This window comes from Aeromonas sp. R5-3, assembly GCF_040908225.1.
Classification (GTDB): Bacteria; Pseudomonadota; Gammaproteobacteria; order Enterobacterales; family Aeromonadaceae; genus Aeromonas; species Aeromonas dhakensis.
In genome coordinates this window covers 115,030-228,412 of sequence record NZ_JBFODH010000018.1, presented here as the reverse complement: position 1 = coordinate 228,412, position 113,383 = coordinate 115,030, and the positions used below count along the sequence as shown (strand labels likewise).

General features: G+C 62.4%; 101 protein-coding genes, 1 tRNA gene and 1 riboswitch (1 of these 103 cut by a window edge). Of the genes, 39 read left to right on the top strand and 63 right to left on the bottom strand.

Features of this window, described 5'->3' with window-relative positions; genetic code table 11:
* From pgsA to AB5Y95_RS09350, 8 genes are all read right to left on the bottom strand, one after another.
* A protein-coding gene (pgsA, locus tag AB5Y95_RS09385; protein ID WP_010633516.1) for a CDP-diacylglycerol--glycerol-3-phosphate 3-phosphatidyltransferase crosses the window boundary here: on the bottom strand, nucleotides 1–194 show its 5' end (the start). Its footprint begins 361 nt before the window's first position; only the first 194 of its 555 coding nucleotides appear in the window; its start codon is at nucleotides 192–194; its stop codon lies beyond the left edge, outside the window.
* A 302-nt stretch (nucleotides 195–496) separates the two neighbouring features.
* Nucleotides 497–2,347 (bottom strand): excinuclease ABC subunit UvrC, encoded by a 1,851-nt coding sequence (uvrC, locus tag AB5Y95_RS09380; protein WP_211052031.1) that lies wholly within the window; start codon nucleotides 2,345–2,347, stop codon nucleotides 497–499.
* 188 nt (nucleotides 2,348–2,535) lie between these two features.
* Nucleotides 2,536–3,180, bottom strand: a complete 645-nt coding sequence (gene uvrY / locus AB5Y95_RS09375; protein WP_005302696.1) for a UvrY/SirA/GacA family response regulator transcription factor — start codon at nucleotides 3,178–3,180, stop codon at nucleotides 2,536–2,538.
* A gap of 212 nt (nucleotides 3,181–3,392) precedes the next feature.
* Nucleotides 3,393–4,145: a 3-deoxy-manno-octulosonate cytidylyltransferase gene (gene kdsB / locus AB5Y95_RS09370; protein WP_010633514.1), complete on the bottom strand. Its 753-nt coding sequence runs from the start codon at nucleotides 4,143–4,145 to the stop codon at nucleotides 3,393–3,395.
* On the bottom strand, nucleotides 4,142–4,330 hold the full coding sequence (locus tag AB5Y95_RS09365; protein ID WP_005302702.1) for a Trm112 family protein: 189 nt from the start codon (nucleotides 4,328–4,330) through the stop codon (nucleotides 4,142–4,144). Before AB5Y95_RS09365 ends, kdsB begins: the two co-directional genes overlap by 4 nt.
* Before the next feature lie 122 nt (nucleotides 4,331–4,452).
* Complete coding sequence (lpxK, locus tag AB5Y95_RS09360; protein WP_274181318.1) at nucleotides 4,453–5,454, bottom strand: tetraacyldisaccharide 4'-kinase; 1,002 nt, start codon at nucleotides 5,452–5,454, stop codon at nucleotides 4,453–4,455.
* Complete coding sequence (msbA, locus tag AB5Y95_RS09355) at nucleotides 5,454–7,223, bottom strand: lipid A ABC transporter ATP-binding protein/permease MsbA (protein WP_005302704.1); 1,770 nt, start codon at nucleotides 7,221–7,223, stop codon at nucleotides 5,454–5,456. Before msbA ends, lpxK begins: the two co-directional genes overlap by 1 nt.
* Before the next feature lie 132 nt (nucleotides 7,224–7,355).
* Entirely contained in the window at nucleotides 7,356–9,647 is a 2,292-nt protein-coding gene (locus AB5Y95_RS09350) for a DNA internalization-related competence protein ComEC/Rec2 (RefSeq protein WP_368160712.1), read from the bottom strand.
* Between AB5Y95_RS09350 and AB5Y95_RS09345 the strand changes: the two genes are divergently transcribed.
* From AB5Y95_RS09345 to AB5Y95_RS09335, 3 genes are all read left to right on the top strand, one after another.
* Nucleotides 9,585–10,103: a DUF2062 domain-containing protein gene (locus AB5Y95_RS09345; RefSeq protein ID WP_011706585.1), complete on the top strand. Its 519-nt coding sequence runs from the start codon at nucleotides 9,585–9,587 to the stop codon at nucleotides 10,101–10,103. The two genes, AB5Y95_RS09350 and AB5Y95_RS09345, sit on opposite strands and share 63 nt — an antisense overlap.
* Nucleotides 10,097–10,591, top strand: a complete 495-nt coding sequence (locus AB5Y95_RS09340; RefSeq protein ID WP_005302707.1) for a DUF2062 domain-containing protein — start codon at nucleotides 10,097–10,099, stop codon at nucleotides 10,589–10,591. The genes AB5Y95_RS09345 and AB5Y95_RS09340 overlap by 7 nt, the downstream gene beginning before the upstream one ends.
* Nucleotides 10,592–10,714: 123 nt before the next feature.
* Nucleotides 10,715–12,223 (top strand): helicase HerA-like domain-containing protein, encoded by a 1,509-nt coding sequence (locus AB5Y95_RS09335; RefSeq protein WP_368160710.1) that lies wholly within the window; start codon nucleotides 10,715–10,717, stop codon nucleotides 12,221–12,223.
* 77 nt (nucleotides 12,224–12,300) lie between these two features.
* Here the strand turns inward: AB5Y95_RS09335 and AB5Y95_RS09330 are convergent, their stop codons facing one another.
* The 3 genes from AB5Y95_RS09330 to omp38 all read right to left on the bottom strand — a co-directional run bounded on the left by AB5Y95_RS09330 (nucleotide 12,301) and on the right by omp38 (nucleotide 15,895).
* Complete coding sequence (locus AB5Y95_RS09330) at nucleotides 12,301–13,491, bottom strand: amino acid aminotransferase (protein WP_368160708.1); 1,191 nt, start codon at nucleotides 13,489–13,491, stop codon at nucleotides 12,301–12,303.
* A gap of 174 nt (nucleotides 13,492–13,665) precedes the next feature.
* A complete protein-coding gene (locus AB5Y95_RS09325) occupies nucleotides 13,666–14,607 on the bottom strand; it encodes a hypothetical protein (protein ID WP_368160706.1) in 942 nt (313 codons plus the stop codon).
* A gap of 238 nt (nucleotides 14,608–14,845) precedes the next feature.
* Nucleotides 14,846–15,895, bottom strand: coding sequence for a porin Omp38 (gene omp38 / locus AB5Y95_RS09320; RefSeq protein WP_126881508.1), 1,050 nt, complete (start codon nucleotides 15,893–15,895; stop codon nucleotides 14,846–14,848).
* A gap of 381 nt (nucleotides 15,896–16,276) precedes the next feature.
* Here omp38 and dinG point away from each other — a divergent pair, with 381 nt between their 5' ends.
* The 3 genes from dinG (at nucleotide 16,277) to AB5Y95_RS09305 (ending at nucleotide 20,165) form a co-directional block, all read left to right on the top strand.
* Nucleotides 16,277–18,349: an ATP-dependent DNA helicase DinG gene (gene dinG, locus AB5Y95_RS09315; protein WP_368160704.1), complete on the top strand. Its 2,073-nt coding sequence runs from the start codon at nucleotides 16,277–16,279 to the stop codon at nucleotides 18,347–18,349.
* A 174-nt stretch (nucleotides 18,350–18,523) separates the two neighbouring features.
* Nucleotides 18,524–19,183, top strand: coding sequence for a DUF2057 family protein (locus AB5Y95_RS09310; RefSeq protein WP_368160702.1), 660 nt, complete (start codon nucleotides 18,524–18,526; stop codon nucleotides 19,181–19,183).
* Between the two features lie 85 nt (nucleotides 19,184–19,268).
* Nucleotides 19,269–20,165: a histone deacetylase gene (locus AB5Y95_RS09305; protein ID WP_368160700.1), complete on the top strand. Its 897-nt coding sequence runs from the start codon at nucleotides 19,269–19,271 to the stop codon at nucleotides 20,163–20,165.
* A 193-nt stretch (nucleotides 20,166–20,358) separates the two neighbouring features.
* Here AB5Y95_RS09305 and AB5Y95_RS09300 read toward each other — a convergent pair whose 3' ends face one another.
* Nucleotides 20,359–21,507 (bottom strand): MFS transporter, encoded by a 1,149-nt coding sequence (locus AB5Y95_RS09300; protein WP_017778538.1) that lies wholly within the window; start codon nucleotides 21,505–21,507, stop codon nucleotides 20,359–20,361.
* Nucleotides 21,508–21,791: 284 nt separating this feature from the next.
* Entirely contained in the window at nucleotides 21,792–22,742 is a 951-nt protein-coding gene (ylqF, locus tag AB5Y95_RS09295; protein ID WP_010633500.1) for a ribosome biogenesis GTPase YlqF, read from the bottom strand.
* 332 nt (nucleotides 22,743–23,074) lie between these two features.
* Here ylqF and AB5Y95_RS09290 point away from each other — a divergent pair, with 332 nt between their 5' ends.
* From AB5Y95_RS09290 to AB5Y95_RS09240, 11 genes are all read left to right on the top strand, one after another.
* Nucleotides 23,075–24,466 (top strand): alkaline phosphatase, encoded by a 1,392-nt coding sequence (locus AB5Y95_RS09290; RefSeq protein ID WP_042888886.1) that lies wholly within the window; start codon nucleotides 23,075–23,077, stop codon nucleotides 24,464–24,466.
* An 11-nt stretch (nucleotides 24,467–24,477) separates the two neighbouring features.
* Nucleotides 24,478–25,872 (top strand): alkaline phosphatase, encoded by a 1,395-nt coding sequence (locus AB5Y95_RS09285; RefSeq protein ID WP_368160698.1) that lies wholly within the window; start codon nucleotides 24,478–24,480, stop codon nucleotides 25,870–25,872.
* Between the two features lie 50 nt (nucleotides 25,873–25,922).
* Nucleotides 25,923–26,606: a hypothetical protein gene (locus AB5Y95_RS09280; protein WP_338713806.1), complete on the top strand. Its 684-nt coding sequence runs from the start codon at nucleotides 25,923–25,925 to the stop codon at nucleotides 26,604–26,606.
* 80 nt (nucleotides 26,607–26,686) lie between these two features.
* Nucleotides 26,687–27,421 (top strand): ABC transporter substrate-binding protein, encoded by a 735-nt coding sequence (locus AB5Y95_RS09275; RefSeq protein WP_042052007.1) that lies wholly within the window; start codon nucleotides 26,687–26,689, stop codon nucleotides 27,419–27,421.
* Nucleotides 27,422–27,652: 231 nt separating this feature from the next.
* Nucleotides 27,653–28,048, top strand: a complete 396-nt coding sequence (gene rnk / locus AB5Y95_RS09270) for a nucleoside diphosphate kinase regulator (RefSeq protein WP_005302721.1) — start codon at nucleotides 27,653–27,655, stop codon at nucleotides 28,046–28,048.
* Nucleotides 28,049–28,236: 188 nt separating this feature from the next.
* Nucleotides 28,237–28,827, top strand: coding sequence for a transcriptional regulator UhpA (gene uhpA, locus AB5Y95_RS09265; protein WP_368160695.1), 591 nt, complete (start codon nucleotides 28,237–28,239; stop codon nucleotides 28,825–28,827).
* Nucleotides 28,824–30,344, top strand: coding sequence for a signal transduction histidine-protein kinase/phosphatase UhpB (gene uhpB / locus AB5Y95_RS09260; protein WP_368160694.1), 1,521 nt, complete (start codon nucleotides 28,824–28,826; stop codon nucleotides 30,342–30,344). The genes uhpA and uhpB overlap by 4 nt, the downstream gene beginning before the upstream one ends.
* Before the next feature lie 27 nt (nucleotides 30,345–30,371).
* Nucleotides 30,372–31,700 (top strand): MFS transporter, encoded by a 1,329-nt coding sequence (locus tag AB5Y95_RS09255; protein WP_201891970.1) that lies wholly within the window; start codon nucleotides 30,372–30,374, stop codon nucleotides 31,698–31,700.
* 481 nt (nucleotides 31,701–32,181) lie between these two features.
* The gene (locus AB5Y95_RS09250; protein ID WP_019838861.1) at nucleotides 32,182–32,970 is read left to right on the top strand and encodes a transporter substrate-binding domain-containing protein; all 789 of its coding nucleotides are present in this window, start codon (nucleotides 32,182–32,184) and stop codon (nucleotides 32,968–32,970) included.
* 90 nt (nucleotides 32,971–33,060) lie between these two features.
* A complete protein-coding gene (locus AB5Y95_RS09245) occupies nucleotides 33,061–34,020 on the top strand; it encodes an amino acid ABC transporter permease (protein ID WP_041203158.1) in 960 nt (319 codons plus the stop codon).
* Complete coding sequence (locus AB5Y95_RS09240) at nucleotides 34,004–34,747, top strand: amino acid ABC transporter ATP-binding protein (protein ID WP_017782344.1); 744 nt, start codon at nucleotides 34,004–34,006, stop codon at nucleotides 34,745–34,747. The genes AB5Y95_RS09245 and AB5Y95_RS09240 overlap by 17 nt, the downstream gene beginning before the upstream one ends.
* A 69-nt stretch (nucleotides 34,748–34,816) precedes the next feature.
* Here the strand turns inward: AB5Y95_RS09240 and AB5Y95_RS09235 are convergent, their stop codons facing one another.
* Both AB5Y95_RS09235 and AB5Y95_RS09230 read right to left on the bottom strand, forming a co-directional pair.
* Complete coding sequence (locus tag AB5Y95_RS09235) at nucleotides 34,817–35,254, bottom strand: DUF2059 domain-containing protein (RefSeq protein ID WP_017765600.1); 438 nt, start codon at nucleotides 35,252–35,254, stop codon at nucleotides 34,817–34,819.
* Between the two features lie 229 nt (nucleotides 35,255–35,483).
* Nucleotides 35,484–36,251 carry a substrate-binding periplasmic protein gene (locus AB5Y95_RS09230; RefSeq protein ID WP_368160784.1) on the bottom strand — a complete coding sequence of 256 codons (768 nt, stop codon included), beginning with the start codon at nucleotides 36,249–36,251 and terminating at the stop codon, nucleotides 35,484–35,486.
* Nucleotides 36,252–36,480: 229 nt separating this feature from the next.
* On the opposite strand from AB5Y95_RS09230, the gene AB5Y95_RS09225 reads away from it, so the two are divergent.
* A complete protein-coding gene (locus AB5Y95_RS09225) occupies nucleotides 36,481–37,320 on the top strand; it encodes a sterol desaturase family protein (protein WP_368160691.1) in 840 nt (279 codons plus the stop codon).
* Between the two features lie 77 nt (nucleotides 37,321–37,397).
* Here AB5Y95_RS09225 and AB5Y95_RS09220 read toward each other — a convergent pair whose 3' ends face one another.
* The 9 genes from AB5Y95_RS09220 to tadA form a co-directional block, all read right to left on the bottom strand.
* Complete coding sequence (locus AB5Y95_RS09220; RefSeq protein WP_368160689.1) at nucleotides 37,398–38,798, bottom strand: basic amino acid/polyamine antiporter; 1,401 nt, start codon at nucleotides 38,796–38,798, stop codon at nucleotides 37,398–37,400.
* Between the two features lie 9 nt (nucleotides 38,799–38,807).
* A complete protein-coding gene (locus tag AB5Y95_RS09215; RefSeq protein ID WP_368160687.1) occupies nucleotides 38,808–39,710 on the bottom strand; it encodes a homocysteine S-methyltransferase family protein in 903 nt (300 codons plus the stop codon).
* 270 nt (nucleotides 39,711–39,980) lie between these two features.
* The gene (locus AB5Y95_RS09210) at nucleotides 39,981–40,523 is read right to left on the bottom strand and encodes a hypothetical protein (RefSeq protein WP_017765605.1); all 543 of its coding nucleotides are present in this window, start codon (nucleotides 40,521–40,523) and stop codon (nucleotides 39,981–39,983) included.
* Between the two features lie 19 nt (nucleotides 40,524–40,542).
* A complete protein-coding gene (locus AB5Y95_RS09205) occupies nucleotides 40,543–41,862 on the bottom strand; it encodes a hemolysin family protein (RefSeq protein WP_010633484.1) in 1,320 nt (439 codons plus the stop codon).
* Between the two features lie 192 nt (nucleotides 41,863–42,054).
* Nucleotides 42,055–42,765 carry a phosphate signaling complex protein PhoU gene (gene phoU, locus AB5Y95_RS09200; RefSeq protein WP_005302735.1) on the bottom strand — a complete coding sequence of 237 codons (711 nt, stop codon included), beginning with the start codon at nucleotides 42,763–42,765 and terminating at the stop codon, nucleotides 42,055–42,057.
* A 110-nt stretch (nucleotides 42,766–42,875) separates the two neighbouring features.
* Nucleotides 42,876–43,694 carry a phosphate ABC transporter ATP-binding protein PstB gene (gene pstB / locus AB5Y95_RS09195; protein ID WP_005302736.1) on the bottom strand — a complete coding sequence of 273 codons (819 nt, stop codon included), beginning with the start codon at nucleotides 43,692–43,694 and terminating at the stop codon, nucleotides 42,876–42,878.
* A gap of 109 nt (nucleotides 43,695–43,803) precedes the next feature.
* Nucleotides 43,804–45,453: a phosphate ABC transporter permease PstA gene (gene pstA, locus AB5Y95_RS09190; protein WP_005302737.1), complete on the bottom strand. Its 1,650-nt coding sequence runs from the start codon at nucleotides 45,451–45,453 to the stop codon at nucleotides 43,804–43,806.
* A gap of 32 nt (nucleotides 45,454–45,485) precedes the next feature.
* Nucleotides 45,486–47,723, bottom strand: coding sequence for an ABC transporter permease subunit (locus AB5Y95_RS09185; protein WP_368160684.1), 2,238 nt, complete (start codon nucleotides 47,721–47,723; stop codon nucleotides 45,486–45,488).
* Nucleotides 47,724–47,929: 206 nt separating this feature from the next.
* Nucleotides 47,930–48,469, bottom strand: coding sequence for a tRNA adenosine(34) deaminase TadA (tadA, locus tag AB5Y95_RS09180; protein WP_081050920.1), 540 nt, complete (start codon nucleotides 48,467–48,469; stop codon nucleotides 47,930–47,932).
* Between the two features lie 269 nt (nucleotides 48,470–48,738).
* Here tadA and AB5Y95_RS09175 point away from each other — a divergent pair.
* From AB5Y95_RS09175 to aceA, 4 genes are all read left to right on the top strand, one after another.
* Nucleotides 48,739–48,815: transfer RNA gene (locus AB5Y95_RS09175), tRNA-Pro, on the top strand.
* Nucleotides 48,816–49,090: 275 nt separating this feature from the next.
* Nucleotides 49,091–49,237 (top strand): hypothetical protein, encoded by a 147-nt coding sequence (locus tag AB5Y95_RS09170; protein WP_368160682.1) that lies wholly within the window; start codon nucleotides 49,091–49,093, stop codon nucleotides 49,235–49,237.
* 716 nt (nucleotides 49,238–49,953) lie between these two features.
* The gene (gene aceB, locus AB5Y95_RS09165; RefSeq protein ID WP_139397924.1) at nucleotides 49,954–51,561 is read left to right on the top strand and encodes a malate synthase A; all 1,608 of its coding nucleotides are present in this window, start codon (nucleotides 49,954–49,956) and stop codon (nucleotides 51,559–51,561) included.
* Nucleotides 51,562–51,634: 73 nt separating this feature from the next.
* Nucleotides 51,635–52,948, top strand: a complete 1,314-nt coding sequence (gene aceA / locus AB5Y95_RS09160; RefSeq protein ID WP_005302742.1) for an isocitrate lyase — start codon at nucleotides 51,635–51,637, stop codon at nucleotides 52,946–52,948.
* A 112-nt stretch (nucleotides 52,949–53,060) separates the two neighbouring features.
* Here aceA and hda read toward each other — a convergent pair whose 3' ends face one another.
* The 3 genes from hda to upp all read right to left on the bottom strand — a co-directional run bounded on the left by hda (nucleotide 53,061) and on the right by upp (nucleotide 55,655).
* Entirely contained in the window at nucleotides 53,061–53,762 is a 702-nt protein-coding gene (gene hda / locus AB5Y95_RS09155; RefSeq protein ID WP_016351307.1) for a DnaA inactivator Hda, read from the bottom strand.
* 102 nt (nucleotides 53,763–53,864) lie between these two features.
* Nucleotides 53,865–54,884, bottom strand: coding sequence for a DUF2066 domain-containing protein (locus AB5Y95_RS09150; RefSeq protein ID WP_368160679.1), 1,020 nt, complete (start codon nucleotides 54,882–54,884; stop codon nucleotides 53,865–53,867).
* Between the two features lie 144 nt (nucleotides 54,885–55,028).
* Nucleotides 55,029–55,655, bottom strand: a complete 627-nt coding sequence (upp, locus tag AB5Y95_RS09145) for a uracil phosphoribosyltransferase (RefSeq protein WP_005302745.1) — start codon at nucleotides 55,653–55,655, stop codon at nucleotides 55,029–55,031.
* A 175-nt stretch (nucleotides 55,656–55,830) separates the two neighbouring features.
* Here upp and purM point away from each other — a divergent pair, with 175 nt between their 5' ends.
* A complete protein-coding gene (gene purM, locus AB5Y95_RS09140; protein WP_017765614.1) occupies nucleotides 55,831–56,868 on the top strand; it encodes a phosphoribosylformylglycinamidine cyclo-ligase in 1,038 nt (345 codons plus the stop codon).
* A complete protein-coding gene (gene purN, locus AB5Y95_RS09135; RefSeq protein ID WP_010633472.1) occupies nucleotides 56,865–57,503 on the top strand; it encodes a phosphoribosylglycinamide formyltransferase in 639 nt (212 codons plus the stop codon). The genes purM and purN overlap by 4 nt, the downstream gene beginning before the upstream one ends.
* A gap of 118 nt (nucleotides 57,504–57,621) precedes the next feature.
* Here purN and AB5Y95_RS09130 read toward each other — a convergent pair whose 3' ends face one another.
* From AB5Y95_RS09130 to AB5Y95_RS09110, 5 genes are all read right to left on the bottom strand, one after another.
* A complete protein-coding gene (locus AB5Y95_RS09130) occupies nucleotides 57,622–58,383 on the bottom strand; it encodes a Nif3-like dinuclear metal center hexameric protein (RefSeq protein WP_017786251.1) in 762 nt (253 codons plus the stop codon).
* A 147-nt stretch (nucleotides 58,384–58,530) separates the two neighbouring features.
* Nucleotides 58,531–59,874, bottom strand: a complete 1,344-nt coding sequence (locus AB5Y95_RS09125; RefSeq protein ID WP_368160677.1) for a sigma-54-dependent transcriptional regulator — start codon at nucleotides 59,872–59,874, stop codon at nucleotides 58,531–58,533.
* 76 nt (nucleotides 59,875–59,950) lie between these two features.
* Entirely contained in the window at nucleotides 59,951–60,985 is a 1,035-nt protein-coding gene (locus AB5Y95_RS09120; protein ID WP_123246948.1) for a sensor histidine kinase, read from the bottom strand.
* 106 nt (nucleotides 60,986–61,091) lie between these two features.
* The gene (locus AB5Y95_RS09115) at nucleotides 61,092–62,513 is read right to left on the bottom strand and encodes a sigma-54 dependent transcriptional regulator (protein WP_005302751.1); all 1,422 of its coding nucleotides are present in this window, start codon (nucleotides 62,511–62,513) and stop codon (nucleotides 61,092–61,094) included.
* Nucleotides 62,514–62,793: 280 nt separating this feature from the next.
* Nucleotides 62,794–63,663 carry a DUF2726 domain-containing protein gene (locus AB5Y95_RS09110; protein ID WP_368160674.1) on the bottom strand — a complete coding sequence of 290 codons (870 nt, stop codon included), beginning with the start codon at nucleotides 63,661–63,663 and terminating at the stop codon, nucleotides 62,794–62,796.
* A gap of 210 nt (nucleotides 63,664–63,873) precedes the next feature.
* On the opposite strand from AB5Y95_RS09110, the gene AB5Y95_RS09105 reads away from it, so the two are divergent.
* The 3 genes from AB5Y95_RS09105 to ppx all read left to right on the top strand — a co-directional run bounded on the left by AB5Y95_RS09105 (nucleotide 63,874) and on the right by ppx (nucleotide 68,011).
* Nucleotides 63,874–64,386: a glycine cleavage system protein R gene (locus tag AB5Y95_RS09105; RefSeq protein ID WP_005302753.1), complete on the top strand. Its 513-nt coding sequence runs from the start codon at nucleotides 63,874–63,876 to the stop codon at nucleotides 64,384–64,386.
* 75 nt (nucleotides 64,387–64,461) lie between these two features.
* Nucleotides 64,462–66,531: a polyphosphate kinase 1 gene (ppk1, locus tag AB5Y95_RS09100; protein ID WP_017765621.1), complete on the top strand. Its 2,070-nt coding sequence runs from the start codon at nucleotides 64,462–64,464 to the stop codon at nucleotides 66,529–66,531.
* A complete protein-coding gene (gene ppx / locus AB5Y95_RS09095) occupies nucleotides 66,521–68,011 on the top strand; it encodes an exopolyphosphatase (RefSeq protein WP_368160672.1) in 1,491 nt (496 codons plus the stop codon). The genes ppk1 and ppx overlap by 11 nt, the downstream gene beginning before the upstream one ends.
* A gap of 65 nt (nucleotides 68,012–68,076) precedes the next feature.
* On the opposite strand, the gene mgtE is transcribed toward ppx, so the two are convergent.
* The 14 genes from mgtE to AB5Y95_RS09025 form a co-directional block, all read right to left on the bottom strand.
* Nucleotides 68,077–69,420, bottom strand: a complete 1,344-nt coding sequence (gene mgtE / locus AB5Y95_RS09090) for a magnesium transporter (protein ID WP_005302756.1) — start codon at nucleotides 69,418–69,420, stop codon at nucleotides 68,077–68,079.
* Nucleotides 69,421–69,540: 120 nt separating this feature from the next.
* Nucleotides 69,541–69,710, bottom strand: a riboswitch (M-box (ykoK) riboswitch).
* 212 nt (nucleotides 69,711–69,922) lie between these two features.
* A complete protein-coding gene (gene flgL, locus AB5Y95_RS09085; protein WP_017782329.1) occupies nucleotides 69,923–71,131 on the bottom strand; it encodes a flagellar hook-associated protein FlgL in 1,209 nt (402 codons plus the stop codon).
* A gap of 4 nt (nucleotides 71,132–71,135) precedes the next feature.
* Nucleotides 71,136–73,136: a flagellar basal body rod C-terminal domain-containing protein gene (locus tag AB5Y95_RS09080; RefSeq protein ID WP_368160670.1), complete on the bottom strand. Its 2,001-nt coding sequence runs from the start codon at nucleotides 73,134–73,136 to the stop codon at nucleotides 71,136–71,138.
* A 3-nt stretch (nucleotides 73,137–73,139) separates the two neighbouring features.
* Complete coding sequence (gene flgJ / locus AB5Y95_RS09075; protein ID WP_017765625.1) at nucleotides 73,140–74,231, bottom strand: flagellar assembly peptidoglycan hydrolase FlgJ; 1,092 nt, start codon at nucleotides 74,229–74,231, stop codon at nucleotides 73,140–73,142.
* A 47-nt stretch (nucleotides 74,232–74,278) separates the two neighbouring features.
* Nucleotides 74,279–75,376 (bottom strand): flagellar basal body P-ring protein FlgI, encoded by a 1,098-nt coding sequence (locus AB5Y95_RS09070; RefSeq protein WP_010633466.1) that lies wholly within the window; start codon nucleotides 75,374–75,376, stop codon nucleotides 74,279–74,281.
* Nucleotides 75,377–75,384: 8 nt separating this feature from the next.
* On the bottom strand, nucleotides 75,385–76,056 hold the full coding sequence (flgH, locus tag AB5Y95_RS09065; protein ID WP_005302761.1) for a flagellar basal body L-ring protein FlgH: 672 nt from the start codon (nucleotides 76,054–76,056) through the stop codon (nucleotides 75,385–75,387).
* Between the two features lie 14 nt (nucleotides 76,057–76,070).
* The gene (gene flgG, locus AB5Y95_RS09060) at nucleotides 76,071–76,859 is read right to left on the bottom strand and encodes a flagellar basal-body rod protein FlgG (RefSeq protein WP_005302762.1); all 789 of its coding nucleotides are present in this window, start codon (nucleotides 76,857–76,859) and stop codon (nucleotides 76,071–76,073) included.
* 14 nt (nucleotides 76,860–76,873) lie between these two features.
* Nucleotides 76,874–77,620: a flagellar basal-body rod protein FlgF gene (gene flgF, locus AB5Y95_RS09055; RefSeq protein WP_005302763.1), complete on the bottom strand. Its 747-nt coding sequence runs from the start codon at nucleotides 77,618–77,620 to the stop codon at nucleotides 76,874–76,876.
* 151 nt (nucleotides 77,621–77,771) lie between these two features.
* A complete protein-coding gene (gene flgE, locus AB5Y95_RS09050; protein ID WP_005302764.1) occupies nucleotides 77,772–79,106 on the bottom strand; it encodes a flagellar hook protein FlgE in 1,335 nt (444 codons plus the stop codon).
* Between the two features lie 10 nt (nucleotides 79,107–79,116).
* On the bottom strand, nucleotides 79,117–79,845 hold the full coding sequence (locus AB5Y95_RS09045; protein WP_005302765.1) for a flagellar hook assembly protein FlgD: 729 nt from the start codon (nucleotides 79,843–79,845) through the stop codon (nucleotides 79,117–79,119).
* 15 nt (nucleotides 79,846–79,860) lie between these two features.
* Entirely contained in the window at nucleotides 79,861–80,280 is a 420-nt protein-coding gene (gene flgC, locus AB5Y95_RS09040; protein WP_005302766.1) for a flagellar basal body rod protein FlgC, read from the bottom strand.
* Nucleotides 80,280–80,678, bottom strand: coding sequence for a flagellar basal body rod protein FlgB (gene flgB / locus AB5Y95_RS09035; protein ID WP_005302767.1), 399 nt, complete (start codon nucleotides 80,676–80,678; stop codon nucleotides 80,280–80,282). Before flgB ends, flgC begins: the two co-directional genes overlap by 1 nt.
* 63 nt (nucleotides 80,679–80,741) lie before the next feature.
* Complete coding sequence (locus tag AB5Y95_RS09030) at nucleotides 80,742–81,566, bottom strand: protein-glutamate O-methyltransferase CheR (RefSeq protein ID WP_005302768.1); 825 nt, start codon at nucleotides 81,564–81,566, stop codon at nucleotides 80,742–80,744.
* Nucleotides 81,567–81,584: 18 nt separating this feature from the next.
* On the bottom strand, nucleotides 81,585–82,496 hold the full coding sequence (locus AB5Y95_RS09025) for a chemotaxis protein CheV (RefSeq protein WP_005302769.1): 912 nt from the start codon (nucleotides 82,494–82,496) through the stop codon (nucleotides 81,585–81,587).
* 222 nt (nucleotides 82,497–82,718) lie between these two features.
* Here AB5Y95_RS09025 and flgA point away from each other — a divergent pair, with 222 nt between their 5' ends.
* The 3 genes from flgA (at nucleotide 82,719) to AB5Y95_RS09010 (ending at nucleotide 84,147) form a co-directional block, all read left to right on the top strand.
* The gene (gene flgA, locus AB5Y95_RS09020) at nucleotides 82,719–83,324 is read left to right on the top strand and encodes a flagellar basal body P-ring formation chaperone FlgA (RefSeq protein ID WP_368160782.1); all 606 of its coding nucleotides are present in this window, start codon (nucleotides 82,719–82,721) and stop codon (nucleotides 83,322–83,324) included.
* Between the two features lie 89 nt (nucleotides 83,325–83,413).
* A complete protein-coding gene (flgM, locus tag AB5Y95_RS09015; protein WP_005302771.1) occupies nucleotides 83,414–83,734 on the top strand; it encodes a flagellar biosynthesis anti-sigma factor FlgM in 321 nt (106 codons plus the stop codon).
* Nucleotides 83,731–84,147, top strand: a complete 417-nt coding sequence (locus AB5Y95_RS09010; RefSeq protein ID WP_162518811.1) for a flagella synthesis protein FlgN — start codon at nucleotides 83,731–83,733, stop codon at nucleotides 84,145–84,147. The genes flgM and AB5Y95_RS09010 overlap by 4 nt, the downstream gene beginning before the upstream one ends.
* 57 nt (nucleotides 84,148–84,204) lie before the next feature.
* On the opposite strand, the gene yfcE is transcribed toward AB5Y95_RS09010, so the two are convergent.
* Both yfcE and AB5Y95_RS09000 read right to left on the bottom strand, forming a co-directional pair.
* Nucleotides 84,205–84,747 (bottom strand): phosphodiesterase, encoded by a 543-nt coding sequence (yfcE, locus tag AB5Y95_RS09005; protein ID WP_368160667.1) that lies wholly within the window; start codon nucleotides 84,745–84,747, stop codon nucleotides 84,205–84,207.
* Between the two features lie 10 nt (nucleotides 84,748–84,757).
* Complete coding sequence (locus AB5Y95_RS09000) at nucleotides 84,758–86,395, bottom strand: peptide ABC transporter substrate-binding protein (protein ID WP_026141519.1); 1,638 nt, start codon at nucleotides 86,393–86,395, stop codon at nucleotides 84,758–84,760.
* A gap of 166 nt (nucleotides 86,396–86,561) precedes the next feature.
* On the opposite strand from AB5Y95_RS09000, the gene AB5Y95_RS08995 reads away from it, so the two are divergent.
* A complete protein-coding gene (locus AB5Y95_RS08995) occupies nucleotides 86,562–87,461 on the top strand; it encodes a DMT family transporter (RefSeq protein ID WP_017782321.1) in 900 nt (299 codons plus the stop codon).
* Nucleotides 87,462–87,471: 10 nt separating this feature from the next.
* Here AB5Y95_RS08995 and rsuA read toward each other — a convergent pair whose 3' ends face one another.
* On the bottom strand, nucleotides 87,472–88,164 hold the full coding sequence (gene rsuA, locus AB5Y95_RS08990; RefSeq protein WP_017765630.1) for a 16S rRNA pseudouridine(516) synthase RsuA: 693 nt from the start codon (nucleotides 88,162–88,164) through the stop codon (nucleotides 87,472–87,474).
* A gap of 173 nt (nucleotides 88,165–88,337) precedes the next feature.
* Here rsuA and AB5Y95_RS08985 point away from each other — a divergent pair, with 173 nt between their 5' ends.
* Nucleotides 88,338–89,534 (top strand): HD-GYP domain-containing protein, encoded by a 1,197-nt coding sequence (locus AB5Y95_RS08985; protein WP_005302778.1) that lies wholly within the window; start codon nucleotides 88,338–88,340, stop codon nucleotides 89,532–89,534.
* On the opposite strand, the gene AB5Y95_RS08980 is transcribed toward AB5Y95_RS08985, so the two are convergent.
* Both AB5Y95_RS08980 and fsa read right to left on the bottom strand, forming a co-directional pair.
* On the bottom strand, nucleotides 89,531–89,719 hold the full coding sequence (locus AB5Y95_RS08980; RefSeq protein WP_010633458.1) for a hypothetical protein: 189 nt from the start codon (nucleotides 89,717–89,719) through the stop codon (nucleotides 89,531–89,533). The genes AB5Y95_RS08985 and AB5Y95_RS08980 overlap by 4 nt on opposite strands.
* Nucleotides 89,720–89,821: 102 nt before the next feature.
* Nucleotides 89,822–90,472: a fructose-6-phosphate aldolase gene (fsa, locus tag AB5Y95_RS08975; RefSeq protein WP_017765632.1), complete on the bottom strand. Its 651-nt coding sequence runs from the start codon at nucleotides 90,470–90,472 to the stop codon at nucleotides 89,822–89,824.
* 128 nt (nucleotides 90,473–90,600) lie between these two features.
* Here fsa and AB5Y95_RS08970 point away from each other — a divergent pair, with 128 nt between their 5' ends.
* The 5 genes from AB5Y95_RS08970 (at nucleotide 90,601) to AB5Y95_RS08950 (ending at nucleotide 97,816) form a co-directional block, all read left to right on the top strand.
* A complete protein-coding gene (locus tag AB5Y95_RS08970; RefSeq protein WP_208200591.1) occupies nucleotides 90,601–91,497 on the top strand; it encodes a glycyl-radical enzyme activating protein in 897 nt (298 codons plus the stop codon).
* A gap of 52 nt (nucleotides 91,498–91,549) precedes the next feature.
* The gene (locus AB5Y95_RS08965) at nucleotides 91,550–93,982 is read left to right on the top strand and encodes a formate C-acetyltransferase/glycerol dehydratase family glycyl radical enzyme (protein ID WP_368160663.1); all 2,433 of its coding nucleotides are present in this window, start codon (nucleotides 91,550–91,552) and stop codon (nucleotides 93,980–93,982) included.
* 93 nt (nucleotides 93,983–94,075) lie between these two features.
* Nucleotides 94,076–94,822: a DNA-binding transcriptional regulator YciT gene (locus tag AB5Y95_RS08960; RefSeq protein ID WP_010633454.1), complete on the top strand. Its 747-nt coding sequence runs from the start codon at nucleotides 94,076–94,078 to the stop codon at nucleotides 94,820–94,822.
* Nucleotides 94,823–94,950: 128 nt separating this feature from the next.
* Nucleotides 94,951–95,844: an EamA family transporter gene (locus tag AB5Y95_RS08955; protein WP_208200589.1), complete on the top strand. Its 894-nt coding sequence runs from the start codon at nucleotides 94,951–94,953 to the stop codon at nucleotides 95,842–95,844.
* 121 nt (nucleotides 95,845–95,965) lie between these two features.
* Nucleotides 95,966–97,816, top strand: coding sequence for an extracellular solute-binding protein (locus AB5Y95_RS08950; protein ID WP_368160661.1), 1,851 nt, complete (start codon nucleotides 95,966–95,968; stop codon nucleotides 97,814–97,816).
* A gap of 108 nt (nucleotides 97,817–97,924) precedes the next feature.
* Here AB5Y95_RS08950 and AB5Y95_RS08945 read toward each other — a convergent pair whose 3' ends face one another.
* Nucleotides 97,925–98,317 (bottom strand): DUF2750 domain-containing protein, encoded by a 393-nt coding sequence (locus AB5Y95_RS08945; protein ID WP_005302792.1) that lies wholly within the window; start codon nucleotides 98,315–98,317, stop codon nucleotides 97,925–97,927.
* 94 nt (nucleotides 98,318–98,411) lie between these two features.
* Nucleotides 98,412–98,969, bottom strand: coding sequence for a hypothetical protein (locus AB5Y95_RS08940; protein ID WP_206220391.1), 558 nt, complete (start codon nucleotides 98,967–98,969; stop codon nucleotides 98,412–98,414).
* A gap of 248 nt (nucleotides 98,970–99,217) precedes the next feature.
* Between AB5Y95_RS08940 and AB5Y95_RS08935 the strand changes: the two genes are divergently transcribed.
* Nucleotides 99,218–99,466, top strand: a complete 249-nt coding sequence (locus tag AB5Y95_RS08935) for a TIGR02647 family protein (protein WP_005302794.1) — start codon at nucleotides 99,218–99,220, stop codon at nucleotides 99,464–99,466.
* On the opposite strand, the gene AB5Y95_RS08930 is transcribed toward AB5Y95_RS08935, so the two are convergent.
* From AB5Y95_RS08930 to AB5Y95_RS08900, 7 genes are all read right to left on the bottom strand, one after another.
* Nucleotides 99,453–99,758, bottom strand: a complete 306-nt coding sequence (locus AB5Y95_RS08930; protein WP_368160659.1) for a hypothetical protein — start codon at nucleotides 99,756–99,758, stop codon at nucleotides 99,453–99,455. The genes AB5Y95_RS08935 and AB5Y95_RS08930 overlap by 14 nt on opposite strands.
* A 120-nt stretch (nucleotides 99,759–99,878) precedes the next feature.
* Nucleotides 99,879–100,088 (bottom strand): cold-shock protein, encoded by a 210-nt coding sequence (locus AB5Y95_RS08925; RefSeq protein WP_005302803.1) that lies wholly within the window; start codon nucleotides 100,086–100,088, stop codon nucleotides 99,879–99,881.
* 204 nt (nucleotides 100,089–100,292) lie between these two features.
* Nucleotides 100,293–101,393, bottom strand: a complete 1,101-nt coding sequence (locus AB5Y95_RS08920) for a dihydrolipoamide acetyltransferase family protein (protein ID WP_024942458.1) — start codon at nucleotides 101,391–101,393, stop codon at nucleotides 100,293–100,295.
* Nucleotides 101,390–102,376 (bottom strand): alpha-ketoacid dehydrogenase subunit beta, encoded by a 987-nt coding sequence (locus AB5Y95_RS08915; RefSeq protein ID WP_005302805.1) that lies wholly within the window; start codon nucleotides 102,374–102,376, stop codon nucleotides 101,390–101,392. The genes AB5Y95_RS08920 and AB5Y95_RS08915 overlap by 4 nt, the downstream gene beginning before the upstream one ends.
* A complete protein-coding gene (pdhA, locus tag AB5Y95_RS08910; RefSeq protein WP_017782312.1) occupies nucleotides 102,373–103,464 on the bottom strand; it encodes a pyruvate dehydrogenase (acetyl-transferring) E1 component subunit alpha in 1,092 nt (363 codons plus the stop codon). Before pdhA ends, AB5Y95_RS08915 begins: the two co-directional genes overlap by 4 nt.
* Nucleotides 103,465–103,744: 280 nt before the next feature.
* Nucleotides 103,745–104,770 (bottom strand): succinylglutamate desuccinylase, encoded by a 1,026-nt coding sequence (astE, locus tag AB5Y95_RS08905; RefSeq protein ID WP_368160657.1) that lies wholly within the window; start codon nucleotides 104,768–104,770, stop codon nucleotides 103,745–103,747.
* 283 nt (nucleotides 104,771–105,053) lie between these two features.
* Entirely contained in the window at nucleotides 105,054–105,263 is a 210-nt protein-coding gene (locus AB5Y95_RS08900) for a DUF1127 domain-containing protein (RefSeq protein ID WP_005302810.1), read from the bottom strand.
* 504 nt (nucleotides 105,264–105,767) lie between these two features.
* Between AB5Y95_RS08900 and AB5Y95_RS08895 the strand changes: the two genes are divergently transcribed.
* Nucleotides 105,768–106,661, top strand: coding sequence for a DNA replication terminus site-binding protein (locus tag AB5Y95_RS08895; RefSeq protein ID WP_017765641.1), 894 nt, complete (start codon nucleotides 105,768–105,770; stop codon nucleotides 106,659–106,661).
* 114 nt (nucleotides 106,662–106,775) lie between these two features.
* On the opposite strand, the gene AB5Y95_RS08890 is transcribed toward AB5Y95_RS08895, so the two are convergent.
* The 3 genes from AB5Y95_RS08890 to AB5Y95_RS08880 all read right to left on the bottom strand — a co-directional run bounded on the left by AB5Y95_RS08890 (nucleotide 106,776) and on the right by AB5Y95_RS08880 (nucleotide 113,340).
* Nucleotides 106,776–110,615 (bottom strand): DEAD/DEAH box helicase, encoded by a 3,840-nt coding sequence (locus AB5Y95_RS08890; protein ID WP_368160655.1) that lies wholly within the window; start codon nucleotides 110,613–110,615, stop codon nucleotides 106,776–106,778.
* 223 nt (nucleotides 110,616–110,838) lie between these two features.
* Nucleotides 110,839–111,492, bottom strand: a complete 654-nt coding sequence (locus AB5Y95_RS08885; protein WP_017765643.1) for a YceH family protein — start codon at nucleotides 111,490–111,492, stop codon at nucleotides 110,839–110,841.
* A 132-nt stretch (nucleotides 111,493–111,624) separates the two neighbouring features.
* Entirely contained in the window at nucleotides 111,625–113,340 is a 1,716-nt protein-coding gene (locus AB5Y95_RS08880; RefSeq protein WP_042008500.1) for a PglL family O-oligosaccharyltransferase, read from the bottom strand.
* Nucleotides 113,341–113,383 lie beyond the last annotated feature (43 nt).

Genomic DNA, 113,383 nt, shown 5'->3' with positions numbered 1-113,383 from the left:
AGGAAGGCACCGAAGGCGGTAGATTGATTCAGCTTGCGGGCCAGGTAGCCGTCAAACCAGTCGGTCGCCGCCGCCAGGATAAAGACGATGGCCGCCGCCAGATAGGACCACTGGTAGGGAAGGTAGAACAGGATGACGAAGACGGGGATGAGCAAGATCCGAAAAAACGTCAGCAGATTAGGAATATTTGTCATTATTTTCAGCCACTTCTTGTATGCCGCTACATGGTAGCCCCAAGCCGATCACGGATGCAACCGGACAGGCGCCCGCCTTGGTCTATTAATCCATCAACAACCTCAGGATGCGGGCCATTATGGCATTTGCGGCCCCCCGGCGTCACGGCTCTTGTGTGTCTGGATCTCGCAGGGGATGAACCCGGGGTGAATGGTGTGACTCACCTCGCCCCTTGCCGATACCCGGGGCGACAGCCCCTGCTCGCCGTCAGGGCAAACAGGGGCAACACGGAGGCGCATTCCCCCTTCTCGGCTACCAATGGCTAAAGCGAGTGCAGGGCATCGTGGATGGCTTGGGCCAGCTCCTGGCTGATGCCGGGCACCTTGGCAAGCTCCTCCACCCCGGCTTTTTTCACCTCCTGCAGGCCACCCAGATACTTGAGCAGCGCCTGCCGCCGTTTCGGCCCCACCCCCGGGATATCCTCCAGGGTACTGGTGGTGCGGGCCTTCGCCCGTCTGGCGCGGTGGCCCGTGATGGCAAAACGGTGGGATTCATCGCGAATGTGCTGGATGAGGTGCAGGGCGGGCATGTCCGCCGGTAAATGCAGCTCTTCGTGACTCTCCCCCAGGATCAGGGTCTCCAGCCCCGCCTTGCGGGTCACCCCCTTGGCAATGCCCACCAGCAGCGGATATTTGCCCCCCAGAAACTCCAGCTGGCGGGCCAGGATCTCCTCGGCGCGGCGCAACTGGCCGAGGCCGCCATCGATAAACAGCACGTCAGGCACCTTGTCCGGCTCCTGCTGCTTGCCAAAACGGCGCTCCAGCGCCTGCTCCATGGCGGCGTAGTCATCGCCGCCGGTGATGCCGTCGATGTTGAAGCGACGATATTCCGATGAGAGCGGCCCCTCCCGGTTGAACACCACGCAGGAGGCCACGGTGCGCTCCCCCATGGTGTGGGATATATCGAAGCACTCCATGCGGGCGATGGGGCGCTCGAGCTCCAGCAGCTCCTCCAGCTGATCGTAGCGGGCGGTGATGGTGCTCTTGTGGGCAAGGCGCGAGCGCAGCGCGGTCTGGGCGTTGATGGAGGCGAGCTTGATGAAGCGGGCCCGCTCGGCGCGGGTACGGCTCACCACCCGCACCTTGTAGCCCGCGGTCTGGCTCAGGGTCTCGGCGATGACGCTCTCGTCTTCGAGCGCCACGTCTAGCAGCACCTCGCTCGGGATCTGCCGCCCCCCCTGCCCCGACAGATAGAACTGCAGCAGGAAGGATTGCACCACCTCGTCGAGCTGGGTATCGGCCGGCACTTTCGGGAAGTAGCTGCGCGAGCCCAGCACCTTGCCCTGGCGGATGAAAAGCACGTGGATGCAGGCGGTCCCCTGCTCGAAGGCCACCCCCACCACGTCGAGCTCGTCCAGCACGTTGCCGCTCACCGACTGCTGCTCGGTGACCCGGCGCAGCGCCTGGATCTGATCCCGGTAGCGGGCAGCCTCCTCGAAGCGCAGATCGCCGCTGGCGGACTCCATCTTGCCCACCAGCTCGCCTATCACCTGCTGGTTCTTGCCCGCGAGGAACAGCTTGGCCAGCTCCACCTGCTGGGCATACTCGGCCTCGCTCACCAGCCCCGCCACGCAGGGGCCGGCACAGCGCTTGAGCTGGTAGAGCAGACAGGGGCGGGTGCGGTTGGCATAGACTGCATCCTCGCACTGGCGTACCGGGAAGATCTTCTGCATCAGGTGCAGACTCTCGCGCACCGCGCCGCCGGAGGGGTACGGGCCGAAGTACTCCCCCTTCACCTTGCGGGCACCGCGATGGACGCCGATACGCGGATGCTGATGGGCGGTGATGATGATCCAGGGGTAGGACTTGTCATCCCGCAGCAGCACGTTGTAGCGGGGCTGGTACTGCTTGATCAGGTTGTGCTCGAGGATCAGCGCCTCGGTCTCGGTGTGGGTGACCGTCACCTGCACATCGGCGATCTGGCGCACCAGAGTGCGGGTCTTGATGCTGTCGACGTTGGCCCGAAAGTAGGAAGCTAGCCGTTTCTTCAGATCCTTGGCCTTGCCCACGTAGATGACGGTGCCGCCGCTGTCGTACATACGATAGACACCGCTCTGATGGGTGACGGCACTGAGAAACGCCTTGCTGTCGAAGAGAGGTTCAGAGGAGGTCATGCTGGCTCCGGCAACGGGGATCGAGGTGTTGGGTCTGGGATATCGCGGCAAGCGGAAGATCGAAAGAGAGGCTCATCGGCAACTCGGCTCAACGGATGAAAGCAGAAGACGGCACAGAGCATACTGCGCCAGACCGGCAAAAAGCAAAAAGGCGGCACAGGCCGCCTTTGATGGCTACACGCCGCCCGTTACAGGGTGTCGGCATCCAGCATGCCATAGCGAATGGCCAGATGGGTCAGCTCCACATCGCCATTGATGTTGAGCTTGCTGAACAGCCGGTAGCGGTAGCTGTTGACCGTCTTCGGGCTCAGGTTGAGCTGCTCGGAAATATCAGTCACCTTCTGCCCCTTGGTGATCATCATCATGATCTGCAGCTCGCGCTCGGAAAGGGACTTGAAGGGGTTCTCGTCGGCCGAGGCAAACTGGCTCAGGGCCATCTGCTGGGCGATCTCCGGGGAGATGTAACGCTGACCGGAGTGGACCAGGCGAATGGCGTGGATCATCTCGTCCGGTGCGGCTCCCTTGGTGAGATAACCGGCGGCACCCGCCTGCATCACCTTGGTCGGGAACGGATTTTCTGAATGAATGGTCAGCACTATGATGCGCACATCGGGTCGGATCCGCAGGATCTTGCGGGTTGCCTCCAGGCCGCCGATGCCCGGCATGTTCATGTCCATCAGGATCACGTCGGGATGGTTCTGACGACAGAAAGTGACTGCGGTTTCCCCGCTCTGCGCCTCGCCCACCACCTTGATCCCGCGGACATCTTCCAGAATGCGTCTTATCCCTGTACGCACCAACTCATGATCATCGACCAGGAATACATTAATCACCCAAACACCCCGTTTTTTATCTCGTTATATGCCAGTTAGGGTTAACACGGCGTCTTGCATCATAACCAAACTCGCCGATTTGGCAAACCATGGCCGGGAAAAGTTTGAAAGTGCTCATAAATGACGTTTGTAATCAAATAATTATGTAAAGATTAAACACAAAAAACGGCGCCCGCAGGCACCGTTCAGAGTCATTTTTGCTGTTGTCGGCATCAGTTCGCCAGCAGCGCACGCACCTTGTCCAGATCGGCCTGGGTATCCACCCCGACCGGCGGCGCCTCGAGGGCCTGGGCCACGTGGATCTTCTCCCCGTACCAGAGCACCCGCAACTGCTCCAGCGCCTCGACCTGCTCGAGCGCGCTCGGCGCCCAGTCCACATAACGCTGGATGAAACCGGCGCGATATGCGTAGATGCCGATGTGACGCTGATAGTGATCACCAATCTGCTCGCGGCTTGCGGCAAAACGATCCCGATCCCACGGAATGGAGGCGCGACTGAAGTAGAGGGCGTAGCCATCCTGGTCGGTCACCACCTTGACGGCGTTCGGGTTGAACGCCTCTTCGGCGTCCTGGATCGGCACCGACAGGGTCGCCATGGGCGCGCTGGCGGCGGCCAGGTTGTCCGCCACCTGACGGATGATGACCGGTGGAATGAGCGGCTCATCCCCCTGCACGTTGACCACTATGGTGTCGGCGGCAAAACCGTAGTGACGGCACACCTCGGCCAGCCGCTCGGTGCCTGACTGGTGATCCTTCGAGGTCATGCACACCTCGAACCCGGTCTGACCGGCCAGCGCCTGCTGCACCCGCTCATCGTCGGTGGCGACGATCACCCGATCGGCGCCCGACTGCAGGGCCTTCTCCACCACGTGCTGCACCATGGGCTTGCCGTGGATGTCGGCCAGCGGCTTGCCCGGCAGCCGGGTGGAGGCGTAGCGGGCCGGAATGACGACGACGAAGCTCATGACGACAGCTCGTCGCTATTGAGCGGACGGGCGCGGTTCTCCAGCAGCACCGGGATCCCCTCCTCCAGCGGATAAGCCAGCTTGTCGAAGCGGCAGACCAGCTCATGCACGGACTTGTTGTAGTGCAGCTTGCCCTTGCAGACCGGGCAGGCAATGATGTCGAGCAACTTGATGTCCAAAGCCAAAACGATACTCCTTCAACGATGTCGCGCCAGCGGCTTAATCACGCCGGCGATGGGTGTCGAACCAACCAGATGTTTCATGCGGGGCATGACAAACCCCTTCTCTCCCGCGCTGGCGAGCGAGATCAACCTTGTGCCTTGGTTGCGCCTTGCCCCTTCCCGCTCGCGCCCAGCTTGTGCAGCAGGGTATCGAGCAGGGAGGCGGGCAACTCGGCGCTGACCGGCAGATACCACCAGTTGTCGAGGGCAAAGGCGCGGCACTTGACCGCATCCTTCTCGGTCATCAGCAGCGGCTTGCCGGCAAAGCGGCCCACCAGCTCGTCCCGATCGAAGGGGTGGTGATCCCCGTAGGCCACCCGCTGATCCAGCTGGTAACCGAGCCCCTCGAGGGTGGCGAAGAAACGGGGCGGATGACCAATCCCCGCCAGCGCGTCTACCGGACCGGCCAGCGGTGTGGCCAACGGGGCCTCGTCGCGTACCCGACGGGGGGAATCGGCCACCAACCTCATGGGATACTCTCCCCGCCCCGGCTCGCCGCCGTTGCAGATGATGGCGTCCACTCGCTTGAGCCGGGTGACCGGTTCGCGCAGCGGCCCCATGGGCAGCAGGCAGGCGTTGCCGAAGCGGCGGGCGCCATCCACCACCACCAGCTCGATGTCGCGGGCCAGCGCATAGTGCTGCAGGCCGTCGTCGGTGATGATGATGTCCACTTCGCCGCTCTGCTCCAGCAAGCGCACCGCCTCGGCCCGCCTGGGTGCCACCACCACAGGGCAGCCACAGCGCCGGGCAATCAGTACCGGTTCATCCCCCGCCTGCGCCGTGGTGCTGGCGGCATCGAGCCGGTACGGGTAATGGGGCGCCTTGCCGCCATAGCCGCGGCTCACCACCCCCGGGCGATAACCGCGGGCCTGCAACTGCTCCACCAGCCAGACCACTACCGGGGTCTTGCCGTTGCCACCCACCGAGATATTGCCCACCACTATGACTGGCAAGGAGGCACGATAGCCCTTGCGCCAGCCGTGGCGATAGGCGTAGCGGCGGGTACCGCTGACAACGGCAAACAGCAGGGCAAAGGGGGCCAGCAACCAGCGCCAGCCACTCTTTGCATACCAGAGCCGCTCCAGCATCAGGCGTTGCCACCTGCGGTGGCATGACCGAACTGGATGGCGCGCAGCTGGGCATAGGTGCCCTGCTGGGCCATCAACGCCGCGTGGTTGCCGCGCTCGACGATATGGCCTTCATCGATCACCAGGATCTCGTCCGCCTTCTCGATGGTGGAGAGGCGGTGAGCGATCACCAGCGAGGTGCGCGCCTTGCACAGCTCGTCGATGGCCGCCTGGATGTGGCGCTCGGACTCGGTATCCAGCGCCGAGGTAGCCTCATCCAGCAGCAGCACGGGGGCATCGCGCAGCAGGGCGCGGGCGATGGCGATACGCTGACGCTGACCGCCGGAGAGCGACGCGCCGTTCTCGCCGACCACGGTGTCATAACCGTTGCTCATCTTGCTGACGAACTCGTCGGCGTGGGCGATGCGGGCCGCCTGCTTGATCTCGTCGAGGCTGTATTGCTCTTCCGCGGCGTAGGCGATGTTGCTCGCCACCGTGTCGTTGAACAGGTGCACGTGCTGGGAGACCAGGGCGTACTGCTTGCGCAGCTCGCTCAGGCGGTAATCACGGATATTGACGCCATCCAGCAGGATCTCCCCCTGCTCGATGTCGTAGAAGCGGGTCAGCAGGCTGGCGATGGTGCTCTTGCCAGAGCCTGAGCGCCCCACCAGGGCCACCGATTTGCCCGCCTCCACCTTGAAGCTGACGTTGTGCAGCGCCGGGGTGTCCTTGGTCGGGTAGGTGAAGGTGACGTTGCGAAACTCGATCTCGCCGCGGGCGCGCTCCAGGGTACGGGTACCGGTATCCTGCTCCGGCTCGGTATCGAGCAGGCCGAACAGGCTGTGGCAGGCGGTGATGGCGCGCTGGAACTGGTTGTTGACGTCGGTCAGGCTTTTCAGCGGCTTGAGCAGCATCATCATGGAGGTGATCATGACGGTGAAGGTACCGGCAGTCAGCTCGCTGCGCACACTGTCGATGGTGGCCACATAGAGGAAGGCCGCCAGCGCGATGGAGGCAACCATCTGCACCACCGGGCTGCCGATGGCATCGGCGGCAACCATCTTCATGGTCTGCTGGCGCATGTTGTTGCTGACCTTGAAGAAGCGCTTCTCCTCCACCTTCTGGCCGCCGAACATCAGCACCTCTTTGTGCCCCTTGAGCATCTGCTCGGTGGAGGTGGTGATGTCACCCACCGCCTGCTGGATGTGGCGGCTGATCTGACGGAAACGGCGGCTGATGAGACCGATGATGATGCCCACCACGGGCCCCACAACCAGGAAGATCACCGACAGCTGCCAGGAGTGCCAGAACATCAGGCCGAGCAGACCGATGACAGTCGCCCCTTCCCGCACCAAGGTGACCAGAGTGGTACTGGCGGCCGAGGAGACCTGACTCGCGTCATAGGTCACCTTGGAGAGCAGGTGACCGGTATTTTGGCGGTCGAAGAAGCTCATCGGCATCGCCACCATGTGGTTGAATACCTGCTGCTGCAGGCGCATCACCACGTGGTTGCCGACCCAGGCCATGCAGTAGTTGGAGAGGAAGTTGGCGACGCCGCGCAGGGCTACGATACCCAGCACGAAGAAGGGCATCCACTTGAGCACGGTCGGATCATTGCCGTTGATCCCCTTGTCGATCAGCGGCTTGATGGAATAGACGAAGGTGGTATCCACGGCGGCGTAGCCCAGCATGCCGATGATGCCGCCGATCAGGCCAAGCTTGCGGTCACGGACATAGCCGAGCAGACGCTTGAAGACAGGCCAGCTGTCTTGTGAGGTTTCTTGTTGCATGAATAGCCGTTAATAAGGGAAATGACGGGCTATTCTAGCCAAAGCGCAGGATTACACCAAGCATCGCCAGCGCATGTCCCTCGCCAAGGCAGGAAATGAAGACCGTTATGCCAGCCAAAGCCGGGTTGACGCTCAGCGCTCAGGCCAGAATGCAGGACGCCACCAGTCGCCATTGCGGCGAAACCAGGGTCCCTGCTTCCGCTCGGCACGGATCCGCAGCCCGTCCGGCGCTGGCTCGACCAGGATCTCCCCGTCCAGCCCGGTGACCCATTGCTGCGCCTCCCTGTAGCGAGCCACCACCTCGGGGCGGGGAAAGCCCCACTGGTTCATGAAGCCGGCGCTGTGTACCACATAGCGGGGGGCCACCGCCGCCACGAAGGGGGCCGTGGAGGAGGTGCGGCTGCCGTGATGGGGGCTTACCAGCAAGGTGCTGGCAAGCCCCTCCCCTTCCAGCGCCAGCAGCCGCTGCTCCGCCTGCCGCTCGATGTCGGCACTGAGCAGGATGCGCCGTTCCCCGTCGCGGATCTGCAGCACACAGCCGTCGTTGTTGTGACCGCCTCCCGGTTGCTGTGGCCAGAGCACCGCCATCTCGAGCCCCTGCCAGCGCCACTGCTGGCCACGCCGGCACAGGGTCGTGAAGCGGCCGAAGTCGAAGGAAGAGAGCTCGTGGCGTACCGGCAGAGCCTGCAGGATGGCACGCCGGTTGCCGGCGTGATCCCGGTCCTTGTGGCTGATGACCAGATAATCCAGCACCCGCACATCGAGCCGGTTGAGCAAGGGCAGGATCACGGCATCCGCCATGTTGTAGCCGCCTGGGTAGCGATCGCCGGTGTCAAACAGGATGCCGCGCTCACCCCCGGTGACCAGCACCGCCAGCCCCTGCCCCACGTCCAATACCCTCAGTTGCCAGTGGGTCGGCGCCGGCCAGGCCGCCAGCAGCAGGGCCACGCCCCCCGGCAACAGCAAGGGACGACCGCCCGGCACATGCCAGGCGCACCAGAGCAGGGTCAGCAGCGCTGTGAGCGGCAGCACCCAGCCCGGCACCGGCCACCAGAGCTGCCACTGGCTGGCCAACCTCTCCAGCGCCCACAATATCCACTGCAGGCCGACATCGGCCAGCCAGAACAGCAGGTGGGCCAGCTCCCCCGAAAGCGGCGCCAGCAACACCCCGACCAGCGCCAGCGGTATGATGCCGATGCAAAAGAGCGGCAATGCCAGCAGATTGAGCAGCAGCGACAACGGCGCTATCCCCTCGAACAGCGCCAGTTGCAACGGCAGCAGCCCCAACAGCAACAAGCCCTGCAAGCGGACGAGCCCGGGCTTGGCCTCCAGCAGGCTCGCCACCAGCAGCAGGGCCACCGCCAAGAAGGAGAGCCAGAATCCCGCCGAATAGAGGGCGAAGGGATCCCAGAGCGTCAGCACCACGAAGGCCCACAACCAGACGCGATGGGCCGGCCACTCCCGCCGTCGCCAGCGCAGCAGGCTCCACACCAGCACCATGATGAGGGCCCGCTCGGTGGCCACCGCAAACCCGGCCAGCCAGCTGTAGAGGGCGGCAAACAGCAGGGCGAGCAGAATCGCCCCCCGCAGTCCGAACAGCCGCCCCAGCCACCAGCCGAGCACCGCCACCAGCGCGATGTGCTGCCCCGAGATGGCGATGATGTGGGTCAGCCCACTGCCGCGAAACAGGCTCCACTGCTCAGTCGTGATACCCGCTTGCTCGCCGAAGGTCAGCGCTGCCAGCAGCGGGCCCTGGCTCAGATCCTGCCAGCTGACGGCGGCCCGGGCCAGCCAGCGCTCGCGCAGCCCCGCCGGCACCGCTTCAATCTGGATCACCCTGCGCAAGTTGCCGGTGGCGGTGATCCCCTTGCCGAGCAGCAGGCGCCGCCCGTCCATCCCCGCCTCGTTGGCCAGGCCGTGGGCCGGCTTGAGGGATACCTCCAGGGTCAGGCGACTGCCTGCCGTCATGGTGGGCAGCGCCTGGTAGGCATTGATGCGCACCAGGGGTGCCGGGGTGAGCGCCTGCTCATCGAGCCTGTTCACCCGCAGCACCAGCCGGACAAATTTATCGCCCTCGGGTTCTGCACTTTGCAGTTGTGCGGTTATGATGTGGCTCGTTTTTTTGCCAAGCTGATCCAGCCAGGCAAGCCGGTAGTGCAAATTCCCCTGCATCCAGAGGATGCCGAGCAGCAGAAACAGCAGCCGCCAGCAGCGGCAACCGGCGAGGGGGAACGCGAGCAGCAGCATCAGGCCACCCCATTCCCATGAAGGCAACCATGGCCAAAGCAGTGAGGAGCTTGCCCCGAGGGCAAACGACAGCAGGCGCAGATCCATGGTGCAAGTATTTAGCAAGGTTTCAATATGCCCAAACGACTCATACAACGCTGGCTGCCTGATCCGGCGACACTCAAGGAACACAAGCACTTGCGGCTGTTTGGCAAGTTGCTGCTGGACGCCAACCTGTGGCACCTCAATCGCCGCTCGGCGGCCGGTGCCTTCGCGGTGGGGCTGTTCATGGCCTGGGTGCCGCTCCCCTGCCAGATGTTGCTGGCGGCCGGCGGCGCCATCGCCTGCCGGGTCAACCTGCCGCTCTCGGTAGCCCTTGTCTGGCTCTCCAACCCCTTCACCATGCCGCCGCTGTTCTACGGCGCCTACCTGACCGGCTGTCAGCTGCTGGGGCAATCCTCCCAGCACATCGAGATCGAGTTCACCTGGGCCTGGCTGGTGTCGGTGTTCGAGACCGTGGCCCCGCCGCTGCTGCTGGGTTCGCTGGTGCTCGCCCTGCTCAGCTCCCTCATCGGCTACGCCCTCATTCGTACCTGCTGGCGCATCAGCACCGTGCGTCAGTGGCAGAAACGCAAGGTGGCCCGCGCATGCTGAATCGCTGGTTTGCCCGCTTCAAGATTGACCCCGATACCCTGCGCCAGCAGAAGTGGTTCGCCCTGTTTGGCGAGCGCCTGCTCGCCCCCGCCCTCTGGCAAGGGGGGCCGCGCGCCCTGAGCGGGGCGGTGGCTGCCGGCATCTTCGCCTGCTGGTTTCCCATCCCCATGCATTCACTCATCGCGGTCGGGCTGGCGCTGGCGTTCAGCCTCAACCTGCCGCTGGCGCTGCTGGCGGTCTGGTTCAACAACCCGCTGACCCTGCCCTTCATGTACCTCTACGCCTATCGCACCGGTTGTCTGGTGCTGCACAAGACGCCGGAGCCATTTCACCTCACCTGGACCCTGCACTGGCTGGAGCACGAAGCGGCCACCCTGGTGCCCCCCTTCCTGCTCGGCAGCCTGCTGCTGGCGGTACTGACCGCCGCCACCGGCGGCCTCCTCACCCTGCTGTTGCTGCGCCTCGGCAAGCTGGTCCGCCCCCGCTGATCTCACCCGCCTCGTCAGCCTCTGGCGCGCTGACGAGGCACTGCCTTGCCATCCCCGGCACCTGCCACCACACTCCTTGTAACCCGTTGTTTTTAGTCCCCCATTTGCCACAAGGAGCCCACCATGGCCGAACCGCTCACGCTGGCCCATGCCAGTGGTCATCCCCTCGCCCTGCTGCCAGCCATGGCCAATCGCCACGGCCTCATCACCGGCGCCACCGGCACCGGCAAGACAGTCACCCTGCAGGTGCTGGCGGAGGGGTTCTCCCGCCTCGGCGTGCCGGTCTTTCTGGCGGATGTAAAGGGGGACCTGAGCGGCCTTGGCGCCGCCGGGGCAGGTTCTGCCAAGCTGGATGCCAGACTGGCCCAGCTCGGCATCCCGGCCCCCGCCTTTGCCGCCAGCCCCACCCTGTTCTGGGATCTGTTTGCCGAACAGGGCCACCCGGTGCGGGCCACCATCTCCGACATGGGGCCCCTGCTGCTCGCCCGCCTGCTCGGCCTAAATGACACCCAGAGCGGGGTGCTGGAGCTGGTGTTCAAGGTGGCGGACGACGAGGGGCTGCTGCTGCTCGATCTCAAGGACCTGCGCGCCATGGTGCAGTTTGCCGGTAACAACGCCAAATCGCTCACCACCCGTTACGGCAACGTCTCTACCGCCTCCATCGGCGCCATCCTGCGCAACCTGCTCACCCTGGAGAGCGCGGGCGGCGATCACTTCTTTGGCGAGCCCATGCTGGACATCCAGGATCTGCTGCAGACCGATGAGGCCGGCCACGGCCATATCAATGTGCTGGCCGCCAGCAAGCTGACCCAATCCAACCGCCTCTATGCCTGCTTCCTGCTCTGGCTGCTCTCCGAGCTGTTCGAGCAGTTGCCGGAGGTGGGGGATCCGGACAAACCTGTGCTGGTGTTCTTCTTCGACGAGGCGCACCTGCTGTTCAACGACGCTCCCAAGGCGCTGCTGGAGAAGATCGAACTGGTGGTGCGCCTCATCCGCTCAAAGGGGGTCGGCGTCTACTTCGTGACCCAGAGCCCGGCCGATATCCCCGACAGCGTGCTGGGGCAGCTTGGCAACCGGGTGCAGCACGCCCTGCGCGCCTTTACTCCGAGTGACCAGAAGGCGGTGCGGATCGCCGCCAACACCCTGCGCGCCAACCCCGCCTTCGATGCCGCTGGCGTCATCACCGAACTCGGTGTCGGCGAGGCACTGGTCTCTCTGCTCGACGAGAAGGGGCGCCCCAGCATGGTGGAGCGCGCCTTCATCGCCCCGCCGGCCAGCCGCATCGGCTCCTTGAGCGACGCCGAGCGGCAGGCGCTCATTCAGGGATCCCTGCTGCACGGCCGCTACGAGACGCCGGAGGATCGCGAGTCGGCCTTCGAGCGGCTCAACGGGGGCAAGCTGACAACCACAAGCGAACAAGCCAGTAAACCGTCATCCAACGGGGAAGGCGGCCTGCTCGATGCCCTCAATGGCATCCTGTTTGGCCACACCGGCCCCCGTGGCGGCCAGCACGACGGCGTGGTGCAAACCGCCGCCAAGAGCGTGGCCCGCACCATCGGCAGCGAGGTGGGTCGCCAGCTGGTGCGCGGAGTGCTCGGCTCCCTGCTAGGGGGCGGCAAGCGCCGCCGCTAAGGCCTGAGCCGGAAAATGAAAAAGCCCGCCGGGTCTACCCGGCGGGCTTTTTACTGAACAGATGCCGATGGTGGTGCTTACAGCACCTTGGCGATGGCGTCGCACAGAGGATCTATGTTGGCACGGGTGATACCGGCCACGCTGATCCGGCCGGAGCCGACGATGTAGATGGCGAACTCGCTCTTGAGGCGCTCCACCTGATCCTTGGAAAGACCGGAGAAGGAGAACATGCCGTTCTGCTCGCGGATAAAGCTGAAGTCCTGGTTCACGCCGCGGGCTGCCAGTTTTTCCACCAGCAGCTCGCGCATCTCGCGAATGCGCACCCGCATGGCGGCCACCTCTTCCACCCACTCGGCATAGAGGGCCGGATCGCTCACCACGGCGGTGACGACGGCAGCGCCGTGTGACGGCGGGTTGGAATAGTTGGCACGAATGACGGTCTTGACCTGGGTGAAAGCCACGTCGGCGATCGCCTTGGTCGCGCTGACCAGGGTGAAGGCGCCGACCCGCTCGTTGTAGAGACCGAAGTTCTTGGAGAAGGAGCTCGCCACCAGCAGCTCGTCGTGGCACTCGGCGAAGATGCGCAGGCCTTCGGCGTCTTCCTCGATACCGCGGGCGAAGCCCTGATAGGCGAAGTCAAACAGCGGCAGCCAGCCGGCGGCGGCACTCTGCCTGGCCAGTGCACGCCACTGATCAGCGGTCGGGTCGATACCGGTCGGGTTGTGACAGCAACCGTGCAGCAGCACCAGATCACCAGCCTGCGCCTCGGCCAGAGACGCCTGCATGGCGGCAAAGTCGAGCCCCTTGGTCGCCGCGTCATAGTACTTGTACCACTTGACGGTCAGACCCGCCGCCTGGAACACGCTGACGTGGTTGGCCCAGGTGGGATCGGAGATCCAGATGGTCTTGGCGAGGTTGTTGCGTACCACGAACTCGGCGGCGATGCGCAGGGCACCGGTACCACCCGGCACCTGAGCAGTCTTGGCCCGGCCGCTGGCGACCAGCGCGGAATCCTGTCCGAACAGCAGTTGCTGCACGATGCGACCGTATTCGATATTGCCTTCGATGCCGAGATAGTTCTTGGTCTTCTCGTCGGTCAAGAGCTTCTGTTCGGCTTTCTTGACGCAGTGAAGAATGGGGGTGGCGCCGGTCTCATCCTTGTAGATCCCGACCCCCAGGTTGATCTTGTGGCTGCGAGAGTCGGCGCGGAAGGCTTCGGTCAGGCCCAGGATCGGATCCGCTGGGGCGGCAACAACCTTTTCAAACATGGTATTCCCTGTATTCCGTTGAGTTCGTTGGCTGGCAAAGCGTGTTGGCACACCGTCCGTGACACGCAAAACACGTGGCAAACAAAAGCGCCCACTGGCGAGCGCTTCGTCAACTCTTTATATCACCGTGCAAGGTGGGGGAAAACCGCTTTTTCGGCCGGATCTGCGGCAATCTCAACCGATGGCATGCCACTGTGGCGCCAACGCGCACACCTCGGCAGACAAGCCACCATTGGACTCAACCAAACCGCTACAAACTGCTAACAATGACTTGGGGATCCGGCTCGGCTCCCAGGGGCGGGAGTCAGTCAGTGGCAGGGCATAGGCCGTCATGATGGGAGCCAGCACGGTGGGCAGCCACCAGCTGGCTGGACGACCCAAACGCTGGGCCAGAGTCAGCACCCGATCCACCCCGCTCGGGTCGAGGGAGGTGAGATGACTCCACTGCACCTGAGGCGGCAGCGCGGCGATCACTTGCTGCAGCGCCTGCTGCGCCGAGGCGGGAGCCCAGATCAGCAAGCTCCCTGCCGGCAGCACCAGCTCGGCAAAGGCACCGACGCTGTCGGTGGTGATCACCCACAGCAGCTCCCCCTCCCCCCACAGGATCTTGCCGAGACTGGCCAGGGTACGCTCCGGCAACGCCACCTCGCCGAGCGCCTGCAGCCAGGGGGACGCATCGAGCAGGGTGCCGCCGCTGAAAAAGAGGCTGAACGGCTCGGGGGCACGCAGGCGCACCTGTTGATCCGAACAGAGCCGGATCCCCTTGTCTTCGAAGTCGATCTGCTCGTTGGGGGTAAAGCTCACCTCGCTCTTGCGATAGAGCGCGGCCAGCACCCGCTCGTTGACCTGCTCCGCCAGCTGCCAGCCCTGCCCATGGAGCCACTCCTCCGGGGTTGGCGGCGCCGTGGCCATCTCGGCCAGCGTCAGTTCACGGGTCAGGTAACGGCGACCGGCGGGGGTGAGCTCATAGTGGTGATTGCCCAGCGCCAGCAGCAGCTGGTTGTCCTTGAGCAGGCCCAGCAGGGGCTGCCACTGGCGGGCGCGGACCACCGAGGTGGGGTTGTCCAGCAGCTGGCGGGCCAGCTCCCGCCACTGCGGGTGACTAAAGTCAATCAAGCGTCATCCTTCCCTGTCTGCCGAACATCCTGCAACGAGCTGAATAATCTAGCGATTCGCTGGCCGGGAGCCAAGTACAGAAAAGAGACAACGTGAACTGACGCAAGTCAAAGAGGGCAAGGAGAGGTTGAGCAGCAGAGGAGAAGAGGAGAAGAGAGGCAATCCGGTGGAAAGCAGATAAAACAAAACGGCCAAGCAAGCTTGGCCGTTCATCAACTAAATCAGCGCAGAGGCTAGATTAGAAGTTGTATTGCAGGGCAACAGTCCACTCGTCGTCCATCTTGTCGATACCCTGGATCTTGTACTCGGTGTAGGCTTTCAGCTTGGAAGTGAAAGCGTACTGTACACCCAGCAGGGTTTCGTCAACCATGTCTTCGTAGGAAGAACCTGCGGTGTTGTCTTTACCTTCCTTGAAGTTGTAACCGGCCAGGAAGGTCCAAGCATCAACGTTATAGGAAGCCGCCAGCTCGTAGCCACGACCTTCACCCTTATAACCTGTGGTGTCGTTCTTCAGATCACCGTCAGTGTAGACACCAGCGAAGTAGAAGCCGTTGATGGCGTAGTGTGCACCCAGCGCCCACTCGGACTTCTTACCAGTGTTGGTATTAGTGGTACTTTCCAAATCGGAGTATGCATAACCGGCGTTCAGGCCCAGACCGAAGTCGAAGTCGTAACCGGCAGCAGCGGCGTAACCGTAGTTACGCTTGATGCCAGGGAATTCGGTAGTGAAGGAGTTACCACCGACATCAGACACTTTGACGGCTTCATTGTCATTGGTCTGATAGGACAGTTTGCCCTTGAAGCCACCGAAGGTGTTGGAGTAGATGATCTGGCCTTCTTGACGGCCGTCATAGAAGTTACCGTAGCTACCCCATTCGTTGAAGATATCGGTCGGTTCCAATACGTCGTAAAACGCAGTGTCGGTCTGACCGAAAATGATCTTGCCGTACTGGGTGCCATCAAAACCAGCATAGATGTGACGAGATTTGAATTTGGTGTCGTCAGAGTTTTCGGCAGCTACTTGCCACTCAGTCTTGGCGATTGCGGACCAAGTGTTGTTCAGCGCAACCTTGCCGGACCAGCCCAGACGGGAGGTACCGATCAGTTCTGCATCACCATGGGTATCAGCCTGAGTGAGAGGATTGGGGTTATTACTGTCACCGTAGTAGTTAGCCTGTACACGGCCGTAAACGTCAAAAGTGGTACCGTCTTTGTCATAGATCACTGCAGCGTTAGCGGCGGATGCAAACAGAGCCGGGATAGCAATAGCCAGAATTGTCTTTTTCATAGTTTCCAATGCCTACTGTAATTAAACACTAAGTCGTTGTTATTCCCTGTGTTAGCGATGTACTTTGCATCACTATGGCGCCGAGACTAGCACCGGGTTTTCCAATCCGCAATGAAAAAACTTGGAACTTTTTATGAAAAGCATAGTCACAGCGGAAAAATTGTGACCTGAATCCCACATTGTTTGCACGCCATGGGAAAACGTTTACAGCGATAACCGCTGGCAAAATTCGTCCGAATTGGTGATTTATCACACAATAACGACGACTCGCCTGATAAATAAAAGAGGAGGTCGGATCTGTGCGTTGCCACACACCTCGACCCAGGTTGCCGGTTGCAGGTATCCTGTCTTCCTTCACCCTGTGCAACGGTCATTTTCTTCATGCTGTCTACCCGTCTCAAAACCACCATTCGCAATACCTATCGGCAAATAGCCGATGGTTTACCCGGTTTTGTGCCGCGCAAGGAGCAGAATTTTCTGGTGGCCGAAATAGCCAAGACGCTGACCGGGGAGTATGACAAGCAGCGTCGCATCCTGGTGGCCGAAGCCGGCACCGGTATCGGCAAGTCCCTCTCCTATGCCCAGGGGGCCATCCCGGTGGCTCGCCTTACTCAAAAGAAGCTGGTGATCTCCACCGCCACAGTGGCGCTGCAGGAGCAGCTGATCCACAAAGACCTTCCCTTCTATCATCGCCACAGCGAGCTGCCGTTTCGTTTCATGCTGGTCAAAGGGCGCCAGCGCTACTGCTGCGAACACCTGTTGGAGCAGGCCGCGAGTGGCGGCGAGATGGCCAACTTCGAGTTTGACTTCGGAGCCCTCAGCAAACACAAGCCGTCAGACGCCGACAAGGATTGCTATCAGGCGCTGTGGCAGGCCTACACGGAAGGCAAGTGGGACGGTGATCGAGACAACTGGCCCAAGCCCATTACCGATCTCTGCTGGGATCGCATCGCCTCCGACCGCCATACCTGCAACAAGGCGCTGACTCATCATCAGCACTGCCCCTTCCACCGCGCCCGCAACGACATGGACGCGGCTGACGTGCTGGTGGTCAACCACGCCCTGCTGCTCTCCGACCTCACCATGGGGGGCGGCATTATCCTACCGCCACCGGACGAGTGTCTCTATGTGCTGGACGAGGCCCATCACCTGCCCACCATAGCCCGGGATCACGGCGCCGCCTCGGCCAGCGTCAAGGGTTCACGCCGCTGGCTGGAGAAGCTGGCGCAGGGGGCGGGCAAGCTGGCCAGAACCCTCAACAAGGAGAGCCTGCTCGATCCCCAGCTCAAGCTGCAGGACGCGCTGGCCTCCCTGCAACCGGATCTGAAGGCGCTGGAGCAGTGGCTCGCCGCCAACGACCGCTTGTTCAATGAAGAAAAACACCATCGCTTCGCCGATGGTGTCTTGCCCGACCCCTTGCCCATGCTGGCGGAGAACCTCAAGGAGGCGAGCAAGAAGGCGCAGCGGGCGCTGGACAGAATGCAGGGCGCCATCGGCGAGGCACTGAAGGATGGCGAGATCCGTCGCAAGGATGCCGAACCCCTGCTGGCGGAGAGCGGCTTCTATCTGCAGCGGCTGGAGGGTTTCTGCTCCCTGTGGGAGATGCTGGGGCGGCACGTGGCAGAAGGCAAGACGCCGCTAGCCCGCTGGATGGTCAAGAGCGATGACGGCGACATCTGGCTGCACGCCTCCCCCATCGAGGTGGGCTACCTGCTGGAGGAGTGGCTCTGGTCCAGGTGTCTTGGCGCCGTCCTGGTATCGGCGACCCTGACAGCCCTCTCCTCCTTCAGCTATTTCCGCCACCAGGTGGGGCTCAAAGAGCACGACGGTACCCGCTATCTGCGCCTGCGCTCCCCCTTCGATTACCAGAAGGCCGAACTCTATCTGCCCAGGATGGAGCACGAGCCCAACGCCCCCGCCTTTACCCAGGAGCTCGTCAGCACCCTGCCTCGCCTGCTGGCCGGCAAGGAGGCGAGCCTGGTGCTCTTCTCCTCCTACCGGCAGATGAACGAGGTGACTGTGGGGCTGCGGGCCAAGGGACTCTCTCTGCTGGTGCAAGGGGAAGCCTCCCGCAATGCCCTGCTCACCCTGCACAAACAAAAATGCGATGGCGGCCAGGCCAGCATACTGTTTGGCACCGGCAGCTTCTCGGAAGGGCTGGATCTGCCCGGTCACTACCTCACCAACCTGGTGATCACCAAGTTGCCGTTCGCAGTCCCCAACTCGCCGGTGGAAGAGGCCACCGCCGAGTGGGTCGAGAAACGAGGCGGTAATCCCTTCTTGCAACTGACGGTGCCGGAGGCGTCGCGCAAGCTCATCCAGGCCTGTGGTCGCCTCATTCGCAAAGAGGCCGATCGGGGCCGGGTCACCATCCTCGATCGCCGCCTGCTGACCAAACGCTACGGCAAGGGGCTGCTCGATGCCCTGCCACCATTTCGGCGCCGGATTGAGTAACGCCGGGGTTGACCAAGGTAGCCAACACCACTGGCCCGATGAGTTTGCATCGGGAAAGCGCGAGCCCAGACGCGGCAGAGGCGCCATAAACGCCTATTGCCGCCCTTGGGCAAACCTGCAAAAATGAGCCCCTGTTTTTCAGTGGGCACTCGCCTGACTGTTCAAGGAGATGAAATGAAACTGACTGTTCTGGTGCCAGCCCTGGCTGGTCTGTTGTGGGCAGGTAGTGCCCTGGCCGATTCCCAACTGGAAGTGAACAACCCCTATGTGGTGCAGTTGATCGATGGTCAATCCATCAATCCCAAACTGCTCGACAAGACCAACACCTTCCCCATCAAGGCCGGCAAACACCAGCTGGTCGTCGCCTTCGAAGGCAACTACTCCAGCCGCAGCGACATCAAGCTGGTCACCGCCGAGCCGCTGGTGATCAACTTCACCGCCGCCGACAACCAGAAGCTGGTACTGGACTACAAGAAGCCACGCAACGAATCCGAAGCCAAACAGTTTGTCAAGGAGCAGAAAGTCGCGCTCAAAGACAAGAGCAGCGGCCAGGTAGTCACCACCGAGCAGTTTGTGCTACCGAAGGTGGAAGGCTTCCAGCTGACCCGTGACTATCAGCAGGAGCTGCTCAACATGGGCAAGGCGTTCAACCAGCCCAAGACTGTCGCCGTCTCCACCGCTGCCGTCATGGCCGCCAACAGCGCCCCGGTTCAGGTCGCCCCGAGCAAGGCCCAGAGCAATCCGGAAGCCCTGACCCAACTGCAAAACTGGTACAACAAGGCCGATGCGGAGACCCGCAAAGCCTTCCAGATCTGGGTGATCCAGCAGCAGTGATTGCATCTGTTCGTCCCGAATTATCGGGCATGACAAGGGGAGCCTGGCTCCCCTTTTTCATATCTGCTCACAAGGCCCCGGCGTCATGTCACTGCGCATCTTCCATCATCCCCTCTACTCCGCCCTGACCCTGCCAGCGCGCCATCGCTTTCCGCTGGCCAAATACCAGGCGCTGTTCGAACAGCTGGGAAACCTGGGTTATCCGCTGGCAGAGGCCGCGCCCGCCAGTCGCGCCCAGATAGAGAGAGTGCACGATGCGGACTATGTGGACGCGGCCCTCACCGGCACCCTGGATGCGGGCGCCATTCGCCAGCTGGGGTTTCCCTGGTCCCCCGTGCTGATTGAACGCACCCTACGCTCGGTGGGGGCCACCCTTGCCGCCAGCCGACACGCCCTCGCGCAAGGTTGCGGCCTGCAGATCTCCGGTGGCTATCATCACGCCCACCGGGACGTTGGCAGCGGCTTTTGCCTGTTCAACGATCTGGTGATCGCCGCCCAGACCTGTCTGGACGAAGGGCGCTGCGAACAGGTACTGATCGTCGATCTCGATGTCCATCAGGGGGATGGCAGCGCCGCCCTGTGCCAGGGTCGGCGCGACATCATCACCCTCTCCCTGCACGGGGAGCACAACTTTCCCCGCCACAAGCCCGCCTCCCACATGGATTTTCCCCTGCCAAGCGGCATGAAGGACGATGCCTACCTCACCACGCTGGCAGAAGCGCTCAATCTGGCGCTGCGGCTCTACGCCCCCGATCTCATCCTCTATCAGGCCGGGGTGGACGTGCATCATGCCGACGAACTCGGCTATCTCTCCTTGAGTGATGAGGGGGTGCGCCAGCGCGATGCCATGGTCTTTGACTGCGCACAACGGCACGGGCTGCCCATTGCCGCCGTACCGGGCGGCGGCTACCGGCGTGACTGGCAACAGCTGATCCCACTGCATATGTCCTTGTTTGAAGAGGCACACAGGCGCTACGGCTAGCCGTTGAGTTCTGCCTGGCCACCGTTGCAGACAACAACAAGGCGGCCCCTAGGCGCTACGGCTAGCCGTTGAGTTCTGCCTGGCCACCGTTGCAGACAACAACAAGGCGGCCCCTGGGCCGCCTCTGCTTTATATGCGTGCCATCCAGCCCCCTATAGGTAAGCGAGGATGGAGCCCTGCTGCCGACCACAGTTCAGGCGTGGGCCACCGGTGTCGAGTGCTTCCCCATGGGGCGCAGCAACATCAGCAGGTAGAGCAAGGCCACACCGGCGATCATGATGAACAGCAGATTGTCCGAAAGGTGCTGCATCAGGAGCGCGGTATAGGCCGGGCCGAGCAGGCTGCCAATGGTGTAGCTCAGCAGCAGCGCCTGGTTCATGGCCACCAGCTGATGGTGCTCGACCTTCTCGCAGGCCCACGCCATGGCCACCGGATAGAGGGTAAACCCGGCGGCGCCCAGGATGAACAGCGCCGGCCCCATCGCCACGCCGCCGAGCATGGCTCCGCACCCCAGGATCACCACCAGCACCTGCACCCGCAGCACCGGCAGGCGACCGAACCTGTCCGCCAGCCGACCCACCGGCCACTGCCCCAGGATGCCGGCACTCACCATCACCGCCATCCAGTAACCAATGCCGGCATCGCTCACCCCCTGATGATTCAGGTAGAGCGGCATCAGGCCGTAGAGGGAGCCCAGCACGATGCCGGAGATGATGCAGCCATCAACCCCGAGCCGTGCCTGACGCAGCCGCAACATGGACCAGACCCGGGTTGAGCCCTGCGCTTCGCTGCGCTCACTGACGATGCGGGTGAACAACAGCGGCAGGATAGCCGCCAGGATCAGCCCACTCGCCCAGGGCAGTACCTCCATCAGGCCGGTCGGCAACTTGCTGACCAAGAGCTGGCCGAGCACAGTGCCCAGGTAGTAGACCATCATGTAGGCGGCCAGCAGACGGCCCCGATTGTGCGCGTTGCCGCTGCACATCAGCGCGCTCTCCACCACCACCCAGATCATGGCGCAGCCGATACCGGCGATAAATCGCCAGCCGAGCCAGCTCCAGAAATCAAGGGTAATGCCGAGCCCGACACAACCGGCGGCAAAGAGGGCGGAGGCCAGGTAATAGCTGCGGTTGAAGCCGCAACGCCTGATCAGGGTGCCCGCCAGCAGGGTGCCCAGCAGGTTGCCGCTGAAATAGGAGGAGCCGACCATGCCCACCTGCCAGGTCGGCAGCTGTTCATGGGCAAGCCAGAGCGGTACCAGGGTATTGAGCACCGCGATGGAGAGGGTCAGCAGCAACAGGCCACAGAGCAATAACAGCACTGGCCGGGTGTATATGGTCATGGGTAAAACCGTGAGGAGAGTCAAAAATGCGAGCGCATCATGCCACCGCCAATGCCATTGTCAATCGGCACTGAAAGCAGGATCGCAAGGTTTTATCGAATGCTGCTGGTGCGGTGCAGCACGGCACCGTTCGGCGCCTAGCTTATCCCCTTGATTCACCGACTCTTTGGCCATGATGACGGGCAGATGCCGGTTGCCTGTCGGCTTCTTCTCAATCCTGGGGGCCATAACGAGAAGAGGCGACCCCGGGCCGCCTCTTCTTTATATACCTGGCACAAGGCCGGTCAGCGCTGACGCTTCTTGGCGTACTTGCGGCGGGCCCGCGCCTGGCGCTCCTCTTCCCGCTCCGCCTTCTCCTTGGCCTTCTGTTCGGCCTCGGCATCGGCCTCCACGATCTCGCTGCTCACCATCTGCGGGGTCTCCAGCGAGATGCGGCCCAGCAGGCCAGAGCGGAATTCGTTGACCAGGATCTCGGACGCCTTGTGCAGATCCGACAGCCCCCCCTTGCGCATGAAGCCGCGCTGACGGGCAATCAGATCCAGCAGCTCGATCTCGGTCTCGGGCAGCGCGTCAATCTGATAGCGCGCCTGGATCCGCTCCGGATAGGCCTTGAGGAAGTAGTCCGCGGCGAACATGGCGATGTCCGCGTAGTCATAGACGGTGTCCTTGATGGCGGCCGTGATGGCCAGCCGATAACCGCAGGAGGGCGGGTTGAGTTTGGGCCACAAGAAGCCCGGGGTGTCGGTCAGGATGACGTTGTTGTCGAGCTTGATCCGCTGCTGGGACTTGGTCACCCCCGCCTCGTTGCCGGTGCGGGCGATGATGCGCCCCGCCAGGGTATTGATCAGGGTGGATTTGCCCACGTTGGGAATGCCCATGATCATGGCGCGTACGCCGCGCAGCTCCAGATTGCGCTCCGGCAGCATCTCGTGGCAGAGGGTCAGCAACTGCTTGATCTTCTCCGGCTCCTGCTGGGTCAGGGGCAGCGCCTTGATCCCCTTTTCCTGTTCCATGTGGGCCACCCACAGCGCGGTGATCTCGGGGTCGGCGAGATCCGCCTTGTTGAGCACCTTGATCACCGGAGTATCGCCGCGCAGCTCGGGCACCAGCGGGTTTTCGCTGGAGAAGGGGATGCGGGCGTCGAGCATCTCTATGATGACATCGACCTGGGGCATGACCTCGGCAATCTCTTTGCGGGCCTTGTGCATGTGGCCGGGGAACCAGTTGATGGACATATCCGTTACTCTCATCTAGGGACTGCGGGCGCGGGCTTGCGGTGGCGCGAGCGGCGGGCGATGGCGGACGCAGGGCGTCGCAAGGGGGCGCATTTTACCTGCACCCGCCCCGATTTGACAGGCCATTCTAGCCGCCAGCCGGCAAACCGGCCAGATTTTCGCCCGCCCCCTCCCCTCGTCAGCCAGTGTGGCCAGTCTCTGCTATTGATAGATAAGCGATTGATACAAGGTAACATTCACGCAACACCTTCATCGGATTGTCATCCAGTTTCACTAAAAGTGTCATCTGCGACCTCTAGGCTGCGCTCAGGTTTTACAAGGAGCGAACCCCAATGAGAAAGATGGCAGGACTTGCATTGATGATCGGCGCCGCCCTGGCCGCCGGCTGCAACTCCAACAACGACAGCAGTGCGCCCGAGCCCGGTGCCAAGAACGTGATCTTCTTCCTCGGCGACGGCATGGGTCTCAACACCCTGACCGCCGCCCGCATCTACGGCGTCGGTGAAGAGGGCAGCCTCACCATCGATACCCTGCCAGAGACGGCCTTCATCAAGACCTTCTCCCACGACGCCCAGGTGACCGACTCGGCCCCCTCCATGTCCGCCTACATGACCGGGGTCAAGAGCAACAACGGTGTCATCAGCATGGACGGCGATGCCACCCAGGAGAACGACTGCAGCAAGAGCGCCGGCAAGCCGGTCACCACCTTGCTGGAGCTGGCCAAGGCCGCCGGTCGCGGCACCGGCGTGGTCACCACCACCCGGGTGACCCACGCCACCCCGGCCGCCACCTATGCCCACCTCTGCAACCGGGATCTGGAAGCGGACATCGCCGCCCAGCTGGTACCCGGCGGCGCCGGTTACAACAGCGCCCTCAAAGAGGGGGTGGACGTGGTACTCGGCGGCGGCAGCAGCTTCTTCTTGCCTAAAGCCGACAAGGGCAAGCGCGAGGATGGCCGCAACCTCATCGACGAGATGAAGGCCAAGGGCTATCAGTTTGCCGCAACCCTGGACGAGCTGAACCAGGCCGATGCGAGCAAGCCGCTGTTGGGGCTGTTTGGCTCAAGCCACATGAAATATGACCTGGACCGACCCGCCAGCGAGCCTTCCCTGACCCAGATGACCCTGGCCGCCATCAAGCAGCTCAAGGACAAGAAACAGGGCTACTTCCTGATGGTGGAAGGGGGGCGCATCGACCATGCCCTGCACGACACCAACGCCAAGCGTGCCCTGCAGGACACCCTCGCCTTCGACAACGCCATCAAGGCGACCATCGACGAGGTGAAGAAAGCCGATCCCGAGCTGAAAAACACCCTGATCGTGGTCACCGCCGACCATGACCACACGCTGGTGCTGAACGGCTACGCCAAGCGGACCGGCAAGACCACCGCCGACAACCCAGGCGTACTCGGGCTGGTGAAGAACTACGAAACCGGCGAACCGAGCAAGGATGCCGACGGCATGCCCTACACCATCATCGGCTTTGGCAACGGCTACAACCGTGTGGATGGTCCGCGCAGCAGCGTGGCACCGCTGGACGACGCCACCGTCTCCGCCAACGACTATCACCAGGAGGTGGTGGTCAAGGTAGGCGAGATAGGCAACGAGACCCACGGCGGCACCGACGTCTTCCTCGGCGCCATCGGCCAGGGAGCGGAGAGCTTCCACGGCTCACTCGACAACACCGCCGTGTTCGGCAAGGTCAAGGCTGCGGCCGGGCTGTAAGGAGCATTCCCATGAAAAGCGCCATGAAACAAAAACTGCATAAAACCCTCATCAGCACGGCTCTGCTGGCCGCCCTCGGCGGCGCGGCCCAGGCACAGGCCAGCGACGCCAAAAACGTCATCCTGTTTATCGGTGACGGCATGGGCCCCACCGTGCTCACCGCCACCCGCCTCTACAAGGTGGGGGAAGAGGGCAATCTGGAGATAATGAAGCTGGCCCGCAGCGCTCGCATCAAGACCTTCTCCAACGACGCCCAGACCACCGACTCGGCCCCCTCCATGGCGGCCTACACCACCGGGGTCAAGATGAACAACGAGGTGATCGCCATGAGCAGCGACACCAAGGCCGTCGCGCCGTCCAAGGACGTCAACGGCAACAAGGGTATCAACAACTGCACCAGCGACAACGGCAAGCCGGTGCCCACCATTCTCGAGCTGGCCAAGGCGGCCGGCAAGTCGGTGGGAGCCGTCACCACCACCGAGCTGACCCATGCCACCCCGGCCGCCACCTACTCCCACATCTGCCACCGGGATGCCGCCTACGCCATCGCCGAGCAGGCGGTACCGGGCGGTGCCGGCTTCAACACCGCGCTGGGGGATGGGGTCGACGTGCTGATGGGAGGCGGCGCCAACCACTGGACGCCCTACAACAGCACCAGCAACAAGGGTGGTCGCGCCGACGGGCGGGATCTCACCGCCGAGCTGACTGCCCAGGGCTACCACTACGTCACCACCAAAGATGAGCTCTCTGGCGTCAACTCGGGCAAGGTGCTTGGGCTGTTCAGCGCCAAGTCCCACCTCGACTACGAGCTGGACCGGGTCGCCAAGGGGGCGGCGAGCACCCAGCCCTCCCTCTCTGAGATGACCGCCAAGGCGATCGATCTGCTCAGCCAGAACAGTCAGGGTTACTTCCTGATGGTGGAAGGGGGTCGCATCGATCACGCCCTGCACGGCACCAATGCCAAGCGTTCGCTCACCGACGCGGTGGCGCTGGACGAGGCGGTCAAGACGGCGCTCGGCAAGGTGGATCTGAAAGATACCCTGATCGTGGTCACCGCCGACCATGACCACACCATGACCATCAACGGCTACTCCGCCAAGGGCAACAAGGTGCTGGATCTGGTGAAAAATGGCGACGGCTCGACCCAGAACGACGTGGATGGCAAACCGTTCACCACCCTGGTGTTCGGCAACGGTCCCAACCGCGCCGACGTGCGCCCCACACTCACCAGCGATCAGGTGATGGCGGACGACTACCTGCAAGAGACCGGGGTCAAGCTAGGCTCCGAGACTCACGGCGGCGGCGATGTGATGCTGTTTGCCGACGGCGCCGGCAGCAGCCGCTTCAAGGGCACCCTCGACAACACCAAGGTGTTCGGCAAGCTCAAGGAGGCGCTCGGTCTGTAAACGGCAGGGCCCGGCCAGGTGCCGGGCCCTGCTCGCTCGAGCGAGACGGCATGATGCGATACTTATTACCCTTGTGGCTGCTTGGTTGCAGCCTCTCTTTTCCCCTCCTTGCCGACGAAGTCCCCGATCTGGCCGCCCGCATCCGCTATCAGGACAGGGTGACCAGCAGCGACGGCATCAGCAAGGAGAGCCAGTGGCAGGAGAAGTGGCTGCGGGTCGGCGACCAGGTGTGGAGCCAGCGGCTCATTCCCCTCCCCCTGGCCCGTGCCTACCACGCCGCCCACGATGCCACCCCGGGCCACAAGCACTTTACCCACCAGATGGCGGCGCGCTGGGTGACCCGCAACCAGCAGGATGAGTTGCAACTGCGCTACGCCGACAACTGGCACAACCAGCTGGTGGAGGTACCGGAGGAGGAGTATGGCCAGGTGGCCTTCAAGCCCGACTGGCCCAGGATCCGCCACCTCATCAACCCGGCCCTGCTGCAGGAGATGACCCCCCTCGACGAGCCGGCCCCCGAGCAGGCCCGCTGGTATGAGAAGCGCGAGGGCAAGCAGCGCACCCGCATCCTCTGGTCGAGCCGCTGGCAGCTGCCGCTGGTGGTGGAGTCGGCGAGTCTCGACGGCTATCGCAGCTACTGGATGGAGGTGACCCTCAAACCCCTGCCCAAAGCCCTGCCCTGGCAGCAGCTGGAGGGCTACCAGACTCTGGATCTGCGAGATTTCTTCGACTGACGGGACGCCCCGAACAGGGTGGGCTGACTTGTGCCGACGGGGTGGTACACTCTGTGTACTCATCCCGGATCAGGTCTGCCATGCGAATTTCCGCTCTCCTGCTGCTGTTTTGCTCCCTGCTCTTTTCCGCCCTGCCGGCCCGGGCCGTGGTGGTCATCGCCGCCGAGATCCCGCCTTATGTGATCCGCTCCAATCAGGGGGCCCCGAGCGGCATGGTCATCGAGGTGCTGGAAGAGGCCGCCCGCCGCCTCAAGGAGCCGCTGACCATCGAGCTGATGCCGCTGGCCCGCGCCCTCAGTCAGGCCCGCTATCGCCGGAATGTCTTGCTGGTGCCGCCGGTGCGCAGCCCCCAGCGCGACCCTCAGTTTCTCTGGATTGTCCCCCTGATGGACGAGGCCTTCGTGCTGGTCAGCCATCGCCAATACCACCCGACCCCCCTCACCATCAATGCCCTGCCCGGCCTCACCGTCGGCGTGATGCGCGGTTCCTTTGGCCAGAGCCTGCTGCGACCCTATCCGCAGGTGAAACAGGCACTGGTGGCCGAGGAGATCCACAACGCCGACAAGCTGGCACTCGGCCGCATCCAGGGCTGGGCGGTGGCCTGGAACAGCGCCCTCTACAACCAGCAACAAGCCGGCCTGCCGCTGGCGGATCTGGTGCGCGGCGAAACCCTGCAACACTCTCCCCTGTACCTGGCTGCCAGCCCCCATTTTCCAACCGCCGAGGCGACCCGCTGGTACCAGACCATCGCCGCTATGCGCGACGACGGCAGCCTGGCGCGCATCATCAAGCAGTACGATTACCAGGCGCCCTGACAAGCTTGTCAGGAGAATTGCCAAAGCAGTTCAGAATGGTTATGGTATCCCCATGAAAGCGCTCATGATTTTGTCAAGTCTGCTCACACCCCGTTGAGCCCCCGCCCTCGCCCCTGACAGCGAGTCGTTGGGGGCATCGCATTCCCGATCTGTTTTTTCGTATCGCACACTCTTTTTTCGGCCAGCTTGTCCGTCATCCTGGCCATCTTACCCATTGATAAGGAATATCTTATGAAACAGCCACATCTCGTGATTTCCAGCCTGGATCTCGATCGCATCGAGCAGCTGCTCGGCAACCATCCCCAGCACCTGGCCCTGCAGGAGGAGCTGGATCGCGCCGAGATCCGCGAACCGGCCGACATGCCGCCGGACGTGGTGACCATGAACAGCACGGTGCGCTTCAAGATGCAGAGCAGCGGCAACGAATTCTGCCTGACCCTGGTCTACCCGCGGGACGTACAGGGAGACGAGTCGAAGATCTCCGTGCTGGCCCCGGTCGGCAGTGCTCTGCTTGGGCTCAAGGTGGGTGACAGCATCGCCTGGCCGGGCCCGGCCGGTCGCACCATCCAGGTGGAGATCCTGGAGGTGGTCTACCAGCCGGAGCGTGCCGGCGAGCTGCACCGCTAGCCCTCCCGGGCACGCGCCGGCCTGCATGGCGGCGCCGGGCGTGCCCCTGCAGCTGATCCCGATCAAGCTTTGCCGCAGAAGTGGCGCCAATCCTGCCCTCCAGCCCCGCTTTCACTTGAGCCGGGACGAGGGGGCAGGTATCTTGTTGGCCGCGCCAGCACCCTGGCCGCAGATTTCAGGCTGACATCATGATTAAGATTGCCCTCATCGACGATCACCAGATCGTCCGCTCCGGTTTTGCCCAACTGCTCAATCTCGAACCCGACCTGCGGGTGGTGGCCGAATTCGGCTCCGCCGCCGAGGCGCTGGCGGGTCTGCCCGGCAGCGGGGTACAGCTGTGCGTGTGCGACATCTCCATGCCGGATCAATCCGGACTGGATCTGCTCAAGCGCCTCCCCTCGGGGCTGGCCGTGGTGATGTTGTCGGTGCACGACAGCCCGGCCCTCATCGAGCAGGCCCTGCAGGCCGGCGCCAAGGGGTTCCTCTCCAAGCGCTGCAGCCCGGACGAGCTGATCGCCGCGGTGCGCACCGCCGCCCACGGCGGCTGTTACCTCACCCCGGACATCGCCCAAAAGCTCACCTGCAACAGCCAGGATCCCCTCACCAATCGGGAGCGGGAGGTGGCGCAGCTGCTGGCGCGAGGCCTCGAGGTGAAGGCCATCGCCGAGCAGCTCGGCCTCTCCCCCAAGACGGTGCACGTGCACCGCGCCAACCTGATGGACAAGCTCAAGGTCAGCAACAACGTGGAGCTGGCCCACCGCATGCTGGACAGCTGGTGATCGCTCGTCTGGCCAGCTATGTCGCCATCTCGCTGGCGGCCTGCTTCATCTTTGCCGCCGGCTGGTTTTGCCTCTGGAGCATTGGCCTGCATCTGGCGGGCTCCCCCATGCTGGCAGCCCTGCTGTTCCCCTTCGGCCTGCGGCTGGGGCTGCTCTTGCAAAGCCCGCTCGCCTACTGGCCGCCGCTGCTGCTGTGCGAATCCCTGCTGCTCTACTGGCTCAACCAGGAGGTGGGACTGCCGCTGTGGCCGCTCATTCAGGCGGGCAGCCTGCTCACCCTGCTGCCGCTGCTCATCGCCCGCCGCCAGCCGGTGCGCAACGACTGGCAGCAGCTGCTGGTGCTGCTGGCCACCGTCACGGTGGCGGCCGGGCTGCAATCCCTGCTCTGGCACCTGGCCGGCGAGGATGGCCTCACCGCCCTGCTGCTCACTCTCACCGGCGGGCTGACCCTCACCTCCACCTGCATGCTGATCTGGCACTACCTCACCCGCGCCACCTGGGTGCCGCTCGGCCCTGCGCTGGTGGATCAACCGGTGGACTGGCGCTTTCGCCACCTGGTCTGGTATCTGCTGCTGTTCGTGCTGAGCCTCTGGCTGCAGCTCGGCCTGCCGGACTCGCTGGTGCGCTTCACCCCGTTTTGCCTGGCCATTCCCATCATCGCCATGGCCTGGCGCTACGGCTGGCAGGGGGCCCTGCTCGCCACCCTGATGAACACGGTGGCGCTGATGGCCGGCCAGGCCTGGCACGATCATCCGCTCGATCTGCTGCTCTCCCTGCTGGCCCAGAGCCTCACCGGCCTGCTGCTCGGCGCCGGCATCCAGCGCCAGCGCGAACTCAACCAGGCGCTGACCCGCCAGCTCGCCCACAACCGCCAGCTCACCGAGCGGCTGCTGGAGACCGAAGAGAGCATCCGCAAGGAGGTGGCGCGCGAGCTGCACGATGACATCGGCCAGACCATCACCGCCATCCGCACCCAGGCCGGCATAGCGCGCCGCCTCGCCCCTGACAACGCCGGGGTGGGCCAGAGCAGCGCCCTTATCGAGACCTTGTCGCTTGGCATCTACGACGCGGTGCGCGGCCTGCTCGGCCGGCTGCGCCCCCGCCAGCTCGACGACATGAGCCTGGAGCAGGCGGTGCGCGCCCTGCTGCGCGAGCTTGAGCTGGAGCGCCGCGGCATCGTCACCCGGCTGGAGTGGCAGCTGGCGGACGCCGGCCTCTCCGATGCCCAGCGGGTCACCCTGTTTCGGGTCTGTCAGGAGGGGCTCAACAACGTGGTCAAACACGCCAACGCCAGCTCGGTCACCATCCGGGCCCAGCGTCAGGGGGAGCGTTTGACCCTTCAGCTGGAAGACGATGGCTGCGGCCTGCCCGAGCACCGCACGCCCCAGGGCTACGGCCTGCTCGGCATTCGCGAGCGGGTGCAGGCGCTAGGGGGCTCGCTGCAACTCTCCTGCGTACACGGCACCCAGCTGACCGTGACCCTGCCCGATCGCAAGCGGGAGGAGAGCCATGAGTAAGTTAGCCCCCAAGCCGGGAGACCTTTCATGCTGAGCTTTATGCGCAGTGCGCCGCCTCAGCCCCTCATCCGCGATCAGGCCGAGATCGACGCCTGTTATCGCCACTGGCGGCTGCACATACTGCTGACCATGTACCTGGGCTACGCGGTCTTCTACTTCACCCGCAAGAGCTTCAACTTCGCCATGCCGGACATGCTGGCCAGCGGCATGCTGGCCAAGGCCGACATCGGCATGCTGTGGACCCTGTTCTACATCACCTACGGCTGCTCCAAGTTCTTCTCCGGCATCATCAGCGACCGCGCCAATCCGCGCTACTTCATGGGCCTCGGCCTGATGGCCACCGGGGTCATCAATATCCTGTTCGGGCTCTCGTCGTCGCTGTGGCTGTTTGCCGCCCTCTGGGTGGCCAACGCCTTCTTCCAGGGCTGGGGCTGGCCCCCCTGCTCCAAGCTGCTCACCAGCTGGTATTCGCGCAGCGAGCGTGGCTTCTGGTGGTCGGCCTGGAACACGGCCCACAACGTGGGCGGCGCGCTCATCCCCCTCATCGTCAGCACCCTCGCCCTGCAGCACGGCTGGCGCTACGGCATGATAGTGCCCGGTCTTATCGCCATCCTTGCCGGGCTGTTTCTCTGCTGGCGGCTGCGGGATACCCCGAGCGCCATGGGGTTGCCCACGGTGGGCGAGTGGCGCAGCGATGCGCTGGAGCTGGCCCAGCAGACTCAGGATGCGGGGCTCTCCCATCGCCAGATCCTGCGCAAGTACGTGCTCGGCAACCCCTACATCTGGCTGCTGGCCTGCTGCTACGTGCTGGTCTACGTGGTGCGCACCGCCATCAACGACTGGGGCAACCTCTACATGACCGAGCAGCGCGGCTTCAATCTGATGAGCGCCAACTCGGCCATCTCCATGTTCGAGGTGGGGGGCTTTATCGGTGCCCTGGTGGCGGGCTGGGGATCGGACAAGCTGTTCAACGGCAACCGCGGGCCCATGAACCTCATCTTCGCGGTGGGGATATTGCTCTCGGTGGGATCGCTGTGGCTGATGCCTTTCTTCAGCTACGTGATGCAGGCGGCCTGTTTCTTCACCATCGGCTTCTTCGTGTTCGGCCCCCAGATGCTGATCGGCATGGCGGCGGCGGAGTGCTCCCACAAGAACTCGGCCGGGGCCGCCACCGGCTTCGTCGGCCTGTTCGCCTACATGGGGGCGGCGCTGTCGGGTTATCCGCTGGCCAAGGTGCTGGAGATCTGGCACTGGCAGGGCTTCTTCGTGGTCATCTCGGTGGCGGCCGGCGTCTCCGCCCTGTTGCTGCTGCCCTTCCTCAAGGCGCAGGCCCCCCGCCCTCGCGAGGCGGCCTGACTCACCCCGGCAGGCCTCTTGCCCTCCCCTTTAGTTTGAGCGCGGGCACGGTCGGTCTGCGCCTGTCACCCACACCTCTCTGCCAACTCCCTTTACCACTCATGTGAAGCTGATTGTGGGCGCACGCCAGCCGGCTGAGCAGCAATTGGCACTGCTGACGGCGGGTCCCCTTGTAACAAAATATGCTGAATACATTTTGGGCTTGAACCTGCCCCATTAGATAGATATGTTGTTTCCGTGTGATTTTATGAGTGTCGCCACGGGAAAAATGCGCCACTAACCTATTGAGTCATCTGGCACAATCGGCATTTGGTACATTTTTCACTCAGCTGGTGGCGAATAGAATCCCATATGGGGCTTTCGCCTCAATCAAGACAATAATCCTGTCTTGCCCTGTTGCCGGATGCAGCAGTCTCTTGTGCCACGGAGTCGCACGGGATCAGGTTCAAGGCTGAACACACTTTTGACAGAGACGTCACTTATGATCAAAAAACTCATTCTCTCTACCCTGCTGCTGTGCGGGCTGGCCAACGCGGCCCCCAGTTCCACCCTGGATGCCGTGCTGGAGCGCGGCGTGCTGCGGGTCGGTTTCGACGCTGGCTATCAACCCTTCGAGATGACCAACAAGCAGGGCCAGTACATCGGCTTTGACGTGGATCTGGCCAAGATGGTCGCCAAGGAGATGGGCGTCAAGGTGGAGTTCGTCAACACCGCCTGGGATGGCATCATCCCCGCGCTCTTGACCGACAAGTTCGACGTCATCATGGGCGGCATGACCGTCACTCCCCAGCGCAACCTGCGCGTCAACTTCGCCGACCCCTATATCGTGGTCGGGCAGACCATAGTCCTGCGCAAGGACAAGGCTGGCGAGATCAAGTCCTTCACCGACCTCAACGACCCCAAGTACAAGATTGCGGTCAAGCTCGGCACCACCGGCGAGCAGGCGGTCAAGCGCCTGATCCCCAAAGCCACCCTGCTGCAGTTTGAAACCCAGGATGACGCCAAGCTGGAAGTGATCAACGGCAAGGTCGACGCCTTCGTCTACGACCTGCCCTACAACGCCATCTTCGCCACCCAGAACAAGGGCGCCGTGGTGCATCTGGACAAGCCGTTCACCTTCGAACCGCTGGCCTGGGCCATCCGCAAGGGGGATCAGGACACCCTCAACTGGTTCAACAACTACCTGCGCCAGATCAAGGGCGACGGCAGCTACGACCGCCTCTACAAGAAGTGGTTCGAATCCACCGCCTGGCTTGATCAGCTCAAGTAACCTCGCAAGGGGCGGCCCGCCGCCCCTTCACGCAGATCCCCACACAATAACTACAACGAGGTTGCGACAGTGCACAACCCAACAAGACAGATGGAAAAACAACCCAATCAACTGCTCTGGCACGGCGTCTTTCTGCTGATCGTGCTGGCTGCCCTGTTCGGCATCTACAAGGCCGTGCAATCGGTGGATTACACCTGGCGCTGGGAGCGGATCCCCCAATACATCGCCTATCAGGCGGAGCAGAAAAATTACGCCGAGTTCGACGGCACCGTGGTCGCCGGCACCACCGAGGCCGACAAGGGCAAGCTGTTCCTGCAAAACGATCTCGATCCCAACCAGCGCCAGCCCATCGCCGTCAGTGGTGGTCAGGTGGCGCAGGGGGATACCGTCTTTCGCGGCGATACCCTCGACACCCAGCTGAGCTGGACCGCCGGCCCCATCGCCTGGGGCGTCTGGATGACCATCAAGCTCTCGCTGGTGGCGGGCATCTTTGCCATCCTGCTCGGCACCCTGGCGGGGCTGGCACGGCTCTCCCCCAATCCGGCCCTGCGCAACCTGGCGATCACCTATGTGGAGCTCATCCGCGGCACCCCACTGCTGGTACAGATCTTCATTGTCTACTTCTTTATCGGCACTGTACTCAATCTGGATCGCTTCACCGCCGGGGTGGCGGCACTGGCGGTCTTCACCGGCGCCTACGTGGCGGAAATCGTCCGGGCCGGCATCAGCTCCATCCACAAGGGGCAGATGGAAGCGGGCAGAAGCCTTGGCATGACCTCGGCCCAGACCATGCGCTACGTCATCCTGCCGCAAGCTTTCAAGCGGGTACTGCCGCCGCTGGCGGGCCAGTTCATCAACCTCATCAAGGACTCTTCGCTGGTGTCTGTCATCTCCATCACGGATCTCACCAAGGCGGGACGGGAGGTGGTGAGCTCCACCTTCAGCCCGTTCGAGGTGTGGTTCACCGTGGCCCTGCTCTATCTGGTGCTGACCGGCACTCTCTCCTTCCTTGTACGCCGTCTGGAGGTGAAATATGCGCGCAGCAACTGATCCGATTATCAAGGCAAGCTCAGTGGAGAAGTTCTACGGCAGCGAGGTGCACGCCCTGAAAAACGTCAGCACCCAGGTGGCCGAAGGGGAAGTGGTGGTGATCGTGGGCCCCAGCGGTTCTGGCAAATCCACCTTCCTGCGCACTCTCAACCAACTGGAGACCATCAACGATGGCAATATCGTGGTGGATGGCATCAGTCTCACCGAGCCTGGCGACGTCAACAAGCTGCGAGAAGAGGTGGGCATGGTGTTCCAGTCTTTCAACCTCTTCCCCCATCTGAGCGTGCTGGACAACATCTGCCTTGCACCGCAAAAGGTGCGCGGGCTGTCGCGCAAGGACGCCGAGGACAGAGCCAAGGCCCTGCTGCTCAAGGTGGGGCTCTCCAACAAGGCCCAGAGCTACCCCTCCCAGCTCTCCGGCGGCCAGCAGCAGCGGGTGGCCATCGCCCGGGCGCTCGCCATGCAGCCGCGCATCATGCTGTTTGACGAGCCCACCAGCGCACTCGACCCCGAGATGGTGGGCGAGGTGCTGGACGTGATGAAGGGGCTGGCCCGCGAGGGGATGACCATGGTGGTGGTTACCCACGAGATGGGCTTTGCCCGGGAAGTGGCGGATCGGGTGCTGTTCATGGAGAGCGGCGAGCTGCTGGTGGACGAAAAGCCGGCGGACTTTTTCGACAATCCCCCCTCCCCGCGCCTGCGCCAGTTCCTGAGCCAGGTGCTCTAAGGGATAACGCACAAAAAGAAAGAGGGAGCCCATGGCTCCCTCTTTACGTTGATACCCTGCCGACTGCGTCTATTTTGTCGCTTTGCGCTTTGCTTCATCCAGCATGGTTTGCAGTGCCGGCATGTTGCGCTCGGCCAGGGATTTACCCACCAGCGAGCTCTCCTGAAAGATGGCGGGCATGGTATCCAGGGATTTCTTCCCGACCGGGCTCTGATAGAAGGCGATCAGCTCCTTGAGCTCGGCTTCGGTGAAATGCTTGCGGTAGATGGCGGCCACCTCGGCACTCATGGCCGGCCAGGAGAGATAACGGGCAAACCAGGCCTCCAGTACATCGCGGTGCTGGGCCAACTCCTGTGCATGTTCACCGGCGCCCCGAATGATCAGCGGGATCATCTGTGCCTGCATCTGGGCCTGCAGCTGCTCCGCCTGCTGCTCGCTGTTGAGCAGACTGACCAGCTCCTGAGCGGGATCGGCCCACACTCCGCCACTCCACAACAGGGCGATCACAGCCCCTCTTTTCACCCACTGCATAACTGCCTCATCAACCATTTGAAAACAACAGGTTACATTGAATTTTCAAACAGACCAGTCGCCAGATGGTGGTGAGGCATGAGGGAGCGCGATTGTCATATGGGCAAAATCAGGTTGACTATAAAAGCAACAGAGGGACTCATAGTCCCTCTGTTGCTTGGCCGACACGACGGGAAGGCTGAATCTGACCGGCTCCATCATCAGTTCAGCGTGGGGACTTTCCCAGATAATGCTCCACTATGGTCCGGATCCCGTCCCGCTTCTTGAGTTCGTAGAGATGCTTGTCGAACTGCTCGACAAAGTCCTCCTTGAAGTCGAACTCCCCCTTGCGGCTGTAGCCGAGAAACCCCTGCTCCCGGCTGAGCACAGGCCCCTGCTTGAGCTGGGACATGTCGGCCACCGCCAGCTGGTTGCCCTTGATCATGCTGAGCAGCTCATAGAGCAGCGAGAGCCGGTCGTTGACGGTGCAGTCCACCCGGCCACGCACGATCTTGAGCAGGTTCTCCCGGTTGCTCTTCACCTCCTCCAACCCGATCTTCTGCTCTTTGATCGCCTGCCAGAAGGGGGCGCCGCCGATGGTAAAACCGGCATTCATGCCAAAGCGCAGGCCGTAGTAGTCGGTCGGGAACTGCGCCTGCGGGGTGTTGACGGCCACCCCGGCGCCACACATCACCACCAGCTCTTCGTCGAGCAAGGGCTGGGAGTAGGGCCACATCCAGGGGCGACCGTCTGGCTGGTAATAGGGCGGGAAGATGGCGAAGGCGCTGCCCTGCTCCACCATGCTCAGACCCCGTCGCCAGGGCATGGCCTTGATCGCCACCTCGTAGCCATCCATGGACGCCGTCACGCTGCGCACTATGTCGGCATAGATCCCCTTGACCTCTTCTCCCTCCTGCCAGGAGTAGGGGGGATAGTTGGCATCGGCCAGGATCTCGACCCGGGTCTTGGCCTGCGCCAGCAGGCAGACCCCCATCAACAAACAACACCACAGCCGCATCATCTGCCACTCCAGAGGTAGAAAGCCTCATCAAGCATAGTCACTGCGCCCGTAGCTCAGGGGGTCGTCATACCAATTGATGGGCCGCCGCTGGCCACATGCCACATCAAGCTCCAGATGAACATACCCACTGCAGCAAAATGTTAATGAAAGTTTGCATTCATCCTTTATGCTGGAGAGCAATTGCTCTGACTGGATACCCGACATGGATGTGCAACTGCTCCTGCTCTACCTCTCGCCAATCTTTGTGGCCTTTATCGGCTGGGAGATGCTCTACCTGCGCAAGCATGGCGCCGCCTTTCCCACCGCCGGCTACCAGTGGAAGGATCTCTTTGCCAACGCCACCCTGGCGCTGATGCATCAGGGGGGCGACGCGCTGGCGGCCATCGCCATCGCCTACCTCTACGACATCCTCTGGGGCTGGCGGTTGATGGACATAGGGCTGAACGTCTGGAGCCTGTTGCTGCTCTTCCTGCTGCAGGATCTCTGCTACTGGCTGTTCCACTTCGCGAGCCACCATGTGCGCTGGCTGTGGGCCTCCCACGTGGTGCACCACAGCTCGGAGCGGCTCAACCTCTCCACCGCCTTTCGCCAGAGCCTGATGTACCCGGTCTCCGGCATGTGGCTGTTCTGGATCCCGATGATCCTCATCGGTTTCCCGCCCGAGGCGGTGGTGGCCACCGTGCTCTTGAGCCTGGGCTTTCAGTTCTTCGTCCACACCCAGGTGGTGGGCAAGCTCGGCTGGCTGGAGTGGATCTTCAACACCCCCTCCCACCACAGGGTGCACCACGCCAGCAACGCCAAATATATCGATCGCAACTTCGCCGGGGTGCTCATCATCTGGGACCGGCTGTTTGGTACCTTCGTGGAAGAAGACTTAGGCGAGCCGTGTCGCTTCGGCATCACCAAGCCCATCCACAGTTTCAATCCGCTCACCCTCACCTTCCACGAGTGGCGCGACATGCTGCAAGAGGCCCGGGGCCTCCCCTGGCGACAGAAGCTCGCGGTGCTGTTTGGCAAGCCGGCTGGCCCCGCCAGCCGCTGAGCACGCACTGCAAGCAATCAGCAGACAAAAAGAGAGCGCCCCCTTGGGCGCTCTCTTGCATTGGGTCACCACCTCACTCAGACGTGGGCAAAAGACCAGACGGCGGGAATGAGGCTCAGCAGCGTCACCCCGGCCAGCAGCCGCTCGCGTCCGCTCAGGGGCTGCTCGGCCCCCAGCTGGCGCCGGCTGTACAGGAACAGCAGCAGACCCGGCCCGTAGAGCAACAAGGAGAGCAGCAGATACTCCACCCCGGCGGCATAGAGCAGCCAGAGGCCGTAACCGCTCGACACCAGCGCCACTACCCGCATCAGACCATTACCTTCCCTACGCAAGGAGAGCTTGAGCAGGAACAGGCCGATCAGCAGGTAGGGCACCAGGATCATGGAGGTGGAGATGAGCAGCAGGTTGGTGTAGCCCTTGCCGAGCAGCCACACCAGCAGCAGGCAGCCCTGCACCGTCAGGCTGGTGAGCCAGAGCGAGGCGATGGGGGTGCCGTTGCGGTTCTGGCGCCGGAAGATGGCCGGGAAGGCGCCATGGCGCGCCGCACTGAACGGCACCTCGGCCGAGAAGAGGGTCCAGCTCACGTAGGAGGCGAGCACCGAGACGATAAGGCCGACGCTGATGAGCAGCTTGCCCCAGGAGCCGGTCATCTGGGCCATCAGTCCCGCCATGGAGGGGTTGGGCAGGGCCGCGAGCTCGGGGCGGCTCAGGATCCCGAGCGCCAACACCGAGATGAGCACATAGAGCAGCAGCGCCAGCACCACCCCGAGCACGGTGGCCGTGCCCACGTCCCGCCTGTTTCTGGCCCGGGCCGACAGCACAGCCGCCCCCTCGATGCCGGTGAAGACCCAGAGGGTGATCAGCATGGTGTTGCGCACCTGCTCGGAGACCGGCGTCGCCAGAGTGCTGCCCTGCTGATCCGCCGCGAAGGTGACCGGGTCGAACCAGTAGCAGGCGAACAGGATAAACAGCAGCAGCGGCAGGCTCTTGGCCAGGGTCGCCACCAGGTTGAACAGGGCCGCCTGCTGCACGCCACGGGCCACCAGCAGGTGCACCGCCCAGAGGATGCAGGACTCGCCGATGAAGGCCGCCAAGGTGTTGCCCTCGCCAAACCAGACCCGCTCCGGGGTGTCGACGAAGCTGCCCAGCGCCGCGAAGGCGATCACCAGATAACCCACCACGCCGATGGTGGCGCACAGCCAATAGCCCCAGGCGGAGAAGAAGCCCACCAGATCGCCGAAACCGGCCCGGGCATAGCTGTAGATGCCGCCATCGAGCTCTGGCCTTAAGCGCGACAGATAGAGAAAACTCATGGCGAGCGCCAGGATGCCGACCCCGGTCACCCCCCAGCCGATCAGCACGGCGCGCGCGCCGGCCACCTCGGCCATGTTCTGGGGCAGGCTGAAAATGCCGGCCCCCACCATGGAGCTGAACACCAGCGCGGTGAGAGACCAGAGGCCTATCTTGCTCTCTTTCATGGGCGCTCCTTAACGCAGCCGGCTGGCCAGCGCCTCAATGTGTTCCGGGCCGATGCCGCAGCAACCGCCGATGAGGCTTGCCCCGGCAGCGCGCCAGCGCTCGGCCCAGCCGAGGTAATCCAGCGGTCCCAGATCGGTGCGGATCTCGTCCAGCCCGTCGTTGGCGGTCGCCTCCTTGGGTTGGGGCGGGAAGGCGTTGGCATAGGCGCCGAGCCGTATGTCGGTGCGCCCCAGCGCCTGTAGGCCGGCCCTGGCCACCTTGAGCGCGGCGTCGATCACCTCGGGCTGGCAGCAGTTGAACAGGATGGCATCCACCCCGGCTGATGACAGTGCGGCGACGGCGTCCGCCACCCGCTCACCGGAACGCAGGGTCGGTTCGCTGCCCGGCGCCTCGTCTTCCAGGGTGAAGGAAACCCAGAACGGCTTGCCATCCTCGGGCAGCAAGGCCTTGAGGGCCAGCGGCTCGGCGATGAGGCTCATGGTCTCCGCCAGCCAGATATCCACCCGGGGGGAGAGCGCCCGGATCAGCGGGGTCGCCAGCTCGCTCACCCGGCCTGCGTCGAACAGGTCGGCGCGGTAGGATCCAAAGAGCGGCGGCAAGGAGCCGGCCACCTGCACGCGGCCCGGCTGCTCATCGGCCACCTCCCGGGCCAGCTGGCCGGCCAGGGTCGCCAGCCGCTCCCCCTCTGCCGAAAAGCGCGCCTCACCGATATGAAACGGCACCAGCGCATAGCTGTTGGTGGTGATGATTTGGGCCCCGCTCGCCACATAGGCCTCGTGCACCTCGCGCACCGTCTCGGGGGCCTCCATCAGAGCCAGTGCCGACCACTCCGGCTGGCGAAACGGCGCGCCCCGCCGTGCCAGCTCGCGCCCCATGCCGCCATCCAGTATCCACAATGCCTGCGTATCCATCTGTCTCGTCTCTTGTTGTGTTGTTGTCTTGTTGTGCGGGTCTGTGCGCTTTATCCGTTGCGCCTGTCCCGGCGGCGCGGCAACCCGTCGCCATCGTCACCCTGAATAAATTAGCCATAAAAACATATAGATGTTTAGATGGCCAAAACAAGATAAAGCAAAGCCCGCCCGACGGCAACTGGCATCACCGCAAAACCACAAAAGGCAGAAGGCAGAAAAACAAGAGGCCACCCTAAGGTGGCCTCTTGTGGCAACAGATGAACTGGTGGCTCAGCGCCCGGCCAGTACCCGCTTGGTCTGTTTGACCCAGTCGGAAACCCGACCCTGCTGGGGATACCCCTGCCAGATCTGCTCCCACTGGGCTGGGCTGAGCGGGCGGCCCAACCGGCGCTGCACCCCGGCATAGAGGTAGTCGTGAGCCGTGGTACGGGCCTGGGCCGAGGTGAGGAACTTGGCCACCGGGTCGGTCAGGCGCACGTCCCGCATGCCCAGCAGCGGGTAGTCGCTGTGCACCGCCGCCAGCATGGTCTCGCGCATGGCCGATTCGATGTAGCCACGGGCAAACAGGGCGGTTACCGACTCGAGCGACCCTTGATCCGGGCCGTGATACTCCTCGTCGAACACAGGGCTCGGCTCCGCCACGGCGCTTTGCACCACCGCATCGGGATCCGGCTGCGGCATGACCACGGCTGCCTTGGGGGCGGACGGCTTGGCGACGGGAGTGGCCTTGCGCGGTGCACTCTGGCTGCAGGCACCGAGTGCCAAGGCGAGCGCCACACAGGCCAGCGCACGGGAATGAGACTGCATCTTCATGATTGCTAACGAGCTCCTTTTACGATTCCTGAGCGGGCTTGTCGGCCGGCGTGGCCTCTACCCGGGTGACCAGCAGCTGGTCAATCTTGTAGCTGTCGATGTCCACCACTTCAAACTTGTAACCGGCATATTTGACCGAGTCGGTTCGCTTGGGGATCTTGCGCAGCATGTACATGATGAAGCCGGCGATGGTTTCATAATTCTGGTTTTCCGGGAACTCCTCGATGTCGAAGGCACGCATCACGTCGGAGATGGGGGTCACCCCGTCCACCAGCCAGGAGTTCTCATCCCGCTGCACTATCTGCTCTTCCACCACGTGGGTGGCCCACTCGCCCATGACGGTACTCATCAGGTCGTTCATGGTGACGATACCCACCACCAGCGCGTACTCGTTCATCACCACCGCAAAGTCGCCGCGATGGTTCTTGAAGTACTCCATCGCCTCATAGAGGTTGAGGGTGTCGGGGATGATGATGACGTTCTGCACCAGGGAGCCGCTGTTGAGATCGATGCTCTGGCCGCTGATGACCCGGATCAGCAGCTCCTTGGAGTCGACGAAACCCTTGATGCTGTCGAGGTTGTGGTCGCACACCAGGAACTTGTTGTGGGGGTGCTCGGCGATCTTGGCCTTGATGCTCTCCTCCCCCTCTTGCAGGGTGAAGTAGATGAGGCTCTCGCGCGCAGTCATGGCGGAGGTGACGCCGAGGGACTGCAGCTCGAACACGTTCTCGATGAGCTGATGCTCCTCGCGCTGGATGACGCCGGCTTCGGCCCCCGCATCCATCACCGCATAGATGTCGTCGGAGGTGATCTCGTCGTTGCGCACCATGGAGATGCGCAGCAGCCGGAACAGGCCGTTGGCCATGCCGTTGAACAACCATACCAGCGGCATCAGCAGGGTGACGCACAGCAGCATGGGGCGCACCACCACCACGGCGATCCGCTCCGGCATGGTCATGGCGAGGCGTTTGGGCATCAGATCGGCGATGAGAATGAACATGCCGGTGACGAACACGAAGGAGGTCGCCGAGCTGATTTCACTCAGCCAGGGCCCCTGATAGAACTCGGAGACAAGCTCCTTGATGGCCGGGTTCAGGGCGGATTCGCCTAGGATACCGCCCAGGATGGCGACGGTATTGAGCCCGATCTGCACCACGGTAAAGAAGTTGCCCGGCTGGGCCTGCAGTGCCAGCACCTTTTCGGCATGGCGGTTGCCCTCATCGGCCATCACCTGCAACTTGATCTTGCGGGAGGCGGCGAGGGAGATCTCGGAGAGAGAGAAGAACACGCTGCCGGCAACCAGCAGCATCAGAAAAAATAAACTATCGGCAAAACTCATGATTAACCTATTGCTACACCCGCCTTAGCACAAGACGGCAAACTGGGTCCGGGAGACCGGACCGTGAGTCGATCCGGGACTCACACAGGGGGCATATTCTAGCAGAAAAGCGCCAGTCGGGTGGCGATATCTTGCACTGACTGAAAAGGCAACAAAAAAGGCGCTCAAAGCGCCTTTTTATTCATTTCAGACTCACCCTTTCCCCAGCAGGGTGCCCAGGTCGTCCGCCTTGGTGTGACGCACGTCCTTGCCTTTCACGTAGTACACGATGTATTCGCAGATGTGCTGGCAGCGATCGCCCACCCGCTCGATGGCCCGCGCCGCCCACAGCACGTTGAGCACCTGCGGTATGGTGCGCGGATCTTCCATCATGTAGGTCATCAGCTCGCGGATGATGGACTCGTACTCCCGGTCCACCTTGTCATCTTCCTTGTAGACCGCCAGCGCAGCATCGAGATCCATGCGGGCGAAGGCGTCCAGCACGTCGTGCAGCATCTTGATGGTGCGGCGGCCCATGTTCTCCAGCGACACCAGCGGCGGCTGCGGCTTGTTGGCGTTGTCGGTCAGCATGCGGGCGATCTTGTCCGCCACATCGCCGATGCGCTCAAGGTCGGTGATGGTCTTGATGATGGCCATCACCAGCCGCAGGTCGGAGGCGGTGGGCTGGCGCTTGGCGATGATGCGGGTGCACTCCTCGTCGATCGCCACTTCCATGGCGTTGACGTTATGGTCGTTGGCCACGATCTTGCGCGCCGCGTCCAGATCCTGATCGTGGATGGCCGCGATGGCGTCGGTCAGCTGCTGCTCCACCAGCCCGCCCATCACCAGCACCTGGTTGCGCACGCTCTCGAGCTCGGCATTGAACTGACCGGAGATGTGTTTGTTGAGGTTCATATTGTCCATACCAATAATCCTTGATGCTCCGAGTATGCCTTAGTCGTTGAACTGACGGGTAATCTGTTTGTTGATGCCCATCTTGCTCATCTCAATAACCCTTGTTGCACCAGCATCCCTTAGCCGTAACGACCAGTGATGTAGTCTTCGGTCTTCTTCTTGGCCGGGGTGGTGAAAATGGTGTTGGTGTCCGAGTACTCGATGAGCTCGCCCATGTACATGAAGGCGGTCTGATCCGAGACCCGCGCCGCCTGCTGCATGTTGTGGGTGACTATCACCACGGTGAACTGGCTCTTGAGCTCGTTGATCAGCTCCTCGATGGTGAGGGTGGAGATGGGGTCGAGCGCCGAGGTGGGTTCATCGAGCAGCAACACTTCCGGCTCGATGGCAATGGCGCGGGCAATCACCAGACGCTGCTGCTGACCACCGGAGAGGCCGAAGGCGTTGTCGTGCAGGCGATCCTTCACCTCGTCCCACAGGGCCGCGCCGCGCAGGGAGCGCTCGGCCGCCTCGTCCAGAGTGCGTCTGTCATTGATGCCCTGCAGGCGCAGGCCATAGACCACGTTCTCGTAGATGGACTTGGGGAAGGGGTTGGGACGCTGGAACACCATGCCCACCTGACGGCGCAGAGCGGAGACATCGACGCTCTTGTCATAGATGTTGTGGCCGTGCAGCTGAATTTCGCCCTCGATGCGGCAGATCTCTACCAGGTCGTTCATCCGGTTGATGCAGCGCAGCAGGGTGGACTTGCCGCAGCCGGAGGGGCCGATAAAGGCGGTGACCTGGCCCTTGGGGATCTTCATGTTGACGTTGAACAGCGCCTGTTTGTTGCCGTAGTACAGGTTGAGATCCTTCACCTCCAGCGCGGTCTGCTCCGGGCTCAGGTTGAGCAGGTCGGTCGCGGTGTGCTGGGTCGCTGCGGTCGTTACGTTGATCATCTGTTACCTCAAAATCTGTCGATGGCGGCGGGCACTCTCAGGGCCCGCGACCGGAACGCTTGGCTGGCAGGGAACCCCGTTCCCTGCCCGTCTCTGTGGTGCTGGTCTATCAATGTTCCAGCGACCGGAATTTTTCACGCAAGTGGTTGCGGATCCCGATGGCCGTCAGGTTGAGGCCGACGATCACCGTCACCAGCAGGAAGGAGGTGGCGTAGACCAGGGGACGCGCCGCCTCGACGTTGGGGCTCTGGAAGCCGACGTCATAGATGTGGAAGCCCAGGTGCATGAACTTGCGCTCCACGTGCAGATACGGGAAGTTGCCGTCCATCGGCAGGGTCGGCGCCAGTTTCACCACCCCCACCAGCATCAGCGGCGCCACCTCACCGGCCGCGCGGGCGATGGCCAGAATGAGGCCGGTCATGATGGCCGGGCTCGCCATGGGCAGCACGATGCGCCACAGGGTCTCGGCCTGGGTGGCACCCAGCGCGAGGGACCCCTGGCGGATGGTGCTCGGGATCCGGGCCAGCCCCTCTTCGGTGGAGACGATCACCACCGGCAGGGTCAGGATGGCCAGGGTCAGCGCCGACCAGATGACGCCAGGGGAGCCGAAGGTCGGGCTCGGCAGCGCTTCCGGATAGAACAGCTGGTCCAGCGAACCACCGAGGGTGTAGACGAAGAAGCCCAGACCGAACACGCCGTACACGATGGAGGGCACGCCCGCCAGGTTGATCACCGCAATGCGGATGATCTTGGTCAGGCTGTTCTTGCCCGCGTACTCGTGCAGGTAGACCGCTGCGATGACCCCCAACGGAGTCACGATGATCGCCATCAGGAACACCATGAAGACGGTGCCGAAGATGGCCGGGAATACCCCGCCCTCAGTGTTGGCCTCGCGCGGATCGTCGGAGACGAACTTACCGATCTGGTGGAACCAGTAACCCACCTTGGCCGGCAGGCTCATGTCGTTGGGCCACACCACGTCCAGTACCTTGGACATGGGCATGGTCACCAGCTCGCCGCGCATGTCCTTGACCGTGATGCTGTCTCTGTCTGCCTGGGCACGCAGGGAGAAGAGCTCCTTCTCCAGCACCTGATAGCGATCGTTGAGAGCCTGACGCTCGCTCGCCAGCTCGGCTTTAAGCTGATCGGTCAGCTTGTCATCCAGCTCGGCCTTGCGCTCTTTCAGGCGCAGCCGCTCCAGTTGATAGTTGATGCTGCCGATGTCCCCTTTTTGCAGATCGTCGGCTTGGCTTGAGAGGCCGTTGGCCCGCGCCAACACCCGCTGCAGGGCAGGATGCAGATCCGAGGTGAGCTCGTGGCCATCCTCTTTCACCGCGACGATATAGCCGTAGAAGTTGCCGTTGGTGGCGCGCTCCACCATGGCCAGCTCCGCCGGCAGGCTCTGGGACTTGATGTCGGTCTCCAGCACCCAGCGGAAGTCCAGGTCGACGAACTCGCGGTTGCCGGTCTTGACCAGATAGCGGGTCAGCAGCTCGCGCTCCTCCCCTGCCAGCGGCAGGCCGGCGGCCCGCAGCCGCTCGACCGGCACCAGCTCGCGGTCGTTGATCTCGCCGATCAGCACACTCTTGTTGCCCTGGGCGTCTTCCAGTTGCCACTCATAGATGGGGTGGGGCCAGAAGTAGACCAGACCACGCCAGCCGATCAGCAGCAGCAGACCCAGTACCGCTACCAGACTCAGGCTGACGGCGCCGCCGGTCATCCAGATCCAGGGGGCCCCCGATTTAAACCACTTACCCATTGTCGATTCCTCGATCCTTACAGAGCAGCCCATCACAGGGAGCTGTATTTTTCACGCAACCGCTGACGGATGAACTCGGCCAGGGTATTGAACAAGAAGGTGAACACGAACAGCACGAAGGCGGCGAGGAACAGTACCCGATAGTGAGAGCTGCCCACTTCCGATTCCGGCATCTCCACCGCGATGTTGGCGGCCAGGGTGCGCAGCCCCTGGAACATGGAGAAGTCCATGATGGGGGTATTGCCGGTGGCCATCAGCACTATCATGGTCTCGCCCACGGCGCGGCCAAGGCCCATCATCACCGCCGAGAAGATGCCCGGGCTGGCGGTGAGGATCACCACCCGGCTCAAGGTCTGCCACGGGGTGGCACCGAGGGCCAGGGAGCCCTGGGTGAGGTGCTTGGGCACCGAGAAGACGGCGTCTTCGGCGATGGAGAAGATGGTGGGAATGACCGCAAAGCCCATGGCGATGCCGACCACCAGGGAGTTGCGCTGGTCAAACTTGATGCCCATGTCGTGGGTCAGCCAGATGCGCGAGTCACCGTGCATGAAGGCGTTCTCGATGAGCGGGCTCACCGCGAAAGCGCCCCAGCCAATCAGCAGCAGCACCGGGATCAGCAGGATGGCGTGCCACCCCTCCGGCAACCAGGCCTTGCCGCGCTCCGGCAGGTAGTTCCACACCAGGGCGGTCAACAGCATCCCCATCGGCAGCAGGATCAGCAGCAGCACCACGCCGGGCAGCGCCCCCTCGATGATGGGAGCGAGCCACAGACCCGCCAGGAAGCCGAGGATAACGGTCGGCAGGGCCGCCATGATCTCCACCGTCGGCTTGACGTATTTGCGCAGCCCCGCCGACATGAAGTAGGCGGTGTAGATGGCGCCGGCGACGCCGAGCGGCACCGCAAACACCATGGCATAGAAGGAGGCCTTGAGGGTGCCGAACACCAGCGGCACCAGGCTCAGCTTGGCTTCGAAGTCGTTGCTGGCGGAGGTGGACTGCCACACGTACTGGGGCTCGGGGTAGCCTTCATACCACACCTGTTGCCAGAGCGCCGACCAGGTCACCTCGGGGTGCTCGTTCTCCACCGCAAACAGCTTGAAGGCATCCCCCTGCTGCATCAGCAGCACGTTGTGACGGGGGGAGATGGCCAGCGCCGACAGGGCGCCGCCCTCTACCTTCTCGCTCAGCAGCTTGGTTTCGCCGGTAGCGTGGAAGAAGCTGATGGTGCCGCTCTTGTCGGCACTGATGAAGCCCTTGCGAAAATGTTCCGGGGTCAGCTGCGCCACGGCGCCATCGCCCTTGAAATCGCGGATCTGGGTGAACTGGCGCTTGCCATCCCGGGCCACTTCGAACCACTGGGAGATGACGCCATTGTCGTTGCCCACCAGCAGGGAGGAGGCGCCGGAGAGCAGCTCGACCCGGGTCACGTTGGCATCGGGGGCGTTGATCTCCAGCACGTTGCGCAGGGAGATGTCGTTCAGGTTGTGAATGTCGTAGACCGAGAGGCGATTGCCCTCTCGCACGAACAGGATGCGCAGGTTGGGGGTCAGCAACATCTGATCCACGTGGCGCGGCAGGGAGGGGATGCTGTAGTTCTGGGCGCTCCACTCGACTTCGCCGGAGAGGAAGTTCTCCTCACCGCTCATCACCATCATGACGCCGCGACCATCGGCGGTCACGGCCGCGGTGGCCATCTTGTCCTTGGTGGCTTCAAATACCATCAGCGACAGCGCCTTGCCCGCAGGGTCCACCACGACCGGCTCTTCGCCGAAGGGGTACTGCAGACTGGGCTCGATGACCCGCACGTCGTTGGGATAGGAGACCTTGAAAGCGGGCTGCACCACCTGGGCCTTGCCGTCGGCAAAACCGTAGGCCATCAGCTTCTGGCCCGGCGACGGCGGCGCAACGGCGGTGATGTCACCCTTTACCTGTGCCTGACCGAGCGACTGGCCCACCTTGACCTTGCCATCATTCTGGACGGCAAAGAAGTTGACCTGGCCCTGGTCGCTGAAGCGATAGCCGATCTCGTTCTGCTCCTCCACCCCGAGCCAGGCGGTTTTGCCCTGAATGGGCAGGGTAAACGATGCGGTCGGCTCCATGGAGGCGCCATTGAAGATGGGTTTCACCACATAGAGCAGATAGAAGAAAATAAGCAACAGGGCGACCAGAACTAGGGCTCCGCCCGTGGTCACCCCGTACTTGGCCAACTTATCCTTGATACGGCGCTTTCTGCTCCCCGCCATAACCAGGTGCAACGATTCCGATGACATGCAAAACCTCAATGTGAGCTAGGCTTGGCGGCATTATATGGCGGTTGCATGACAGTTTTGTTACATGAAGGTCCCGTGAACCGGGCTTATTTGCAGGCAAGAAAGCGGCATCAAAGATGCCATGGAGAAGATGGAAAGCGACTGTTTTATAAAGTTAAAAATGCAGCGCAAGCGCCGCTGGAGCGCGCCGCTTGCGCCGATGCGCCTCAATCGTTGGCGGCCGGGGTTTGTTGCAGTGCCAATCTGGCGGCCTTTTTCTCGGCGCGGCGACGCCTGAAGAAATCCGACAGCTGGGCCGAGCAGGCCTCTGCCAGCACGCCGCCGGTCAGCTCGACCCTGTGATTGTGACGCGGGTCCTGCAGGATCTCGAACACTGAGCCGGCCGCCCCGGTCTTCAAGTCCCGCGCGCCATAGACCACCCGCTTGACCCGGCTGTGGATCAGGGCACCGGCACACATGCAGCAGGGCTCCAGGGTCACATAGAGGGTGGTGTCGAGCAGACGGTAATTTTGCAGCCGTTCGCCAGCAGCCCGGAGCGCCATCACCTCGGCATGGGCGCAGGCGTCGTGTTCGCTGATGGAGCGGTTCCAGCCCTCTGCGACGATCTCCTCCCCCAGCACCAGCACGGCGCCCACCGGGATCTCGCCGATCCCCTCGGCCCTGGCGGCCAGCGCCATGGCATGGCGCATCCAGCGTTCATCCTGCTCGTGCTGGCTCGCCTGTGCTGCAACGTCCGATGGTTTCACGCCCTGCTCCTCTCTGACTGGTTGATGACGACAGATCATGCTGTCGGCGAAAGACGGTATCACGGCCCCGTGCCGCCGCTCTCTGTGGCATAGGTCCCGCCATCCATGCCCACGGCGGGGCGGCGATTATGCCAAATCCCGCTGGCGCCCCCAAGTTCCATCTGTGGTGAGCAATAAAGAAGCAGTCAGCATCTCTATGATAAAAAAGGAGTTGCGTCCAAAGGTGCGGAACATTAGACTTCCTCCCCGTCAGCACAGACTGACCTTGTCGGCGTGTAGCGCAGCCAGGTAGCGCACTGTCATGGGGTGTCAGGGGTCGGAGGTTCAAATCCTCTCACGCCGACCATATTTCCCCGAAAATAGCCCAGTCCAGCGACTGGGCTATTTTTTTGCCCGTCATCCCGATCTTCAACCCGCCGCTCGCCGTTAGCCTCTCGTGTCACACCCTCTCCTTCAAAGAGTCACCAATCAGTTGCGGTACGGATTTTATTCAGAACCGCTTGAAACCTTTCGAGAGTATCGCTAGGATACGCGACTTTTCCGCCGGCATTTCGTACAGGGAGGTGGAAACCCGGGTGATGGAGTCACCAACCGGCTTGCAATCCAGTGAGGCAAGCACCCATGACGCAAGCAGTTGAAGCACAACCCGAACACTCTCCCCTGCCCCAGCCGGCCACCGAAAACGATGCCAACCAGTATGTGGCCGAGCATGGCTCCGTCGTACGGCTCGACATCGTCGATCTGGCGGCGCCGGACGATGACTACTGAACCGTCAGCCCTGGCGTCAACCCTTCCTGTCACGGGAGATCAGGGTCGTGACACTCGGGAGCATCTCCCCTTGATACCTCCTTTGAGGGCCAGGATGGCCCGCTGATATAAATAACAACAATATCCTGCGTAACGAAATAGCTGCAGTCATATCTGCTACCAGCATCCCTCCCCTCACCTGCACACGCCATCCCCCGAGGTGATACAAACCTACGTTATTGCCCATCACTTTCTCACTCTGCTGCCACCGGATCCCATTCGGCCCCACTGAGCAATTTAAGTTTTAAACAACCGTTCTTCACCCAATGCCAGAGGGCACCAAGCGCTTGCTGGGTTGCTTAAACGCATTTCATACGGACGTTTTTTGAAAGCTTGGAGTGAGGTCGGGATTTGTTTTTGCATTTGTAATTTTATTACGTAATAAGTTACATCCCGTCGACTATTATCCCCCTGATATGGGGCCACCGAGAAGGGGTGGAAAACAAGAGCATAACCATCTGCATAGAGTTTTTGCGCTAATCAAACAAATCCTTTTAAAACATAAAGTTAATGGTATGACCAAAACAGGCGTTTTAAAAAAGCTGTTGACGAATAGAGCAATATTTCGCACCTTATGAATCGTGTTATCCCGTTGTTACGGGAAGATTGAAAAAACAGGGATCGACTTTAGTCGTAGTTAATTAGTTCAAAATGTAATTCTCAAAGGAGTGAACACTATGTCGGCACCGGCCCAGACCCACTGTAGCGCCCGTCTGCGCATCCAGGGCGAAATGCATCCCGATTACGCGCAAATTCTGACGCCGGACGCGGTGGCCCTGGTATCCGAACTGGTGGAACGCTTTGCTCCCCAACGGGACGAATTGTTGAAACAACGTGTGGCACGCCAGGCCCGTATCGATGGCGGCGAGCTGCCGGACTTCCTGCCTGAGACTGCCCACATCCGCGCCGGCGACTGGACGGTACGCGGCATTCCTGCCGACCTGCAGGATCGCCGTGTGGAGATCACCGGCCCGGTCGAGCGCAAGATGGTGATCAACGCCCTCAACGCCAACGTCAAGGTGTTCATGGCGGACTTCGAAGATTCGCTGGCCCCCGCCTGGAATAAGGTGATCGAGGGTCAAATCAACCTGCGCGATGCGGTCAATGGCACCATTGCCTACCAGAGCCCGGAGGGGAAATCCTATACCCTCAATGCCGATCCTGCGGTGCTCATCTGCCGGGTGCGCGGTCTGCACCTGCCGGAAAAACACGTCACCTTTGATGGTGCCCCCATTCCCGGCGGCCTGTTCGACTTCGCCCTCTACTTCCTGCACAACTATCAGGCGCTGCTGGCCAAGGGATCCGGCCCCTACTTCTACGTGCCCAAGTTGCAGAGCCACCTGGAAGGGCGCTGGTGGAGCGAGGTGTTCGCCTGGACCGAAGACAAGTTCGGCTTGCCCCGCGGCACCATCAAGGCCACCGTGCTGATCGAAACCCTGCCGGCGGTGTTCGAGATGGACGAGCTGCTCTATCAGATGAAGGATCACATCGTCGCCCTCAACTGCGGCCGCTGGGACTACATCTTCAGCTATATCAAGACGCTGAAGAACCACCCGGATCGCGTCCTGCCGGACCGTCAGGTGGTGACCATGGACAAGCCGTTCCTCTCCGCCTACTCGCGGCTGCTGATCAAGACCTGTCACAAGCGCGGCGCGCTGGCGATGGGCGGCATGGCCGCCTTCATTCCAGCCAAGGATGCCGCCGTCAACGAGCAGGTCTTCGCCAAAGTACATGCCGACAAACAGCGTGAAGCCGACAACGGCCATGATGGTACCTGGGTGGCCCACCCAGGCCTGGCCGACACCGCCATGGCCGTGTTCAACGCCACCATCCCGGCCGGCGCCAAGAACCAGATCGGCGTGCTGCGCGAGCAGGATGCCCCCATCACAGCCGCCGACCTACTCGCCCCCTGCGAGGGCGAGCGCACCGAGGCAGGTATGCGCACCAACATCCGGGTTGCCCTGCAGTATCTGGAGGCCTGGATCAATGGCAACGGCTGCGTGCCCATCTACGGTCTGATGGAAGATGCGGCTACCGCCGAGATCTCCCGCACCTCCATCTGGCAGTGGATCCGCCACGGCAAGTCCCTGTCAAACGGCCAGGTGGTGACCAAGGATCTGTTCCGCCAGATGCTGGCCGAGGAGCAGGAGGTGGTCAAACGCGAGGTGGGCGAAGCCCGCTGGCAGTCGGGTCGTTTCGCCGAGGCGAGCGCCCTGATGGAAGAGATCACCTGCGCCGATACCCTGATCGATTTTCTGACGCTGCCCGGTTACGAGCGGCTCTGAATCACGGGCTCCGCAAGGGGCTCGCCAATAACAAGTCAATGGAAACGTGAAATCAATGAAAGAGGGAACTGATATGGCACTGACCCGTGAGCAACAGATCCAGGCTATCGAGAAAGACTGGGCACAGAACCCCCGCTGGAAAGGGATCAAGCGCGGCTACAGCGCCGAGGACGTGGTCAACCTGCGCGGCAGCCTGCAGCCGCAGCACACCCTGGCCCAACGTGGCGCCGACAAGCTGTGGGAGCTGATCCACGGCGGCGCCAAGAAGGGCTACGTCAACTGTCTCGGCGCCCTGACCGGCGGCCAGGCGGTGCAACAGGCCAAGGCGGGGATCGAGGCGATTTACCTCTCCGGCTGGCAGGTAGCGGCAGACAACAACCTCTCCTCCACCATGTATCCGGATCAGTCCCTCTATCCGGCCAACTCGGTGCCGTCGGTGGTGGAGCGCATCAACAACTCCTTCGCCCGTGCCGACCAGATCCAGTGGGCCAACAAGGTAGGGCCGCAGGATGAGGGCTTTATCGACTACTTCCTGCCCATAGTCGCGGATGCGGAAGCCGGCTTCGGCGGCGTGCTGAACGCCTTCGAGCTGATGAAGGGGATGATTGAAGCGGGCGCCGCCGGCGTGCACTTCGAAGATCAGCTCGCTTCCGTCAAGAAGTGCGGCCATATGGGCGGCAAGGTGCTGGTTCCGACCCAGGAAGCGGTGCAGAAGCTCGTCGCGGCTCGTCTGGCGGCCGACGTCTGCGGCACCAGCACCCTGGTGATCGCCCGTACCGACGCCAACGCGGCGGATCTGCTGACCACGGATGCGGATCCTTACGATGCGGACTTCCTGACCGGTGAGCGCACCGCCGAAGGTTTCTACAAGGTGCGTGCCGGCATCGATCAGGCCATCGCCCGCGGTCTGGCCTACGCCCCCTACGCCGACATGGTGTGGTGCGAAACCGCCAAGCCGGATCTGGACGAGGCGCGCAAATTTGCCGAAGCGATCAAGGCCCAGTTCCCGGATCGCATCCTGGCCTACAACTGCTCGCCGAGCTTCAACTGGAAGAAGAACCTGGACGATGCCACCATCGCCCGCTTCCAGCAGGAGCTGTCCGACATGGGTTACAAGTACCAGTTCATCACCCTGGCGGGCATCCACAACATGTGGTTCCACATGTACGAGCTGGCCTACCAGTACGCCCGTGGCGAAGGGATGAAGCACTACGTCGAGATGGTGCAACAGCCGGAGTTCGCCGCTGCCGAGCGCGGCTACACCTTCGTGGCACACCAGCAGGAAGTGGGTACCGGTTACTTCGACAAGGTGACCACCGTCATTCAGGGCGGCCAATCCTCGGTGACTGCGCTGACCGGCTCCACCGAAGAAGATCAGTTCCACTGATAGGCAGAACTCTTTGAGAGAGTCCTTGAGATAGCAAAACCCCGGCCAGTGGCCGGGGTTTCTTTTTATTCATTGCTTAGGCGTCGCTCACGCTCAAACACACCCGAAGAACTCAGAGCTCGAGGATCTCTTTGACAAAGGGGATAGTCAGCTTGCGCTTGGCACGAAAGGAGGCGTTGTCGAGCTGATTGAGAGTGGTGAGCAGGGTACGCATGTCGCGCGAGAGACGGTTGAGCAGGAAGCGGCCCACATCGATGGGCAGTTTGAAGCCCCGCAGCTCGGCACGCAGCTGCAGGGCACTGAGCTTGCCTTCATCGTCCAGCTCGTCGAGGTGGAAGCTCACGCCCCAGTCCAGCCGGGAAGCGAGATCCGGCAGTTGCAGCCCCAGTTTGCGCGGTGCGCTGCAACCGGTCACTACCAGGGTCCCCTCGCCCTTCTCCTGCCAGCGGTTGTAAAAATCGAACAGGGCCCGCTCCCACAGCGCATTGCCGGCGATGGCTTCCAGGCTGTCGAGGCAGACCAGCGGCAGGCTTTCGAGGGCGTCGAGCATGCTGGGGTCGAGCTGTTCGAACTGATCGAGGGAGAGATAGGCTGCCGCCGCGTCGCGGGCATTGACCTCGGCGCAGGTGGCGTGCAGCAGATGGGAGCGGCCCGATCCCTTGGCCCCCCAGAAATAGAGGAAAGGTGAACCCTGACCAATGGCCGCATTCTTGAGGGCGGTGATCAGATGAGCATTGTTGCCGGGATAAAAACTGACGAAGGTTTCATCATCCGGTAGTTGTACGGCTAAAGACAGTTGGGCCGGTTGCTTCACTCGTTAGGCTTTGACTGTGACATTTGCTACCAAGTGTATCATCGCCGGGCCGGATAGAGAACCGCCCGGACAAGCCGGGCGGTATACAAAAGCCTTATAAAATCAGGGCTGCGACCATTGGTAACGCAATGCGCTGCCATTATCGTCAACCCGATGCAGGCGGCTCTCGAGCTGAAGCATGCGGGCCAACTCGGCCTGATCACCCTGCAGGGTGAAATTGAAGGTGACCTGGTCCCCTTCCAGTTTGCCAATCTCGACCTTGCTCACGTTGGCCATCCCCTGCAGCATCTTCTGCACGGCGATCATGCTGTCCACGTCGGAGAGCCCACTCACCACCAGACTCTGGCTGGAGGCCGGCCCCGAGACGCGGGCACCATAGTTTTTCACCAACCAGCCGGCCAGGGTGTCGGCAAAGCCCTGTGCCACCTCGGCCTGGGAGCCAGCACCATTGCCCCGGGTCAGCTCGGCCACTTCACCACCGGCCTTGGGTCCGTAGAGACCCCAGTCGATGTTCCACTTCTCCCCCTCCGGGGTGAGCTTGCCCAGCACCACCATCTCGGCACCGTAACGCTGGCTCGCCTTGAGGATGGGGTCGGCGAAGCGGCCCCAGACGTCGGTGGCATTGACCGCCATGTTGTCGTCCAAGTCCATCAGCGGAATGCTGACCGGCAGCCCCATGGCCTGGGCCTGGGTACGCAGGGCGGCGGCCCAGCCGTCGCTGGACTGATCCGGCAGAATGCGGCGCTCCCCTTCATTGATCACCAGCCAGATGGCCACTTGAGGCCGGGCCGGGCCCAGCAGGGCGAATTTGCTCTCGGCCACCAGGGCATTGACCTTGGTCACGTCGAAATCGGCCTTGAGAAACTTCACCGGCCCCACGTCCTGATAACCGTAGTGCTGCACGAACGTGCCGGGTGCCGCCAGCGCCTTGACCACCGCCGGCTGGGTCAGGATGTCGCGCTTGCCGGTCACCTTGACGAGCACCTCGCCCAGGGCCTGGGACTGGGCTGCCGCCATGTCGCCGCTGGTGGGGGCCTTGCCCTGATAGAGATCGGTCACCTGGGCGGCCGACACCATGAATGACAAGCCGCAGCAGAGGGCGGTCACAACACGTTTGAGCATGAGAAAAGTCTCGAAATGGGAGATGGTGCTTATGGTAGCGGCAAGGCGCGCATGGCAGCAAGCCGGGGGCGGGAGAAACAGCGGAGCCGGCGAGGTGCCGGCTCCGTTTGCGCGCCTGCAGGCACGCGATGAGGCGATCGAGGCTTACTTGGTGCCGAAGATCTTGTCGCCGGCGTCGCCCAGACCCGGGACAATGTAGCCCTTCTCGTTCAGGCCCTGGTCGATGGAGGCGCAGAACAGCTCCACGTCCGGGTGAGCGGCTTCCAGCGCCTTGATGCCTTCCGGCGCGGCAACCAGCACCAGTACCTTGATGGACTGGCAGCCCTTCTTCTTGAGCAGATCGATGGTGGCGATCATGGAGCCGCCGGTAGCCAGCATGGGGTCGATCACCAGCGCCAGACGCTCTTCGATGTTGCTGACAATCTTCTCGAAGTAGGGAACCGGCTGCAGGGTCTCTTCGTCGCGGTAGATACCGACCACGCTGACGCGGGCGCTCGGCATGTGCTCCAGCACGCCATCCATCATGCCCAGACCGGCACGCAGGATAGGCACGACGGTGACCTTCTTGCCCTTGATCTGGTCAACTTCCACTGGCCCGTTCCAGCCATCGATGGTAACCTTCTCGGTTTCGAAGTCAGAGGTCGCTTCGTAGGTCAACAAACTGCCCACTTCCTTGGCCAGTTCACGGAAACGCTTGGTGCTGATATCGCCTTCACGCATCAGACCGATCTTGTGCTTGACCAGGGGGTGTTTGACTTCAACGACTTTCATTATTATCTCCTCTAACTGCCGCAAAAAAATCGCGGAATCATACAACAAAAGCCGCCGCTTGTAGAGCATTTCCGCGCAAAAACGCGCAAACGATTTCCTTTCTGGTTTTTCACCGCCACTGTTAGAATACGCCCCGAATTTTACCCTCCACTTCTTTATATGACGGGGAATACGCGTGACTGACAAAACCTCACTGAGCTACAAGGATGCTGGCGTGGATATCGATGCCGGCAATGCACTGGTTGAACGTATCAAGGGCGTGTCAAAGCGCACTCGTCGTCCTGAAGTCCTTGGTGGTCTTGGCGGCTTTGGGGCCTTGTGTCAAATCCCTGCGGGCTACAAGGAGCCGGTGCTGGTCTCCGGCACCGACGGGGTGGGCACCAAGCTGCGCCTCGCCATCGACCTGAAGAAGCACGACACCGTCGGCATCGATCTGGTGGCCATGTGCGTCAATGACCTGATCGTGCAGGGCGCCGAGCCCCTCTTTTTCCTCGACTACTATGCCACCGGCAAGCTGGACGTCGACACCGCCGCGGCCGTGGTCACCGGCATCGGTGCCGGCTGCGAGCAGTCCGGCTGTGCCCTGGTGGGCGGCGAGACCGCCGAGATGCCGGGCATGTATGAAGGGGAAGACTACGACATCGCCGGTTTCTGCGTCGGCGTGGTGGAGAAGAGCGAGATCATCGATGGCAGCAAGGTCGGCGAAGGGGATGCCCTGATCGCCCTGGCCGCCAGCGGCCCCCACTCCAACGGCTTCTCCCTCATTCGCAAGATCCTGGAAGTCTCCAAGGCCGACGTGCAGCAGCCGCTGGGTGATACCACCCTGGCCAACGCCCTGCTGGAGCCGACCCGCATCTACGTGAAACCCGTGCTCAAGCTCATCAAGGAGTGCGAGATCCACGCCCTCTCCCACATCACCGGCGGCGGTTTCTGGGAGAACATCCCGCGCGTGCTGCCCGCCAACACCCAGGCGGTGATCGACGAGCAGAGCTGGCAGTGGCCGGCGGTGTTCAGCTGGCTGCAAGAGGCTGGCAACGTCACCCGTCACGAGATGTACCGCACCTTCAACTGCGGCGTCGGCATGATCATCGCCCTGCCGGCGGATCAGCTTGAAAAAGCGCTGACCCTGCTCAAGGCGGAAGGCGAGAACGCCTGGCATATCGGCCACATCGCCAAGGCGGCCGATGGCGAGGAGCAGGTCATCATCCAATGATGCGGATCCTGGTCCTTATCTCCGGCAACGGCAGCAACCTGCAGACCATTCTCGACAGTTGCGCCGACGGCAAGATTGCCGGTCAGGTGGTCGGCGTCATCAGCAACAAGGCCGATGCCTACGGGCTGGTGCGCGCCAAAGAGGCGGGGGTGGCCACCGCCATCCTGGCCCAGCAGCAGTTTGCCAGTCGGGAGGAGTATGACGCCGCCCTGCTGGCGCTGATGAACGACTATCAGCCCGACCTGGTGGTGCTGGCCGGCTTTATGCGGATCCTGAGTGCCGACCTGGTGCGGCACTTTGCCGGTCGGATGGTCAACATCCACCCCTCCCTGCTGCCCAAGTACCAGGGGCTGCACACCCACCAGCGCGCCATCGATGCCGGTGACGACGAACACGGCGCCAGCGTCCACTTCGTCACCGAAGAGCTCGACGGCGGCCCGGTGATCCTGCAGGCGCGCGTTCCCATCTTCGAAGGGGACACGGCCGAGGAGGTGGCGGCCCGGGTGCAGGTGCAGGAGCACAGCATCTACCCACTGGTGGTGCAGTGGTTCTGTGAAGGCCGGCTGCAGATGCTGGAGGGGGCCGCCCTGCTCGACGGCGCCCTGCTCGGCCCCGCGGGTTATGCCAGCGAGTAACGGTTAACCGCAGCATGCAAAATAGAACAAGGGAGGCCCACGCCTCCCTTGTCATTTCTATCTACCAGCGCACTTGCTGCAGTCAGGTCCGATTACCCCGCTACGCGGCTAATCGAACCTAGACCGGATTGTCGATATCGATAAAGGTGACATCCAGCCCATGCACCGTCGCCAGCCACTCCCCCAGCGCCTTGACGCCGTAACGCTCGGTGGCGTGGTGGCCAGCGGCGTAGAAGTGCATGCCCATCTCGCGGGCGGTGTGGATGGTCTGCTCGGAGGCTTCACCGGAGATGAAGGCATCGATGCCCTGCTCCGCCGCCAGATTGATGTAGCTCTGGCCGCCGCCGGTGCACCAGGCCACCGAGCGGATAAGCTCGGGGCCGCTGTCGCCACAATGGAGCGGCTCACGGCCGAGCCGCTCGGCAATGAGCTTGGCAAAGTCAGACCCGCTCATGGGCTCTTCCAGCTTGCCCACCATGGCGACGCTCTTGCTGTTCCAGGGCTCGAGGCCGCGGCGCACCTTGATGCCCAGCAACTGGGCCAGCTGGGCGTTGTTGCCCACCTCGGGGTGCACGTCCAGCGGCAGGTGATAGGCAAACAGGTTGATGTCGTGGGTCAGCAGGGTCTTGATGCGGCGCTGTTTCATGCCGGTGATCTGGGCCGGCTCGCCGCTCCAGAAGTAGCCGTGATGGACCAGGATGGCGTCAGCATCGGCAGCCACGGCCGCGTCGATCAGAGCCTGGCTGGCGGTCACGCCGGTCACCACCTTGCGAATGCGCTCACGCCCCTCCACCTGCAGGCCATTGGGGCAGTAATCCTTGATGGCGTGGGGTTCGAGCAGATGGTTGAGTACGCTTTCCAGTTTTCGATGAGAGATCATAGGGGTCCCTTATAAAGGCGCCGACCCCAGTGCTGCGATGCAGACAGGAATCGGGCTCATAACGCCGAGGCCCCATGATAATCGAGGCGGGCCAGCAAGACCATGATGCCTCCCGCACTGCGGCCCATGGTCGGGCCCGGAATGGCCTCAGGCTGGCAGGTCGATCCCCGCCTCGCGCATCTGGGCCAGCTTGTAGCGCAGGGTGCGTGGGCTGATGCCGAGCCGGTCGGCCACAGCCTTGCGGCTGCCGTTGCAATCCTGCAGGGTGTCGAGAATGATCTGGTGCTCCTGCTGCTTGAGCTCGCTGCCCAGGTGTTCGCTGCCGCTGCTGCGCTCGTTGCCGACCAGCCGGATCTCTTCTTCCTCCACCTCTTCCAGAATGAGGTGCTCGCAGCCAATGAGGCCGTCGGGGCTCAGAATGAGGGCGCGCTGCACCACGTTGTCGAGCTCGCGCACGTTGCCGGGCCAGGGGTGAGCCAGCAGCCGCTCACGGGCCGCCTCCGTCAGTTGCGGCGTCGGCAGTCCCTGCTGACCGGCATGCAGCGCCAGCAGGTGTTCCGCCAGCGGCAGTATGTCGCCGGGGCGCTCCCATAGCGCCGTCCAGCGCAGCGGGAAGACATTGAGGCGATAGTAGAGATCCTCGCGAAACAGGCCGTCCTGCACCGCTTTTTTCAGATCCCGGTTGCTGGTGGCGATGACCCGCACGTCGAGCGGGATCATCTTGCGACTGCCGAGCCGCTCCACCTCTTTCTCCTGCAGCACCCGCAGCAGCTTGGCCTGCAACCCCAGATCCATCTCGGTGATCTCGTCGAGCAGCAGGGTCCCCCCCTGGGCCTGTTCGAACTTGCCGGGGCAGCCCTGCACCGCGCCGGTAAAGGCCCCCTTCTCGTAGCCGAACAGGGTCGCCTCCAGCATGTTTTCCGGAATGGCGGCGCAGTTGATGGCGACGAACGTCTGTTCGGCACGGCTGGAGTTGTCGTGGATGTAGCGGGCCAGCACCTCCTTGCCGGTCCCGCTCGGGCCGGTCACCATCACGGTGGCCTCGCTTCTGGCCACCCGGGTCGCCAGCTGGAACAGTTCGGCGGTCTTGGGATCGCCATAGACCACGGCCCGTTTCTCCACCTTCTGGGCCGGCACATAGCGGCTGACCTGATTGAGCAGCACCTCGGGGGAGAAGGGCTTGGCCAGATAGTCGATGGCCCCTTCGCGCATGGCCCGCACCGCACCGTCGATGTTGGCGTAGGCGGTCATCAACAGCACCGGCACCTGGGGATATTGCTGACGAATGGTGGCCAGCAGGGTCAGGCCATCCATCCCCCCCATCTGGATATCCGAGATCACCATGTCGAAACTCTGGCGCGACAGGGCCAGCAGGGCCCGCTCACCGCTGTCCACCTCGCGGCACTCATAGCCGCCGAGCAACAGGGTATCCATCAGCGCTTCGCGCAGGCCATTGTCATCTTCCACTACCAGGATCCGGGCCTGAGTCATGCTACACCTCCCACCACAGCCAGCCTGGCCGCATTGATATTGATCCCTGCCGGATGGCGCTGACGCTCAACATGGCTCATGCGACACCTCCGAGCTGCACCGCCTGCTGATGCAGGGGGAACGACAGGGTAAAACAGGTGCCCTCGCCGGGTACCGAGGCCACGCTGACCTCGCCCTGATGGGCACGGACCACGGATTGCACCACCGCCAGTCCAAGGCCGGTGCCCTGGGAACGGGTGGTGAAGAAGGGTTCGAAAATCTGGCTCAGCAGGTGAGCGGGCATCCCCTTGCCGTTGTCGAGAATGCGCAGCTCCACCCGGGTGCCGCTGCGCACCGCACTCACCAGAAGCGACGTGGCGCCGGCCTGCTGGGCATTGGCGATGAGGTTGTTGACCGCCCCCGCCAGCGCGCTGCTGTTGGCCAGCAGGCAGAGATCGGGCTCCGGCGCCTCCATGTGCAGCTCACAGCCCTGTTGGCTGCAAAATGCCTCGGCGCCGGCCTGCACCTCGGCCAGCAACCCCTGCACCGACGTCGGGGTCACCACCTGGTTGTCGCCGTTGCGGGCAAACAGCAGGATGTCGCTGATCTGCTTTTCAAGATCCTGCAGGCGCGCCATCAGCTTTTGCTGGAACTGGCTGCGGGATTCGGGTTTGAGGGTGCGGTTGGCCAGGTTGGCGGCATATAGCATGGCGGCGGAGAGCGGCGTGCGGATCTGGTGGGCCAGCGAGGCGGCCATGTTGCCAAGGGCCGACAACCGCTTCATGTGGTTGATGCGGTCTTGCAGCTGGCGGGTTTCGGTCAGATCGTTGATGAACACCAGCTGGCCCGGCTGATCCGGCAGCGGCTGGGTCGAGAGCTGGACCCGGCGCCCATCGCGCAGGGAGATCTCGTGGCCGTCATCCTCGCGGGGCTGAAAGCAGCGGTCGATGATCTGGCGCCAGGCCTGCCCTTCCAGCGGCTCCCCCAGCAGCGCCTTGGCGGCCGGGTTGGCCCGGGTGATCCGGCCCTCACCGTCGAGCAGCAAGACACCGGTGGGCAGCGCCGTGAAGATGGCGTAAAGCTGGCTCACCTCGTGAGACTGGAGCGGGGTTTCTTGCGGCTGGGCTGTCATAAAGCTGACCTCAAACTGGCGACTGAGTCAGCTTATTCAATTTCCATGCCACTAAAAATTATATATAAAATCAAAGCCTTGAAGATTGGCGTCAAGGCTTTGACCCTCATGCTTCCTTGCTCATCCCGTATTTTTTCATCTTCTCCACCAGGGTGGTACGGCGCATGCCGAGCAGGTCGGCGGCGCGGGCCACCACCCCGTCCTGGGACTCCAGCGCCTGGCGGATCAGCTCCACTTCCAGGTCAGCCAGCATCTCCTTGAGGTTGACCCCCTCCTCCGGCAGCTGCATGGCGCGGGCGTGGCTGGCGGGCAGATCCAGCTCGGGCGGATCCTGGAACACGGCGGCCAGCGCATCGCGCTCGTCCATCTCGGTCAGCCGCTCGTCCCGCGGCTCGCAGGGCAGCAGCCGATAACGGCTCGGCAGGTCGGCCACATCGACGATCTGCTGCGGGTAGAGGATGAGCAGCCGCTCCAGCAGGTTGGAGAGCTCGCGCACGTTGCCAGGCCAGGGGTACTGCATCAGGGACTCCATGGCGCGCTGAGTCAGGCGGATCATCCCCTGATGCAGCTCGGCGTGGCGATTGAGCAGCTCCTGCAGCAGCAGCGGGATGTCGTCGGCCCGATCCCGCAGCGGCGGGGTCTCGATGGGGAAGACGTTGAGGCGATAGTAGAGATCTTCACGGAAGACCTGGGTGCGGATCATCGCCTCCAGATCCCGGTGGGTGGCCGCAATGATGCGCACGTCCGCCTGAATGGGCTTGCCACCGCCGACCCGATCAAACATTCGCTCCTGCAGCACCCGCAGCAGCTTGACCTGCATCGGCAGCGGCATGTCGCCGATCTCGTCGAGAAACAGGGTGCCCCCCTGGGCCAGCTCGAAGCGACCGCGCCGGGCGGCGATGGCACCGGTGAAGGCCCCCTTCTCGTGACCGAACAGCTCGCTCTCGAGCAGCTCGGCCGGGATGGCGCCGCAGTTGATGGGCACGAAGGGGCCCGCGCTTCGGGCCGAGAGTTCATGGATGGCGCGCGCCACCACCTCCTTGCCGGTACCCGATTCGCCGAGGATCAGCACGTTGGCATCGGTCTCGGCCACCTGGCTGATGAGCCGGCGCACCTCCTGGATCCCCTTGCCCTTGCCCACCAGCAGGCGCAGCAGCGCCTGCCCCTTGTCGTGGGTCTGCTGACGGGGGTGGAGGGAGACGAAGGCCTGGCAAAAATGGAGGTGGCGGGTCAGGGATTCATAGGTAAAGGGGGACTCAGCCACCCCGATGAAGTTGCTGTTGGGGAAGTCGGCTTCCACCAGCGACAGGAAAGGCACCCGGGGAAAACCGGTCAGCAGCTCGCCCAGCGGCCGGCCATTGAGGGCACCGGTCAGAACCCCCTGCAGCGGGCCGGATGACTCGATGGCAACCTCCAGATCACCCTCGGCAACCTCCTGCCAGGGGATCCCCATGAACGAGAGAACTGTCCCCAACTGTTGGCGCCGCTGCGCATCGGCGTCAACAATCAACACTCCCATTGCCATCATATCCATCCCTCTATTCTCGACGTAACTTATTGTTTTATTGTGCTTATGTGGTCAAGCCACGCACTTTATGCAGGATGCACAAAGTGCCAAAATTCCGACGCATTGTCAAAATTTGTCGCATTTCACCTAAGTTTATCGACCCAACGGCGTCACAAGATAAATTTTGTCGACACTTTTTTTTGGGTAACGCGAGCAGGCCGCAGGCAAACAAGAGGAGGAGAGGAACAGGAGCGGGAGCGCCTGCTTGCGGCCCGCAGCGGGCCGCAAGCAGGCAGGATGGTCAATGACGGGCGTGAGTGTGGGGCGCGGCGTAACGGCACTCGGGAAAGCGGCTGCAGGCCAGGAACAGCCGGCCGGCATGGGGTCCCTTCTTGGCTTCCCGCTCCACCAACGGCGCATCGCAACGGGGGCAGTGCGGCACCTGATGGGGAGCCTCGTCTTCGTCCTCTTCCACCTCGGCAAACAGATTGTCCACCAGCTCGGCGTCGGCCGCCGGCAGCGGCGCGCTGCGTGGTGATACGATGGCCTTGATGGGGGCCACGGCCGGGGCTCGGCCACCATGGTGGGGCTCTTCCACCTCGACCCTGTCCAGCTGCAGAGGGCTGAAGGTGGGCTCGCGGCGCTCACCCGGCAGCAGATCCTCTTGCGGCAGATCCGTGCTGCGGTTCAGCAGCGGCAGGATCTGTTCGCGCAGCTCCTCAACTTGATAATGGTTGCTCGCCGGGATCTGCAGCAGCGGCAGACCGGCGCTGTCAAAGGCGGCCTTGAGGAAGCTGTCCCGCGCTTTGCGCTTCTGATGACGGTGGGAGCTGTCATCAAGCTCGATGGCGCAGATGAAGGAAAGATCCGAGGGGTGGCAGAGCAGATAGTCCACGTGCTTGGCGTTGATCTTGTTGAAGGCCTGCTGCCACTTGCTTTTGCCCATCCCCGCCTCCGGCGTCAGCACATCGGCCACCCGCACCTTGGCAAAGACCCGGGCCTGGTCGCCCACCGCCAGATCCAGCACACCGAGGAAGGAGCGCTCCGCCGGGCTGAACAGGGTCTCCTGCAGCTCATAGGGCAGCGCCTTGCCCTTCCTGCCCCTGCTCCAGAAGATCGCCAGCAGAAGCAGCACCAACAACATCAATCCCGATACGACAAGGCTATTCATACGCGCACATCCCGCTCACCAGAGCCAGCTAGTTTCACAATACAAAACAGGGGCATCACTCTACCACGCGGCTGCGGGCGCAGGCAGTGCAGAAATGGCGTTAGCCCCCTCTTCGCCGCGCTTTTTCGCCATTTTTGCTGCCGGCGGGGCTTCATATGGCCTGTGACAGCAGGCACAATGCTGGAGAAACCCAATTCCAAGGAGAGCAGGATGCAAAAGCAATTGGTCGTGACCGTGATCGGAGCGGACAAGCCCGGTATCGTCGAGAGTCTGGCGGACGTCATCAGCCACCAGCAGGGCAACTGGCTGGCCAGCTCCATGAGCGAGCTGGCGGGACAGTTTGCCGGCATCCTGCACGTGAGCGTGCCTGACGAGCACTACCGCAGCCTGTGCGAGGCGCTGGCCATGCTGCCCGGTCTCACCGTCAGCTTCGCCGAAGGCCAGCTCAGCCAGGAGCCGGAGCGGCAGGTGATGGTCAGCGTCACCGGCAACGACCGGGCCGGCATCGTCCACGAGGTGGCCAGCATCTTGCGCCAGCTCAACGTCAACGTGGCCGACCTCACCACCGGCTGCGAGCCCGCCCCCCACTCCGGCGCCCCGCTCTTCTACGCCCACGCCCTGGTGGCGCTGCCACCCCGGCTCGAACTGGGGGATCTCATCAGTGCGCTGGAGTCCCTCTCCGACGATCTGGTGGTCGACATCGACCAGGCCTTCATCGACTGAGCGGATGGTCATCAATCTGTCATATTTCCACGCCATAACTGCCGCGCAGACGCGACCTGACCACAGAGGCATCACATGAGCACCGACAAGCAGTATGAAGAGAAGGAGCTGAGTTGGCTCTCATTCAATGAACGGGTGTTGCAAGAGGCGATGGACAAGACGGTCCCGCTCATCGAGCGGGTCCGTTTTCTGGGGATCTTCTCCTCCAACCAGGACGAGTTCTTCAAGGTACGGGTGTCGGACGTCAAGCGCCGCATCCTGATCAACGAGGTGCACGGCGGCGACGACGAGGCCAAGGTGTTGCTGCGGGCCATCCAGCAGAAGGTGATGGCGCTCGGCGAGGCGTTCGACAACACCTACAAGGAGCTGCTGATCGCGCTGGCCCGCCACAACATCTTCCTGGTCAACGAGAACCAGCTCTCCGAATCCATCCAGCAGTGGCTGCGGGTTTTCTTCAAGGAGAAGGTGCTGCGCCACATCATCCCGATCCTGCTCAACAAGGAGGTCAACCCGGTCAAGTTTCTGAAAGACGAGTACACCTATCTGGCCATCGAGATGAAGAAGAACGGCCAGGTGATCCAGTACGCCCTGGTGGAGGTGCCGACCGACGATCTGCCCCGCTTCTTCCAGCTGCCGCCAGAAGGGACCCGCCGCAAGAAGCAGATCATCATCCTGGACAACGTCATCCGCTTCTGTCTGGACGAGATCTTCAAGGGCTTCTTCGATTACGACGAGATTGCCGCCTACGCGGTCAAGCTGACCCGGGATGCCGAGTATGACCTCTCCGACCAGCTCGACCTCAGCCTGGTGGACAAGATGAGTGATGGCTTGAAACAGCGCCTCACCGCCATGCCGGTGCGCTTCGTCTACGAGCGGGAGATGCCGGCAGCCATGATAAGCTTCTTGAAGCTCAAGCTGCAGATCAGCTCCTACGACGCCATCATGCCGGGCGGGCGCTATCACAACTTCAAGGATTTCATCGGCTTCCCCAACGTGGGTCGGGACTATCTGGAGAACCCCAAGCTGCCGGCGCTCGATTGCCGCGACTTCGACGGTTTCGTCAACGCCTTCGACGCCATCACCAAGCAGGACATACTGCTCTACTACCCGTACCACAAGTTCCACCACTTCACCGAGCTGGTGCGCCAGGCGGCGTTCGATCCGGCGGTGAGCGCCATTCGCATCAATATCTACCGGGTGGCCAAGAAGTCGCGCATCATTCACTCCCTGATCGATGCCGCCAACAACGGCAAGAAGGTGACCGTGGTGGTGGAGCTGCGCGCCCGTTTCGATGAGGCGGCCAACATCGACTGGGCCAATATCCTGACCAATGCGGGGGTCAAGGTGGTGTTCGGGGTGCCAAGCCTCAAGATCCACTCCAAGCTCTGCCTCATCACCCGCCACGAGAATGGCGAGGCGGTGCGCTACGCCCACATCGGCACCGGCAACTTCAACGAGAAGACCGCCAAGATCTACACCGACTTCTCCCTGCTGACCCGCCACCCGGACATCACCGCCGAGGTGGAGAGCGTGTTCGAATACATCGAGTATCCCTACCGGCGCTACAAGTTCAACCACCTGCTGGTCTCCCCCATCAACAGCCGGCGCCAGCTCTATCGGCTCATCGACAACGAGCTCACCAACGCCAAGGCGGGGCAGCCCAGCGGCATCACCCTCAAGATCAACAACCTGGTGGACAGGGATCTTATCAACCGGCTCTACGCCGCCGGCCAGGCCGGGGTGCCCATCCAGATGATCATCCGCGGCATGTGCGCCCTGCGCCCCGGGGTGCCGGGTCTTAGCGACAACATCCGGGTCATCAGCATCATCGACCGCTTCCTCGAACATCCGCGGGTGATGGTGTTCCACAACCGGGGCAACCCCCAGCTCTATATCTCCAGCGCCGACTGGATGAGCCGCAACATTGACGGTCGCATCGAGGTGGGCACCCCCATCTACGACGAGCGCCTCAAGCAGCGCATCCTGGATATTCTCGAGCTACAACTGAGTGACACCTGCAAGGCGCGGGTCATCGATGCCGACCAGAAGAACGAATACGTGAAGCGGGGCAACCGCCGCAAAATTCGCTCCCAGGTCGCGATTTACGACTACCTCAAACGCATAGAGTCAAACAATGGACAATAGCCTGTACGCCGCCGTCGATCTCGGCTCGAACAGCTTTCACATGGTGATCGCCCATCTCAGCGAGGGGCGCTTTCGCATCGTCGATCGCATCAAAGAGCGGGTGCGGCTGGCCGACGGGATGGATGCCCACAAGCGGATGAGCCCGGAGGCGATGGCTCGCGGCCTAGCCTGCCTGTCGATCTTTGCCGAGCGGCTTACCAACATCAATCCGGATCAGATCCGCATCGCCGGTACCTACACGTTGCGCCGCGCCAGCAATGCCCGCGAGTTTGTGAGCGAGGCGGCCAAGGTGCTCAACCACCCCATCGAGATCATCAGCGGCCAGGAGGAGGCGCGCCTCATCTATCAGGGGGTCGCCCATACCCAGCACATCGAGGGACAGGTGCTGGTGGTGGACATCGGCGGCGGCAGCACCGAGCTCATCATCGGCGAGGGGTTTGAACACAAGGCGCTCACCAGCCGCAAAATGGGCTGCGTCAGCTTTACCCAGAGCTTCTTTGCCAACGGCAAGCTCGGCGAGAAAGCCTTCAACGGCGCCGTGCTGGAGGCCCAGCATCAGCTCGCCCCCATCATCAACCAGTACCGCAAGCTGGGCTGGCAGAGCTGCCTCGGCAGTTCGGGATCGATCCGCACCGTGCGTGATGTCCTGCAGGGGGAGGGCTGGACCGACGGCAGCATCACCCTCGCCGGGCTGGAGCGGCTCAAAGAGGAGATGCTGGCCCACAAGCGGGTCGCCGATCTCAAGCTGGCCGGCCTCACCGAAGAGCGCCAGGAGGTGTTTGCCGCCGCGGTCGCCATCCTGATCGGGCTCTTCACCTCGCTGCCCATCGAACGGATGGAGTACTCCGACGGCGCCCTGCGCGAAGGCTTGCTGTATGAGTTCGAGGAGCGGCTGCAGCACCACGACATTCGTGAGCGCACCGCCCAGGCCCTCGGCACCCACTACCGGCTGGACCGAAAGCAGGCCGCCCGGGTGGAGCAGAGCGTGCTGACCCTGTTTGATGCCCTGCAGGTGCCATGGCAGCTGCCGGTAGAGCCCTATCGCGCCATCCTCGGCTGGGCGGCGCGGCTGCACGAGATTGGCCTTGCCATCAACTACAGCGGCATCCACCGCCACTCCGCCTATATCCTGCAACACACCGATCTGCCCGGCTTCAACCAGGACGATCAGGCCCTGCTAGCGGCCCTGGTGCGCTTCCAGCGCAAGGGGCTCAAACTCGCCGAGCTGCCCGCCCTGCCCAACCACGACGAGCAGACGGTGCTGCGCTGCATCCGCATCCTGCGCCTCGCCGTGGCCGCCCACCACAGGCGTCAGGACAACCTGTTGCCCGAGTGGAAGGTCGCGGCGCAAGGCGATCAGCTGGTGGTGACCCTGCCGCTCGACTGGTGCGAGGAGAACAAATTGCTGATGCAGAATCTGGAGAAGGAGCACCGCTATTGCCAGGAGCAGGGCTGGCCGCTGCTGTTCCAGCTCGGCTGAGCGCGGGCGACGGATGCAAAAAAGGCAGCCCATGGGCTGCCTTTTGCGTTTTCTCAGATGGCGACTTACTGCAGCTCGGGCAACAGCAGCTTGGCAATCTCGAAGTAGATGATAAGACCGGTGCCGTCCACCAGGGTGGCGATGAAGGGGGCGGACACCACCGCCGGGTCGATGCGAAAACGACGCAGCACCATGGGGATCACAGAGGCGACGGTGGCGCTCCACAGCACGATAGCGATGATGGTCAGGGTGACGACCATGCCGATCTGGGGACCGACCCCCAGGCTCCAGGCCCGCACCCAGGCCGCCAGCGCGATGGCGGCCGAGATGAGCAGACCGGTGGAGATCTCCTTTTTCAGCACGGTGCCGAGGTTGCGCAGGCTCACCTCCCCCACCGCCATGGCACGGACGATCGTGGTGGTGATCTGGGTGCCGCTGTTGCCGCCGGTGCCGATCAGCAGCGGGATGAAGAAGGCCAGCGCGATGGCGGCTTCCAGCTGCTCTTCAAAGGCCCGCAGCACGGTACCTGTATAGGCTTCGGCCACGAACAGGATCAGCAGCCAGCCTACCCGCTTGCGCCACAGCTGCCAGGGGGTCGCCTGCAGATAGGGGGTATCGAGCGGCGAGGAGCCACCCTGCATCTCCGCATCCTCGGTGGATTCGAGCTCCAGGATGTCGGCTGCATCGTCCACGTGGAAGATACCCACCAGCTTGCCCTGATCCTCCACCGGCAAGGTCGAGAGGTCACGATCGATCAGCAGGCGGGCGGCCAGCTCCTGATCCGCCCGGGCGTTGATGCGCACCACCTCCCGGTCCATCAGCTCGCTCACCGGCAGTTGCGGGTCGGCAATCAGCAGGGATTTGAGCGAGATGCTGCCGAGCAGGCGTTTGTCGTTGTTGACCACATAGAGGTTCTGGAACAGCTGGGCGTTGTCCCAGGCATCGTGGATCAGCTGCTTGGCACTGCCCACCGTCTCCTGATCGCCGATGGCCAGAAACTCGTGGCGCATGTTGGCGCCCACCGATTCGGTCGGCCAGTCGAGCAGGGAGTAGAAGGTGGACTGTACCTGCTCCGGGAAACGGGCAAGCAGCATGGTGCGATCACTGCTTCCCAACCGGCGCAGAATGGCCAGCATGTCGCGTCGCGGCATGGCCCCCTGCAACAGGCTGACGATGCTGACATGCAGTCGCATCAGCAGCCGGCCGGCACACTCCGCCGACAGCGAGCCGAGCAGTGCCGCTCCCTCGTTGATGGGCAGGGTATCGAAGATGCAGTTGAGCTCTTCCGGACGCAGGGTCAGCAGTTGATCGGCGCGCTGCACCGGATCCAGATTGTGCTCCAGCCAGCCCTGCAGGGCGGCCAGATCGAGCAGTTGGTGACGATTGAGTAGTGTCTGTGTTTTCTTCATCACAAATGACCTCATGTGATTTCAGGCAAGCCTGAGCGCGAACGGTGATCCGTCGCCGTCTGAAAGAAAACAGCAATTTGATTGACGAGTAATAGGCAGGAAATGACGCCGTTCGGCGTGTCATCATCCCCACGTACCAGCTTTAGCACTGCATAACGTATCCGGCATGCCGGAAGCCACTTGGGTTTACACCTTAATCCGATGAAAACTGTCCTGATCTTGGGCGTCTCTGGACGTCGTGAGATCAGTGGCCTGTGTTTATACAGGAGCCTCGCCTAACGAGATGCTGCAAATAGTCGCACAACCCTCTGTTGTGCGGGCAGCATGATTATCGAACGCTCAATAGGAGTCAACCCGGGGCAAGGGGCTAAATGGCCTATGGCAACAGCTTGTTACAATTGGTTGGCAAGGGGAGTTGAATGAGGATAAAAAAACGGAAAAAAGGGAGTGAAACGGCAACCATCGCTTGCGGCCAGCCAGGGCCGTAAGCGATGAAAAAAGCTCAGCGGATGTAGTCGAACAGGGTCAACTTGCTGATCTTGCTGAAGGAGAGCTGGGTGGCGCTCAGGGCCGCATCCTCTTTCGACAGGGTGGCGATCACCTCATAGAGATCCGCTTCGGAGACCTTGGCCCTCGCCTGCTGGTTGAGGGTACTCAAGCCCTCGTTCGAACCCATCACCTGCTCCAGCCCGTTCATGCGCCCGCCGATCTCCCCCAGCCCCTGATCCACGTTCAGACGGGCATTCTTCATGTGGGCGGTGGCATCCGCCACCTTCAGCTGGAAGGTATCCGGCGTGATGTTGGGATCCCGCAGCGCCGTGATGAAATCGGACATGCCATCCAGGATGTTGTTGTTCTGGGGCGGATCCAGCACGAAGTTCTGCGCCGCGCCCCCCGCCGGCAGCGACAGGGTCAGCTCCAGCCCGTTGAAGGGGATCTTGTTGCCCGCCACATAGTCGCCGCTTTGCAGCAGGGTACCGCCACCGTCCCTGATCTCGTAGGTATCCGGCGTGCCGGCGATGGTGTTCACCGTGTACTGGTTGCTGGCGAGCGAAGGGTCATAGTTGTTGCGGTAAAAACTGTCGAAGTGGCCCTGATCGGCCACCCCGACCTGAATATTGGCGCTCCCCGCGCTACTGGTACGACGGGTCGGCACGATTTCAAACAGGTTGAAGCCAGAATCGTTGGCGGCAATCTGCACCGTCGGCGACACCTGGATCTTGCGCTGGCCGGTATCCCCCTGAAAGATGTAGTTGCCGCTGGCATCCTGAATGAAGGGCTGGGTCTTGCTCTGATTGCCGCCGAAGATATATTCGCCCTGGGAGTTCTTGCTGTTCATCAGGTCGAACATCTGCTTTTGCAGCCCCTCCAGCTCGCTGGCAATAGCCTGGCGATCCTCGTACCCCACCGCCGAGTCGTTCGCCTTCTGGATCAGGGTCTGGGCACTGGTCATGGCGGTGTTGAGGGCGGTCAGCACCGTCTCCTCGTGGCCCAGGCTGTTTTCCAGCAGGCTGCCGTTGACCCCGTACTGCTTGAAGAGATCGATCTCCTTGGTCAGCGCCAGCTTCTGGCTCATGCCGGAAGGGTCCTCCCCCGCCGACTTGAACTTCTCCCCCGTCATCAGTTGCTCATAGGCCGTACTCAGCCGCTCGTTGGCACTGTTCAGCGAGGAGATGTTGCGGTCATAGACCATGTTGGTAGTGATACGCATCGGGTTACCTCACTGATGACAGCAGGGTGTCGAAGATGGTCTTGGCGGTGCTGACGATCTGGGCGGAGGCGGCATAGGACTGCTGATAGCGGATCAGGTTGGCCGCCTCCTCCTCCAGACTGACGCCGGAGACACTCTCGAAAATCGCCCTGCTCTGGGTCAATTTCGTTTCATCGGCCTTGAGCTGGCTCTTGGCCTGGCTGGTGGTGTTGCCCACCCCGGTCACCAGGCTGGAGTAGGCCTCGTTGAAGGTCATCTTGTCGTTGCTGGTGCCGGCGTTGCTGCTCTTGCGCACCAGATCCTTGTTCTGCAGTTCGGCAAGCGCCAGGCCGTTGGCGTTGTCGGCAAAACCATCGGTGTTGTAGCTCAGGGTGAAGCTGTCATTGGCTTCCACCTTGCCGGTGATGCTGAACTCATAACCCGGGGTCTGGGTCGGAGTGGCATACACCTTGGGGCCACCAAGCGGATTCTCGAGGGCCGCCATCAGGTTCTGCCCCTTGCTGGAGGCGGGGGCAACCCCGATCAGGGTGGTACCGTCCGCGGCATAGACCTGGTAGTTGCCGCTGACGTCTATCTTCACCACCTGGGGTGAGGCCGGATCCAGGCTGTTGGTGCCAAAGCCGGAACCGGCGCCGGTATTGGTGATACCATTGAGCTTGATCTCGCCCGAACCGAAGTTGTTCTTGCCTTTATCCGCCTTGAGCGGCGATGCCAGCGCCAGATCTTCGGCCCGGGTCACCAGCTGGTCCAGGCCAGCAGCCGCCCGCTTGGTGGGTTGCAGCAAGATCTTGTCCCCCGCCGCCGGCGTGCCGGAGAGATCGAACTGGATGCCGTGCCCCGCCACCTGCACGGTGGCGGGTGGCGTGGTGCCGGTGGCCAGCGAGGTGCGGTTGCCATCCTTGTCCACCGAGAACACCTCGTAGCCGGTGGCACTGCTGAACTGCACCTCGTAGTCGAAGGTGGTCACTTCCGTCCCCTTGCCGGGCACGAAGCTCACCTTGGCGGTAGCGTTGCCGGTATTTTGGCTGTAGGGCAGGCCATCGCTCGTGCCGAGAGAGAAGAGATCCCCCCCCAGCTCGTTGTCCAGATCCATCCCCAACCGGTTTTGCTGGTTCATGGCATCCGCCATGGCGGCCGCCAGCTGACCCAGCTCGCGCTTGGCCGGCTCCAGATCGTTGCGGGCGGAGAAGAGCCCCCCTATCCCGCCGCCTATGTCCTTGTCATTGAGGGCGACCTTGTTGGGGTCCATGACCAGCTGCAACTCGGACTCACGGGCATCGGGATTTCCCGGCACCACGCTGAGCTGGGCAACGCTTCCGTTGAGCACCAGGGAGTGGCCGGTGCTCATGTTGACCAGCATGCTGCCGTTGTCCTGCGGCACGGTGCGGATCTCCATCTTCTCGGAGAGCTGGCGAATGGCCTCGTCCCGCTGGTCGAACAGCATCAGGTTCTCTTCCGGCGTGCCCTGGGTGCGAATGATGGCCTGGTTCAGATCGTTGATGCTGTTGATCAGGCTGTTCACCCGCTTGGCTTCATCTTCGATGGTGGTGTTGATGGTGTCGGTCTGCTTGTCCAGCTGGGCCGACAGGGTATGAAAGCGGTTCACCATGCCGCTCAGCCCGCTCAGGGTGGTCTTGCGGCCCGAGATGTCGGCGGGTGCTTCGTTGGCGGTATGGAACCCCTCGAAATAGGAGCTGATGGCGGCGCCGACGCTGTTGCTGGTATCCCCCAGCAGGGTGTCGGTGTTGGCGAGCTGCTGATAACGGGTGGAAGAGGCATAGAAGGCCGAAGTGTCGCGTCTGACCTCCCCCTGGGCATAGGCGTTGATGACCCGCTCGGTCAGCATGTCCCCGGTGCCGAGTCCGTTGGCATTGGTATAGATCAGGGTACGTTCACGCACATAGCCCTGGCTATTGACGTTGACGATGTTGTTACTGGTGGTCTGCAGCAGCCGCTGCTGGGCCATCACACCCGAGGTACCAATTCCAAGCAGATCGCTTGCCATGACTTACAGCTCCATTTCTGTCGTGTTGGTCGCGGAGTAGCCGGCAATGGCATCACTGCGCAATACCTGTTTCAGTTTCCTAGCATAGTGCGGGTCGGTGGCGTATCCGGCCTGTTGCAAGGCTTCGAAATAGCGATCCGGACTGTCCACCTTGGCCAGCGCCCCCTTGTAGCGGGAGCCCGATGTCAGGAAATCGACATAGTCGTTGAAACTCTCTTCGAACGACTCGTAAGAGCGAAACGCGGCCTTCTGGCGCGACGCCACTCCTTTTTCATATTCCAGAGTGCTGACCACTGTCTTGGGTCCTTCCCAGCGCGGGTCGGCCTTGATGCCGAACAGGTTGTGGGTCACCTGCCCCTCCCCGTTCTTGATCACCCGTTTGCCCCAGCCACTTTCCAGCGCGGCCTGCGCCACCAGCACCGCCGGGCTCAACCCCAGCTTGGCGGCCGCCTTCTTGGCCAGCGGCATCAGTCGGTCGACAAACTCTTCAGGGGAGTCGAACACCTGTGCGGTATCGTCCAGCGCCTTGTGACTGCGCATGCCATGTACCTCTGCCGCCGGCCCCATGGGCGGTACGGTTCGGCGGGTACGGTGCAGCGCTGTCTGAGGCTGGGTATCCCCTTGCATCTCTTTCTCAGCAAAATCTTTGCCAACTTTTGAGGCGGAGATGAGATCGTTGGCGGCGGAGGTGGGCGGCTGATAGGGTTTGTAGACCCGCTCGGTACGCTGGGGCATCTTGAGCACCCGCCCGTCGTGATGGGTGAAGGTCTCCGGCGAGAGCTGCTTGGCCACCATGGCGGCCAGACCGATCCCCCCCTTGCTCGACATGTCGGCGACCCGCTGCTCGTCCAGCATCCCCTCGTAGAACTGGGTGTAGCTGCTGTTGAAAGGGCTGTCCTGGGTCAGCACCTGGTTGGCCTGGCGCATGCTCTGGAACAGGGTCTGGGTAAAAATGGACTCGAACTGGCGGGAGGCGGCCATCAGCGCATCCGCTTTCCCCTCCTTGCTCTGGCTCAACTGGCGCAGGCGATCCAGGTTCTGGATGTCCTGTACCATGCCCAGATTCACGCCGCCGTTGTTATCTAACTCTGCCATTTTGCTTACCTCATTGCCGCCCGTGGCAACCCCTTGCCGCTTGTTGATTACAGTATGACCAGCTGGCCTTCGATGGCGCCAGCCTGCTGCAGCGCCTCCAGGATCGCCATCAGGTCGCCGGGTGCCACCCCGACCTGGTTCACCGCCCGCACCAGATCATCCAGGGTCGCCCCGGTATCCAGCTTGAACATGCGCCCCTGCTCCTGCTGCACATTGATGGTGGAGTTGTTCGTCACCGCCGTCTGGCCACCCGAGAGCGGATTGGGCTGGGACACCTGCTGATTCTCCGCGATGGTGACCGTCAAGCCGCCGTGGCTGATGGCCGCCGGCTTGAGCCGCACCTGGCTGCCGATGACGATGGTGCCGGTACGGGAGTTGACGATGATCTTGGCCGCCTCGGTGGCCGGATCCACCTCCAGGTTCTCGATGGTGGCGAGATAGGAGACCCGCTGGCCCGGATCCCGCGGCGCATAGACCTTGACCGAGGTGGCATCGAGCGCCTGCGCGGTATTGGGGCCGACCAGATCGTTGACCACGTCGGCCAGCCGGCGCGCCGTGGTAAAGTCGGGACGATTCAGGTTGAAGGTGATGGTATCCCCCTGGCTGAAGGAGTTCGGAACCTCCCGCTCCACGGTGGCCCCGTTGGCGATGCGACCCACGGTAGGCGTATTGACCACCACCTTGGAGCCGTCAGCCCCCTCGGCCCCCAGCCCGCCAACCACCAGGCTGCCCTGCGCTACGGCATAGACCCGGCCATCCAGCCCTTTCAGGAAGCTTTGCAGCAGGGTGCCGCCACGCAGGCTCTTGGCCTCACCGATGGCCGATACGGTCACATCTATGGTCTGCCCCGGTTTGGAAAAAGGGGGCAGATCGGCATGGATAGCCACCGGCGCCACGTCCTTGATCTTCGGCTTGATGTTGTCCGGTACCTTGATGCCGAAATTGTTCAGCATGGTGCGAAACGTCTGCTCGGTGAAGGCGTTGCTCTTCTCACCCGTGCCGGGCAGACCCACTACCAGGCCGTAGCCGATCAGCTGGTTGCTGCGCACCCCTTCCACCGAGCTGATGTCCTTGATCCGGGAGGCATGGGCCATCCCCAGGGGCAACAGGCAGCAAAACAGGGCAACAAGACGGAGCGACTTCATAACACCTCCTAGAGCGGCCACCAGGGACCATTGAAAAAGCTGGTGAGCCACCCCTGTTCCTGGCTGTTGGCCAGATCGCCGGTACCACCGTAATGGATGCGGGCATTGGCCACCTTCTGGGAGGAGACGCTGTTGTCCGTGGTCACATCCTCGGGGCGGATCATGCCGGTGATCCGGATATATTCATTGCCGTTGTTGAGCATGATCCACTTCTCGCCGCGCACCAGCAGGTTGCCGTTGGGCAGTACCTTGGCCACGCTGACGGAGATGTTGCCCTGCAGGCTGTTGCTCTGATCCGCCTTGGCCTGCCCCTTGAAAGCGCCATTCTGGCCAAGGGAGGCAGACAGATCATAGGGGCCGGCCGTTACCGGCACGCCACCCAGCATCGCCGTGTTCATCGTCAGCTTGTTGTCCTTACCGCTCTGGGTATTGGCCTTCTTGGAGGCAGAGGTGGACTCGGCCAGCTCGATGGTGATGATGTCACCCACCTTGTGCGCCTTGATGTCCGAGTAGATGCCGTTGACCTGATCGGGCTGGAAAATCGCCCCGGTCGGTCTGACCGAGACCGGCTCCGACTCCCCGTAGACGGGGGCAAACTCGGGATCATCGGGCTTGGGGGTATTGGGGGTGCTGCTGCAGCCCCCCAACACCATCAGTCCCAGCATCCATATGGCTTTCATTGTGCGCCTCCTACTTATGTGCGCTGGATCAGGAAGGACATCATGCCGTCCACCGCCGAGAGAACCTTGGAGTTCATCTCGTACACCCGCTGGGCCTGGATCAGGTTGACCAGCTCTTCGGTCACGTTGACGTTGGAGGTCTCCAGCATGCCCTGCTTGATCACTCCAAGCCCGTCCGTGCCGGCCACCCCCTGAATGGGGGCTCCGCTGGACTGGGTCTCGACGAACATGTTCTCCCCCATCGGCTGCAAACCGGAGGCATTGACGAAGTCGCTGGTATTGATCTGGCCGATGACCTGGGAAGCCCCATCCCCCTTGAGCTGCACCGAGACCTGCCCATCTTCCCCTATGGTGACGCTCTGGGCGTTCTCGGGGATCTGGATTTCCGGCTGCAACGGATAGCCGTTGCCCGGCGTGACTATGGTCCCTTCATCGTTGAGGGTGAACTGGCCGTTGCGGGTATAGGCGGCGCTGCCGTCCGGCAGCTGGATCTCGAAGTAGCCGCGGCCGCTTATCATCAGATCCAGCGAGTTGTCGGTGGTCTGCACGTTGCCCTGGCTGTGGTTCTTCTGAGTGGCCACCACCTTGGCACCCGCCCCCAGCATCAGGCCGGAGGGGAGCTCGGTGTCGGCCGACGAGCGACCGCCCGGCTGATTGATGTTTTGATAGAGCAGATCCTCGAAGATGGCCCGGGATTTTTTGTAACCCACGGTGCTGGCGTTCGCCAGGTTGTTCGAGGTAACCGAGATATTGGTCTGCTGTGCATCCAACCCGGTCTTGCTGATCCAAAGTGCAGGGTTCATGTAAAACTCCTTGGTTAGCTGATACGCAGCAGCTGGGTTTGGGCCTCGTCATTCTCTTCCGCGGTCTTCATGATTTTGACCTGGGTTTCGAACTGACGTTGCAAGCGAATAAGGTTGGTCATTTCATCGACCACGTTGACGTTGCTCCCCTCGAGGGAGCCAGCGATGAGGCCCACATTGGCCGACGCCGCTTCATTCTGGCCATCCTTGCGACGGAACAGGCCATCCTGCCCCTTCTCCACCGCATCGGCTGCCGGGTTGACCAGCTTGATGCGCTGGTACTCCTCCGGCAGGTTGGGGGCGGCCCCCTCCGGCCGGCCGCTGATGGTACCGTCCCGGTTGATTTCGATCTTCTCCATCGGCAGCGGCAGCACGATGGGCTGACCGCCATCGTCCACCACGTTCAGGCCGGTGGAGGTCTGCAGATTGCCGGTGGCACTGAGCTGCAGGTTGCCCATCCGGGTATAGGCTTCACCGCCCTTGGGATCCTGCACCGCAATCCAGCCCGGACCGTCGACGGCAACGTCAAGATCCCGACCCGTGGTCATCAGCATGCCGTGCTGCAGGTTCTGTCCCGGCCGCTCCGCCATGGCAAACACCCGGGTGGGCAGCCCTTCGCCAAACGCCTGCATGCTGCGCGCCTGCTCGAAGTCAGACTTGAAGCCGGTGGTGTTGGCGTTGGCCAGGTTGTTGCTTCGAACAGCCAGGCTGTTCATGCTCTCCTTGGCCCCGGACATGGCGATGTATAGCAGGTGATCCATGGGATCCTCCGTCAAACTGATGACTCTGACAGAGGAACTGCAATTTGAATGCCAATCCCCATCAAGCTTGTCAGTTACCGCCGCAATCACCCGCAACAACAGCCAATAAAAAGGGGCGCCGAAGCGCCCCTTGTCGTGCATGCAACCAGACTTAACGGATCTGCAGTATGGTCTGCTGCAGGGAGCTGTTCACTTCCAGCGAACGGGAGTTGGCCTGGAAGTTGCGCTGCGCCGTGATGAGGTTGACCAGCTGGGAGGTCAAATCCACGTTGGATTGCTCCAGCGCAGAGGACTTGATGCTGCCCAGGGTGCCCGAATTGGGGGTGCCCGGCAGCGCATCACCTGAGAGCAGAGACTGGCGCCAAGAGGTATCGCCGACCTGGGTCAATCCTTGCGAATTGGCGAACTTGGCAAGTGCCACCATGGCAACCTTCAACGTGGTCGCATTGCTGTAGGTCGCCGACACAATGCCGTCCGGCGTGATCTCCACCTTGGTCAGATTACCGACAGTGGCGCCATCCTGGGTCAGCTTGGTGACGTTGAAAGGCGAGCTGTATTGCGTCACGTCACCGAGACGGATCTCCAGTGTCTGGGTGGGGTCGGCACCGTTGGTGATAATCCCGGCCGCAGTACCAAGCGTGACGGTTTTGATCGGATCTGCCGGAACGGTCAGCGCTGTATCCAGTTTGCCGCCGGAGGTAAAGGTCATCTGGACGCCAGTGGGAACGCCTGCGGCCGGGCTGGGTGAACCACCAGCGATGTCGATGGGCTTGTCCCCCTCATACATGTACATGCTCCAGGTACCCGGAGTCAGCGGCGTTCCCGGGGCTGCCGGATCCTCGTGGCGGACAAAATACTTGGTGATCACGTGGGGGGCCCCCAGCGAATCATATATCGTCACGGAAGTTGAGTGGGCAAAGGTGGCGGAGTTGGTGTGATCAAACGCAGCCGGTGACGTCGGTTTGGTTTTCGACTCGATACTCAGGTTGAAACTGGCTTCCACCAGCTCGGTCATTTTGGGCTCGCCCGCCCGATCCGGAATTTGAATCGGCTTGGTGGCGTTGATGCTGACCGCCTTCGGTGTCCCATCCGTGTTGATTTCATAACCTTGCAGATAGTTGCCCTGATTGTTGACCATATAGCTGTTTTCATTCAGCTTGAAGGCACCAGCCCGGGTAAAGGTACGATCCAGGTTGGTCAGACCGTCCGACGTCACGAAGAAGCCGTTGCCCTGGATGGACAAATCAAGGGCGTTGTTGGTGAATTGCAGCGCACCCTGATGGAACTGCTGCGCCACCGCCCCCGTTGCCACACCGTTGCCGACCTGGGTTTTGGCATTGACGAAGATGGAGTTGGCGTAGACGTCCGCAAACTCGGCACGAGACTCTTTAAAGCCCGTGGTATTGACGTTGGCAATGTTGTTGGCGGTAACGTTCAGATCTTTTTGTGCCGCGTTGACACCGCTCAAGGCATTGTTAAATGACATATCCAGCTCCTTAGATCGATGCTGTTGGCGTGGTGGTTGATGGTGTTTTCACCGTACCTGCAATCTGCAAGATACTGTTCAAGCTTGTTGTACCGAGGCCTTTCAAATTGAGCTGGGTCGGATTGCTGGCCGAACCCAGGATCACGCTGTCGACCTTGCCGTAGGCAAAGATCGGCACACTCTCCGACTTACCGTCCACGGTACCGTTTGCCTTGAGGGTGTATTTGCCCTCTTTGGCCGGGTTTCCGTTCTTGTCCTTGCCATCCCATACAATTTCGACGTTGCCCTTCTGGTCACCTTCCAGAGGAAACTCCTTGATGACCTGTCCGCTCTCGTCTTCGATGGTGATCTTGACGTTCGAATACTTGTTTTCTGTGCCCACTGCGACCACACCCGGCAAAGAACCATCTTTTTCCAGGTAGCCGACGTTGCTCTGCAGCAAGACGTTTTGCCCCACCAGTGCCGACGCCTGCAGCGCCTGGCTGGAGGTCATCAAGGTATTGAGGCTGCCAATCTGGTTCGACAGGCTGCTGATCCCCTGGGACGTCGACATGGACGTCATCTGGGAAAGCATCTGGGCGTTGTCCACCGGTTTGAACGGATCCTGATAGGAGAGCTGCATGGTCAGCAGCTTCAGGAACGACTCCTGATCCAGCTCCTTCTTCGGAGTGGTGGTCGTGCCCGTGGTCTGGGTGGAGGTATAGCCAATACCGTTCACACCACTGGTTGTATCTGCCATTTATGCGTCCCCCTGTCAGGACTTGCCGAGGTTGAGCGTCTGCTGCAGCATCTTCTTGGCAGAATCGGCCACCTGCACGTTGGTTTGATAGCTGCGCGAGGCGTTGATCATGTCCGCCATCTCTTCCACCATGTTGACGTTTGGCTTGAAGATGAAGCCATCCTTGTCTGCCATGGGGTGGTTGGGGTTGTACTCCTTGAGCAGAGGGGCATCGCTCTCGACAATGCCCTTCACTTCAACCCCGGCCGACGCCTGCTTGTCCGACATGGCCTGATCCAGCTGGGCGGCAAAGATTGGCCGCCTGGCATGGTAAGTTTTTTCCACGCTGGAACTCACGCTGTCGGCGTTGGCCATGTTGCTGGCTACCGTGTTGAGTCGAACAGACTGTGCACTCATGGCCGAGCCTGCAATGTCAAAGACCTTGAACAAACTCATCACTGTTCTCCTTTCAAGGCCTTCAGCAGGCCACTGATCTTGCTGTTCATAAATTCAAGGGAGGTCTGGTATTCAAGGCTGTTGCGCAAGAACTCGCTGCGCTCCTGCTGCACGTCCACCGTGTTGCCATCACCGGTATCCGGCTGCAGGGGATTGCGGTACTGCGTCACGCCGGGCGCATCCATCTGCAGGGCAAAGTGCTTCTCGCTGGTCGTGGCAAGGCCGAAGCCCTGATGTTGCTGGGCCTCTTCCAATGCTTGCGAGAAGTTGATGTCTCTGGCCTTGAAGCCAGGGGTATCCGCGTTGGCAATGTTGCTGGACAACACCTCGGCACGCTTGGAGCGAACGCTCAGCGTGTATTGATGAATACCAAATGCCTTGTCGAATGAAATTGCCATAGCACACCTCCTGCTTGAGAAATTATTAGCAAGAGGTGTGCCAAAGAGGGATTTAAGCGGGGATCATTTAACCTTGTAGACGATGCCGGGGTTGCAGCGGATCATCTCGAACCTGTCGGTCAAACCGGCCAGCGACTCGGAAGCCCCCAACATCAGGTAGCCGCCAGGATTGAGGCTGGCTGCAAACTGGTTGAGGATCTTGGACTTCACTTCCGGGGCAAAGTAGATGAGTACGTTGCGACAGAAGATGATGTCAAACTTGCCAAGCAGGCTGTAGCTCTCCAGCAGGTTCAAGGGCCGGAAGGTGGTCAATTTTCTGACACGCTCCACCACCCGCATCTTGTTGTCACCATGGGGTTCGAAGAACAGCTTCTTGCGCTCGGGCGACAGACCACGGGCCAGTGCCAGGCTGTCGTATACCCCCTCCTTGCACTGATTGAGCATGGTGGTCGAGATATCCGTCCCCACGATCTGGACGCCACCTGGCAAGGTGCCGGGCTTCTTCATCTGCTGTTCCAGCGCCGTCATGGCGATGGAATAGGGCTCCTGTCCGGAGGAAGAGGCCGCAGACCAGATCTTGATGGGCCGGCCGCTCTTGCCCAGTTCGGGAAAGATCTTGTCGGTCAGCAGCTGGAAGGGATAGGTATCGCGAAACCACAGGGTCTCGTTGGTGGTCATGGCATCAACCACTGCCATTTTCAGGTCACGCTCACGCACACTCATCGCTCGAGTAACCAGATCAGACAGACTCTCAATACCAAACTGAGTCATCAAGGGTGAAAGCCGACTCTTGACCAGATACTGTTTGTTGTCACCCAGCACGATTCCGCTCTGTACCGCCAGAAAATTGCTGAATTGTTTGTATAAGTCGTCCGAAAGTGTCTTCATGCAGTTTGTTCTTCTTGATTAGAGTGCGCCTTGTACGGCCTTGGCCAATTCATCCGGCTGGAATTTGGCAATGAAATTGTTCGCACCAACTTTCTGCACCATGGCCTGATTGAACACCCCACTGAGGGATGTGTGCAGAATAACATGTAAGTCCTTGAGATTGGGATTGTTGCGGATCTCTGCCGTGAAAGTATATCCATCCATCTCCGGCATCTCGATGTCCGAGATCACCAGGGCGATCTGATCCTTGATGGGACCGTTTTTGGACATCTCCAGCAACATGTTGAGCGCTTCGCGTCCATCCTTGGCCAGCACGCACTGTACCCCGATGGCTTCGAGGGCGCGCTGCACCTGCTTGCGGGCCACGGAAGAGTCATCGGCCACCAGCACCGGACGTCCCAGGGTCGGGTGTTCTACGCTGGCCTCCACCAGTTCCTGGCTCACTTCGGTCGACACCGGCGAAATCTCGTTGAGGATGCGCTCCACGTCCAGGATCTCGACCAGCTCCCCATCCACTTCGGTGACGGCCGTCATGTAGTTGATGCGTCCAGCCCCTTTCGGCGGTGGCAGGATGGATTCCCAGTTCATGTTGATGATGCGCTCGACCGAGTGCACCAGAAAGCCCTGAATGGAGCGGTTGTATTCAGAGATGATGATGAAACACTTGGTCAGATCCTCGATAGGACGCTTGCCCATCGCCATGCTCAGATCGATGACGGAGATCGTCTGGCCACGAATGTGGGCCACCCCGCGAATGCAGGAGTTTAGCTTGGGCATGACGGTCAAGGGAGGACACTGCAACACTTCACGAACCTTGAATACGTTGATGCCAAATCTTTGACGTCCGTTGAGACGAAACAACAACAATTCCAGCCGGTTTTGCCCCACCAGCTGGGTACGTTGGTTGACCGAGTCCAGGATACTGGCCATAAACACTCCCTAAAAACGCTTGGCATTAATCATGCATGCGTGTTGGCTTGCGTCAGACTGTCGATGTCACTACGAACGAATTCTGAAGCAAGCATAGTTAAATATGGTGATATACGTGAACAACTTATCGGCCTGCGAGCGAAAATGATTAGTAGACTTTTCCTCACCTTACTGCTGTTTTGCGGCATTTCTCACGCCACGGCATCCGAGGTGACCAGTTACTTGCAAGAAAAGGCGCAGGAATTTGTGCTCGGCCAGCTCGATGTCCCCCTCGACGCCCAGGCACAGGTGCAGGCCGCTTCCATCGATGAACGTCTGCCCCTGAGCCGCTGCGAAGAGCATCTGTCCATCACCCTGCCCGCCAAGATGGAGATCCGCCGCAATACCACCGTCTACCTCAAATGTGAGGAGGAGAAACCCTGGGATCTCTACCTGCCGGTGCGCATCAGCATACAGAAGCCATATGTGACCGTCTCCACGCCGGTGGCCAAGGGCGACATCCTCAGCGAGAGCATGCTGACACAGGCCTACCAGGATCAGACCCTGATCCGCGGCGACTATCTCAGCGATACCACGGCCCTCATCGGCGTTCGCAGCAAACGGGAACTCAAGCCGGGCCAGCCCATCCGGCTCAGCCAGGTCTGCGTCGTCTGCAAGGGTGACCAGGTGACCCTCAGCGCAGAAAATAGCAGCATGCAAATCAAAACCATGGCCCGAGCCTTGCAAGATGGCAGCTTCGGAGACATGATCAGGCTCGTCAATATCCGGTCAGGCAAAACGGTGCAGGGAAAAGTCAACGCAGTTGGCTCCGTGGTGGTCACCTTCTGAGTATTTTCGGATCACTTTTTTTCTAAAGTTATGACGGCAGCCACCGATAAACAGGTAAGCGAACAGCAAAGCAGGCGAAGGTAAACACTATGGCTATTAACAATATCAACAACTTGGCGAACAATCGGTTGCAAAATACCGGTAGCAGCCAGGGTGCCAGCACCAAACCAGCGACCTCGTCCTCCGACAACCGTGCGGCGGCCGTCAAGACCGACTCCGTCTCTCTGACCAGCGAGGCGCAGCAATTGCAACAGATGCAGAAGAACCTCAACTCAGCCTCCACCGGCAATGAAAGCCGGGTCGAGAGCCTGAAGAAAGCCGTGGCCAATGGTGAATATCGGGTCGACAGCGAAGCTGTGGCCAAGAAGATGTTCAGTTTTGAATCCAACCTCGACAAGTTGCTGGGATGATGGATTTACCTTCGCTGCTGCACACCCAAGACGACTACCTCTCCCAGATGCAGGGCTTGCTGGAGGAGGAGTTCAACCTGCTCAAGCAGCACCAGGCACTGGCGCTGCCCGAGCTGGCAGAGCGCAAGCAGAAGCTGCTTGCCGATATTGAAGAGCTGGACAAGGCCATGGCCCTGCTGCCCGACCTGAAACAGCAACTGAACGCCTACCCCGAGCAGATGCGCACCCTGCGTGAAAAACTCGATGCCTGCCAGGAACAGAACGATCTGAACGGGCGCCTGCTCGAACTCAGCATCGTCTCCAACCGCCGGCTGGCAAGCTACCTGAGCAAGCTGCGAGATCGCAACTCCCTGACCTATGACGCCAAGGGCAATACCCGCTCCGGTACCCGCTCCATTGGCATCAAGGCCTGACCTCCCCCGCTACGACGACAGGCTGCCCCGCAGCACAACCATCCCCTCTTCTCTTTTTTACAGCGCCAGCTGCAACAGTACTTCGCTGTCCGCACAGGCGTGAATGCCAAGCACCCCATCCTCGTAGCGGCCATAACTTGCCGCCAGGTTGCCGCGTGGAAAACAGATGGATCCCGGGTTCATCAGCACCAGCTCCCCTTCCCGCTGCAACATGGGTAGATGGGTGTGACCGCTGATGAACAGGCTGCCGGCAGGCAGCGGCACCGCAGCAGGCTGATAGAGATGGCCGTGACTGACGAACCAGCGCCGGCCATCCACCAGCAGCTGGTTGTAAGGGGCTGTGATGGGAAAATCCAGCAGCATCTGATCCACTTCCGAATCACAGTTGCCACGCACCGCCATGATGCGGGAGGCCAGCCCGTTGAGCCGCTCGGCCACGGCCGCAGGAGCATAGCCAGGCGGTACCGGGTTGCGCGGGCCGTGATTGAGCAGATCGCCGAGCAGCAGATAGTGATCCGGCTGCCAGGGAGCGAGCTGGTCGAGCACCTGCTCCAGCGCACTCAGGCTGCCGTGCAGGTCGGAAAGAATGGCAATCTTCATGGCGAGCTCCTTATTGCTGACTGAAGTAGAGATCCTTGGTGGCGATCGCCCCCTTCAGGTTCTGCACCGGCAGGCCGCGCAGGGTAGGATCCACCAGTCGCATCTGGTTGTAGTGATAGACGGGGATGGCCGGCATCTCGTCCATCAGCAACTGCTCCGCCTGGTGGTAGATCCCGCTCCTGGCATTGCCATCCAGGGTATCGGCCGCCTGTTGCAGCAGGCCGTCGAAGGCGGGGTTGCAGTAACCGCTCTCGTTCTGGGGATCCTGGCAGCGGAAGCTGTTAAGCATGGCAGAGGGCTCCACGTAATCCCCGAACAGGAAGGATCGGGCCAACATGAAATCGCCGCTGTCTTTGGCCACCTGATAGGCGTTCCACTCCATATTGTTGAGCGTCACTTCGACCCCCAGCGGCTTCCACATAGATGCGACGGCCAGCGCCAGCTTCTTGTGATTCTCAGAAGTGTTGTAGGTGAGCGTCAGCTTGAGAGGATGTTGACTGTCATAGCCGGCCTGGGCCAGCAGCGCCGCCGCCCTGGCCAGCCGGGTCGGCTGATCCTGCAGGGCCAGTGGGGAGCTCAGCGCCTCGTAGCCCGGCATGCCGGGCAGCAGCGACCAGGCGGGTTGCTCGCCCTGCCCGCTGACCTTTTCGGTCAACAGGTGACGATCGATGGTCATGGCCAGTGCCTGACGCACCCGCACGTCCTGCAGCTCGGGGCGGCGCAGGTTGAAGGTGTAGAGGTAGGTGCCCAGCAGCGGCAGACCCCAGATCCGCTCGGGGGTCGCCTCCCTGGTCTTCTGGTAATACTCCAGCGCCACCTTGTTGGTGAGCTGGATCTCCCCCGCCTCGTAGCGCAGCCGCTCGGCATGCTGGGAGGCGAGCGGCAGATAGGTCACCCGCTGGATCCGGGTGTGGGCATCATCCCAGTACTGCACGTTGCGCTCCGCCTCGATGCGCTCGTTTGGTACCCAGTTCACCAGCTTGTAGGCGCCGTTGCTGACCAGCTTGCCGGGCTGGGTCCACTGCTTGCCGAACTGGCTGATGGCTTTCTCGTTGACCGGCACGAAGGGGCGCTGGCTTATCAGTTGCAGGAAGTAGGGAACCGGCCGCTCCAGCGTCACTTTCAGGATCTGCTCGCTCTCGGCTTCCACCCCCAGGGTGTTGAGATCGAGCGCGCCGGCGTAGATGGACTGGGCATTGTTGATGCCGGTTGCCAGCAGCAGGCCGGCAGAGGGGGAAGCCTGGGCGGGATCCAGCAGACGGCGCCAGGCATAGACGAAGTCGGCGGCGGTGAGCGGCTCGCCGTTGGACCACTTGAGCTGCGGGCGCAGGAAGAAACGCCAGACCAGCCCGTCAGCACTGGTCTCCCAGCGCTGGGCCTGGGCCGGCACGATCCGGCCCTGACCATCCTCGCTCACCAACCCTTCAAACAGGTCCACCAGCACCACTTCACCGGGGAAGCCGGAGCGGATCTGGGCCGGGTCGAGGGATTCGGGCTCGGCGCCATTGCCCTTGACCAGGGTCTGGCGATCCGACAACGCGGGATCCTGGGATACCGTGGTCGCCTGCAGCGGCGGGGTCAGCAGCAGCCCCAGCAGCAAGGGGGAGAGCCAGCGTGGTGCCGGCCGGCGTACTAAGCGGTAAACCATGACATAAACCTCGTTCAATGCACTTATTTCAGGAAAGGGGGAAGGCCGGCGGCGCGCCTGGATACGAATGCATGATGCCGCGCTTGTTATCCCCGAAGACGCCCCGTATTGTATCGGGCTTGCCCAAGAGATGGAGTCTCTCGGGCTATTTTTTTCAGGAGTTTTTATGGGGTATGAGTGGCTGGCGCTGGCAGCGGCCAGTTTATGGGCAGTGGCGGCCCTGATTTCCGTCAAACCGGCTCGCCATCTGGGGCCATTTGCCTACAGCCGCTGGCGGATGTGCCTGGTCAGCCTGATGCTCGGCAGCATGAGTATCTTGACTGGCGGCTGGCATACTCTCTCGGGCAGCGCCCTCCCCCTGCTGGCCATCTCGGGCCTTATCGGCATCTTCATCGGCGATACCGCCCTCTACGCCTGCATGAACCGGCTGGGCCCCCGTCGCAGCGGTCTGCTGTTTTCTTGCCATGCGCTGTTTTCCGCGCTGCTCGGGCTCTGGCTGTTCAACGAGCAGTTGACCGGTTCCCGGCTGGCTGGCGCCATGCTGGTGTTTGTCGGCGTCATGCTGGCCATTCTGTTTGGTCGGCGCAGCAGCGGCAGCGAATGGGAAAAAATACGGGGCAGCCTGGCGGCCGGGGTCGCGCTGGGGCTGACCGCCGCCCTCTGCCAGAGCCTGGGGGCCATCATCGCCAAGCCGGTGATGATGGGCGGCGACGTCGATGCGGTGAGCGCCTCCGGCGTCAGGATGGGCAGCGCCCTGCTGGCTCACTGCGCCCTGCGCATGACCGGGCTGCCACTGAGCAAGCCGCTGCATCCCATCAACCGTCGCATCTTCGGCATGATAGCCCTCAACGGATTCCTCGCCATGGCGCTCGGCATGACGCTGATCCTGGTGGCCCTGAAACAGGGGGATGTGGGCATGGTGGCCATCCTCTCCTCCACCACCCCCGTCATCTTGCTGCCACTGCTGTGGTGGCACTCGGGCGAGCGGCCGTCCGCCGCCGCCTGGGCCGGCACCCTGCTGGCCACCCTGGGGACCGTGCTGGTGCTGGGCGCCAGCGGCCACTGACTCCTGGCGATCAGAAGCGGGCGATTTCGTCGGCAGTCAGCTCGCGATATTCGCCCGGCGCCAGATCGTCGTCCAGCACCAGATCGCCCACCCGCTCCCGGTGCAGCCCCACCACCTTGTTGCCGATGGCGGCAAACATCCGCTTCACCTGATGGTACTTGCCCTCGTGGATGGTGAGGCGCGCCTCGCACTCCCCCAGGATCTCCAGCTGGGCCGGCCGGGTCTTCTCGGTTTCGCTGCGCAGCAGCACCCCTTCGGCAAACAGCGCAATGGCATCCGGGCTCACAGGATCGGCCAACCAGACGTGGTAGGTCTTGGCGCACTCATGACGGGGAGAGGTGATGCGATGGGACCACTGGCCGTCATCGGTCACCAGCACCAGACCGGTGGTGTCGAGATCGAGCCGCCCCACCACGTGCAGCTTGCCCATGGCCGGCTCGTCCATCAGGAAGAAGACGGTGGGGTGATCCGGATCCTCGTTGGAGCAGACATACCCTTCTGGCTTGTGCAGCATGAAGTAGCGGTTGCGCTGATCCAGAGTCAGGGTGACGCCGTCGAATTCAATCTGGCTCTGCTCGTTGATGTGGAAGGCGGGCTGCTTGACCACGATGCCGTCCACCATCACCTCTCCCTGCCGGATCAGTTTGCCCGCCAGCGAGCGGGTCAAGTCGGAACAATCGCAAAGAAATTTATCGAGCCGCATGCACAACCTCAGAGTCCATCAAGAAAGGGGCGTCATTATATCGGCCGGGGCCGACAACTCCAGCACTAAGCGCCAAGGCCTGCCAGCATGTCGCCATGACGAACCCCGGCGCCGGTGTTAGACTGCCAACAGAGGGCCTAACGTCACGCATAATAATAATGTCAGGAAGCCGTATGAAGTCGCACACTCCTCATCCCGTCATCCCCGTCAACCAGCTGCAACCCGGCATGTACGTGATCGCCATTACCAGCCAGACCGGCGGCATGGAGATTGCCCAGATGGGGCTGGTGACCACCCGCCAGCAGATCAACGATCTGGTCAGGCGCGGCGTACTCACGGTGCGGGTCGATCTCGCCCGCAGCAAGCTGCCCGGCATCGAGCAGGTCATCTCCCCCCAACCCGCCGTCTCTGCGACCAGCTCACAGCGACCCTCCGGCAGTGGCAACGGCGAGGGGCGTGAACTGAAGATCCGCCGGCTTTATCAGGAGGCTCGCGAGCTGCAGGGCAAGTTCATCCGCCACCTCAAGGCAGGGGAGCCCATCGACATCACGCCGCTGGCGGCAGTGGCCGAGGAGATGGTGGACACCATGTTCACCCACGGCGATGCCATGCTCTGTCTGGCCCGTATTCGCGCCAAGGATGCCTACCTGATGGAACACTCCATGAACGTCGCCATCCTGCTGGCGAACTTCGGCCGCTATCTGGACCTGGATCGCAGCGTGCTCAAGGAGCTGACCCTGGGCGGCCTGCTGCACGACGTGGGCAAGATCATGACCCCGGACGAGGTGCTCAACAAGCCGGGCAAGCTCACCGACGAGGAGTTTGTGGTCATGCGCCAGCACGTGGTGCACAGCTACGAGATCCTGAGCAACACCCCCGGCATCACCGCCACCATGCTGGAGGTGGCCGCCAACCATCACGAGCGACTCGACGGCACCGGTTACCCGCAGCGGCTCAAGGGCGAGCAGCTCTCGCTCTATACCCGCATGAGCGGCATCGTCGATGTCTATGACGCGGTCACTGCGGATCGGGTTTACAAGCAGGGGATGCAGCCAACCCAGGCCTTTCGCATTCTGCTCAAGGGGATCAACCACCACTTCGATGCCGAGCTGGTCACCAAGTTCATCAAGTGCATGGGGGTCTATCCGGTGGGTACCCTGGTGCAGCTCTCCAACCAGCGGCTGGCCATCGTCATGCAGCGCAATCCTCATGAGCCGCTCAAACCGGTGGTGAAGGTGATCTATCACGGGACCCAGCGCCACTACCTCGAGGTGCAGTGGCTGGATCTTGCCAAGAACGGGGTGCAGGAGACCATCGAGAGTACGGTCGATCCCAAGGAGTTCGGCATCAACCTCGCCAACTTCGTCTAGTTGGCGCCCCCTTCCCGCGACCGCTCGACGCAGTGCTGGATGAGGAACTCCTCATCCAGCGGCGACAGATCAAAACGGATGCAGGCCTCTTCGATGGCCCGGATGTCGTGTTGATGGTGCTCGCTGAGCCAGCGCACGGCGCGGCGCAGATCTTCACCGTGGGGCAGCAGGGTATGGTCGCTCATGGGGCACCTCCGATCAGCCATCGATACCGGCCCGTCACAGCGGGCCCTCTCTTCTAGCTTAGCCCGCCTGCCGCCCCTTCATCATCCGGCCTTCAAACAGGTTCAGGCAAACGCCCGCTGCCAATCCTGATCAAACTTCGCCAGCGCCGCGTCCACCGCCGGCACCCGCAGCAGCTGTTCGGCAACGTCGAGCGGCAATGTGATGGACTGGCAACCCGCCAGCAGGCAGTCGAGGGCCTGGCGCGGGGTGCGGAAGGAGGCCGCCAGCACCTTGCTGTTCGGCGCGTGCAGCGCCAGCAGCTGTTGCAGCTCCTGTACGGTGGCGATGCCATCGCCCCCCTGGGCATCCAGCCGGTTGACATAGGGGGCCACGTATTCGGCCCCCGCTACCGCCGCCAGCCAGCCCTGCAACGGGGTATAGACCGCCGTGCCCAGGGTCGGCACTCCATTGGCCGTCAGGGTCTTGATGGCCGCCAGCCCCTCTTCACATACCGGGATCTTGATCACCAGGTCCCGGTCCAGCTCACGCAGGGCAAATGCCTCGCGCACCATCTCGGTCTCGGTCTTGGCCATCACCTGGGCAAACAGCCGCGCCTTGGGACCCAGCGCCTCCCGCAGGGCAGGCAGCAGCTCGGCCAGCGGCATGCCACCGGCAGCGGTAATGGACGGGTTGGTGGTGACGCCGGCCAGCGGCAGGATCCGTGACCAGCGGCGCACCGCAGCCACATCGGCAGTATCGAGATAAAGCTCCATCTCTGACTCCTTAAGGGGATGTGCAATCTGTCGCCATTCTAGCGAGATAACATCCGCAATTTAGTTGATCAAAATCAAATCAACTTTCGAACGAAAGAAAATAGAATGCAAAAACAAAAGGAGGCGGTATGATTTTCGACCTGCAACGCTATTCAACCCACGATGGCCCCGGCATTCGCACCCTGGTGTTTCTCAAGGGGTGCTCGCTGGCCTGTCGCTGGTGTCAAAACCCGGAAAGCCGCTCTCCCAAGCCGGACATACTACTCGACCGGCGCCAATGCATCGAGGGATGCCGGCTCTGCAGCGACGCCTGCCCGGCAATCTTGCGTGACAGCCAGGGTGTCCAGCTCACCCGCTCATCCCTCGGCAATCAGGATGTGGAACGGCTGCGCGGCCTCTGCCCCAGCGAAGCGCTGCAGGTGTGCGGCCGGGAGGAGAGCCTGGACACCCTGATGGCCACCATCCTGCGGGATCGCCCCTTCTTCGAGCGCAGTGGCGGCGGAGTCACCCTCTCCGGCGGCGAGCCCTTCATGCAGCCAGAATTTGCTGCCAGCCTGCTGGCCCGCTGCAAGGCCGAGGGGCTGCATACCGCGGTGGAAAGTTGCCTGCACGTGCCCTGGCACCAGATTGAACCCAGCCTCCCCCACCTCGACCTGCTGCTGGCGGATCTCAAGCAGGTGGATGAGGAACGCTTCTTCGACTGGACCCGCGGCAAGGTCGCCCTGCCGCTGGCCAACCTCAAGCGGCTGGCCGAACGCGGCGTGGCCATGCAGATCCGGGTGCCGCTCATCCCCGGTTTCAATGCCGACCACGCCTCCATCGAGGCCATCACCCAGGCCGCCGCCAGCCTCAGCACGGTACAGGAGATCCACTTTCTCCCCTACCACACCCTGGGCGTGGGCAAATACGCCCTGCTCGACCAACCCTATCTGGCCCCCCTGCAGCCACTCGATGACCCGGCACTGCTCGCCTTTGCCCATGAGTGTGCCCGTGCGCAGGGGCTGACCCCGCTCACCCGGGGTTAGGAACACCCCATGACATCAGCCATTCGCTGCCCAATGACCAGAGGATAAGACCATGACCCAGCTCGACCTCACTACCCTGCCCCCGCGGATCCGTGCCCACAAGGAGAGCCTGATCCACATCGTCCAGCCGCCGGTCTGCACCGAGCGCGCCCGCCACTATACAGAGGCCTATCAGGCCCACCTGGCCCGGCCGCTGCCGGTACGCCGCGCCCTGGCGCTGGCCCACCACCTCAAGGAGCGCACCATCTGGATCAAGCACGACGAGCTCATCGTCGGCAACCAGGCGAGCCAGGTGCGGGCAGCGCCGCTCTTTCCCGAATACACGGTGGGCTGGATCGAGAAGGAGATCGACGAGTTGGCGGATCGCCCCGGCGCCGGCTTTGCGGTGAGCGAGGCGGACAAGCTGGCCATCCACGCCCTCACCCCTTTCTGGCGCGGCCAGACGGTGCAGGATCGCTGCTACGGCCTCTTTACCGACGAACAGAAGGGGCTGCTGGAGAGCGGCATCATCAAGGCCGAGGGCAACATGACCTCGGGGGATGCCCACCTCGCGGTCAACTACGAGCAGCTGCTTGCCCTCGGTCTCGACGGCCTCAAGGCCAGGGTGGCCGAGCGGCGCAGCCGGCTCGATCTGGCGGACTGGGCCGATCTGCAGCGCGAGCAGTTCCTGCAGGCCGTCGCCATCACCCTCGATGCCGTCAGCCAGCACATCGAGCGCTACGCCGCGCTGGCCCGCGAACTGGCGCAGCAGGAGCCGCGCCCCGAGCGCCGCTGCGAGCTAGAGACCATCGCCCTCAACTGCGCCCGTATCGCCCACCAGCCCCCCGAGACCTTCTGGCAGGCGCTGCAGCTCTGCTACTTCATCCAGCTCATCCTGCAGATCGAGTCCAACGGCCACTCGGTGTCGTTTGGCCGGATGGACCAGTACCTCTACCCTTGGTATCGCCGCGAGGTGGAATTGTCGGAATCCCTGCCGCGCACCCGCGCCATCGAACTGCTGCAAGGGTGCTGGCTCAAGCTGCTGGAGGTGAACAAGATCCGCTCCGGCACCCACTCCAAGGCCTCCGCCGGCAGTCCGCTCTATCAAAACGTCACCATCGGCGGCCAAAATTGGCGCAATGGCAAGGCCCACGACGCGGTCAACGGCCTCTCCTACGCGATTCTGGAGTCCTGCGGCCAGCTGCGCTCGACCCAGCCCAACCTCTCGGTGCGCTACCACGCCGGCATGAGCGAGGATTTCCTCGACGCCTGCATCCAGGTGATCCGCTGCGGCTTCGGCATGCCCGCCTTCAACAACGACGAGGTGGTGATCCCCGAGTTCATCAAGCTCGGGGTGAGCGAGGAGGATGCCCACCACTACGCCGCCATCGGCTGCATCGAAACCGCGGTGCCCGGCAAGTGGGGCTATCGCTGCACCGGCATGAGCTTCATCAACTTCGCCCGCATCCTGCTGGCGGCGCTCGATGGCGGCCGTGACGCCACCACCGGCAAGGTCTTCTTGCCCCAGCCCCAATCGCTGCGGGACGGCACCTTCGGCCACTTCGATGAGGTGATGGCCCGCTGGGACGAGCAGGTGCGCTACTTCACCCGCAAGTCCATCGAGATCGACTGCGTGGTCGACAGCGTGCTGGAGGCCCAGGCCCACGACATCCTCTGCAGCGCCCTGGTGGATGACTGCATCGAGCGCGGCAAGACCATCAAGCAGGGGGGCGCCGTCTATGACTGGGTCTCCGGCCTGCAGGTGGGGATCGCCAACCTGGGCAACAGCCTAGCAGCGCTGAAGAAACTGGTGTTCGAGCAGGGGGTGGTGGATCAGTGCGAGCTGGCCGAAGCGCTCGAGCAGGATTTTGCCGGGCTTGAGGGCGAGCAGCTGCGCCAGCGCCTCACCCATGCGGCTCCCAAATATGGCAACGATCTGGACGAGGTCGACCTGCTGCTGGTGCAGGCCTACCAGAGCTACATCGACGAGCTCAAGGGGCTGCACAACACCCGTTTCGGCCGCGGCCCCATCGGCGGCACCTACTATGCGGGCACCTCCTCCATCTCGGCCAACGTGCCCTTCGGTGCGGCCACCATGGCCACCCCGGATGGCCGCCACGCCCGCACCCCGCTGGCGGAAGGGGCCAGCCCAGCGTCGGGGTCGGATCGCCTCGGCCCCACGGCGGTGTTCAACTCCCTCGGCAAGCTGCCCACTGCGGCCATCCTCGGCGGCGTGCTGCTCAACCAGAAGCTGAGCCCGGCCAGCCTGGAGAGCGAGCGGGACAAGGCCAAGCTGATGAGCCTGCTGCGCACCTTCTTCGAGGTGCACAAGGGGTGGCACGTGCAGTACAACATCGTCTCGCGCGAGACGCTGCTGGCGGCCAAGGCCCATCCCGATCAGTACCGGGATCTGGTGGTGCGGGTGGCAGGCTATTCGGCCTTCTTCACCGCCTTATCCCCCGATGCGCAAGATGATATCATCGCCCGAACCGAGCACAGTCTCTGACGGGCCCCACCAGGGGCAGCTGTGCCCCTTATATGACCGGCAAGCCACCCGCGGGGTGGCTTGCCGCTATCCACTGTCAACCAGCGAGGTACCATGAATCCACGCCACCAATTGATCCTCACTCTGGTCCATCAGGCCCGCAAGATGAGCGTGAGCGAGCTATCCCAACGTACCGGGGTCTCGGAGGTGACGGTGCGCAACGACCTGACTTCCCTCGAAAAACAGGGATTGCTCAAACGGGTGCACGGCTCGGCCATGGCGCTGGAGAGCGACGACCCCGACGCCCGGATGAACATCAACTACCTGCTCAAGGAGCGCCTCGCCGAGCGGGCCGCCCAGCTGGTGGAAGATGGCGAGACGGTCTTTATCGAGGGGGGCAGCGCCAACGCCCTACTGGCCCGTCATCTGGCCCTGCACAAACGGGTCACCATCATCACCATCAGCAGCTACATCGCCCACCTGCTGCGCGACACCCAGGCCCAGGTGGTGCTGCTCGGCGGCCTGTTCCAGCATCAGAGCGAGAGCGTGGTAGGGCCGCTGACCCGGCTGTGCATCGAGCAGGTGCACTTCTCCAAGGCCTTCATCGGGGTGGACGGCTTTCATCCCGAGGTGGGCTTCACCGGCCGCGACATGATGCGGGCGGATGTGGTCAACAGCGTGCTGGCCAAGGGGGTGACCAATGTGGTCATCACCGACAGCAGCAAGTTCGGAGCCATCCACCCAAGTCCGCTCGGCACGCCAGGGCAGATCGGCGTGCTGGTCACCGACGACGCCCTGCCCGTCACCATGCGATCCACCCTGACTGCACGCGGCATCACAGTGCACTGCGTCGCCGCCTGAGTCGCACCTTGCCCCCTGTTGCCGGGTTGCTCCCCCGCCTGGCCGCTTGACGGCGCCCACCCAGACGAGGGTATGCTCGTCCTCTTTTGGCCACCGCCTGGCAAGGACCACTCTTTCAAGGACGTGACATGCACACCAAGGACAAGTTTCTGGCCGCTCTGGTCATCCTCTGTTGGGGGCTCAACTTCGTCGCCATCAAGTGGGGGCTGGAGGGGATCCCGCCGCTGCTGCTGGGGGCACTGCGCTTCGTCGGAGTGGTCTTTCCCGCCATCCTGCTGGTCCCCAGACCCGCCATGCCGTGGCGCTGGCTGCTGGCCTACGGCGGAGCCATCAGCCTCGGCCAGTTCTCCTTTCTGTTCTGCGCCATGAAGTTCGGCATGCCGGCCGGCATGGCCTCGCTGGTGCTGCAATCCCAGGTGGTGTTCACCCTGCTGTTCGCCATGATCTGGCTGGGGGAGCGCTGGCAACCCCACCACTGGGTGGCCCTGCCGCTGGCGGGGGCCGGGCTCTACCTCATCGCCACCCATGGCGAGGGCAATCTCACCCTGCTCGGCTTCGTGCTGACCCTCTGCGCCGCCGCCTGCTGGGGCCTTGGCAACGTCATCAATCGCCAGATCGGCCTGCGTTACAAGACCTCTCTGCCAAGCCTGGTCGCCTGGGGCGGGCTGGTGCCCATCCTCCCCTTCTTCGCCCTCTCCTGGCTGTTCGAGGGGCCTGGGCTGATGGCCAGCAGCCTGCTCAACATCAGCTGGCAGGGGATCCTGTGCGTGCTCTATCTCTCCTTTGTCGCCACCTGGCTCGGCTACGGCCTGTGGGGGCGGCTGCTGATGCGCTACCCGGTGGCGCAGGTGGCCCCCCTCTCCCTGCTGGTGCCCTGCGTCGGCATGGTGGCGGCGGCCCTGTTGCTGGACGAGCACCCCACCCCCTTGCAGTGGCTGGGTTCTGCCCTGGTGCTGCTGGGGTTCGTGGTGCATCTGCTGGGCGGGCGGCTGCGCTGGTTCAAATCGCAGACCGCCGCCTGACGCTTATTTACCCGTCGCCATTGACCGGGGCGGAGAAACTTTTCATGATGAGCCAGCCCCCAACGGGGCTCGCGTCATCAACACATGGCCTGCAGGACGCAGCCATCAGGAGAGCAAGGACATGCCATCGACAGTCACCGCCGGCCCCCGGATCATCCCGCGCCTTCTGCGCACCAGTGCCATCACCCTGACCCTCTGCCTGAGCCACTACGGCTGGAGCGCCACCCTGCCGGCTGACCTCAAGTGGGAGAGCAACAACATGGATCCGGTGTTCGCGGATCCGGCCGCCAAGCGGGGCGGCACCTTTCGCGGCTTCATGACCAGTTTTCCGCTGACCCTGCGGGTGTACGGTCCGGACTCCAACGGCGGCTTCGCCGGCTATGTGCGGGAGACCAACCTGCCGCTCTTGAGTACCCACCCCGTCACCGGCAATCCCATGCCCATGCTGGCCAACGAATGGGCCTTTGGGCCCGACCACAAGACCCTCTATCTGCGCATCAACCCCAAGGCGCGCTGGTCTGATGGCCAACCGGTCACCGCCGATGACTGGCTGTTCACCCTCAAGCTGCTGCGCAGCAAGGAGATCAACGACCCCTGGTACAACAACTACTACAGCACCCAGATAAGCGACGTCACCAAGTTTGACGACCACACCCTGGCCATCTCCAGCGGCAGTGCCAAGAGTCGCCAGGATCTGCTGGAATCCCTCCCCTTCACCCCGGCCCCCAGCCACGCCATCAAGATCACCGCCGACTGGGTCAAGGAGTACAACTGGAAGGTGCTGCCAGTGACCGGCCCCTACCAGCTTGGCGAGGTGAAGAAGGGCAAGTCGGTCACCTTCGAGCGGGTCAAGGATTGGTGGGGCAATGACGAGCGCTACTTCCAGCACCGTTTCAACCCGGACCGGATCGAGCTCAAGGTGCTCAGGGATCAGAACATCGCCTGGCAGCACTTCCTGCGCGGCGAGCTGGATACCTTCCCGCTGGTCATGCCCAACTGGTGGCACGACAAGACCAGGACGCCTGAGTTCGAGCAGGGTTATATCGAGCGACTCTGGTTCTACAACCAGACCCCCCAGTCCCCCATGGGGCTCTATCTCAACACTGCCGATCCGCTGCTGCGCGACCTCAATGTGCGGCTCGGCATCCAGCATGCCCTCAACCTCGACAAGATGCTCACCACCCTGCTGCGGGGGGATTACCAACGCCTCAACAGTTACGGCTCAGGCCAGGGGGAGTTCACCAACACGGAGCTCAAGGCCCGCCCGTTTGACCCCGAGCTGGCACGCCAGTACTTCGCCAAGGCCGGTTTCACCAAGCCAGGCCCCGACGGTACCCTGCAAAACGACAAGGGCCAGCCGCTGACCCTGAGCATCACCTACACCACGGCGGAGCACGCCCAGCGCCTCACCCTGCTGCGCGAAGAGGCCAAGAAGGCGGGGCTCAACCTCGAGCTCAACCTGATGGATGCCTCGGCCGGCTTCAAGTCGATGCTGGAGAAGAAACACCAGAGTGCCTGGATGGGCTGGAGCACCAGCCGCTATCCCGCCTACTGGGAATATTTCCACAAGGTCAACGCCAACAAGCCGCAGACCAACAACATCATGAACATAAATGACGACGCCATCACAGCCCTGGTGGAGCAGTACGACAAGGAGTTCGACTTCGCCAAAAAGGCGGCGCTGTCGCGCCAGATCCAGCAGCGACTCTATGAACTGGCCAGCTTCGTGCCCGCCTATCAGGTGCCCTACACCCGGGAAGGGGCCTGGCGCTGGATAAAACTGCCCAAGTTGCCGGCGACGCCCAAGAGCGAACTGCTCTACTGGCCGCTGGACGGCAGCAACAGCGGCTACAGTTACGGCGGTCTGTTCTGGATTGATGAAGAGACCAAGGCGCAGACCCGGGCCGCCATCAAGGCAGGCCAGCCCTTCCCGCCCGTCACCCTGGTTGACACCACCTATCAGCAGCAATAGGGCAACCCGCTTCTCTGCCAGGGTGTGCCAAGGCCATCAACAAAAAGACCCCGCACAGTGGCGGGGTCTTTCTTTGCAACCTGGGTTGCTCGCTGAGGCAGAAGGCGCTTAGCCGCGCTTGGCCTGCTTCTGGGCGATGGCGTCGGCCACGTCGGCCGGCTCCAGCACGATACCTTCCTGATCCGGCGTCGGGAAGACGGCCACGCACAGCTCATCCTGCTCCATGCCGTCAATCCAGCGCTCCAGCCATACCTTGAGGGTGATGGACTGCGGCTTGCAGTCGGCCCACTCCCCTTCGGCCCACGCCTTGGCGTACTCCGGGTGCGGCCATACCGGGATGCAGTCTTCATCGTCGGTGGTCAGCATCATGACGCCGTGCTCGTCGGTCAGAACGAACAGCTCTTCGTGCTCGACCAGCTTGCTGATGAAGTGATCAAAGCGGTAGTCCGCGTTCAGTTGCAGCGCTGCATTGCGCTCGGTGTCGCTCAGTTCATAGCTCATCGGTCAAGTCTCTTGTGCAATAAAGGGCGCCATGTTCACATCTTGCCGGCGCCTTGTCCAGTATGAGAGATCGGTCACCGATTTTTGAGCCGGTTCACCCGAGCTCAGGAGTCACCAGGTCGATCTCCGCCATCTCGCCAAGGCGCTGGCGCAGCCAGTAGGCCGCCTCCACTTCGACGAAGCAGAGCTGATCCCGACCGGCCCTAGCCCCCGCCAGGATCTGCGCAAGACGAGCCTGCTGCGCGCTGTCCCAGGCATCGGCCAGCTTGCCGCCATGAGCCTCTTCCACCACCTCGCGGCGCAGCTCGAACAGGTTGTCGGTGATCGGGCTGTTGATCTTGGCCGGGCTGTGCCAGTACATCTGCAGGTTGTCCATCATCTCGCTGTCGTAGTTGGCCAGCGCGTCCAGCTCAGGCGTCGCCCCCTCTTCACCGGTCGCGAAGTCGCACCAGGCTGCCGTCAGCGGTGCCAGGCTCTGCGCGGTTGCGCCCTTGCCATGCTGACGCAGGGCGGCGACATCAGCCCCCTTGCAGGTGGGTAGCCAGAGATCCCCCTGATGTTGCTCAAGCAGCGGCAGCAGCAGAGAGGCCGGGTAGACGGGAAAACGGGAACCCAGGGTGTGCAGCAGGGATACCAGTGTGATCTTGACCATGGAATGCGCCTTGAACCGGGGGCCGACAGACAATATCGGCCAGATAGACAAAGGAAGCCCTATCCTATCATGTTTGGCGCCGCAAAGCCGGACTCAAACAATTCTCAATTGATTCACCAGATGACGACCAAAAAAGCAGCGTTTGAGCACGCCAGGGAGAGAGAAAGCCCAATAGTTTGAGCCAGCGCCCACTAAAGTGGATCCGGGAGTGCTAGTTTGCATACATCTTTAGCGTAAGGAGTGCATTCATGATCGGGATCGACCAGGTTTCCAGCGAGTTTGTAAACGATTTGAAAATACTGGCATGCTTTGATCCGGCCAACATGAGCCTGGGGATCAAGTTGCGCAGCGACATGTCCGACGAACTCTGCCAGGCGGCAGTTCGCCTGCACCAGCAGGGACTCATCAGCGCGGAAGATGGCGGCTATCTGACGCCCTTTGGCATGACCATGGTGGAACACCTGCAGCACCTGCTGGTGGCACTCAAACCGCTTTGACCGTCTTGGGAGCCCACAGCGAAAAGTTGAGCAGCTCCCAGCGTTTCCCTTGACGCAACAGACAGGCAAACAGCAAAGGACCTTCGGGTCCTTTTATCTTGCCATCGACCATCCACTCCCCCGCCCGTTTCGGCAACGGCTGCGCCCTGATCTCGTCCGGGAGCCTGCCAGCGCCCACCCGCACCTGCACAAACTGCTGGCACACGGCCATGGCCTCTTTCTCAACGAGGTTAGGCCCCTGTTTATCGGTGGAGGCAATCAGTGTGGTGGCGAGCAGAAGGGATGGCAGCATAGTCGGCACAACATGCAGAAGTAGAAGGTCACGCCTCACACCGACGGACGGTGAAAAACGCCCATAAACAAAAAGCCGTGGAACCCAAAGGCACCACGGCTTTCTTAAATTCTGTAAGAATTACAGAGCAGTTACGTTCTCAGCCTGCGGGCCTTTTTGACCTTGGGTCACGGAGAACTGTACGCGCTGACCTTCAGCCAGGGTACGGAAGCCGTTACCTTGGATGGCGCTGAAGTGAACGAAAACGTCCGGGCCGTTTTCTTGCTGGATGAAGCCAAAACCTTTGGTTTCGTTGAAAAACTTAACGGTACCGGTGATCATGTTAGACATATCTTTAAACCTGTATTCAAAATAATTACTTATGCTTTTCAGCGGATAAAGCTCAAAAAACGGGATTAACTTATGAACAACAGGAAAAGATGTAAAACATCATATTCATTGACATAACTATCGCCCTTTCAAGCTGGTTGAGATTATACGTGGCTTTGGGGATTACGCAAACAATTTGTGCCCTGCCACGGCAGGGCACAAACGTTACAGCGTAGCCGCTTCCAGTGCCTGAACCAGGGCTTTGAGGAAGCGTGCCGCCTCGCCGCCGGTACAGGCTCTGTGGTCGAATGTCATCGACAGTGGCAGCGCTCTGACCGGGCGCGCCTCCCCATGGATGAACACCACCTTCTCGAACAACTTGCCCGCGCCAATGATGGCCACCTGGGGCGGCGTCACGATCGGGCTGGCATAGCGGCCCGCGATGGCGCCGAAGTTGGTGAGGGTGATGGTTGCCCCCTGCAGCATCTCGCGCGGTACGGCGCGCGCCTTCACGTCGGCGATCATGCGATCCAGCCCCTGGCGCAGATCGGCCCCTTCCCGCTCGGCCACGTTTTCCATTACCGGCACGTAGAGCCCATGTTTGGAATCCACCGCAATGGCCACGTTGACCTCCCTGAACAGCCGTCTTGACAGAGTGTCGCCGTCGAACCAGGCATTCATGGAGGGCTCGGCCCGACAAGCCACCCCGATGGCCTTGATGAGCCTTACAGTAACGTCTTCATCGGGGCGCCAGTGGCGCAAGTCCACCTCGTCGGTGATGCTGACCGGCACCACCGTCTGGTGCGAGAGCTCCATCGCCTTGGCCATGGCCCGGCGCGACCCCTTGAGGAACTCGTTGCCGCTGCTCTGCTGGGCTTCGAACGCTTGCTGCACGTCCTGCTCGGTCACCATGCCGGCACTGCCGCTGCCCTTGATCCGCTCGATGTCGAGCCCCAGTTTCTGGGCCAGCAGGCGCACCGCCGGCATGGCCTGCACCAGGGCGCCGCCGGGGGCGATGGCGCCCACCACGAAGTGATCCTCGATATGCTGCTGATGAGCGTTGACCTTGCCGACCACGGTGCCGTCATCCTCGCCGCCTTCGAACTCCACCAGCGGCGCACCTATGTGCAGAATGTCCCCCTCCTGTCCGCACAGCCTGGCGATGACCCCAGCCACCGGTGAAGGAACATCCACCAGCGCCTTGGCCGTCTCTACCGACAACAACACCTGGTCGACACTCACGGTATCGCCGGCGCTGACCTTCCATTCGACGATCTCGGCTTCGGCCAAGCCTTCACCCAGATCCGGTAATTTGAAAAATTTCATAGCCACTGGTTCTCCATCAGCTGATGAGCCGCATCGGCAATGTCCTGCTCGGTGATGAGGTAATACTCTTCGTTGCGGTAGTAGGGGACGGCGGCGTCCACCCCGGTAAGCCGTCTGGGCGGAGCCTTGAGGGAGGTGAGCGCCTCCTCGGTGACCCGTGCCACGATTTCGGCGCCGACTCCGAAGCTGCCGCACGCCTCGTGCACCACCAACAGGCGGCCGGTCTTGCGCACCGATGCCAGTATGCTCTCCATGTCCAGCGGCTTGATGGTGGCCAGATCCAGCACCTCGCACTGGATATCCTGCTCCGCCAGCAGGTTCGCTGCCCGCATCACCTCCTGGATGCAGGCCCCCCAGGCGACAACCGTGAGGTCACGGCCGGGACGCAGGGTGAAGCAGACATCCAGCGGCAGGCCGATGCCGTCATCCACCACGTCGGACTTCATGGAGCGATAGATGCGATCGGGCTCGAAGAACATCACGGGATCCGGGTCACGGATAGCCGACAGCAGCAGGCCATAGGCCCGTTTCGGGCTGGAGGGGATCACCACTCGCAGCCCGGGAATGTGGGCAAACAGGGCTTCCACGCTCTCGCTGTGGTGCTCGGGGGAGTGAATGCCGGCGCCGTAGGGGGAGCGGTAGACGATGGGGCAGGTGATGCGGCCCCGGGTGCGATTGCGCATCCGCGCCGCCTGGCAGATGATCTGCTCCATGCCCGGGAAGATAAAGCCCTGAAACTGGAATTCGGCCACGGGTTTGAGTCCCTGGGTGGCCATGCCGACCGCCACCCCGGCGATCAGCCCCTCGGCCAGCGGCGTGTCGATCACCCGCTTGAAGCCGAACTTGTCGCGCAGGCCCACGGTGGCGCGAAACACCCCGCCGTTGACCCCCACATCCTCGCCGAGCACCACCACATCCGGGTCCCGCTCCATCTCGTGATGCAACGCCAGATTGACGGCCTCGAGCAACGTCATATCACTCATGCTTCCTCCCCGCTGTGCTGCTGCATGCCCTTGGCGATGATGCGCTGGCGCTGCGTGCGGTAATCCTTCGGCAACTCGGCAAACTGATAGTCGAGCAGGGTTTCCGGGGCCTGCGCCGCCGTTCCTTCATAGACGGCCACGGCGCGCTCGACCTCGCGGGCCGCCTCGGCCAGCAGTGCCTGCTCCTGCTGCTCGTCCCACCAGCCTTGTTCAAACATGAACTGACGCAGCCGCTTGACCGGCTCCTTGGCCCAGGCTGCTTCCACCTCGGCCGCTTCACGATAGCGGGTCGCATCGTCGGCCGTGGTGTGATCCCCCAGCCGATAGCTGACCGCTTCGATCAGGGTCGGCCCCTTGCCGCTGCGGGCGCGTTCGACGGCGCTGCGGGTGGCCTCATAAACGGCGACCACGTCGTTGCCGTCCACCTGGATGCTGCGCACGCCGGCCCCTATCCCCTTCTGGGCCAGGGTGGGGGCGCTCGACTGCAGCTTGCGCGGCACCGAGATGGCCCACTGGTTGTTGTTGATGATCATCACCATGGGCAGGTGCCAGACGCCGGCACAGTTGAGCCCCTCCAGGAAGTCACCCTTGGAGGTGCCACCATCGCCGATGGTCACCACGGCGACCCTGGGTTGATTGCGCAGTTTGAAGGCCGCGGCGATGCCGGCGGCATGGGTGATCTGGGTGGCGATGGGCACGCAGATGGGCAGGTCCTCGGAGAGTTCACCGTCGGCCTTGTAAAAGACGCTGCCGCGCTCGTCCCCGCCCCAGTACTGCAGGTTTTTCTCCATGGGCACGCCCCGCACATAGAGGGTGGGCATGTCCCGGTAGTAGGGCACGTAGACATCCTGCGGCTGCATGGCGAGCCCGACGCCTATCCCGACCGCTTCGGCTCCCAGATGGGAGGGAAACGTGCCGAGTTTGCCGGTTCGCTGCAGCGCGATCGCTTTCTTGTCATAACTGCGCACCATCACCATGTTTCGGTAGAAGGTGTGCAGCATCGCCTTGTCCAGCCAGGTCGGTAGTGTGGCGACCGGGCGCCCTTCCTCATCGAGGTAACGAAGGAAAGGGATGTCGACATGGGTCATAACTGGCTCCTTGCCGTTGTCAACGTCACCACCATGAGGTGACCCCTTGAATGTAAATAGATTGTTAACCAAAGGGCAATGAGATTTAGCCAGGTAAGACCAGTAGAAACTTCTTTAATTTCAGAAAGAAGCTGGATTTTTCGGCTGAAAGAAAACGAAACAGGGAGCCGCATCGGGCTCCCTGTCAGGGCGGGACGGGAGCATCAGGGGCTCCCGCTCCGAGCTGCACGGCCGGCAAGGCCGGCGGCAGCCTGAGATTGTCATCAGGGGTCGCGCCGGGTTACTCCCACAGCCGGGTCGGCACCACCAGCAACACGGTGCGCTGGCCGATGGCCACGTTGGCGTTGGGGAACACCACCGCCTCCCGCGGTTTCTCTACCGTGTAGCGCAGTTCGCCATCCTCGGCCAGCACGAAACCCTGGGGAAATTCGGTGAAATTGTCCACATCGCTGGCAAACAGGAAACGAAACTGCTCCGAGCGTTTGTTGATCACCCGATCGATGGCAAAGATGGTGAAGTCATCCGCTCGCCAGGGCTCCAGCTCCACCTCATCCCGGGTCACCAGATCCTGCAGCGCCTGCCGGGTTTCGATGAAACGGGTCATGTCGTTCTCGCCGAACGGGCGCACCTTGCCCAGCTCCACCGTGAAGGCGTGAGCGCCATGGTGATGGGAGCTGTAATAGCTGAAGGTGGTGGTGGGGCCGCTGGAGAGCAGAATGGTGCGCACGCCGCAGGCACCGAGAAACTGTACCTGCTCCTTGCAGTGAGGCCGCTCGTGGGGGAAGGGGTAGACGGCAAACTTCTCGTGGCGCGAGCCGCGAATGGCGGTGTGCAGATCGTAGTGGTAGCGAGGCCTGGCCGCGTCGGCAAAGAAGCGGCTCACATACTGCTCGAGGCGCATGGCGCGGATCCGCTCCTGGTTGCACAGCCCCTCCCCCTTGCTGTGGGCGCCGGAGAAGAGCCGGTTCATGTTCTCCTCCACTTCCCGCACACCCAGGTTCATGGCTGCCGGGTTGCCGAACAGGAACAGTACCCGATGGCGGGCCTTGAGCTCACCGCAGAGCAGGCGAGTCAGCAGCTGGTTGCAGATCTCGATGGGCGCGGTTTCGTTGCCGTGGACGCCGCAGGAGAGCACGATATCCTTGCGCCCACCCGGCAGGTCGCCGGCACCGCTGGCAGGCTCCAGGCAGAGCACCCCCGTATCCCACACACTCGCGCGAGCACCATCCGGCAGATCAAATGAGAACGGCTCAAGCTGCCACTCGTGGCGGCGGGTCAGGGCCAAAAAGTCATGCTGGGGAATCATCCATCTCACCCTTTTGTCAGGAACGCTATGGGCGGATTATACGCAAGGCGCTTCGGCTTAAAATCAATTTTTAAACAAATTCAAACAGTAATGTTACAAGTTTGAGCGGGAGCAGGATCGGGGCGTGGGGAACAGAGAGAAATTGGCACAGAGCCGCGAGGAAAGAAATGGGGTAAAGCGATCAGCGTGAAGCAGCTGATGAACAGGGCAATCCATCAACCCGTGACGGTGGCGGTTTGCGACCGTGGATCAGCAAAAAAACGAGGCATCCTTGCCCGGCAGATCAACCACGCCAGAACGGCTTGGTGGTCTCTTGATAACGATCGGCTTCGTTCAGACCGATGTCCTTGAGCAGGTATTCGGGCAGCTCGGAGAGCTGGCGACGGCTGCGGCTGCGTTCCAGCCAGGTCAGTACGGTCATTTTGACGCGAGCAACCAGATTCAGTTGGCTGGAATGCTGGTAACCGGCGGCGGTATAAGTCATGTTGGCCATGATATGGCTCCTCTGTAGGGTGTCTGCGCGGGTGCAAATTTGTTGCGCAAAGCTTAGTCAGGGGGTATGGCCGACTCAATTGACGAATTTTGATAGCAGACATTAGTAAAACTAATGGTTGATGTCCGCGGCGAGACAATCATAAGATACTGATTATAAAAGACTAACAAACCTTTTCTGGGCCTGATGAAAGGCTGCAGCATATTCTCCTGCATGGCTCCCTTCTAACTATGCAGTTTCCTCTGCTGGCTATGCACTCCCGTCCTTGGCAAAAAGCAGGGTCAACCGGCTGTTTACATTCAGTTGTTAATGAAGAGATCTTTCATTGATCTTCAATTAACACGTTGATACACCACAGTTACCTTCCAGTGACCCATCGCCTTGCCCGCCTCTTGCTCCCACTTGGCACGCATACACAGGGCTGATATGGTTATTTATACAGTACCTTTACCGCCTTGCCGTTTCCCACCCCATGGGCCGGCAAGGGCGACACAGGATATGCCGATGGAGACATTCACCCCCACCGCCGCCTTGCGCCAACAGATGGAGCGGCTCGAAGAGGCGCTGGCCAGGCTGGCGGATCAATTGACGCAGCTGGAGCTGCTGGAAGCCCACGTCTATCCCCTGCCCGCCGTCGCGCAGGGAGAGGAGCACGAGCCCATCGACACCATCACGGTGGGCTACCTCGATGGTGAAGAGGCGCTGGCCGCCACCCTGGCCGCCTATCGGGATCACAGTGCCCGCGCCGGCTGCTCCACCAAGGCCACCCATCGCCTGCCGGGCTGGCTGCGCTTGCCCGCCGCCAGCGCCCCGCTGCTGCGACCGCTGATCGACGAGATCAATGAGTGCAAGCTCACCTTCAAGGCCCTGGTACAGCAGGCGGGCAGCCGGGACGAGAAGTTCGAGCTGGTACACAGGGCGCTGCCCGGGGTCATCACCCTGCAGGTCTATCGCAAACTGACCCTGCTGGAGGGTGACCTGCATTCGCTGGGCTTTACCTGGGCCGACAAGCAGAGCATCAACCGCCTCAGCCGCGAGCAGGTGCTGGAGATGCTGGAGCGCAGCCGCCGCTATGTCCCGGCGCTGTCGGACAACGAGGAGTGGAGCAAGATGGTGGATCAGGAGGTTTACGATATCCGCCGCCTGCCGGCGGATGCAGAGCTTCGGATCCGCCGCCCGGTCAAGACCCACCCCATGATCAACCTGCTCTGGCTGGATCGGGAGCCCCGCAAGCAGCAGATCAAGGCAAGCCTACCTCTGTTGCTCTGCGCGGACAGCCAGCCGGCCGTCACCCATCTGGGACACTACCCGCCCAAGCTGCGCCAGGCCAGGCGGGATCGCAAGATTGGCGGCGAGCCCGTCATAGAGCGACTCCACCTCTACCTCTATCAGGGGTAAGGGGGCCTTGCCCACCAGGCACAACCCACTCAGCTCACCGCCCGTATCACCCAACAACAAGGGGGAGCATCACAGGATGCTCCCCCTTGTTTCTTGCGCCGTGTCAGCCCCTCGTCAGCTCATCAGCAGGGCCCGCAGGCTCTCCACATCCAGCCCGCGCACTTCCGACTGGCCGCTCAGCAGGCCATCGGCCAGCGCCCGCTTCTCATCGTGCAGGGCGACAATCTTCTCCTCCACCGTCTGCTCGCACACCAGGCGATAGACGGTCACCGGCTGGGTCTGCCCCATGCGGTGGGCCCGGTCGCTCGCCTGATCCTCCACCGCCGGGTTCCACCAGGGGTCCAGGTGCAGCACGGTATCGGCCTGGGTCAGGTTGAGCCCAGTGCCCCCCGCCTTGAGGCTGATGAGAAACAGCGGCACCGCTTCGTGGCGAAAGCGCAGGATGGAATCCTGCCGCGCCTTGGCCGAGCAGCCACCATCCAGATAGCAATAATCCCACTGCCGCTGCTCGATGCGGGTGCGCAGCAGGCTCAGCAGATCGACGAACTGGCTGAACACCAGCACCCGATGACCACCGTCGATGGCCTCCTCCAGCAGCGCCATCGCCTCGTCCAGCTTGCTGCTGGCCTCTGCCCACTCCGGCATCACCAGCTGGGGCGAGCAGCAGAGCCGGCGCAGCCGGGTCAGGCCGCTCAGCACGTGCATCAGGGCGCGACCATCGGCACTTTGCACCTGCTGCACCACTTCGCGCCGGGTCGCCTCGTAGAGCTGGCGCTCCGCCGGGGAGAGGCTGATGTGGTGGATGATCTCGGTCTTGTCCGGCAGCTCGGTCAGCACCTGGTGCTTGAGCCGGCGCAGGATGAAGGGGCTGATCACCGCCCGCAGCAGCGCCATGTGCTGGGGATCCTTGACCGCCTTGCCAAAGCGGCGCTTGAACTCGCCGAGGCTGCCGAGCAGCCCCGGGTTGATGAAGGTGAAGAGACTCCACAGCTCCCCCAGATGGTTCTCGATGGGGGTGCCGGAGAGGGCGAGCCGAAAATCCCCGTCGAGCTGGAACAGCAGCTTGGCCCGCTGGGTACCGGCGTTCTTGATCTGCTGGGCCTCATCCAGCACCATGCTGGACCAACGCCGCGACTTGAGCGCCTCCGCCAGGCTGCCGAGCATACCGTAGTTGAGCAGGATGATCTGCCCCGCCCTGGCCTCGCGCACCATCCCCTCCCGCTCGGCGGGATTGTCGAACACCACCACCTCCAGCTCGGGGGCGAAGCGGGCCACCTCCTCCTGCCAGTTGGTGACCACTGACTTGGGTACCACCACCAGGGCCGGCCCAAGATGCTGGCGCATGCGCAGCACGATGAGGGCCTGCAATGTCTTGCCCAGCCCCATGTCATCGGCCAGACAGGCACCGAAACCGTGATGGGCCAGGGTCGCCAGCCAGCGCACCCCCTCTTTCTGATAGTCCCGCAGCGGCCCCATCAACTCGTCCGGGCACGCCACCTCCTGTTGCCACTCCTGCTGGAGGTTCTGCCAGGCGGCATCCCCCTCGGTGGTGATGACGGAGAGCAGCCGGGTGAGCGGATAGGCCAGCTTGTTGTTGATGCGCTGCTCGTCATCCAGCATGGCCCCCAGCATGGTGAGCCGCTCCACCAGCTTGTCGCTCAGCATCAGGCTGGTCTTCTCGTCGAGCTGGACGGTGCGCTGGCCCGGCGTCAGCTGGCGCAGGATCAGGCGCAAATCGAGGATCTGGTGTTCATCGAGGGAGAGGGCCCCCTCCACCTGGAACCAGTCCTGACGCCGCTCGATGCGCAGGCTCAGCGCCGCCTCATCGAGGCTCTTCAAACGCGCGCTGTCCTGATGCCAGTGAATGACCACGCCGGCATCCACCAGCTCAGGCAAGGCGTTGACCAGCGCCAGTGCCTGCTCCCCCTCGAGCCGCCATTCGCTGCCGGGCAGCTCGATGGGCAGCTGGTTGCGCAGCAGCTGGGCCTCGCCCCGCTCGGCCGCCAGATCCCGCTGCCAATAGTGATAATCCTTGATCCCCTGGCGCACGATGGCCTCCCCCTTGCCAAGGGGCAGCGGCGGCAGCTCCTCGAAGCGGGTCACCAGCCTGACCGCCAGCTGGCCATCCTGCCAGTCGAGCTGCACCGAGGCCACTCCGGGCCAGGGCGTCAGCTCGGCATTGCCGTGCAGCCCCGCCACCTGGCTGTGCCAGGGCAGATCCGGGATGGCATCCAGGGTGCGTTGCAACTCCGCCAGCCCCTCGGCCGGCAGGTCGGGAATGGCCTCCAGCGCCGGCAGGCGATCCTGCAGAGCCTGGGGGGTGAGGATGAGCTGCCACAGATCCTGCGCAAGCGGCAGTATGTGCGCCCCTCGTGCGGCTGCAGCCGGGCTCAACACGGCCCCCATGCCCTGCTCGGTGGCCACGATCTGCAGCAGTGGCGCCGTGATGGCGAGCTGCAGCTTCTGCCCTCTGGCATTGAACAAACGGGAGTGGTTGGCCAGCGGCGCCCACACCTCGCGCGGCAGCCGCCCCATGTTGCGCGGCAGGGTACGCACCAGCGCCCAATCCTCTTCATCGAGCAGGGCGGCGTACTGGGTGGAGAGCAGGGCGGGATCGACCCGGCGACCGGCGGTCCACTCCCCCTTGGTGCTCTGTTTCTGGATCTTGCACTCGAGCTCAGGCCCTTCGGCGTGAAGCAGCCAGACCAGCCGCTCCTGCGGTTTGCGCACGCCGCTGGAGCGGCCCAGTCCCTGCAGCCAGTTGAGCCAGCTGGCCGAGGCGGGAGCCTTCTCCTCATCCTCAGACGCACTCCCCTGCTCATCCGGCCCGGCGGCCCGCAGCTGCTGCAGCGGGGCGCGTTCTGCCCCCTGCCCCAGCAGCAGGCGCAGCAGATCCTGGCAGAAGGCCATCAAGCGGTGACGGGGCGCGGCCTCCAGCACGTGGGAGAGATCCCACTTGTGCAGGATGGCCACCTGGGGACTCTGCTCGCCGTGCCGGGCCAGCGCACAGAGATCGAGCCAGAGGTAACCCCAATGGAGCTCCTCCAGCGGCAGTTGCAGGGTGTCGAACAGCCCGACCGCCTGGCCGTGGCGCTCCCCTGCCCACTGTCCCAGCAGATCGGCCAGCAGGGGGAACTGATTGGCCAAAGTGCGCAGCCACTTCTTGCGCTGCTCGCTGGCCAGCACGGGATCCGCCTGCTGCAACCAGCCCAGCCAGAGCAGGGCACTGAAGGTGGCAGGCCACTGACCCGCGCCCGTCGCGTCCGCTGACGCCTGCCAGGCACCCAGCGCAGCCAGCAGGCGCTCGGCCAGCGGCTGCTCGTCTTCCTGCTCCGCCAACTGCTGCAGGGCGGGCCAGTGAGTGGTCGCTTCCCCGCTCGGCTCGCCGCAGAGCCATTGCCACTCGGCGGAAAAGCCCTCGGTCAGACCGGACAGCTCGGGCGCACAGTGCTGGGCAAGCGGGGTGAGCGGCCACTGCGGGTGGGGCTCGGCATCGAGCAGGGTCTGCAGGGCAAAGTGCTGCATCAGCAACCGCTGCCACTGCGGGCTCGAGCCGGCCAGCAGCAGCTGGGCGTCGGGCAGATCGAGCAGACTCAGCAGGTCGGCCGCCAGATAGTAAGCGGGTACTTGCCCGGCCTCTCCCAGACAGAGCTCGCGCACCAGCGCCTGGGCCATCTCCTGACCGGTGACCGACGGCACCCGTGCCCAGTTCGGCATGGGGCAGTCGCCGCGGCGCACCGCCAGGATGAGTGCCAGCGTCCCCTCCGCCGTCAGGCTCCACTGCTGCTCCCCGCGCTGGCGAACCAGCCCCTGCTGCTGCAACTGACCGAGCCGATCCGGCAGGGCCTGTCCAGATGGCAGTTGTTCTTGCAAATAGCGGGTACTGGCGGTGCGCTGCAACTGCAGCTCGCCAAGCAGGGCATAACAATCTGAAGAGAGAGTGGACGCAGACATCGAGACTCACGGGCCGGTGCAAAAGCGGAATTTTAACGGGAAAGCGACTGCGGCTCGACCCTTAAGCGCGAAATAACGCAAAAAAGCTGGCGCCTGCTGGTCGGGCCGACCATGACGACGGGACGCAGACAACCCGTCATTGCCGCCCCCGCAGCCCTGACGGGGAAACTCGGCCATAAAAAAAGGCGCCGTAGCGCCTCTTGGAAAAGATCCTGTTCTGGCGTCAGCCTTCCAGCCGGGCCAGACGCTCGGCCAGCGCCTGCAGCTGCGCCTTGAGGCTCTCGACCTCCTCTTCCAGCGCACTCAGCCTGTCCGCCGCCGGCGATGCATAGTTGCCGACGGGGGCCGCCTCGGCCAGCGCCTGCAGATCCACCTCGCCGCTGAACAGGTGGGCGTAACGGGACTCCCGCTTGCCCGGCTCGCGCGGCAGCTTGACCACATAGGGGCCACGCTCGATGAGGGTTGCCAGCACCGCATCCACCTCGGTCACGTCATCGAAGCTGCACAGCCGGTTGGTGCGTGAGCGCAGTTCACCCGGCGTCTGCGGGCCGCGCAGCAGCAGCTCGCAGATAATGCCGAGCTCCTGGGCGGTGAACTTCAGCTCGCCGAACTCGGTGTTGCAGAAGCGGTGTTGATAACGGGGAACCCGGGCGTTGAAGCCGGCGGTATTGACCACCAGCCGCTTGCGGATCAGCTCATCCACCACGGCCCGGATGTCGAGCTCGGACAGCTCGAGCACCGGCTCGCGGTTGCTCTTCTGGTTGCAGGCGTTGACCAGCGCATTGAGAGAGAGGGGGTATTGATCCGGGGTGCAGATCTCTTTTTCGATCAGACAGCCGATCACGCGGGCCTCCAACGGGCCAAGCACTAACTCCATTTCATACTCCCTACTAAGCAAGACGTTGAGGCCACTATCTTAGCCATGGCGCCCCTGCCGTCCAGCAGTGGCCACCATTTTTGCGAGGCGATGGGGCAGTTGATGAAACATCGCGCAACCGCCCCGCCACCGTCAGGAGGAGGGTTTGCGCTCCAGCGCCGTGGCCACGGATTTAGCGGCCGTGCCGGTCAGCAAGGGATCTGCCGGATAGAGTGCCAGCGCTTCGCTGCGCAGGGCCCGTGCCTCCTCTTTGCGTCCCAGCGCATCCAGCGCGATCACCATGTTGGCGTAGATATTGGCCCTCGGCGTGTGGCGCACGAAGGCTTGCCCCCACTCTAGATAGGCCTCCAGCTCCGCCTTGTTGTTGCTCTGGAGGCCCACCGTCAGCCGCACCGAATTGACGTCAAACTCCACCCGGGTCAACCAGGCCATGGGATTGATGACATCGAGCAGCAGGGTCGGCTCCTTGTAGCCGCCGCGCTCGTACTTGGTCACCACCCAGGCGGTGTGCAGCGCCGTCAGCATGAAGGGCACCACCAACAGGGGGATGGCAATGGCGGTAAAACGCAACAACAGCCAGGGGCGGTAGACATGCTCGCGCCAGCTGGCTCGTCCTGCCTCAAGCAGCTCCTCCTCCACTTCCGCGTCCAGCACGTACACCAACATCAGCAAGGCCCACCAGAGCGCGATGGCGTGGTAAAGCGGGTATTCGGTCTGGGTGTGCAGCAGGATCGGAGTCACCAGTGCCAGCAGGGCTGTGCCCTTGCGCCAGCCGGCCCGGCTCGCCCGCCACAGCAGGGCAGCGCCCATCAGCAGCATACCCAGCATGGGGGCTATCCCCCCCTCTACCGCCCAGTAGAGGAACTCGTTGTGGGGGTGATCGAGGTTGTATTCGATCTGCACCATGGCCGGGTTCAGCGCCTTGTCGGCCATGTAGTGATGGAGGAAGGTGGTTTCAAAGCTGCCGTAGCCCCAGCCCACCCAGGGAGACTGGCCAATCAGCTTGGCGGCATAGGGCCAGTAGATGGAGCGCATGCCGCCGGATTGATAGGCCTCCAGCCCACGCCTGAGGCCGTCAATCCAGTATTGGGAGGCAACCCCCAGCAAGATGCCGAGCGCGACCAGCACCAGCACCCTGGCCAGCAGACGATGCCGACGCAGCTCGGTCACCAGCAGGAGCAGCGCCAGCAAGCCACCCAACTGCCCCACCCGGGATTGCAGCACCACCAACAGCAGGCTGGCAGCCAGGATCACCCCGTAGCGCAACCCACGCAGCCAGACATGGGGATTGCCACGCAGCTCCAGCCAGCTGGCCAGCGCAAGCCCGGTCGCCATGAAACTGGCCATCACATTGGGTTGTTGAAAGATACCGTAGGGGCGGTTGACGTGGGTGTCATAGCCGATCCAGTTGCCCGGCACCAGCAGGTAGTACTGCACCAGGCCCAGCAGCGCCTCGATGGCCACCGCCCCCAGCAGCAGATAGAGCAGTCGGTCACGGGATGCCCGCGCCAGTTGCCATTGATAGAGACAGAACAGAAACAGCAGACCGGCGAACAGCCCTAGCAAACGGGGAATGGCATAGTCTTTCAGTTCAAAGCCGGGATAGGCCATGGGCAGCAGCAGCAACAATCCCCCGAGCCAGAGCCAGCCCTGCAACGAGGAGAACACTAGCCGCTGCTGCAAAGTCACCCGCCACAGCCCCAATCCGATGACCAGACTGGCGAAGATCCAGCCCCAGGCGTTGAACGGCAGATAGAGCCCGGCCCCACCGGGGTTGTGCATGAAAAAATGCATGCCCAGCAACCAGTACAGCGCGCTGACGGCAGCAAAGAGACCCGTATTGGTCATCTTCCTTGATCCCCTTTATGTTGTTGAGCAATGTTCATACGTC

What these genes read in the sequence shown, in the direction of transcription:
- uvrC (WP_211052031.1), bottom strand. Translation starts at nt 2,347, where the DNA reads ATGACCTCCTCTGAACCTCTCTTCGACAGCAAGGCGTTTCTCAGTGCC.
- kdsB (WP_010633514.1), bottom strand. Translation starts at nt 4,145, where the DNA reads ATGAGCTTCGTCGTCGTCATTCCGGCCCGCTACGCCTCCACCCGGCTG.
- lpxK (WP_274181318.1), bottom strand. Translation starts at nt 5,454, where the DNA reads ATGCTGGAGCGGCTCTGGTATGCAAAGAGTGGCTGGCGCTGGTTGCTG.
- msbA (WP_005302704.1), bottom strand. Translation starts at nt 7,223, where the DNA reads ATGCAACAAGAAACCTCACAAGACAGCTGGCCTGTCTTCAAGCGTCTG.
- AB5Y95_RS09345 (WP_011706585.1), top strand. Translation starts at nt 9,585, where the DNA reads ATGCCCAAACGACTCATACAACGCTGGCTGCCTGATCCGGCGACACTC.
- AB5Y95_RS09340 (WP_005302707.1), top strand. Translation starts at nt 10,097, where the DNA reads ATGCTGAATCGCTGGTTTGCCCGCTTCAAGATTGACCCCGATACCCTG.
- AB5Y95_RS09335 (WP_368160710.1), top strand. Translation starts at nt 10,715, where the DNA reads ATGGCCGAACCGCTCACGCTGGCCCATGCCAGTGGTCATCCCCTCGCC.
- AB5Y95_RS09330 (WP_368160708.1), bottom strand. Translation starts at nt 13,491, where the DNA reads ATGTTTGAAAAGGTTGTTGCCGCCCCAGCGGATCCGATCCTGGGCCTG.
- omp38 (WP_126881508.1), bottom strand. Translation starts at nt 15,895, where the DNA reads ATGAAAAAGACAATTCTGGCTATTGCTATCCCGGCTCTGTTTGCATCC.
- dinG (WP_368160704.1), top strand. Translation starts at nt 16,277, where the DNA reads ATGCTGTCTACCCGTCTCAAAACCACCATTCGCAATACCTATCGGCAA.
- AB5Y95_RS09310 (WP_368160702.1), top strand. Translation starts at nt 18,524, where the DNA reads ATGAAACTGACTGTTCTGGTGCCAGCCCTGGCTGGTCTGTTGTGGGCA.
- AB5Y95_RS09305 (WP_368160700.1), top strand. Translation starts at nt 19,269, where the DNA reads ATGTCACTGCGCATCTTCCATCATCCCCTCTACTCCGCCCTGACCCTG.
- AB5Y95_RS09300 (WP_017778538.1), bottom strand. Translation starts at nt 21,507, where the DNA reads ATGACCATATACACCCGGCCAGTGCTGTTATTGCTCTGTGGCCTGTTG.
- ylqF (WP_010633500.1), bottom strand. Translation starts at nt 22,742, where the DNA reads ATGTCCATCAACTGGTTCCCCGGCCACATGCACAAGGCCCGCAAAGAG.
- AB5Y95_RS09290 (WP_042888886.1), top strand. Translation starts at nt 23,075, where the DNA reads ATGAGAAAGATGGCAGGACTTGCATTGATGATCGGCGCCGCCCTGGCC.
- AB5Y95_RS09285 (WP_368160698.1), top strand. Translation starts at nt 24,478, where the DNA reads ATGAAAAGCGCCATGAAACAAAAACTGCATAAAACCCTCATCAGCACG.
- AB5Y95_RS09280 (WP_338713806.1), top strand. Translation starts at nt 25,923, where the DNA reads ATGATGCGATACTTATTACCCTTGTGGCTGCTTGGTTGCAGCCTCTCT.
- AB5Y95_RS09275 (WP_042052007.1), top strand. Translation starts at nt 26,687, where the DNA reads ATGCGAATTTCCGCTCTCCTGCTGCTGTTTTGCTCCCTGCTCTTTTCC.
- rnk (WP_005302721.1), top strand. Translation starts at nt 27,653, where the DNA reads ATGAAACAGCCACATCTCGTGATTTCCAGCCTGGATCTCGATCGCATC.
- uhpA (WP_368160695.1), top strand. Translation starts at nt 28,237, where the DNA reads ATGATTAAGATTGCCCTCATCGACGATCACCAGATCGTCCGCTCCGGT.
- AB5Y95_RS09255 (WP_201891970.1), top strand. Translation starts at nt 30,372, where the DNA reads ATGCTGAGCTTTATGCGCAGTGCGCCGCCTCAGCCCCTCATCCGCGAT.
- AB5Y95_RS09250 (WP_019838861.1), top strand. Translation starts at nt 32,182, where the DNA reads ATGATCAAAAAACTCATTCTCTCTACCCTGCTGCTGTGCGGGCTGGCC.
- AB5Y95_RS09245 (WP_041203158.1), top strand. Translation starts at nt 33,061, where the DNA reads ATGGAAAAACAACCCAATCAACTGCTCTGGCACGGCGTCTTTCTGCTG.
- AB5Y95_RS09240 (WP_017782344.1), top strand. Translation starts at nt 34,004, where the DNA reads ATGCGCGCAGCAACTGATCCGATTATCAAGGCAAGCTCAGTGGAGAAG.
- AB5Y95_RS09230 (WP_368160784.1), bottom strand. Translation starts at nt 36,251, where the DNA reads ATGGGGGTCTGCCTGCTGGCGCAGGCCAAGACCCGGGTCGAGATCCTG.
- AB5Y95_RS09225 (WP_368160691.1), top strand. Translation starts at nt 36,481, where the DNA reads ATGGATGTGCAACTGCTCCTGCTCTACCTCTCGCCAATCTTTGTGGCC.
- AB5Y95_RS09220 (WP_368160689.1), bottom strand. Translation starts at nt 38,798, where the DNA reads ATGAAAGAGAGCAAGATAGGCCTCTGGTCTCTCACCGCGCTGGTGTTC.
- AB5Y95_RS09215 (WP_368160687.1), bottom strand. Translation starts at nt 39,710, where the DNA reads ATGGATACGCAGGCATTGTGGATACTGGATGGCGGCATGGGGCGCGAG.
- AB5Y95_RS09210 (WP_017765605.1), bottom strand. Translation starts at nt 40,523, where the DNA reads ATGAAGATGCAGTCTCATTCCCGTGCGCTGGCCTGTGTGGCGCTCGCC.
- AB5Y95_RS09205 (WP_010633484.1), bottom strand. Translation starts at nt 41,862, where the DNA reads ATGAGTTTTGCCGATAGTTTATTTTTTCTGATGCTGCTGGTTGCCGGC.
- phoU (WP_005302735.1), bottom strand. Translation starts at nt 42,765, where the DNA reads ATGGACAATATGAACCTCAACAAACACATCTCCGGTCAGTTCAATGCC.
- pstB (WP_005302736.1), bottom strand. Translation starts at nt 43,694, where the DNA reads ATGATCAACGTAACGACCGCAGCGACCCAGCACACCGCGACCGACCTG.
- pstA (WP_005302737.1), bottom strand. Translation starts at nt 45,453, where the DNA reads ATGGGTAAGTGGTTTAAATCGGGGGCCCCCTGGATCTGGATGACCGGC.
- AB5Y95_RS09185 (WP_368160684.1), bottom strand. Translation starts at nt 47,723, where the DNA reads ATGTCATCGGAATCGTTGCACCTGGTTATGGCGGGGAGCAGAAAGCGC.
- AB5Y95_RS09170 (WP_368160682.1), top strand. Translation starts at nt 49,091, where the DNA reads ATGACGCAAGCAGTTGAAGCACAACCCGAACACTCTCCCCTGCCCCAG.
- aceB (WP_139397924.1), top strand. Translation starts at nt 49,954, where the DNA reads ATGTCGGCACCGGCCCAGACCCACTGTAGCGCCCGTCTGCGCATCCAG.
- aceA (WP_005302742.1), top strand. Translation starts at nt 51,635, where the DNA reads ATGGCACTGACCCGTGAGCAACAGATCCAGGCTATCGAGAAAGACTGG.
- AB5Y95_RS09150 (WP_368160679.1), bottom strand. Translation starts at nt 54,884, where the DNA reads ATGCTCAAACGTGTTGTGACCGCCCTCTGCTGCGGCTTGTCATTCATG.
- upp (WP_005302745.1), bottom strand. Translation starts at nt 55,655, where the DNA reads ATGAAAGTCGTTGAAGTCAAACACCCCCTGGTCAAGCACAAGATCGGT.
- purN (WP_010633472.1), top strand. Translation starts at nt 56,865, where the DNA reads ATGATGCGGATCCTGGTCCTTATCTCCGGCAACGGCAGCAACCTGCAG.
- AB5Y95_RS09130 (WP_017786251.1), bottom strand. Translation starts at nt 58,383, where the DNA reads ATGATCTCTCATCGAAAACTGGAAAGCGTACTCAACCATCTGCTCGAA.
- AB5Y95_RS09125 (WP_368160677.1), bottom strand. Translation starts at nt 59,874, where the DNA reads ATGACTCAGGCCCGGATCCTGGTAGTGGAAGATGACAATGGCCTGCGC.
- AB5Y95_RS09120 (WP_123246948.1), bottom strand. Translation starts at nt 60,985, where the DNA reads ATGACAGCCCAGCCGCAAGAAACCCCGCTCCAGTCTCACGAGGTGAGC.
- AB5Y95_RS09115 (WP_005302751.1), bottom strand. Translation starts at nt 62,513, where the DNA reads ATGATGGCAATGGGAGTGTTGATTGTTGACGCCGATGCGCAGCGGCGC.
- AB5Y95_RS09110 (WP_368160674.1), bottom strand. Translation starts at nt 63,663, where the DNA reads ATGAATAGCCTTGTCGTATCGGGATTGATGTTGTTGGTGCTGCTTCTG.
- AB5Y95_RS09105 (WP_005302753.1), top strand. Translation starts at nt 63,874, where the DNA reads ATGCAAAAGCAATTGGTCGTGACCGTGATCGGAGCGGACAAGCCCGGT.
- ppk1 (WP_017765621.1), top strand. Translation starts at nt 64,462, where the DNA reads ATGAGCACCGACAAGCAGTATGAAGAGAAGGAGCTGAGTTGGCTCTCA.
- ppx (WP_368160672.1), top strand. Translation starts at nt 66,521, where the DNA reads ATGGACAATAGCCTGTACGCCGCCGTCGATCTCGGCTCGAACAGCTTT.
- mgtE (WP_005302756.1), bottom strand. Translation starts at nt 69,420, where the DNA reads ATGAAGAAAACACAGACACTACTCAATCGTCACCAACTGCTCGATCTG.
- flgL (WP_017782329.1), bottom strand. Translation starts at nt 71,131, where the DNA reads ATGCGTATCACTACCAACATGGTCTATGACCGCAACATCTCCTCGCTG.
- AB5Y95_RS09080 (WP_368160670.1), bottom strand. Translation starts at nt 73,136, where the DNA reads ATGGCAAGCGATCTGCTTGGAATTGGTACCTCGGGTGTGATGGCCCAG.
- flgJ (WP_017765625.1), bottom strand. Translation starts at nt 74,231, where the DNA reads ATGGCAGAGTTAGATAACAACGGCGGCGTGAATCTGGGCATGGTACAG.
- AB5Y95_RS09070 (WP_010633466.1), bottom strand. Translation starts at nt 75,376, where the DNA reads ATGAAGTCGCTCCGTCTTGTTGCCCTGTTTTGCTGCCTGTTGCCCCTG.
- flgH (WP_005302761.1), bottom strand. Translation starts at nt 76,056, where the DNA reads ATGAAAGCCATATGGATGCTGGGACTGATGGTGTTGGGGGGCTGCAGC.
- flgG (WP_005302762.1), bottom strand. Translation starts at nt 76,859, where the DNA reads ATGAACCCTGCACTTTGGATCAGCAAGACCGGGTTGGATGCACAGCAG.
- flgF (WP_005302763.1), bottom strand. Translation starts at nt 77,620, where the DNA reads ATGGATCACCTGCTATACATCGCCATGTCCGGGGCCAAGGAGAGCATG.
- flgE (WP_005302764.1), bottom strand. Translation starts at nt 79,106, where the DNA reads ATGTCATTTAACAATGCCTTGAGCGGTGTCAACGCGGCACAAAAAGAT.
- AB5Y95_RS09045 (WP_005302765.1), bottom strand. Translation starts at nt 79,845, where the DNA reads ATGGCAGATACAACCAGTGGTGTGAACGGTATTGGCTATACCTCCACC.
- flgC (WP_005302766.1), bottom strand. Translation starts at nt 80,280, where the DNA reads ATGAGTTTGTTCAAGGTCTTTGACATTGCAGGCTCGGCCATGAGTGCA.
- flgB (WP_005302767.1), bottom strand. Translation starts at nt 80,678, where the DNA reads ATGGCAATTTCATTCGACAAGGCATTTGGTATTCATCAATACACGCTG.
- AB5Y95_RS09030 (WP_005302768.1), bottom strand. Translation starts at nt 81,566, where the DNA reads ATGAAGACACTTTCGGACGACTTATACAAACAATTCAGCAATTTTCTG.
- AB5Y95_RS09025 (WP_005302769.1), bottom strand. Translation starts at nt 82,496, where the DNA reads ATGGCCAGTATCCTGGACTCGGTCAACCAACGTACCCAGCTGGTGGGG.
- flgM (WP_005302771.1), top strand. Translation starts at nt 83,414, where the DNA reads ATGGCTATTAACAATATCAACAACTTGGCGAACAATCGGTTGCAAAAT.
- AB5Y95_RS09010 (WP_162518811.1), top strand. Translation starts at nt 83,731, where the DNA reads ATGATGGATTTACCTTCGCTGCTGCACACCCAAGACGACTACCTCTCC.
- yfcE (WP_368160667.1), bottom strand. Translation starts at nt 84,747, where the DNA reads ATGAAGATTGCCATTCTTTCCGACCTGCACGGCAGCCTGAGTGCGCTG.
- AB5Y95_RS09000 (WP_026141519.1), bottom strand. Translation starts at nt 86,395, where the DNA reads ATGGTTTACCGCTTAGTACGCCGGCCGGCACCACGCTGGCTCTCCCCC.
- AB5Y95_RS08995 (WP_017782321.1), top strand. Translation starts at nt 86,562, where the DNA reads ATGGGGTATGAGTGGCTGGCGCTGGCAGCGGCCAGTTTATGGGCAGTG.
- rsuA (WP_017765630.1), bottom strand. Translation starts at nt 88,164, where the DNA reads ATGCGGCTCGATAAATTTCTTTGCGATTGTTCCGACTTGACCCGCTCG.
- AB5Y95_RS08985 (WP_005302778.1), top strand. Translation starts at nt 88,338, where the DNA reads ATGAAGTCGCACACTCCTCATCCCGTCATCCCCGTCAACCAGCTGCAA.
- AB5Y95_RS08980 (WP_010633458.1), bottom strand. Translation starts at nt 89,719, where the DNA reads ATGAGCGACCATACCCTGCTGCCCCACGGTGAAGATCTGCGCCGCGCC.
- fsa (WP_017765632.1), bottom strand. Translation starts at nt 90,472, where the DNA reads ATGGAGCTTTATCTCGATACTGCCGATGTGGCTGCGGTGCGCCGCTGG.
- AB5Y95_RS08970 (WP_208200591.1), top strand. Translation starts at nt 90,601, where the DNA reads ATGATTTTCGACCTGCAACGCTATTCAACCCACGATGGCCCCGGCATT.
- AB5Y95_RS08965 (WP_368160663.1), top strand. Translation starts at nt 91,550, where the DNA reads ATGACCCAGCTCGACCTCACTACCCTGCCCCCGCGGATCCGTGCCCAC.
- AB5Y95_RS08960 (WP_010633454.1), top strand. Translation starts at nt 94,076, where the DNA reads ATGAATCCACGCCACCAATTGATCCTCACTCTGGTCCATCAGGCCCGC.
- AB5Y95_RS08955 (WP_208200589.1), top strand. Translation starts at nt 94,951, where the DNA reads ATGCACACCAAGGACAAGTTTCTGGCCGCTCTGGTCATCCTCTGTTGG.
- AB5Y95_RS08950 (WP_368160661.1), top strand. Translation starts at nt 95,966, where the DNA reads ATGCCATCGACAGTCACCGCCGGCCCCCGGATCATCCCGCGCCTTCTG.
- AB5Y95_RS08945 (WP_005302792.1), bottom strand. Translation starts at nt 98,317, where the DNA reads ATGAGCTATGAACTGAGCGACACCGAGCGCAATGCAGCGCTGCAACTG.
- AB5Y95_RS08940 (WP_206220391.1), bottom strand. Translation starts at nt 98,969, where the DNA reads ATGGTCAAGATCACACTGGTATCCCTGCTGCACACCCTGGGTTCCCGT.
- AB5Y95_RS08935 (WP_005302794.1), top strand. Translation starts at nt 99,218, where the DNA reads ATGATCGGGATCGACCAGGTTTCCAGCGAGTTTGTAAACGATTTGAAA.
- AB5Y95_RS08930 (WP_368160659.1), bottom strand. Translation starts at nt 99,758, where the DNA reads ATGCTGCCATCCCTTCTGCTCGCCACCACACTGATTGCCTCCACCGAT.
- AB5Y95_RS08925 (WP_005302803.1), bottom strand. Translation starts at nt 100,088, where the DNA reads ATGTCTAACATGATCACCGGTACCGTTAAGTTTTTCAACGAAACCAAA.
- AB5Y95_RS08920 (WP_024942458.1), bottom strand. Translation starts at nt 101,393, where the DNA reads ATGAAATTTTTCAAATTACCGGATCTGGGTGAAGGCTTGGCCGAAGCC.
- AB5Y95_RS08915 (WP_005302805.1), bottom strand. Translation starts at nt 102,376, where the DNA reads ATGAGTGATATGACGTTGCTCGAGGCCGTCAATCTGGCGTTGCATCAC.
- pdhA (WP_017782312.1), bottom strand. Translation starts at nt 103,464, where the DNA reads ATGACCCATGTCGACATCCCTTTCCTTCGTTACCTCGATGAGGAAGGG.
- astE (WP_368160657.1), bottom strand. Translation starts at nt 104,770, where the DNA reads ATGATTCCCCAGCATGACTTTTTGGCCCTGACCCGCCGCCACGAGTGG.
- AB5Y95_RS08900 (WP_005302810.1), bottom strand. Translation starts at nt 105,263, where the DNA reads ATGGCCAACATGACTTATACCGCCGCCGGTTACCAGCATTCCAGCCAA.
- AB5Y95_RS08895 (WP_017765641.1), top strand. Translation starts at nt 105,768, where the DNA reads ATGGAGACATTCACCCCCACCGCCGCCTTGCGCCAACAGATGGAGCGG.
- AB5Y95_RS08890 (WP_368160655.1), bottom strand. Translation starts at nt 110,615, where the DNA reads ATGTCTGCGTCCACTCTCTCTTCAGATTGTTATGCCCTGCTTGGCGAG.
- AB5Y95_RS08885 (WP_017765643.1), bottom strand. Translation starts at nt 111,492, where the DNA reads ATGGAGTTAGTGCTTGGCCCGTTGGAGGCCCGCGTGATCGGCTGTCTG.
- AB5Y95_RS08880 (WP_042008500.1), bottom strand. Translation starts at nt 113,340, where the DNA reads ATGACCAATACGGGTCTCTTTGCTGCCGTCAGCGCGCTGTACTGGTTG.